This window comes from Pseudomonas sp. MNR3A (assembly GCF_009650575.1).
Classification (GTDB): Bacteria; Pseudomonadota; Gammaproteobacteria; order Pseudomonadales; family Pseudomonadaceae; genus Aquipseudomonas; species Aquipseudomonas machongensis.
Genome location: NZ_VZZS01000002.1, coordinates 113,868 through 226,735, shown reverse-complemented (window position 1 = coordinate 226,735; position 112,868 = coordinate 113,868). Strand labels below are relative to the sequence as shown.

The window sequence follows — 112,868 nt, the reverse complement described above, 5'->3', positions numbered from 1 at the left end:
TGCACGTGATCGTGCGGGAAACCAACGAAGAAGCCTGGGCTGCCGCCGATCGCCTGATTTCGCACCTGGACGACGACACCATCGCACGCGCCCAGGCTTCGCTGGCGCGCTTCGATTCGGTTGGCCAGCAACGTATGGCCGCCCTGCACAACGGCAACCGCGACAAGCTCGAAGTCAGCCCCAACCTGTGGGCGGGCGTCGGCCTGGTGCGAGGCGGCGCCGGTACCGCGCTGGTGGGCGATGGCCCGACGGTCGCGGCGCGGGTCAAGGAATACGCCGACCTGGGCATCGATACCTTCATCTTCTCCGGTTACCCACATCTGGAAGAGTCCTATCGCGTCGCCGAGCTGCTGTTCCCGCACCTGGACGTGCAGCGCCCGGAGCAGGCCAAGACCGGGGGCTATGTGAGCCCGTTCGGTGAAATGGTCGCCAACGACATCCTGCCCAAGTCCGTGTCGCAGAGCTGAGGGTCAGGCCATGAGTCGTGCAACTTCTTCCACCCTGACACAGCGCCTGGCGCCATGGGCCTTGCCCGTGTTGCTGCTGGCGGTGTGGCAGCTGGCGGTCAGCGCTGGATGGTTGTCCACGCGCATCCTGCCGGCACCGAGCGCGGTGGTCAGCGCCGGTGTCGAGCTGGTGCGCAGCGGCGAGATCTGGACGCACCTGGCGATCAGCGGCTGGCGCGCCGGTGTGGGCTTTCTGATTGGCGGCAGCATCGGCCTGTTGCTGGGGTTCATCACCGGCCTTTCGAACTGGGGCGAACGCCTGCTCGACAGCTCGGTGCAGATGATCCGCAACGTGCCGCACCTGGCGCTGATTCCGCTGGTGATCCTGTGGTTCGGCATCGACGAGTCGGCGAAGATCTTCCTGGTCGCGCTGGGTACGCTGTTCCCGATCTACCTGAACACCTACCACGGCATCCGTAATGTCGACCCGGCGCTGGTGGAAATGGCGCGCAGCTATGGCCTGTCCGGTTTCTCGCTGTTCCGCCAGGTGATCCTGCCCGGTGCGCTGCCGTCGATCCTGGTCGGTGTGCGCTTCGCCCTGGGCTTCATGTGGCTGACCCTGATCGTTGCCGAGACCATCTCGGCCAATGCCGGCATCGGTTACCTGGCGATGAACGCCCGTGAATTCCTGCAAACCGACGTGGTGGTCCTGGCCATCGTCATGTACGCCGTGCTCGGCAAGCTCGCCGACCTCGCCGCCCGTGGCCTGGAGCGTGTCTGGCTGCGCTGGCACCCCGCCTACCAGGTGGCGAAGAAGGAGGGCGCATGACCGTGCTCAAGGAACAACCGCCGCGCCTGCTGCGTGGCATCCCGCTGGCCGCCAACGGCCTGCGCAAGACGTTCGGCAAGCGTGAAGTGCTGCGCGGTATCGACCTGCACATCCCGGCCGGTCAGTTCGTTGCTATCGTCGGACGCTCCGGTTGCGGCAAGAGCACCTTGCTGCGCTTGCTGGCCGGTCTGGACCAACCCAGTGCCGGTGATCTGCTGGCCGGTGCTGCGCCGCTGGTCGATGCGCGCGAGGAAACCCGCCTGATGTTCCAGGACGCCCGCCTGCTGCCCTGGAAGAAGGTGATCGACAACGTCGGCCTGGGCTTGTCCGGTGACTGGCGGCCGCGCGCGGTGCAAGCGCTGGAGGAGGTCGGCCTGGCCGATCGAGCCAACGAATGGCCTGCTGCGCTGTCCGGTGGACAAAAGCAGCGCGTGGCCCTGGCCCGAGCGCTGATCCACCAGCCGCGCCTGCTGCTGCTCGACGAGCCGCTGGGTGCGCTGGATGCCCTGACCCGGATCGAAATGCAGCAACTGATCGAGCGCCTGTGGCGCGAACACGGTTTCACCGTTCTGCTGGTCACCCACGACGTCAACGAAGCCGTCGCCGTGGCCGACCGGGTGATCCTGATCGAGGACGGCGAGGTCGGCCTGGACCTTACCGTCGACCTGGCAAGGCCGCGGGCGCGTGGTTCGCACCGCCTGGCTGCGCTGGAAAGCGAAGTGCTCAACCGTGTCCTGTCCGTCCCTGGCACCCCGCCCGAGCCGGAGCCTGTAGCCCCTTTGCCCACGCAACTGCGTTGGGCCCACTGAATCTGCGAAGCCAACCAAAGGAATCAAGCCATGACCATCAAAGCGATCAACGTCCGCAACCAGTTCAAAGGCACCGTCAAAGAAATCCTCGAAGGCCCGGTATTGTCGGAAATCGACGTGCAGACCGCCTCCGGCATCGTCACTTCGGTGATCACCACCCGTTCCGTGCGCGAGCTGGAACTGCAGGTTGGCAGTGAAGTGATTGCCTTCGTGAAATCGACCGAGGTGTCTATCGCCAAGCTGTGATGGCGTTCGACTCCCAGGCCCTTGTGGAGGCCTTCGCGGGCAAGCCCGCTCCCACGGTTCCCCGTAGGAGCGGGCTTGCCCGCGAAGGTTTCAGCTTGGGCGTCTGGCCAGGAAAGGCGGCAGGTAAAGCCCCAGATACGCTTCGAAGACCCGCATCCCTTCCTCCGCCATGCGCGGCGTGATCTGTTCGTGCAACTGCATCGACCGGGCATAGACCCGGTCGCTCAGCTCCATCGCCAGGGCAAACACATCCACGTCGGTGGGCATGCTGGGTAACTGGAAATGCCGGTCGAACAAGCTGTGCATCAGCTTGCCGAGCTCCAGGTCGTGCTGGCGGTCGGCTTGCGCCACTTCACTCAGCCCATGCTGGGCAAGGATCAACTGCCGGGCGGCGGTGTCCTGGCGGTAGATCTCCAGCGTGCGCTGCTCGACCAGGCGTGACAAGCCCTGCCAGGTGCTGAAGGCGTGGGCGTCGATCGGCGCGCTCAGCGCCTCGCGAAAAGCGCGGTGCACATCTGCGGTCAGAGCTTCGAGCAACGCCGGAACGCTGGCGAAGAAGTGATAGACCGAGGACGGAGGGATCTGCGCCCGTTCGGCCACGCTGTAGATCGACAGCCCCGCCACACCTTCGCCTGCCAGCAGCTCGCGAGCGGCCGCCAGGATCGCTTCGATCCTGGCCTGGCTACTGGCGCGGGGCTTGCGCGGCGAGGGCGTGCGGCTCATCAGTTGCTGATCGCCAGGATGCTGGCCTGGTAGGCACCGACGAACAGGTCGAAGTCGCCGACTTCCTGCTGCTCCAGACGCGACTGTTCGGCCAGAGAGTCGCGGGCGAGGGTTTCGAAGGCTTGCTGGCGCTCGCCAGGCAGCGCTTGCTCGCGGAAGGTTTCGGCGTGCAGCTTGCTCTGGCGCAGCGAGAATGCGACGAAGCTTTCGTCGTGCTCGGTCATGCGCGCCAGGACCTGTGCAGAAGGTGTCAGCTCAGGGTCGTCGACCTTGGCTTGCTGCGCCTCCAGGGCCTTGGCGTGGTCGTCGCCACCTTGGGCCTGGTCAAGCAGTCCGGCCAGCTGGCCGATGCGGGCGATCAGCTCGCTGGCCCATTCGCGCAGTGTGACCGGCTGGCCATCGCGCTGCAGCTCCAGGCCTGGGCGGCGCCCCTCCTTGACCACGGTGAGGAAGTTGCTGGTGCACTGGCCGCATTCGCCGTTGTCCAGCGACGGGCTCTCATCAAGCGCGCAGAACAGCAGGAAGGCGTCGAGGAAGCGCGCCTCGGTGAGGTCGATGCCCACCGGCAGGAACGGGTTGATGTCCAGGCAACGCACCTCGACATACTGCACGCCGCGCGAGATCAAGGCCTGGATCGGACGTTCGCCGGTGTAGGTCACGCGCTTGGGGCGAATGTTCGAGTAGTACTCGTTCTCGATCTGCAGGATGTTGGTGTTCAACTGCACCCATTCGCCGTCCTTGTGCGTACCCACTTCGACATAGGGTGGGTAAGGCGTGCCAACGGCCTTGCGCAGGCTGTCGGTGTAGCTGGACAGATTGTTGTAGCACGGCGTCAGGCCTGCCTGGGCGTTGCTCTGGTATCCCAGGTCGCTCATGCGCAGGCTGGTGGCGTAGGGCAGGTAGAGGGTGTCGGCGTCCAGCTCTTCGAGCTGGTGCGGGCGGCCGCGCAGGAAGCCTTTGTCCAGCGCTGGCGAGGCGCCGAACAGGTACATCAGCAGCCAGCTGTAGCGGCGGAAGTTGCGGATCAGCGCGATGTAGGCCGACGACTGATAGTCACGATCGTCCTGTTCGCTGCCTTCGGCTTCACGCAGCAGGGGCCAGAGGGCCTCGGGCAACGAGAAGTTGTAGTGGATGCCGGCGATGCACTGCATGGTGCGGCCGTAGCGCAGGGCCAGGCCCTTGCGGTACACGTGCTTGAGCTTGCCGATGTTGGAGCTGCCGTATTCGGCGATCGGAATGTCTTCCTCGGCGGGCAGCGCGCACGGCATCGACGGGCTCCACAGGTATTCGTCGCCGAGCTTGGTGTAGACGAAGCGGTGGATCTCCTCGAGGTTCTCGAGCACCTTGGCCGGATCAGGCAGGGCCGGGGTGATGAACTCCAGCAGCGATTCGGAGTAATCGGTGGTGATCTGCTCGTTGGTCAGTGCCGAACCCAGGGCTTCGGGGTGTGGGGTCTGGGCCAGCCGACCTTCGTCGGTCACTCGCAGGCATTCGCGCTCAATGCCGTGCAGGCACTGCTTGAGCAGGGAGAGATTGGCGCCGAGCAAGCTCAGGCGGCGATTGAGGAGGTCGCTCAAGATGGATTCCTTCACGCGTCAGTCGCCCCAATATGGGGGTAGAAATGACGGTCTACAAGGGTAGGGACAAAGGAACTGGCGTTGTCGCCTGGTTTACGCGGTTCCGGTGCTGGTAGCGCAGATACTTCGGGGCCTTGCCGAACCCATCGCGTGACAAGCCCGCTCCCACAAAAGCACCGAGGCACCTGTGTGAGCGGGCTTGTCCCGCGATAGGGTCAGTGACAGCGCCCGACCAATACCGGCAAAAATACCGCAGTTATCACTCGGGCAGCTAGAGAACCGCGAAGGTTCCCTGTGCCTTGGCCACCAGCTTGTCGCCCTGGAGCACGTCGGCGTCGACCACCAGCGTGCGCCGCCCGGCGTGTATCACCCGGGCGGTGCACAGCACTTCGCCGTCGCTGACAGCGCGCATGTAGTTGATCTTGCATTCGATGGTCACGCTTTGCTGGTCGAAGCCATGGCTGGCCGAGCAGGCCAGGCCCATGGCGATGTCCACCAGGCTGAAGATCGCCCCGCCGTGCAGTTTCTGGCCACGGTTGCGCAGGTGTGGTTCCAGCGCCAGGGCCACCTCGGCAACGCCTGTGTCCAGGCGTTGCAGGCGGCAGCCCAGGAGCTGGCTGAAGGCGCTTTCGACGTATTCCTTCGGGACGTCCATCACTTCTTCTTCAACTGCTTGGCATTGGCGAACAGCGCGGCCATGGCGTTGTTGGCCGGCGCGGCGGTGGCGGTTTCGCGCGGGCGTGGTGCCTGTTGCGAACGGTTGCCGCCGTTGCCGCGTGGGCCGCCACGGTTGCCTTCGACCTTCTCGCCTGGGGTATCGCTCATGCGCATGGACAGGCCGACACGCTTGCGCGGGATATCCACTTCCATGACCTTGACCTTGACCACGTCGCCGGCCTTGACCGCTTCGCGCGGATCCTTGACGAACTTCTCCGACAGCGCCGAGATGTGCACCAGGCCATCCTGGTGCACGCCGATGTCGACGAAGGCGCCGAAGTTGGTGACGTTGGTCACCACGCCTTCGAGGATCATGCCGGGCTCCAGGTCCTTGAGGTCCTCGACGCCATCCTGGAAGGTCGCGGTCTTGAACTCAGGGCGCGGGTCGCGGCCGGGCTTGTCCAGCTCCTGGAGGATGTCGGTGACGGTCGGCAGGCCGAAGGATTCGTCGGTGAATTTCTTTGGGTCGAGGCGCTTGAGGAAGCTGCTGTCGCCGATCAGCGAGCGGATATCGCGGTCGGTGTCGGCGGCGATGCGCTGCACCAGCGGATAGGCTTCGGGGTGCACGGCAGAGGCGTCCAGCGGGTTGTCACCGTTCATCACGCGCAGGAAGCCTGCGGCCTGCTCGAAGGTCTTTTCGCCGAGGCGGCTGACTTTCTTCAGTGCCGCCCGGGTGGCGAACGGGCCGTTGGCGTCGCGGTGGGCGACGATGTTCTGCGCCAGCGTCGCATTGAGACCGGAGATGCGGGTCAGCAAGGCCACCGAGGCGGTGTTGACGTCCACGCCCACGGCGTTCACGCAGTCCTCGACCACAGCGTCCAGGCCGCGCGCCAGTTTCACCTGCGACACATCGTGCTGGTACTGGCCCACCCCGATGGACTTCGGATCGATCTTCACCAGTTCGGCCAGCGGGTCCTGCAGGCGACGGGCAATCGACACGGCGCCGCGGATCGAGACGTCGAGATCGGGGAATTCGCGGGCAGCCAGTTCGGACGCTGAATACACCGAGGCGCCCGCCTCGGAGACCATGATCTTGGTGATTTGCAGTGCCGGGTATTTTTTCACCAGGTCACCGATCAGTTTGTCGCTTTCGCGGCTGGCGGTGCCGTTGCCGATGGCGATCAGCTCCACCGAATGCTTGGCGCACAGGGCCGCCAGTACGGCGAGGGTGCGGTCCCAGTCGTTCTTCGGTGCATGCGGGTAGACGGTGGTGTAGTCCAGCAGCTTGCCGGTGGCATCGACTACCGCGACCTTGCAGCCAGTGCGCAGGCCCGGGTCGAAGCCCAGGGTCGCACGCGGGCCGGCGGGGGCGGCCAACAGCAGGTCGTGCAGGTTATGGGCGAAGACGTTGATCGCCTCGCTTTCGGCGTTGTCGCGCAGCTCGCCGAACAGGTCGGTTTCCAGGTGGGTGTAGAGCTTGACCTTCCAGGTCCAGCGCACCACCTCGCCCAGCCACTTGTCGGCCGGGCGGCCGCGGTTTTCGATACCAACGTGGCTGGCGATCATCAGCTCGCACGGGTGCAGGGTGCCCGGTAGTTCCTCGCCGACCTTGAGCGAGGCGCTCAGCACGCCTTCGTTGCGACCGCGGAAGATCGCCAGGGCGCGGTGCGACGGGGCGTTGCGCAGCAGTTCGTCGTGGGCGAAGTAGTCGCGGAACTTGGCGCCTTCCTCTTCCTTGCCCGGCACCACGCGCGCGGTGAGCACCGCCTCCTGCTTGAGGAAACCGCGCAGTTTGTCGAGCAGGGCCGCGTCTTCGGCGAAGCGCTCCATGAGGATGTACTTGGCGCCTTCGAGGGCGGCCTTGACGTCGGCGACGCCTTTGTCGGCGTCGACGAAGCGCGCGGCTTCGCTTTCAGGGTCGCGCTGCGGGTCGTCGAACAGGCCGTCAGCCAGTTCGCCCAGGCCGGCTTCCAGGGCAATCTGGCCCTTGGTGCGGCGCTTTTGCTTGTAAGGCAGGTAAAGGTCTTCGAGGCGGGTCTTGGTGTCGGCGAGCTTGATCTCGCGGGCCAGTTCCGGGGTCAGCTTGCCCTGCTCCTCGATGCTGGCCAGGATGCTGGCGCGGCGCTCGTCGAGTTCACGCAGGTAACGCAGGCGCTCTTCCAGGTGGCGCAGTTGCGTATCGTCCAGGCTGCCGGTCACTTCCTTGCGGTAACGGGCGATGAAGGGCACCGTCGAGCCTTCGTCCAACAGGCCCACGGCCGCCTCGACCTGTTGTGGGCGCACGCCCAGTTCCTCGGCGATACGGCTGTTGATGCTGTCCATGAGAACCACCTGACAAATAGTGAATACTAAGGCCGCAGTGGGGGTTCAGGCCCGGCGGCACTGGATGAAAGCCGCGCATTATACCCATCGAGTCCGGCTTGCGGTGATGGCGCTGAGCCATGTGTGTCGAGCGAGAAGTGGCACCCGGGGAAAAATCTGCTAACAATGCACACGGCACGCGTCGCAATGGCTACGCCATAATGCGCGGCGATATCAGAGGAGTTATTGATGACCAGCACCGCAAACATTGCTGAAGGCGAAAAGATTCTCATCGTTGACGACGATCCGGGGCTGAGCAGCCTGCTGGAGCGTTTCTTCACCAGCAAGGGCTTCCGTGCCCGCGCCGTGCCGAACGTCGAGCAGATGGACCGCCTGCTGGCCCGTGAAGTGTTCAACCTGGTGGTGCTCGATCTCATGCTGCCGGGTGAAGACGGCCTCTCCGCCTGCCGCCGCCTGCGCGCGGCGAACAACCAGATCCCGATCATCATGCTCACCGCCAAGGGCGACGAGCTTAGCCGGATCAAGGGCCTTGAGCTGGGCGCTGACGATTATCTCGCCAAGCCGTTCAACCCCGACGAGTTGGTCGCGCGGGTCAAGGCCGTGCTGCGGCGCCAGGCTCCGAGCGTTCCTGGCGCCCCGGGCAGCGAGGAAGAAACCGTCACGTTCGGCGACTACGAGCTGTCGCTGGCGACCCGCGAACTCAAGCGCGGCGATGAAGTGCACATGCTCACCACCGGTGAATTCGCCGTGCTCAAGGCTCTGGTCATGCATGCTCGCGAACCGCTGACCCGCGACAAACTGATGAACCTGGCCCGCGGCCGTGAGTGGGATGCCCTGGAGCGCTCCATCGATGTGCAGATCTCGCGTCTGCGCCGCATGATCGAGCCCGATCCATCGAAGCCTCGCTACATCCAGACGGTCTGGGGTGTGGGTTATGTCTTCGTGCCGGACGGAAATGCCGGTAAATGAACCGCTGCCATGACACGGCAGGGCGGCCCGCAAGGGTCGCCCTGTTTTCGTCTGTGGTCCCCGCCTTGCTTGTTCCCGCCGTGCAGTAATCGTCGCCAATGAAAACGCCTCTCTGGTTTCCGCAAAGCTTCTTCGCCCGCACCCTGTGGCTGGTACTGATCGTCGTCCTGTTTTCCAAGGCGCTGACGCTGGTGTACTTGCTGATGAACGAGGACGTTCTGGTCGACCGCCAGTACAGCCACGGTGTGGCGCTGACCTTGCGTGCCTATTGGGCGGCCGATGAAGAGAACCGGGACCAGATCGCCGAGGCGGCCGGTCTGATCCGCGTGACCGGCTCGGGTGTGCCGGAGGGTGAGCAGCACTGGCCGTACAGCGAGATCTACCAGCGCCAGATGCAGGCTGAGCTGGGCGAGGATACCGAGGTACGCCTGCGCATCCATGCGCCGCCGGCACTGTGGGTGAATGCGCCGAGCCTGGGGCCGGGTTGGCTGAAGGTGCCGTTGTATCCGCACCCGTTGCGCGGGCAGAAGATCTGGAACGTGCTCGGTTGGTTCCTGGCCATCGGCCTGCTGTCCACCGCGTCGGCCTGGATCTTCGTGCGCCAGCTCAACCAGCCGCTCAAACGCCTGGTGTTCGCTGCCCGTCAGCTTGGGCAGGGGCGCAGCGTGCGCCTGCCCATCAGCGATACACCCAGCGAGATGACCGAGGTGTACCGTGCGTTCAACCAGATGGCCGAGGATGTCGAGCAGGCCGGGCGCGAGCGCGAGCTCATGCTGGCGGGGGTCTCCCACGACCTGCGTACGCCATTGACCCGGCTACGGCTGTCGCTGTCGCTGATGGGGAACGAAAGTGAGCTCAGCGACGACATGGTGCGCGACATCGAAGACATGGACGCCATTCTCGACCAGTTCCTGGCCTTCATTCGCGATGGCCGCGACGAGCCGGTGGAAGAAGTCGACCTGGGTGATCTGATTCGCGAGGTGGTGGCGCCCTATAACCAGCCCGAAGAGCGCGTGCGCCTGTGCCTGGAGCCTATTCCACCTTTCCCGCTACGGCGCGTATCGCTCAAGCGCATGCTGGGCAACCTGATCGGCAATGCCCTGCACCATGCGGGCAAGGGCGTCGAGGTGGCGGCTTATGTGTCAGGTGAGCAGGGGGCGCCGTACGTGGTACTCAGCGTGCTCGACCGGGGTACGGGGATCGACGAATCGGAACTGGAGACCATCTTCAATCCGTTCATTCGCGGCGACCGTGCACGTGGGGGCAAGGGCACCGGGCTGGGCTTGGCGATCGTCAAACGGATCGCCGCCCAGCATGGCGGCAATGTCGAGTTGCGCAACCGCTCCGGTGGCGGGATCGAGGCGCGGGTACGCCTGCCATTGGGGCTGTTGCTGCCGCGTGATGCCGTGTGAGGTTCTGTGGTCTCTTTGTGGCTAAAGCCGCGAAGAGACCGCCACGATTTCGAATCAACCCTTGCCTTTGGTCCGGGTCTGGTTCGGTCCGCCGTTCTTCTCCAGGTGTTCGATGATCATCCCGGCAACGTTCTTGCCGGTGGTGACTTCGATGCCCTCCAGCCCCGGCGACGAATTCACCTCCATCACCAGCGGGCCATGATTGGAGCGCAGGATATCCACGCCGGCCACGCTGAGGCCCATGACCTTGGCCGCGCGAATGGCCGTCATGCGTTCCTCGGGGGTGATCTTGATCAGGCTGGCCACTCCACCGCGGTGCAGGTTGGAGCGGAACTCACCGGGCTTGGCCTGGCGCTTCATCGAGGCGATGACCTTGTCGCCGACCACGAAGCAGCGGATGTCGGCGCCGCCAGCCTCCTTGATGTATTCCTGGACCATGATGTTCTGCTTCAGGCCCATGAACGCTTCGATGACCGACTCGGCAGCCTTGGTCGTTTCGCACAGCACCACGCCGATGCCCTGGGTGCCTTCGAGCACCTTGATCACCAGCGGTGCACCATTGACCATCTGGATCAGGTCGGGAATGTCATCCGGCGAGTGAGCGAAACCTGTGATCGGCAGACCGATGCCGCGGCGTGACAGCAATTGCAAAGAGCGCAGCTTGTCGCGCGAGCGGGCGATGGCCACCGATTCATTGAGTGGGTAGACGCCCATCATCTCGAACTGGCGCAGCACTGCGCAGCCATAGAAGGTCACCGAGGCGCCGATACGTGGGATCACTGCATCGAAACCTTCCAGCGGTTTGCCGCGATAGTGGATCTGCGGCTTGTGGCTGGCGATGTTCATGTAGGCGCGCAGGGTGTCGATCACGACCATTTCATGGCCGCGCTGGGTGCCGGCTTCGACCAGGCGGCGGGTGGAATACAGACGCGGGTTGCGCGAAAGCACGGCGATCTTCATGCAGCACCTGTGACAGGGGAGAGAGTGGCCGGGAAGGCCGGTTTGTCCTGAACGTACTTGAGGCCGGGGTTGACGACCAGTTGACCGTGGACCAAGGCTTTCGATCCAAGTAACAACCGATAGCGCATGCTCTTGCGGCAAGCCAGGGTGAATTCCACTTCCCAGACCCGGTCGCCCAATGCCAGTGGCGTTCGGATCACATAGCGGGTCTGGGCATGGCCGTTGGAGCTCTTGATGGTCTTCATGGTCACCAGAGGCGCTTCGCAGCGGCGATGACGCAGTTGCACTACAGAACCCAGGTGCGCGGTGAAACGTACCCAGGACTGGCCGTCGCGCTCGAAGGGTTCGATGTCGGTGGCGTGCAGGCTGGAGGTGCTGGCGCCAGTGTCGATCTTGGCCCGAAGCCCGGCGAGACCGAGGTCGGGCAGGGCGATCCACTCGCGCAGGCCGATCACTGTCAGATGGTCAAATGTTTTCACGAAGCACACCCTGCGAATGAGGTGGTGAACTGTAAGCATGGCGCGGACTTTTTGCATCCGACAGTTACGGTAGTACAGTTCCGTTAAAGACAGAATTCGAGGTAGAGGGATGGCACAGAAAGCGGAAGACGACGACAAGGTCCGCCTGGACAAATGGCTGTGGGCGGCGCGCTTCTACAAGACGCGTGCGCTGGCCAAGGCGGCGATCGAGAGTGGCAAGGTGCATTGCCGTGGTGAGCGCTGCAAACCGGGCAAGGAACCGCGGGTAGGTGACGAGTTCGTGCTGCGCACCGGTTTCGACGAGAAGACCGTGGTGGTCAAGGCGCTGTCGGTGGTGCGTCGTGGGGCGCCCGAGGCGCAGACCCTCTACGAGGAAACTGCCGACAGCGTGAAGCGCCGCGAGCAGGCCGCCGAACTGCGCAAGGCCGGGGCGATGGGTGTGACTACCGACGGCCGGCCCAACAAGAAGCAACGGCGGCAGATCCACCAACTGCATGGCAGTTTCGAGTAGACCTGCGCCGTCAGTTGCGCTTAGAAGGCTGTACGCATCACGCTCATGCGCCCGATCAGCGGCAGCTTGCCGAGTACCCTGAACAGCGGTGAGGTCCAGCGCACCAGTGCCGCGCTGGCCTTGGCCGCCAGAGGTGTATGCACGGTCCAGCCCAGAGCCAGTAATGCCATCCCCAGACCACCGATGTAGTCATCCTGCCCCCAGTGCGCGCCAGCGACCAGACGCGGCAGCATGAACAGCACGGCCAGCCCCCAGATCACCAGGCTTTGCACCAGCCGGCGACTGAACAGACTCATGAACAGCGCCCAGAGGAGCAGTACCGAGGCGTGATCGCCCGGGAAGCTCTTGCTGGAACGGTCCTTCAGTTCCCAGTGGGCTTCAAGGTTCGGGTAGTAGTGGCTCAGGCGCACGGCGTCGTCGAATACGATCGACGGGCTGTCATGCTGCCATCCGGATGCATCCACCCACTTGGAAAACAGCGCGCGAACCACCACTAAGAGGAGCAGGCTGACGAAAAAGCCGAAGAATGCCTGCCGTACCTGCACGGCCTTGAACACCCAGTCGCCCTTGATCAGCAGCAGGAGCAGGATCAGACCGACGACGATGTCGAAGGGGCGCAGGCTGCCCAGGGTCCAGATGTAGCGCCAGGTGGTGCTGTCTGCCAGTGGGCCGTTGAGTGCACGGAATAGCCACTCGTCGAAAGTCAGGAACAGGATCTGGCCAAACGGCCACAACCAGAAACACAGTAGAGCGATGGGCAGTAACGTGCAGGCTGCCAGAGGTCCCCAGGACCACTTTTCTTGGAACAGTGGTCGATTATCCATAAAATACCTCAATTACCAGCTGAATTTCCGCGCGTCGGATGCGCTTTACCATGGGCCTTTGTAGGCTCCTGTAATCATTTTGTCACTCTTTTCAGAATTTTCAGATAGCCAAAACCATGAGCGATTTACCGGATACCGATTTCACCCAACGCTTCCTGTTCGAAGAGCGCGATGTGCGCGGCGAATGGGTCGAGCTCGACAAGAGCTACAGCGAAGTGCTTGCCCGTCACCCTTATCCGCAGCCGGTTGCCGCTCTGCTGGGTGAGCTGATGGCTGCTACTTCGCTGCTGGTCGGCGCACTCAAGTTCGATGGCCTGCTGATCCTGCAGGCGCGCTCGGAAGGGCCAATCCCGCTGCTGATGGTGGAGTGCTCGGGCGAGCGCGACATCCGCGGCATGGCGCGTTACGAGGCCGAGCAGATCACGGCTGACGCGACCCTGGCCGACCTGATGCCGGATGGTCACCTCACGCTGACCATCGATCCGGTCAAGGGCCAGCGCTACCAGGGCACCGTCGAGCTCGAGGGCGCCAACCTGTCCGAGTGCTTCACCAACTACTTCGTCCAGTCCCAGCAGCTCAACACCCGCTTCTGGCTCGATACCTCGACCGGCAAGGCCCGTGGCCTGCTGCTGCAGCAGTTGCCGGTCGATCGTCAGCGTGACGAGGAAGAACGTGAGGAAAGCTGGCAGTACGTGGTGGCCATGGCCAAGACCCTCAAGCCTGAAGAGTGGGCCGAAGGCAACGAAACCCTGCTGCATCGCCTCTATCACGAGGACGCCGTACGCCTCTTCGACATCGAGCCGCTGCGCTTCCACTGCAGCTGCTCGCGTGAGCGTTCCGGCAACGCCCTGGTCAGCCTCGGCGAGGCGGATGCCAAGGCGCTGGTGGAGGAATGCGGTGGCCAGGTCGAGATCGATTGCCAGTTCTGCAACGAGCGGTATTTCTTCGATGCCAGCGATGTAGCGCAATTGTTTGCGGGTGGTGGCACGGACGAGGCGTCAGAAACTCGCCACTGAAACGCTTCACTACAGGAGATTCTCCTGTCTAATTGCGTAAAAGCGCAGTTACGACAGGAGGGGCCTACTTTTTTTGGGCGTTTCTGGCATAATCCGGCCACTTTTTTCGCTGTAGTAGTTTGAAACAGGCCACTACAAAACGTTTGGAGCACTCGGCCTCGGGCCGGATGGGGTATCTCATGACGCAAGCCAACAACACCGTGTACACCGACCTGACCGTCGACGAGCTGGTAAAACATGCGCTGCAACGCGGTGAAGGCGTGCTGGCCGATACTGGCGCACTGGTCGTGGAAACCGGTCACCGTACTGGCCGTTCGCCCGCTGACCGTTTCATCGTCGATGAACCGAGCACCTCTGCCGCCATCGCCTGGGGCCCGATCAACCGCAAGTTCCCGGCCGACAAGTTCGATGCCCTGTGGGACCGCGTCGAGGCGTTCAACAACGCCCAGGAACACTTCGTCTCCTACGTTCATGTCGGTGCCGCAGCCGAGCACTACCTGCCGGTCAAGATGACCACCCAGACCGCCTGGCAGAACCTGTTCGGCCGTTGCCTGTTCATCAATCCGGAAAAAGGCCAGTTCAACCCGGCCGGCCGCGACCAGTGGCAGATCCTCAACGTCGCCAACTTCGAGTGCGTTCCAGAGCGTGACGGCACCAACTCCGATGGTTGCGTGATCCTCAACTTCGCCCAGAAGAAAGTGCTGATCGCAGGCATGCGCTACGCCGGCGAAATGAAGAAGGCCATGTTCTCGGTACAGAACTTCCTGCTGCCGGAAGTCGACGTGCTGCCGATGCACTGCGCGGCCAACATCGGCGAAGACGGCGATGTGACCCTGTTCTTCGGCCTGTCCGGCACCGGCAAGACCACCCTCTCCGCCGACGAAAGCCGTTACCTGATCGGTGACGACGAGCACGGTTGGGGCGAGGGCGTCGTCTTCAACATGGAAGGTGGTTGCTACGCCAAGTGCATCGACCTGTCCGAGAAGAACGAGCCGGTCATCTGGAAAGCCATCAAGCATGGCGCGGTGCTGGAAAACGTCGTCATCGACGAAGCCGGCCACGCCGACTACACCAATGTCAGCCTGACCCAGAACAGCCGTGCCGCCTACCCACTGGAGCACGTCGCCAAGCGCGCCGAAGCCAACCTGGGTGGCGAGCCTAACGCGGTCATCTTCCTGACCTGCGACCTGACCGGCGTTCTGCCTCCGGTGTCGATCCTGAACAACGAGCAGGCGGCCTACCACTTCCTGTCGGGCTATACCGCGCTGGTCGGTTCCACCGAAATGGGTTCGGGCGGCGGCATCAAGTCGACCTTCTCCACCTGCTTCGGCGCGCCGTTCTTCGCCCGTCCTGCAGGCGAGTACGCTGAGCTGCTGATCAAGCGTATCAACGGCTTCAACTCCAAGGTTTACCTGGTCAACACCGGCTGGACCGGCGGTGGCTACGGTGTTGGCAAGCGCTTCAGCATCCCGACCACCCGTGGCGTGATCGCCGCGATCCAGAGCGGTGCTCTGGTCGGTGCTGAAACCGAGCACCTGGACATCATCAACCTGGACGTACCGAAGTCCGTTCCAGGCGTCGATACCGAGCTGCTCAACCCGCGCGCCACCTGGGCTGACAAGGCCGCTTACGACGAGGCCGCCAAAGGCCTGGCCAAGCTGTTCATCGAAAACTTCAAGAAGTTCGAAGTTTCCGACGCCATCAAGGCCGCTGGCCCGCAGCTGTAAGCTGTACTGCCGCACTGAAAAGCCGCCCTTCGGGGCGGCTTTTTCATGTCTGGCGAGCGAGCACTGTGTTTGCGGCTATGGTTTTCCAGACCAGATGTGGGAAGCTCCCCTTTCCTGCCACCCGCCTTGGATACCCCATGACCGAGACCATCCAACGCAGCGCCTTTTCTCATTTCCACCCCATCCTCACGCGTCCACAGGACAACGACCACAACGGCCACCTTGGCGGTTCCACGGTGCATGCCTTCTTCGAGACGGCCATCCAGGCATTTCTCGTCGAGCAGGCCGAGCTGGACCTGCGCGACGGTGAGCTGGCCGGGTTCGTGGTCAGTTCTGCCGCGGATTTCTATGCCTTGCCCGGGTTTCCCGATGTGCTGGAGGTTGGCCTGGGAGTAACGCGGCTTGCTGGCAGCACAGTGGAGTTTCGCCTGGCGTTGTACCGGCCGGGCGAGGTCGAGCCCTGTGCGGCGGGCACTGTGGTACAGGTGTTCATCGAACGCAGCACGGGGCAACCGGCAGTGCTGCCGGAAACCCTGCAACTGATCCGGGCGGGGCTGTCGCTCAATCGTTGAGGCGGATGATCCCCTCGCGCACGGCAAACAGCACCAACCCTGGAACATCGTGGATCTGCAGGCGGTGCATGATCTGCGAGCGATGGGCCTCGATGGTCTTGATGCTCAGTCCCAGCCCATCGGCGATGGAGCGGGTGCTCTCGCCGCGAGCGATCAGGCGCAGGACTTCCAGCTGACGCGTGGTCAGCGGCGCTTGTGCGGGGCTGGGCGGACGTTTGCGACTGTGCTTGAGGGCCTGCCCGATGACCATTGGCAGCACTGTCGAGGAAAGGTACTGTCCGCCGCTGCGCAAGGTCTGCAAGGCCTGCTCGAATTCTGCGACGGTGGCGCTCTTGAGCAGGAAGCCCTGGGCGCCGAGTTGCAGGCAACTCATCACATGCTCCAGTTCCGAGCGGGTCGAGAGCATCAGCACGCGTGTGGCCGGAACCCGGATGAACAGCTCCTGCAACACCTGCTGACAATCCAGCGCATCGCTGTTCATATCGAGCACGACGATCTCCGGCCGCAGCTTCTCCGCCAGCGCCACGGCGCTCATGCCGTCGTTGGTGTCTCCGACCACGGCATATTCCTTCTTCTGTTCGAGCAGGGCGCGCAGGCCGGCGCGGAAAAGTGGCGAGTCGTCGGCAAGCAGGATTCGGCAGGGCATGGGTCAAGGCCTGTTTCGCAAGGGATGGGGGGCGGCAGGCCTGCTCGATCCACAAGCGCACTGCCGCGCGGGGGCGCGACCAGTCCTTGTCTGCCGTTCGATGCGGCAGTGCTATTCATCATAGGCGTTCGAACACCGACGGCAGTAGTGGCCGCAGGGGCAGATCCAGGCCGTGGATGCTTTCGCTGTGGCCGATCATCAGCAGTCCGCCCGGACGCAGGTGAGGCATCAGGCGCAGCAGGACATCGGCCTTGCATCGCGCGTCGAAGCCCGCGAGCAGGTTGCGTAGCAGGATCACATCGAACTCGCCCAGATCGGTCGGCAGTGGCTTGATCAGGTTGATTGTCTCGAAGCGTACCCGTTCGCGCAGGCCCGGTGCGATACGTAGACGACCGGCTGCTTCGTCGGCGCCACACAGGCAATGGCGGTCCAGCCAGCCATGGGGAAAGTAGCGGGCCTGGGCGATGTCGTAGACACCGGCCTCAGCCTGTCGCAGCAGTGCGCTGTCGTAGTCGCTGGCCAGCACCTGCCAGCCGGCGGATGTGCTTTGTTGCGCGACCATGGCCAGGCTCCAGGCCTCTTCGCCACTGGCACAGGCCGCACTCCACAGGCGCGCAGGATGAGCGAGTGTGGGAAGCCAGCGCAGCAACTGTTCGAAGTGGCGGTGCTCGCGAAAGAAGTAGGTGTCCCGGGCGATGAGCAGGTGCAGCAGGTGCGTCTGTTCGCTGGGGTGTGCATCGATCAGGTCGAGGTAGGCCTCGAAGCTCGCCAGCCGGTGTAACCGCAAGCGTGCATGCAGCCGATGGGCGACCACGTTCTGGCGATCGTCTGCCAGTTGCAGGCCGGTGGCCTGGGAAACCCGCTGGCGGATGCGCTGGAAGCAGGCGTGGTCGAGGTGCGGCGGGCGCGTATCGTCCGTCATCCTTCTGCTTCCCCGGCGTCGGGCTGGCGTATTGGATTGACGAGGCTCGTGCGCATTCCCTGCGTCCCCTGTTGTGATGGCGGTGGGAAATGATAGCTAGTGGCTAGTTGCCTCCATATCGGGGTGTCCCTTAAGCCCTCGACCTGCCGGAATGCAAAGGCCCCGCCGGGTGAGGGCGGGGCCTTAGGCATCAGGCGTAGGTGAATGGACGCCGATCAGTCACGCCAGTGGCGCTTGTGCTTGCGATGGCCGTAGTGATGGCCGTTGTCCCAATGGCGACGGTCGTCGCCACGGCGGTAGCGCCGGTCACGATCGCGGTCGTGGCGGTCGTCTTCGTCGGCCTTGTTGCCCATGTAGTTGCCCAGCGCACCGCCGGCACCGCCACCTGCGGCTGCGCCGATCAGGCTACCGGTGCTGCCGCCGACCTGGCGGCCGACGACGTTACCGCCCGCCGCGCCCAGGGCACCACCAATGGCGGCTTCACCACGCTGGCGCTTGTCGGCACCGACGGCACTGCCCGCCGCGCCACCCAGGCCCGCACCAATGGCCGAGCCGGTGTTGCCGCCGATGGACTGGCCGACCACCGAGCCCAGTACCCCACCCAATGCGCCGCCAATGCCGGCCTCGGTGGTGCCGCCTGCCATGGCAACGCCGCTGAGCAGACCAAAAGACAACAACAGAATCGAGGAGTACTTCTTCATCAAGAGAGCCTCAGAGGGATGACGAGGCGAAATTTGAGGCTCGGCGAAGCGGCTGGCAATGGAAATCCGACGAGTAGCACGAGTTGTACACAATTTCCTAACTTGCTGATTTGGCTATGAAACTTTATTCGTTTTTGTCGGTCTCAGGTTACTTGAGACAACAAAAAGCCCCGGTTACTACGCCGGGGCTTTTTGTTTTCTGGTAGGCCGTCAGCGCGGGACGGCCCGCGCCTTTCAGATGATACGCCCGTCCCCGCGCGCCGCCTCGAGCTTGATGGCGATGAACTTCGAGGTTGGCGTGTGGCTGCCGTCGCCGATGCTCTCCAGTGGAACCAGCGGATTCACCTCGGGGTAGTAGGCGGCTGCCTGCCCCGCCGGAATGTCGAAAGCCAGCAGGGTGAAACCCTCCACCCGACGCACATGCTCATCGCCCCACAACGACACGATGTCGACCTTCTGCCCTGGCTGGAAGCCCAGGCGAATGATGTCGGCCTCGTTGGCGAACAGTACCTCGCGCTGGCCGCGCACGCCGCGGTAGCGGTCGTCCAGGCCGTAGATGGTGGTGTTGTACTGATCGTGCGAACGCATCGACTGCATGATCAGGTCAGGCACCTGGCCGCTGGCGCGTACGCGCTCGTCGAGCAGGGTGTCGGGCAGCAGGTTGGGCTTGAAGTTGGCGCGGCCGCTTGCGGTCTTCCACTGGCGGCTGCCGGCGCTGTTGCCCAGGTAGAAACCACCCGGCAGGTTCAGGCGCTGGTTGAAGTCGGCAAAACCGGGGATGGTATCGGCGATCAGGTCGCGGATCCGATCGTAGTCGGCCACTACCCAGTTCCAGTCCACAGGATGGTTGCCCAGGGTGGCGGCGGCGATGCCGGCGACCACCGCAGGTTCCGAGCGCATCTGCTTGGACAGCGCGCGCAACTGGCCGTTGGAGGCGTGGACCATGCTGAACGAGTCTTCCACCGTGACCGCCTGCGGGCCTTCGGCCTGCAGGTCGATATCGGTGCGGCCCAGGCACGGCAGGATCAATGCCTGCTGGCCATGGATCAGGTGGCTGCGGTTGAGCTTGGTGCTGATGTGCACGGTCAGCGCACAGTTGCGCAGGGCCTGGGCGGTGCGCTCGGTATCCGGGGTGGCCTGGGCGAAGTTGCCGCCCAGCCCGATGAACACCTTGGCCCGGCCTTCGAGCATGGCGTGGATCGCCTCGACCGTGTTGTGACCGTTGCTGCGTGGCACCGGGAAGCCGAAGCGCTTCTCGATGGCATCGAGCAGGGCTACCGGCGGGCGCTCGTTGATGCCCATGGTGCGGTCGCCCTGTACGTTGCTGTGGCCGCGTACCGGGCACAGGCCGGCGCCAGGCACACCGATATTGCCGCGCAGCAGCATCAGGTTGACGATTTCCTGGATGGTCGGCACCGAGTGGCGGTGCTGGGTGATCCCCATCGCCCAGCACATGATCACGCGTTTGCCTTTGCAGTACATGCGTGCCGACAACTCGATATCGTCAAGGGTCAGGCCTGACTGTTCGACGATCTGCTCCCACGGCGTGGCATCGACCACCGCCAGGTACTCGTTCACGCCCTGGCCGTGCTCGGCGATGAACACGTGATCGAAGATCGCAGGTTCGCCATTGGCTTGAGCCTCACGCTCCCACTGCAGCAGGAACTTGGCCATGCCGCGCAGCAGCGCCATGTCGCCACCCAGTGCCGGGCGGAAGAACGCGGTATTGGTCGGCCGGTCGCTGTTGAGCAACATCTCCAGTGGATGTTGTGGGTGCTGGAAGCGTTCCAGGCCGCGCTCCTTGAGCGGGTTGACGCAGACCACCTGGGCGCCGCGCTTCACGGCATCGCGCAGCGGGTCGAGCATGCGTGGATGGTTGGTGCCGGGGTTCTGGCCCAGGACGAAGATCGCGTCGGCATGTTCGAAGTCGTCGTAGGTGACGGTGCCCTTGCCGACGCCGACGCTCTGCCCCAGGGCCACGCCGCTGGCCTCGTGGCACATGTTCGAGCAGTCAGGGAAGTTGTTGGTGCCGAAGGCGCGCACGAACAGTTGGTACAGGTACGCCGCCTCGTTGCTGGCCCGCCCGGAGGTATAGAACTCGGCCTGGTCTGGTGACTCCAGCGCCTTGAGGTGGCTGGCGATCAGCTCGAAGGCTGCATCCCAGGCAATCGGCTGGTAACGGTCGCTGGCCGGGTCATAGACCATCGGCTCGGTCAGGCGGCCCTGGTACTCGAGCCAGTAATCGCTCTGCTCAAGCAACGCACTGACGCTGTAGCGGGCGAAGAAGGCGGCGTCGACGCGACGCTTGGTGGCCTCCCAGTTGACGGCCTTGGCGCCGTTCTCGCAGAACTTGACCATGCCGCTCTCGGGCGAGTCGCCCCAGGCGCAGCCAGGGCAGTCGAAGCCGCCGTTCTGGTTGGTCTTGAGAAGTGCACGCAGGTTCTTCAGCGCGTTGTCGCTGCCGACCCAGGCCTTGGCCACGCTGCGCAGTGCGCCCCAGCCGCCGGCTGGGCCGTGGTAGGGCTTGTAGCGTGGGGTGGAAGCGGGGGCGTTGTCTGGAAGTTTCTCGAAGGAGGTCACGGCTTTTACGACTCCGCCGCTGGGCTGAATACCCGCGGTGCGCTGTGTTTGGGCAGATGGATGAGGTTGAGGTTGTGCTTGCGTGCCCATTGCAGGGCAAGGCCGGTCGGTGCCGACAGGCTGACCAGGGTCTGGATGCCGGCACGCAGGACTTTCTGGATCAGCTCCAGGCTGCAGCGGCTGGTGACGATGGCCAGGCCGCCGTGGGTGTCGATGCGCTGGCGCAGCAGGGCACCGATCAGCTTGTCGAGGGCGTTGTGCCGGCCGATGTCTTCGCGGCCCAGCAGCAGTTCGCCGTGGCGGTCCATGAACAGCGCCGCATGAACAGCGCCGCAGTGCTGGCCCAGGGGCTGGAAGGCGTCGATGCGTTGGCGCAGGTCCTTGAGCCATTCCACCGGCGGCAGGGGCGCGCCGGGCAGAGCCTCGAGTTCGGGCAACGCCTGCTCCAGGGCCTCGACGCCACACAGGCCGCAGCCGCTGGTACCGGCCAACTGGCGGCGCTGGTCCTTGAGGTTCCAGAACGCACGGCTGGAGATCTCGAGGTCGGCATACAGCGCCGAACCGCTGCCGGAGAGCTTCAGGTCGTAGATGTCTTCAGTGCTGGAGACGATGCCGCTGCCAATGCTGAAGCCAACGGCGAAATCTTCCAGATCGGTCGGGCTGACCAGCATCACCGCCTGGTTGAGGCCGTTGTAGACGATCGCCAGGGCGACTTCTTCGGCCAGGGGCGTACTGTCGCTCGCCTGGTCGGAGAGTTGCACGTAGTCGTAGATGTTGCTGGCGGCAGGCAGTGACAGAGGCGTTGATGCCGCACAGACCGGAGGCTTGCTGTTCATCGGGGCGGATCACCGGCGGCTTTTTACTTGCACAAGCCTAGGCTTGTGGGCGCGCCGCGTCTAATCGCTAGGGTCGATGCCCTGATAGACCGCGTCGATTGGTCGCAGTGGAGCGGGGTAAGGATTCCTGGCCTAGACTCTCAGGTTCCGAGGAATCATCAACAAGGAGCGCGTCATGAGCCTGTTCAGTTTCGTGAAGGAAGCCGGCGAGAAGTTGATCGATCTGCTGACCCCCGGCAATGCCAATGCCGAGGAACAGTTGAAGAAGCACGTGGAGAGCGTGGGCCTGGGCAATCCGAACATTTCGGCCACCGTAGAGGGTGACAAGGTCATCCTCAAGGGCGAGGTGGCGAGTCAGGAGGAGAAGGAGAAGATCATCCTGGCGGCAGGCAACATCGCCGGGGTGGCTTCGGTGGATGACCAGATCACCGTCACCGGGCCGGTGGCGCAGGCGGCCCGGTTCGTCACGGTGAAGAAGGGCGACACCCTGAGTGCGATCGCCAAGGCCGAGTATGGCGATGCCAGCAAATACCAGAAGATCTTCGAGGCCAACAAGCCGTTGTTGTCACATCCGGACAAGATCTATCCGGGGCAGGTGCTGCGCATTCCTGACTGAGGATCGGTGTTGCGCTCATCGCGGGCTTGTCCCGCGATGAGGCCCTCAAAGCCCCAGCAACAACTCCCGGTAATCCTCGACCGCCGCAAATTCCTGCGTATCGCGCACATCCGCTCGGCTATCGGGCTGGCGCACTGCCAGCAGATGCCCCACCCCGAACCGCTGCGCACTGCGCAGGATCGCCAGGGTGTCGTCGATGAACAGGCTGCGCGCGGGCTCGAAGCCGATATCGGCGCGCAGGGCATCCCAGAACTGCGGGCTCTCTTTCGGGTAGCCGTAGTCGTGCGAGCTGATCAGCCGTTCGAAATACGGCGCAAGCTGCACCTTCTCGAGCTTCAGCGACAGTGAGTCGCGGTGGGCGTTGGTGATCATCACCACGCGCTTGCCAGCCTTGCCGATGGCGGCAAGAAAGGTGTCGGCGTCCGGACGCAGGGCAATCAGGTCGGCGATCTCGCGCTTGAGTTCGCGGATCGGCAGGCGCAGTTCGCGGCTCCAGAAGTCCAGGCAATACCAGTTCAGGGTGCCAGCATGGCGCTCGAACAGCGGTCGCAGCTCCAGCTCGGCCATCGCGCGGCTTACGCCATGCAGCTCGGCGTAGCGCTGGGGCAGGTGTTCGAGCCAGAAGCGGTTGTCGTAGTGCAGGTCGAGCAGGGTGCCGTCCATGTCCAGCAGGACGGTATCGATGGCGGACCAGGGCAGAACAGGCATTGGAAATTCTCGATCGGTCGGCAAGCCACGGTATAGTAACCCGTTCACGCCAAGGAGCCGCACCCATGCGCCAGAAACCCACTGTCCTCAGTCGCGAGATCGTCGCCAGCAGCCGCCTGTTCCGGGTCGAAGCGGTGCAGTTGCGCTTCTCCAATGGCAACGAGCGCACCTACGAGCGCCTGGTCGGTCGAGGCAACGGTTATGGGGCGGTGATGATCGTGGCCATGCTCGACGCCGAGCATGCGGTGCTGGTCGAGGAGTACTGCGGTGGCACCGACGAATACGAGCTGTCGCTGCCCAAGGGCCTGATCGAGCCGGGCGAGGACGTGCTGGCCGCCGCTGATCGTGAGCTCAAGGAAGAAGCCGGTTTCGGTGCACGGCAACTGGAGCACCTCACCGAGCTGTCGCTGTCGCCCGGCTACATGAGCCAGAAGATCCAGGTGGTGCTGGCCACTGACCTTTACGAAGAGCGCCTGGAAGGCGATGAGCCCGAGCCGATGCGCGTCGACAAGGTCAACCTGCGCGAACTCTCGGCCCTGGCCATGCACCCGCAATTCAGCGAAGGGCGAGCGCTGGCAGCGTTGTACCTGGCCCGTGACCTGCTGATCCAGCGGGGGCTGCTGAGCGCATGAACGACCTGCAACTGATGCACGAAGTGGTGAAACTGGCGCAACTGGCGGGCGAGGCGATCCTGCCGTTCTGGCGCTCTGGCGTCGCAGTCACCAACAAGGCCGATGACTCGCCGGTGACCGCTGCCGACCTGGCCGCCCACCGGATCATCGCCGACGGCCTGCAGGTGCTGGCACCGCAGATTCCGGTGTTGTCCGAGGAAGACTGCAACATCCCGCTGGCCACCCGCGAGGGTTGGTCGCGTTGGTGGCTGGTCGATCCGCTGGATGGCACCAAGGAGTTCATCGCCGGCAGCGAGGAATTCACCGTCAACATTGCCCTGATCGAGCGCGGCGAGGTGGTGTTTGGCGTGGTGTCGATGCCGACCAGTGGCCGCTGTTACTTCGGTGGTCGTGATCTGGGTGCATGGCGTGCAGAGCTACAGGCAGAGCCTCAGCCGATTCACGTGCGCAACGCGCCACCTGCCGATGGCCGTTTCACCGTGGTTGCCAGCCGCCGCCATACCAGCCCCGAGCAGGAAGCCTTGCTGGCTGGGCTCGGTGCCGAGGTTGGCGCGTTGGAACTGGCCAATATCGGCAGCTCGCTGAAGTTCTGCTTGCTGGCCGAGGGCGCTGCCGATTTCTACCCGCGCCTGGCGCCGACCTCGCAGTGGGATACCGCGGCGGCGCAGGGGGTAGTCGAAGGCGCGGGGGGCGAGGTGATCGGGTTGGATGGCCAGCCGTTCCGCTACCCGGCGCGGGAGTCGCTGCTCAATCCGTTCTTCCTGGCGCTGCCGGCCAAGGCGCCATGGCGGCAAAAAGTCATTGCAGCGGCTATCGGGCAGTAATTACCGAAGCCGCCTCGCTCCTCGCCTGATCAGCGGTGCAGCACATACTGCCCGCTGAATCTCACTGCCGCCTCTTCACTCCCCGCATTGCTCACCTCCGTCTCCAGGGTCAGGCGCGCCCGGCCGCGACGCTGGTACATCGTCAGGAAGCGCTCCCAGGCCTTTTCGTCCGGTGCCGGGCAGCGTGCTACCGCTACACCGGTCACGGGCAACGGGTAGCTGATCTGCCCCTCCTGGATGACGATATGCCCATCATCGATCCCCAGCTCGCGCAGACGCAGGTGCAGCCAGCCCCAGCCGACAAGTACGGCGGCGCAGTAGAGGCTGCCGCCGAACATGGTGCTCTTGTGGTTGACGTTGGGCGCCAGCGGCAATTGCAGACGCAGGCACTGCTCGTGCCAGTCGATGACTTGCATGCCCATTTCTCGTGTCAGCGGTATATCGCTGTGCAGGACTGCCTGCAGGTACTGGCTGTCGGTGGTCATGGCCGCGGCTCCTCGTGATCGTCATGGCTGATGCCGTCGGCGAAGCTCAGACCGTGCTTGCGCAGTTTGTCGTGCAACGTTTTACGCGGGATGCCGAGGGCCTCGGCCAGGCTGCGCATGGAGCTGTGCGGCTGGTTCAGCTCGGCGGCGATCAGCGAACGCTCGAACTGCTCCACCTGCTCGCTGAGGTTGCTGACACGTGCCGGTTCGGCGCTGTCGGTGGCAGAGGGCGCCTGGCCGTCCAGGGCCAGCTCCAGGCCAAGGGCGAAGCGCTCTGCCGCGTTCTGCAGCTCGCGTACGTTGCCTGGCCATTCGTGACGCAACAGCATGGCCCGCTGCGCCGGTTGCAGGGTATGCGGTGCCAGGCCGTGACGTTGGCTGGCGGCATCGGCGAAGTGCTGGAACAGCACCAGGATGTCGTCACCGCGTTCGCGCAGCGCCGGGATGCGCAGCGGTGCGACGTTCAGGCGGTAGTAGAGGTCGGCGCGGAAACGCCCTTGATCGGCCGACTGACGCAGGTCTTCCTTGGTCGCGGCGATCACGCGGATGTCCAGCGGTATCAGTTGGTTGCCGCCCAGGCGCTCGACCACGCGCTCCTGCAGCAGGCGCAGCAGCTTGACCTGCACGTCCAGGCTCATGCTCTCGATTTCGTCGAGGAACAGCGTGCCACCGTTGGCGAACTCGAACTTGCCGATACGGCGCTTCTGCGCGCCGGTGAAGGCGCCGGGTTCGTGGCCGAACAGCTCGCTCTCGACCACTGACTCGGCCAGGGCGCCGGCGTTGATGGCCACGAACGGGCCGTCGCGGCGGCTCGACAGGTCGTGCAGGGCACGCGCGACCACCTCCTTGCCAGCGCCGGTTTCGCCGAGGATCAGCACGTCGGCACGGGTGCCTGCCAAGGCGCCGATCTGTTCGCGCAGGCGCTGCATCAAGGGTGAATGGCCGACCAACCGTGTCGACAACTGCTGGCGATCGCTCAGGGCCAGGCGCAGGCTGCGGTTGTCCAGCACCAGGCGGCGCAGCGCCAGGGCCCGACGCACGCTGTCGAGCAGGGCATCGCTGGCGAAGGGTTTCTCCAGGAAGTCATAGGCCCCGGCACGCATCGCCTGGACTGCCAGCGGCACATCGCCGTGGCCGGTGATCAGCAACACAGGCAGTTCGCTGTCGCGTGTGTGCAATTGCTCCAGCAGTTGCAGGCCGTCGATACCGGGCATGCGGATATCGCTGACCACCACGCCAGGCCAGTCGGGCTCGATGCGCTCGGCCAGGCCCTGGGCGTCGGCCAGGGCGGCAACCTTGAGGCCTGCCAGGTCCAGGGTCTGGCTCAGGGCCTGGCGCAGGTGCGGATCGTCATCGACCAGGATGACCTGGGTTTGACTGTCGATCAGTGTCTCGGTCATGCCGAGGAGTCCTCCGAAGGTTTCAGGTTGGCGCCGGGGGCTGCGATGCGCAGTTGCAGGGTGAGCAGCGCGCCCCCTTCCGGGTGGTTGCCCATCAGCAGCTCGCCACCGAGCGCACGCATCAGGCTTTCGCAGATCGCCAGGCCCAGGCCAAGACCCTGGGTACGGGTCTTGGTGGTGAAGAAGGGTTCCTTGGCATGCTCCAGCGCTTGCCGGGTAAAGCCCGGGCCGTTGTCGCGAATGTACAGGTAGACGCAGTCGTCGCGCGTCTCGGCACTCAGCCAGAGGCGGCGTGGGTTGGCTTTTTCGGTGAGTGCGTCAAGGGCGTTGGCCAGCAGGTTGCCGAGCACCTGGCGCAGGCGGGTTTCACCGGCCTGGACCCACAGGGTGGCGTCCGGTAGATCGCGGATCAGTTCTACCGCCATCGCCCGACGGCGCTTGGCCAGCAATGCCAGGGCATCGTCCAGCGCCGGTTGCAGGGCCACGCTTTCCGGGGCATGCCGGTCGCGGCGGGCAAAGGCGCGCAGGTGGGCGATGATCGAGGCCATGCGTCCGGTCAGTTCGCCGATCAGCTTGAGGTTGCCACGGGCATCCTCGGTGCGCTGGTGATCGAGCAGGATCTCGGCGTTCTCGGCGTAGCTGCGGATCGCCGCCAGCGGTTGGTTGAGTTCGTGGCTGATGCTCGCCGACATGGTGCCAAGCACCGACAGCTTGCCGGCCTGGACCAGCTCGTCCTGGGCGCGTACCAGTTCCTGCTGTGCCTGCTCGCGCTCCAGCACTTCGTTCTTCAGGCGGTTGTTCAGCCATTCGAGGTCGGCGGTGCGCGCCACCACGCGGTTTTCCAGTTCCTGGCGGCCACGGGCCTCCAGTTCGATGCGGTCCATGTAGTGGCGGCGGCGCTGCATCACCAGCCCGGCCAGGAGCATGGTTACCAGCAACGCGCCGGCGCCGATGGCCATGACGGTCTGCACCGAGCGATCGACCAGGATACGCGGCGCAAGGATGCTCACCTGCCAGCCGGTCTCCTTGATATCGCGGGTCTGGGTCAGCCAGGCCTCGGGCTCCAGGCGCAGTGGTTGCGGGGCCTGGGTTGGGTAAGGCTGGATGGCGATCATCGCCTTGCGTTCTGCTTCGCTCAGTACACGGGTGGCGCGGAAACGCCACTCCGGGCGCGAGGTGAGCACCACCACGCCGTACTGGTCGGTCAGCAGCAATTGTTCCGGGGTGCGTCCCCAGAGGGTTTCGGTGTGGTCGAGGTCGACCTTGACCACCAGCACGCCGATCACACGTTCACCGTCACGCACCGCGGCTGCGAAGAAGTAGCCGCGCTTGGCCGAGGTGGTGCCCTGGCCGAAGAAGCGGCCCAGGCGCCCTTCCATCGCTTCGATGAAGTACGGGCGGAAGGCGAAGTTGCGGCCGACGAAGCTGTCGCGCTTGTCCCAGTTGGAGGCCGCCAGGGTGTTGCCGCTGACGTCCATCAGGTACATCACTTCGGCGCCGGTCTGCTGGGTGATCTCGCGCAACAGGCGATTGGCGTTGGTCACCGCCTCCAGCCTGAACGGGTCGGCCAGCACGCCACGCAGGGCCGGCAGGTCACCGAGGATCTGCGGTAGGGTCTCGTAGCGGTGCAGGGTGCCGAGCAGGTTGGCGACATAGAGGTCGAGGGTCTGGCGGTTCTGCGAGGCCAGTTGGTCCTGGTAGTAGCGCTCGGCAAGATGATGCAGCGGCCACAGCAGCGGAGCCAGGCACAGGGCCAGCAGGGCCAGGCTGCGCCAGCGGGGTCGTTGCGAAGTGATTGAAGTCGAGGTCATCGCCAAGTGCGCCAGAATGAACTGGCGCAATTATGCGCTACTTCAGGCAGTCGATCAGCGCTTGCTGCCAATGCGGCTGGCTGACCTGCCATTCACGTGCCAGGCGTGAGCAGTCCAGGCGAGAGTTGAGCGGGCGGCGGGCCGGGGTCGGATATTCGCTGCTGGGAATCGGCAGCAGTTCGGCGCAGGGCAGGTCGCGGGCCTTCAACTGCTCGGCGATGGCCTGGGCGAAGCCGAACCAGGAGGTTTCGCCCTGGGCCGTCAGGTGATAAGTGCCCCACGCACCCGCCTGGCCGGCCTGCCAGCGCTCGATCAAGGCGCGGGTACTGGCGGCGATCGTCCCGGCCCAGGTCGGTGCGCCGATCTGGTCGTCGACCACCTTCAATTGCGGGCGCTCCTGCAGCAGGCGTTGCATGGTCAGCAGGAAGTTGCGCCCATGCAGCGAATACACCCAGCTGGTACGCAGAATCAGGTGCTCGGCGCCGACCGCAGCAATCGCCTGCTCGCCTGCGAGTTTGCTCTGGCCGTAGACGCCCAGCGGATGCACCGGGTCATCCTCGACATAAGGCGTTGTCTTGTTGCCGTCGAATACGTAGTCGGTGGAGTAGTGGATCAGCGGCGCACCCAGGCGTGCCGCTTCCTCGGCCAACACCCGCGGACCTTCGGCATTGATCGCGTGAGCCAGCGACGCTTCGCTTTCGGCCTGGTCTACCGCAGTGTGCGCCGCGGCGTTGATGATCAGGTCCGGGGCGAGCTGGCGCAGAGGCTCACGCACGGCTTCGGGGTGAGCCAGGTCGAGCTGGTCGCGGCCGAGCAGGTGCAGCTCGCCAAGCCCGGCCAGTGCCTGCTGAAGGGCCCGGGCGACCTGGCCGTTGCGGCCGCAGACGAGGATCTTCATGGGAACAGCTCCGCGTCCTGAAGCAGCACCCCGGCCTGGTCCTTGGCTGACAGCAGCGGTGCCGACGTCAGTTGCCAGTCGATGGCCAACTGCGGATCGTCCCAGCGAATGCAGCGTTCGGCAGCGGGGTTGTAATAGTCGGTGGTCTTGTACAGGAAATCGGCCGACTCGCTGAGTACCACGAAACCGTGGGCGAAGCCCGCAGGGATCCACATCTGGCGGTGGTTCTCGGCGGACAGGCGTGCGCTGACCGAGCGCCCGAAGGTCGGTGAGCCGCGGCGGATGTCCACGGCCACGTCCAGCACCTCGCCCAGGGTCACGCGGACCAGCTTGCCTTGCGGGTTCTGCAACTGGTAATGCAGACCGCGCAGTACGCCTTGCTGGGAGCGCGAATGATTGTCCTGAACAAACTCGGCATGGACGCCGGTGCGTTCGGCGAAGGTGCGGGCATTGAAGCTTTCGAAGAAGAAACCACGGCTGTCACCGAATACCTTGGGTTCGATGATGAGGACTTCGGGGATAGCGGTATTGATGACGTTCATGGCGTTTCTTCAGCCAGTTTGCTCAGGTATTGGCCGTAGCCGGTTTTTTTCAGTTCGTTGGCCTTGGCCAGCAGCCTTTCCCGGCAGATCCAACCCTTCTGATAGGCGATTTCTTCCAGGCATGCCACTTTCAAACCCTGGCGGTGCTCGATGGTCTGCACATACTGGGAAGCCTCCAGGAGGCTGTCGTGGGTGCCGGTATCGAGCCAGGCGAACCCGCGACCGAAGCGTTCGACCCTCAAGTCGCCGCGCTTGAGATAGGCGTTGGTGATGTCGGTGATTTCCAGTTCACCCCGAGGCGAGGGACGCACACCCTTGGCGATCTCGACCACATCGTTGTCGTAGAAATACAGGCCGGTCACCGCGTAGCTGGAGCGCGGCGCGACCGGCTTTTCCTCGATGGACAGGGCATTGCCTTGCGCGTCGAACTCGACCACGCCGAAGCGCTCCGGATCCTTGACCAGGTAGCCGAATACCGTCGCACCGGAGGGGCGGTTGACCGCACGCAGCAACTGTTCGCTGAAACCTTGGCCATGGAAGATGTTGTCGCCGAGGATCAGGCACACCGAATCGTCGCCGATGAAGTCTTCGCCAATCAGGAAGGCCTGGGCCAGGCCATCAGGCGAGGGCTGCTCGGCGTAGCTGAGGTTGATGCCGAACTGGCTGCCGTCGCCGAACAGCTGGCGGTACTGCGGCAAGTCCTGAGGTGTGGAGATGAGCAGGATGTCGCGGATGCCGGCAAGCATCAACACCGAGATCGGGTAGTAGATCATCGGTTTGTCGTAGATCGGCAGCAGCTGTTTCGACACGCCGAGGGTGATGGGGTGCAGGCGTGTACCGGAGCCTCCGGCGAGGACGATGCCCTTGGTCATGCGATCAGGTCCTTGAAGTCGGAATTGCCCAGGCGCTCACCCTGATAGCTGCCATCCTGGACGTGGCGGCACCATTCCAGGTTGTCGAGGTACCACTGCACGGTCTTGCGCAGACCGGACTCGAAGGTCTCCTCCGGCACCCAGCCCAGCTCGCGCTCGATCTTGCCCGCGTCGATGGCGTAGCGCAGGTCGTGGCCGGGGCGGTCCTGGACGAAGGTGATGAGGTCACTGAAGTGGACGATGTTGGCGGGCCGCTGGGGCGCGAGTTCTTCGAGCAGATTGCAGAGCGCGTGTACTACATCGAGGTTCTTCTGTTCGTTGTGCCCGCCGATGTTGTAGGTCTCGCCGACCTTGCCTGCGGTCACCACCCTGAGCAGCGCGCGGGCATGGTCCTCGACGAACAGCCAGTCACGCACTTGCTGGCCGTTGCCGTACACCGGTAGTGGCTTGCCGGCGAGGGCGTTGAGGATCATCAACGGGATGAGTTTCTCGGGGAAGTGATATGGGCCGTAATTGTTCGAGCAGTTGGTGATCAGCACCGGCAGGCCGTAGGTACGATGCCAGGCGCGGACAAGATGGTCGGATGCCGCCTTGCTGGCCGAGTAGGGCGAGCTTGGGGCATAGGGCGTGGTTTCGCGGAACAGGTCGTCCGCACCGTGCAGATCGCCGTACACCTCGTCGGTGGAGATGTGGTGAAAGCGGAACGCGGCGCGTGCCTCTTCCGGCTGGCGACTCCACCACGCGCGAGTGGCCTCCAGCAAGGTATAGGTGCCGGTGATGTTGGTCTGGATGAATGCTGCCGGCCCGTCGATGGAGCGATCGACGTGCGACTCGGCGGCCAGGTGCATGATCGCATCAGGCTGAAAACGTTCGAGGACAGCGCTGACGGTCTCCTGATCCACGATATCGGCCTGTACGAACTCATAGCGGCTGTTATCGGCGATACCGCGCAGCGACTCGAGGTTGCCGGCGTAGGTCAATTTGTCGAGGTTCAGCACTTCGTTGTCGGTATGGCCGATCAAGTAGCGGATCAGCGCCGAACCGATGAAGCCGGCACCGCCGGTAATGAGAATACGCATGGGGTGTGACTATCCTGCTGGTGGTAGTGGCATTGTGCTGCAGGCGCGCAACAGCCGTTGTTTCAACGGCGCGCGAGCGCGGTACTCAAGGCTGAAATCACCCTGTCCTGACGTTCATCGCCCAGGCCGCACCACAGCGGCAGGCGTACCAGGCGGTCTGACAGTTCGTCGGTGAGCTGCATCGAGCCATGTGCACGTCCGTAGCGCTCGCCGGCGGGCGAGGAATGCAGTGGCACATAGTGGAACACGGGATACACCTCTTCGTCTCGCATCCTCTGCAACACGGCCTGACGGTCAATGCCCGGGGCGAGCAGCACATAGTACATATGGGCGTTGTGCTGGCAGTCCTGCGGGATGATCGGCCTGCGCAGCAGCCCGTCCGCCTCGAGGCCAACGAGGGCGTGGTGATAGCGCGCCCAGGTAGCCAGGCGGCTGTTGGTGATCGCTTCGGCTTCCTGCAACTGTGCCCAGAGGAAGGCGGCGGTCAGCTCGCCGGGCAGGAACGACGATCCGACCTCCTGCCAGGTGTACTTGTCGACCTGGCCGCGGAAGAAGCGGCTGCGATCGGTACCCTTCTCGCGGATGATTTCCGCGCGCATCACCAGCTCTGGATCGTTGGCCAGCAGGGCTCCGCCCTCGCCGCTGATGACGTTCTTGGTTTCATGGAAGCTGAACGCTCCCAGATCACCAATGCTGCCCAGCGCACGCCCCTTGTAGCTGGACATGACGCCTTGCGCGGCATCCTCCACCACCTTCAGGCCGTGCCTGTGGGCGATGGCCAGGATGCTGTCCATCTCGCAGGCGACTCCAGCGTAGTGGACCACGGCGATGGCCTTGGTGCGTGGGGTGATGGCAGCTTCGATCAGGCGTTCGTCGAGGTTGAGCGTGTCTTCGCGGATATCGACGAACACCGGCACCGCGCCGCGCAGGACGAAAGCATTGGCGGTGGAGACGAAGGTGTAGGACGGCATGATCACTTCATCGCCGGGCTGGAGGTCGAGCAGCAGCGCGCACATCTCCAGCGCTGCGGTGCAGGAATGGGTCAGCAGCGCCTTGCTGCTGCCGGTACGCTCCTCGAGCCAGGCATGGCAGCGCTTGGTGAACGGTCCGTCACCGGCAAGCATCTGGCCCAGGTTGGCCTCGGCAATGTGGTGGAACTCCTTGCCGGTCATGTAGGGGCGGTTGAAGGGGATCTTTTCCAGGCTCATGGGCGGTTTCCTGCAGAGTTCGCGGGCGGAAGGTCGCTGCGGATCGCGCTGACGCGCCCGCCGATCTGCGTGCCCTTGGCAAGGTTCTCGTAGAAATAGTCGGTGAAGCCTGCGTGTGCCATGGCACGTTGCGCGGCCTCGATGTCATAGGCGATGCGGTAGAGCGCGAAGCGTTGGCCGTCCCATGTGGCGAAGGCCGCTCGAGGGTCGCCGTCGCGGGGCTGGCCGACCGAGCCGGGGTTGCACCAGGTCTTGTCGCGGCCCTGCCAGAGGAACTGCACATGGCTGTGGCCGGAGACGAAGAAGCGCCCCGGGTGTTCAGCGAAATAGGCTTCGCTGGGCTCGAGATATTCGTCGAGTGGGTCGTTCCAGCCACCGTGGATCAACTCCAGGCCGTGCAGGCTGGCACGCTCCGGCAGGCTTTCGAGCCAGCGGCGGTTGTCGGCGCTGAGTACCTCGCGCTGATAGTCCAGGCAAGCATTGGCGCTGTTGGAGCGTGGGCAGGGCTGGTTGAGCGCGATGTAGGCATCGTGGTTGCCCATCAGCGAGAAGATCCCGCGAGCGCGCAAGGTATCGCAGCACTCGTTGACCTGGCTGTAGTAACCGGCGGTGTCGCCCAGGCAGATGATCTCGTCCACACCCATCCGATCGAGCTCGGCGAGCACGGTGGACAGTGCGGCGAAATTGCCGTGGATGTCAGAAATGATCCCGATCATGAACCACGTAGTCCTCGATGTAGCGCACAGCAAAACCTGCGCGCAGCGCTGGTTGCCGGGGCCTTTCGCCCTTGAGATACCAGGCCAGGCACATGGCGGCCTCGTTGTAGCCGAAAGCGGTGCGGATGGAACTGGTGGAAGAGATCCGGGGATTGATCTCCAGCAGCTTCCAGGTGCCGTCGTCTGCCCGGCGGAACTGCAGGTTGGTGGGCCCGACCGGTTTGAAGTGCTGGCACAGGCGCGTCACCACAGCATCCAGGCTGGCGTCGTGGCGCACTTTGGCCTTGGCTGTGGAGCCGTCAGAGGCCAGGCTGCGCTGGAAGGTGATCGCGGCGCAGATGCCGCCCTGGCCGTCACCGAACACCGCCACGGTGTACTCCTGGCTGGCGCTGCCGATGATCGGCTGGGCCATCAGCACCTCCCCGAGAAGGGGTGCCCAGGGTGTGAAATCACGCTCTTCGCGGACCCACACCAGGCCCTTGGAAGCGTAGCTGCGCCGTGGCTTGAGCAGGAACGGCAGGCCCAGCTGCTGCGAAAGCGAGGCAAAGTCGCCGGTCAGATGGCTGGGGATACGGGCGTCGTCTTCATGTGCCAGCAGGGCCTGGTCCATGGCGTATTTGTCGCGCGACAGGCTGATCAGCCGGGCATCGTTGAGCACAATCCGGCAGCCGGTGGCAGCCAGTGCGTCACGGTGTTCGTCGAGCCAGTGCACATCCTGTTCGATACCGGGAATCAGCAGATCGACCCGGTACTGCTCGATCATCTGCAGCAGCCAGTCCTGATACCTGGGGTCGGCGGTCAACGGGGCCTGTTCGAAGTGGTCACACCAGGCCTGGCCTACCGCATCGTCGTAGATGTCGGTGCCCAGCAGCCTGATCGTCGGGTCGGCGGCGCGCAGCGATTTCAGCAGGCCGTAGCCCATTATCGCGCCGACGCCGGTGACCATTGCCGTGGTCATTGCTGGGCCTCCTGATGAGCCTGCATCAGTTGCAGGCCGGTACGAATGTCGGTGGCTGGCCAATAGTCGATGGCCTGGTGCAGTTGCGCATCGGCCTGCATGGCCGGCATGTCGGCGATGTCCGGCTTGTCGCGCAGGAAGTGGATGTCGGCGCTGCGGGCGCAGGCGGCAAAGGCCGCTTCGGCGATCTCCGACAGCCTGGGGCTGTGCGGGTGCACGCAGTCGAAGCGACCGACCACCGTGCGCTGCGCCACGCGTTTCACGATCTCGGCCAGGTCGTCCAGGAACAGGTAGTTGCGCTGCGCGTCGTTGTTGCCATACAGCTGCACCGTCTTGCCTGCGCGCGCCGTTTCGGCGATGAGGTACAGCAGTCCCTGGTGTTTGCGGCAGGCACCGGCTGCATCGTAGACCTGGCTGGGACGCAGGATGGTCAGGGCGATTTCGCGTTGCTTGCAGAACAGCTGTGCAAGCTCCTCGGAATGGCGCTTCGACAGCGAATAGATGTTGTAGTGAGGGTCGTCGGCGTTAAAGCCTGCGAACACCGAAGACACCAGGATCAGGTGTCGGGCGCCGCTTTGCGCAGCAAGCTCGCAAGCGCGCAGGGTACCGACCGCGTTGACCTGTTCGGCCTGGATCAGCGCTTCGCTGGAGGTCCCGCCGAAGGCGGCGGCCACCAGCACCACGGTATCGAAATGCCCGCCATCGAAGGGCGGGTTGTCTGACCGCTCCAGGTCGAACGGGAAGTCCGCTTCGCGACGCCCGGCGGTCCTGACTTCACCCAGCATGGCAAGCCGGGCGGCGATGGCCTGGCCGATGACCGAGGTGCTGCCGATCAACAGGCTTCTCATGTCGGCTCGACCTGGGCCTCGAACATCAGGGCGCAGCAGAGCTCGGGATAGTCGATGCCGACCGTGCACATCCCTTCGATGATCTCGTTGGACAGCCCCAGCGGCTGCAGTTGCGAGGTCATCAGCGGCTTGAGGAATACCCCCTCCTTGCGCACGATGCGATAGCCGGCCTGCTCCAGCTCATCGGTCAGGCGGCTGACCGAGTAGGTGCGCTGGTGGCCCAGTTCCAGGTCACCCTGGCCCAGCTTCATCATGTCGTCGAGCTTGCCTGCCGCGTGGCCGATACGCCGGTGCAGCGACTCGCCATTGGGCACCAGGGCGAACAGTCGGCCGCCAGGCGCGAGGAAGCGACGGAAGTGCTCCAGGACCTGCTGCGGGTTGTCGACGTGTTCGAGGATGAAGCCCATCACGATCAGGTCGAAGGTCCGATCGGTGTCGAACTGCTCGAAATAGCTTTCGACGATCTCGACCGGGCTGTCGGGGTAGTTTTTGCGGAACTGGGCGATGACCGAGGGTGAGCCGTCGATCACCGTATGAGAGGCGAAGAAGCGCGAGAAGCGGTTGGTCGAGAAACCGTGGCCGACGCCCAGTTCCAGAATCGAGTGATGTTCCTGGCATAGCTTCATGATCCGCTGGGGATACCAGTTGAGCATGATGTCGTTGTCGAAAGCGAAGCCGAAACGATCACTGTAGGCGCCGATGTAGCTGTCTAGTGCATTGCTCATGGGGAGACTCGCATGTCGGGTGCTGCGCCCGTCGGCGCGGTGGATTCAGGAGCCGGTGGTCGCACATGCTTCATGAAGCGCGGTGCGTCCGGGCCACAGTTGAACAGCAGGTCGAGGATGGTCACGCCATGGGTGAAATCACCCCACTGCTGCGGGTATTGGGGGTAGCCGCTGTAGTCGAACCAACTGACGGTGATGCCCTGTGCGGCGAACAGGCTTTCATCCAGGTAGTCGCGCGCGGCGGGGCCGGAAAGGTATTCGCTGGCACCGGCTTGCAGGCACAACTCGACCAGGCGTTCGCTCTTGCCTTCACCCAGGCGATAGTCCCAGGAGTGGCTGATGCGTGTGCCGATGCCCAGATACCCACAGATGGCCTGCAACAGCCTGTGGTTCAGGGTGCTGAGATGGCGGTGGGCCTGTTCCATGTACAGCGGCTTGAGCCATTCGGCGATAGCCTTGAAATGCGGGGCCTTGGCGTAGTTGGCTTCCAAGGTTTTCCAGTGTTTGATCTGCCAGCGCTGGTCGTGCAGCTCGACGTCGCGGATGCGCCGGTCGATGTCCTGGCCGACAGGGACGGTCAGCCATTCCACGCCTTTGGGCGTCTTGATCTGGTTGCGGTTGCGCCAGTCGTTCTTGGTGTACTGCATGTCGTCGTAGAGGATGAACTCGTCCACGGCGGCGATCAGGTCGAAGTAGCCCTTCCAGGGGATGTAGTTCGATTGCAGGATGGCGACTTTCTTCATGACCCTGCCCCTGTGTCTGGATGACGGACTTCTGACGCAGGCAGTTGGCGCGACGATGCCACGGCGTCAAGGAGCCGGTGCGGGAGAGGCGACAACAACAGTGGTGCAGCGTGCATCGACATCGAGCTCCTGGTGGACAGCGGGCGAGGCCAGGCCTTCTGGGGCGCGGCTTTGGCAATGATCGTTGCAGATTGGCAACGACAGTCTGCGCTTCACCCCCTTGCTTCCGGGCAGTGGTAATGGCGATATAAGCAAAAAAGAGGCCGAGGTTCGCACCATGCCGTTGCACACCCTGATCCACCGCTCCAGCCTTCCACGTCCCGAGGTTTCCGAGGTGCAGGCCAGCCATGCCCTGCAGGCCTATTACGGCCTGCACGGCGCGCTGGTGCCCCTCGGTAGCCAGCAGGACGTGAACTTCCGGCTGGACAGCGAGCAGGGACGCTTCGTCTTCAAGCTCTGCCATGGCAGCTATGCCCAGGTCGAGCTCGAAGCGCAGCATGCTGCACTCGCCTACCTGCGCGGGCAGGGTTTACCGGTGCCTGCGGTGCGCCCGGCGCTCAATGGTGAGGGGCTGCTGGCGCTGGAAATCGGCGGGCAGGCCCTGCGTGGCCGGTTGCTCGAGTACATTGAAGGCCAGCCGCTGACCCGCCTCAAGCACATGCCGGATAGGCTGATGGCCGAGCTGGGGGCGCTGTGTGCACAACTCGGCAAGGCCCTGGCCGGTTTCGAGCACCCGGGGCTGGAGCGCACGCTGCAGTGGGACCCACGCCATGCCGAGGAGTTGATCGAGCACCTGCTGCCGGTCATCAAGGACGAGGCCCGGCGCGAGCGCGTCGAGGGTGTGGCCAGTCAGGCGCGGGCGCGTCTGCAGCCGCTGGTCGGACAGCTTCCGACGCAGGCGGTGCATCTGGACATCACCGATGACAACGTGGTCTGGGCGCTTGACGAGCATCGTCAGTGGCAGGCGCAAGGCGTTATCGACTTCGGCGACCTGTCACACACCTGGCGTATCGCCGACCTCTCGGTCACCTGCGCGGCCTTGCTGCATCATGCCGAAGGCGATCCGCTACGGATCTTGCCGGTGGTTGCGGCCTACCAGGCGGTCAATCCGCTGAGCGAAGCCGAATTGCGCGCCTTGTGGCCGCTGGTGCTCAACCGTTCCGCGGTGCTGGTGCTCAGCAGCGAGCAGCAACTCACCGTCGATCCGGACAACCAGTACACCCGCGACAACATCGCCCATGAGTGGGAAATCTTCGATACCGCCACTGCTGTGCCTGCCGCCCTGATGGAAGCGGCGATCCTGCAGGCCGCGGGCCTTGCCCCGGACACCCTGGACCTCGGCGACTGTGCAGCACTGCTGCCGAGCCTGGCCGGCCAGACCGTGCGTCGGCTCGATCTGGGGGTGCTGAGCCCGCACTGCGAGGCTGGAAACTGGCAGCAGCCTGGATTCGACCAGCACCTGTTGCTTGCCACCCCGGCTCCCGCCACCACGCTGCATGGGCAGTACCGTCTGTCGCAAACCCATTTTGACCGCCCTGACGAGCCTGCCACCTGTGCCTTGGGCGTGGAACTGAACCTGCCGGGCGGCACGGTGTTGCACGCGCCGCAAACCGGTATCTGGCTGAGCACGGGCGATGGCCGCGGGTGCCTGAGCTCCGCCGGTTGGGGGCTGTGGCTGAGCGGCCTGGAGCAGGCGCCGGAGGATGGCGAATCGGTGCGCAAGGGCCAGATGCTCGGTTCGACCTGTGGCTTCCTGAGCGTACAGCTGTGCCTGGATCCGAACATTGCGCCGCCGTTCTTTGCCAAACCGTCCCAGGCACAGGCCTGGCTGGCGCTTTGCCCGTCGCCGGCGGCACTGCTGGGCTTCGACTGCGATGCCGAGCCGCTGGTCGATGCCCAGGCCCTGCTGGCGCGGCGCGATGCCAGCTTCGCCCGCTCGCAGAAGCACTACTACGCCCAGCCGCCGCATATCGAGCGCGGCTGGCGCAACTACCTGATCGACATGCAGGGGCGTTCCTACCTGGACATGCTCAACAACGTGGCGGTGCTCGGGCATGGGCATCCGCGCATGGTCGCCGAATCGGCGCGGCAGTGGTCGCTGGTCAATACCAACTCGCGCTTCCACTACGCGGCCATCGCCGAGTTCTCCGAACGTCTGCTCGAATTAGCGCCGGAAGGCTTCGACCGGGTGTTTCTGGTCAACAGCGGTACCGAGGCCAACGATCTGGCGATCCGTCTGGCCTGGGCCTACAGCGGCGGGCGTGACCTGCTCAGCGTGCTGGAGGCCTATCACGGCTGGTCGGTGGCCACCGATGCTATCTCCACCTCGATCGCCGACAATCCCCAGGCTCTGGAAACCCGACCGGACTGGGTGCATCCGGTAGAGGCGCCCAATACGTTCCGCGGCCGTTACCGCGGCGCTGACAGTGCCAGTGATTACCTGCGCGATGTCGACGCCAAGCTCGCCGACCTGGATGCCCGTGGCCGCCAGCTTGCAGGGATGATCTGCGAGCCTGTGTACGGCAATGCCGGCGGTATCTCGCTGCCCCAGGGCTACCTGCGCGAGGCCTATGCAAAGGTGCGGGCGCGCGGCGGTGTGTGCATCGCCGATGAAGTGCAGGTTGGTTACGGCCGCCTGGGCGAGTACTTCTGGGGCTTCGAGGAGCAGGGCGTGGTGCCGGACATCATCACCATGGCCAAGGGCATGGGTAATGGCCAGCCGCTGGGGGCGGTGATCACCCGGCGCGACATCGCCGAAGCGCTCGAGGCCGAGGGTTATTTCTTCTCCTCGGCCGGGGGCAGCCCGGTGAGCTGCCGCATCGGCATGGCAGTGCTGGATGTGATGCGCGACGAAGGGCTGTGGGATAACGCCCGCGATGTTGGCCGCCACTTCAAGGCGCGCTTGCAAGCGTTGGTCGATAAACATCCGCTTGCTGGTGCTGCCCACGGCTCGGGCTTCTACCTGGGGCTGGAACTGGTGCGTGACCGCCAGACATTGGAACCGGCCACCGAGGAGACCATGGTCCTGTGCGATCGCCTGCGCGACCTGGGGATCTTCATGCAGCCCACGGGAGACTACCTGAACATCCTCAAGATCAAGCCGCCGATGTGCACCACGCGGCAGAGCGTGGACTACTTCGTCGATTGCGTGGACCGTGTGTTGGCGGAACTGAGTTGATCTAAATCGATTTATATCGATTAAATTTCTTGAAATATCTATTTTGATTTTATTTCAAGCTTTAAAAGTCGATATCTATCGGTTAGATTGGTCGTATTCGCTGGCCCTTCGCGGGCAAGCCCGCTCCCACAGGTAATTGATGCTGCCGCTGTGGGAGCGGGCTTGCCCGCGAAGAGGCCCTGACAGACACCCGCACAATCAACCCTGGCACCAGCCTGCCGGGCCATCCAGAGGCTACTCATGAAGACCCTGAACTCGACTCCCCGCGCCGACGGTTTCCACATGCCCGCCGAGTGGGCCCCGCAAACCCAGGTATGGATGGTCTGGCCGGAGCGCCCGGACAACTGGCGTCTGGGCGGCAAGCCCGCGCAGGCGGCGCACGTCACCCTGGCCAAGGCCATTGCCCGCTTCGAGCCGGTCACCGTGGCGGTATCTGCGGGCCAGTACGAAAATGCCCGCCGCCAGCTCGACCTGCCCAATATTCGCGTGGTCGAGATCAGCAACGACGACGCCTGGGTCCGCGACACCGGCCCGACCTTCGTGATCAACGATCATGGCGAAGTGCGTGGCGTGGACTGGGGCTTCAATGCCTGGGGCGGTTTCGATGGCGGCCTGTATGCGCCCTGGAACCGTGACGAAGAACTGGCCGCCAAGGTCATGGAGATGGAGCGCTGCCAGCGCTACCACACTGAAGGCTTCGTGCTCGAGGGCGGTTCGATCCACGTGGACGGCGAAGGCACCCTGATCACCACCGAAGAATGCCTGCTCAATCGCAACCGCAACCCGCACCTCACGCGTGAGCAGATCGAAGACGTGCTGCGCGAACATCTGGCAGTCGAGACCATCGTCTGGCTGCCCGAAGGCCTGTACAACGATGAAACCGACGGCCACGTCGACAATTTCTGCTGTTACGTCAGCCCGGGCGAAGTGTTACTGGCCTGGACCGATGATTCCAACGACCCCAACTATGCGCGCTGCCACGCTGCCTACGAGGTGCTGAAAAACACCCGAGATGCCAAGGGGCGCGAGTTCGTGGTGCACAAGATGCCCATTCCCGGGCCGCTGTTCGCCACCGAGGAAGAATGCGCTGGCGTCGACCAGGTCGCTGGCAGCCAGGAGCGTGACCCGTCGGTGCGCCTGGCCGGCTCCTACGTGAACTTCCTGATCGTCAACGGCGGCATCATCGCGCCGAGCTTCGACGACCCGGCAGATGCCCAGGCTAGAGCGATTCTGGCCAAGGTCTTCCCGGACCATGAAGTGGTGATGATCCCGGGTCGCGAGCTGTTGCTGGGCGGTGGCAACATCCACTGCCTCACCCAGCAGCAACCGGCACCGGTCAAGCGCTGATCGCCGAACACTCAAAGGGCCTGTCGAATGACAGGCCCTTTTGCTTCGCGCAAACGATTTATCCACGCGCTGGCACAGCTCTTGTATTGCATTTCCCTGGGGTGTTTCGGGGCGGCGGTCCACGCTGTTCTGTAACAATCTCACAGTAATTTAGCCGCTCACGGCCCCAGGGAGTACGTGTCGAATGAATGCAACAAGTGAGTCGGCTTTGTCTCCAATGGCGATCAATCACGAATCGCTCAAGGTGCTGGCGCAATGGTTGAAGCACCATGGAAACATCCGGGTCAGGAAGACCGATACGCGCCGCCTTCTGGATGGTCGTTACCCTCAAGGCCTGCTCAGTGAAGCGGAGCTCGAGGCTCTGGTTGCTGTCTGGCACTGAAGGCAAGGCATCGCATAACGAAAACGCCACCGTATCGACGGTGGCGTTTTTGTTTCAGCTGGCCAGCTCCGTAGCGTCCTCTTCCTCGAACCCGCGAGCGGCACGACCCACCAGCAGTGGATCTGGCGCGTGGGCGACGCTGTGATCCTTGCCGGGGTAATCCAGCGAGTGGAGGAAGTGCCGGATGCAGTTGAGCCGGGCGCGCTTCTTGTCGTCGGACTTGATCACCGTCCAGGGCGCATCGGCGGTGTCGGTATGAAAGAACATCGCCTCCTTGGCGGCGGTGTAGTCGTCCCACTTGTCCAGCGACTTGATGTCGATTGGCGACAGCTTCCAGTGCTTGAGTGGGTCGTCCCGCCGGGAGATGAAGCGGCGCAGCTGTTCTTCGCGATTCACCGAGAACCAGTACTTGAACAGCAGGATGCCGCTGTTGCACAGCATCCGCTCAAGGTCAGGTGCCTGGCGCATGAACTCCAGGTACTGCAGCGGTGAGCAGAAGTCCATGACCCGCTCGACCCCGGCGCGGTTGTACCAGGAGCGGTCGAAGAACACCATTTCGCCCGCCGTAGGCAGGTGCTGGATGTAGCGCTGGAAGTACCACTGGCCCTTTTCCTGCTCGGACGGCTTCTCCAGCGCTACGATGCGAGCCCCTCGCGGATTCAGGTGCTCCATGAAGCGCTTGATGGTTCCGCCCTTGCCCGCTGCATCGCGCCCCTCGAACAGCACCACGATGCGCTGGCCGGTATCTTTCGCCCAGCTCTGCACCTTCAGCAGCTCGATCTGCAGCGCGTGCTTGGCCTTTTCGTACTCCTGGCGGCGCATGCGCGTGCGGTAGGGGTAGCTGGCCGGCAGGCGCGCGCTGGTGCTGTCTTCGTTACTGCCTTTAGGGGCGGTAGCGACTTCCAGGGCGGTAGGCTGCTGGCTGATCCGGGTGATGGACGCTTGCGGTTTGCGCTTGCGAGGGCGCGGTGTACGCAGTGGCGTAGCCGGAGCAGCTTCGACGGGGTTGGGCAGGGGGAGGGGGGAATCGTCGCTCATGGAGGTCCTTTCGGGGATCGGGTATCCATCAAGCAGTGTATGGATACTTGCCCGTCGGCCCCTTGATGCTGATCAACGCAGAGCTGATCGTGTGAACACGAAGCGTCAGCTTTCCAACTGATGCTTTGGTTGGCTGATGCGTAGCTTGGTGGCAGTCCTCGCACAACGCGGGGGTATATGGAGTGTTGAGATGAAGCATTACTTTTACGCAACCTGCACCGGCTATGGCGACGACGGCGTACAGTTCTTTCGGGGTCACGTCTTTGTCCAGGATGAACAGAAACTGCCGGGTACGGCTATCCGGCCGATGCTGGAGTCTATCGAAGGTCTGGAGCTGGTGGCGGTGTCTTACCTGGGGTGCATGAGCGAGGAGGAGTTCGGCTCTCTGTATCCGCAGGACTAGTGAGGTCGCTGGAATAAAAAGTGGCAGGCATAAAAAAACCCTGAATCTTTCGATTCAGGGTTTTAGTGTTTTGGTGCCCAGAGACGGAGTCGAACCGCCGACACGAGGATTTTCAATCCTCTGCTCTACCGACTGAGCTATCTGGGCAACGGGGCGCATTAAAAGGCTTTTTCAGGTTTGCGTCAACGATTTTTTGAAAATTTTTTAAATTAATTCCGTTGCTTACGGTTTTGCTGGTCATTCGCTGGGTGGAACGTAGCCTTCGGCCTGGGCGTAGTCCTCGCCAGCGAAGAACTTGTCCATTTCCGCCTGCAGGAATTTGCGGTCTTCGCCATTCATCATGTTCAGGCGCTTCTCGTTGATCAGCATGGTCTGGTGCTTCTGCCACTCGTCCCAGGCCTTCTGCGAGATGTGCTCGTAGATGTCCTGGCCCTTGGCGCCAGGGTAGGGCGGGCGTGGCAGGCCTGGCAGTTCTTCGTTGTACTTGCGGCACTTCACGGTGCGGGTCATCGGGCTTCTCCTGCAATCAATTCGTCGGCCACGCGTGCGAGCAGCTTCTTGACCGGGGCTGCCAGGCCCAGGCGCGGCGGGGTGGCGAGGTTATACCAGAGCCAGTCGGGCTCGGCCACGTGCGATCCGACCGGGTCGACACGCACCAGCCATGGCTCGATCGCCAGCTGAAAGTGGCTGAAGGTGTGGGTCAGGCCTTGCAGTGCCTGGCTTTCGGTCATACGCAGGCCGTGCTGGTAGGCGAGGTCGTCGAGCTGCGCCAGGCTGTCGAGCTCTGGCAGGCTCCACAGGCCGCCCCACAGGCCGCTGGAGGGGCGGCGGTAGAGCAGGATGGCGCCTTCGTTGTTGGTCAGCAGCGGCATCAGCGTCTTGCGCTGGGGCAGGGCCTTGCGCGGCTTGGGTTCGGGGTAGCGTTTCTCGTCACCGAGCAGGTGCGCCTCGCAACCCTGCTGCAGCGGGCAGATCAGGCAACTGGGCTTGCTGCGTGTACACAGCGTGGCGCCCAGGTCCATCATCGCCTGGGTGTAGTGGTTGACCCGGGTCATGGGGGTGAAACGCTCGGCTGCGGCCCACAGCGCATTGGCCACCTTCGGCTCGCCGGGGTAACCGGCCTGGGCGGTGAAGCGCGCCAGGACGCGCTTGACGTTGCCGTCGAGGATCGGTGCGCGGATGCCCATGCTGATACTGGCGATGGCGCCTGCGGTGGAGCGACCGATACCGGGCAGTTCGGTCAGCGCCTCGACGCTGCGCGGGAATTCGCCGCCATGCTGGGCGACGACGATCTTCGCGGCCTTCTGCAGGTTGCGCGCGCGGGTGTAGTAGCCCAGGCCCGTCCACAGGTGCAGGACCTCGTCCTCCGGCGCCTCGGCCAGGGCCTGCACGGTGGGCAGGGCTTGCATGAAGCGGTCGAAGTAGTTGAGCACGGTGCTGACCTGGGTCTGCTGCAACATGATTTCCGACACCCACACCCGGTAGGGGGTGATGCCCTGTTGCCAGGGCAGATCGTGGCGGCCGTGCTGGTCGAACCACGCCAGCACGGCGCTGGAGAACTGCTGGGGGCTCATCGTTTGAACAGCCCCTTGAGCGCATCTTTCAATTCAGGGCTCACCTTGTCGCCGAGTTTTTCATCGAGTTTTTCGTCGATCTTGTCTTTCAGGCGGTTGCCGGCAAGCTTCGCGGCAACTTTGCCCAGGCCGTCCTGGTCCAGGCGGCAGGCCTTGGCCCCCAGTTCGAGCGGGCCGCGGCAGCGCAGTGGCACTTCGACGCCGACATAGCGCTCATTGACCTGGCACGCCGGGTCCGGCATGGCGCGCTGGTCACCCTCGACCACCACGCCGACGCCGTAGTCCATGCCCAGTACGCGCAGGTCCAGGTCGCCCTGGCCGTTCACGGTCAAGCCCGGGATGCGCACCTTGAGGTCTGGGTTGCTGGCCACGCCATTGCGTACCACCAGCGTGCCGCGCAGTTCCTGGAACGGCGTGTCCTTGGCCCGAGGCTCGCCGCTGAGCTGCTTGCGGTTGAGGGTGGCGATGGCCTGGCACAGCTGCTGCTCGAGGTTGGCGTTGACCAGCACACCGTCGTTGATGGTGAAGCTGGCGTTGCCGTTGAGCGTATCGATCAGCGCTTTCTGGCTGTTGCCGGTGGCGGTCAGGTCGCTCGACAAGGTCAGCAGGCCCTTGACCGGCGGTGCCTGATCCGGGCTTTCGCGCTTGATGAAGTGCTCGACCGGTACCCGGTTGATCCTGGTATTCACCCCGAGTTGCGGCACGGCAGGGCGTACGTCGACGGTGCCCTTGGCTTCGAAGGTGCCGTTGTACAGGCCACCGCGGAGGGTCTCCAGGGTGACCAGGCCGCCCTGGCCATTGGCCTTGAGCTGGGCGTCGGTGATCGGCAGCTTGTCGAGGGTCAGCGCGCCGAACGAGAGATCGGCCTGCAGGTCGAGGGCGCGCAGGCGATCGACCGGCAACAGCTTGTCGTTGCTCCAGGCTACTTGAGTGGGGGCGTTGGGCAGCGGCGTGGTGCCGGCACCGGCGATCGCGCTGGCTTCCTGTTGCTTGACCTCGGCCTGGCGCGCGGCCTTGGCGCCCTTGGCCTCATCGCTCTTGGCAGGCAGGTAGCGGTCGGCATCGAAGGTGTCGCCCTTGAGCTGCACGCGAAGGGCCTGCTTGGCGAAGTCTTCGACGGCGACACGGCCAGTGAAGGTGCTCTGGTCGAGTTTCACCGCCAAGTCTTCCATGGCGATCGAGTTCTGGGTGCCTTGCAGGCGACCGACCAGTTCCAGCTTGGCGAAGGCCGCCGGGTCGGCAGTTGCTGGCAGCGGATGACCGATGCCGTCGAGGAAGGTACGCAGGTCGAACTGGGCGATGGACAGCCCGCCGCTGATTTGCGGCGCCTTGTCCAGGTCGCGCAGGCTCAGCTCGCCGAGGGCGCGCAACTGGTTGGCCGAGACCTTCAGGCCGCTCCAGGACGCGACGTTGGCGCCCAGGTCGACCAGCACCTGGCCCTGGGCGGCGAAGGTCACGGTCTTGCCAGCGGTCGGCTCGCCCGAGGTTTCGCCGGACAGGCGCATGTCTTCGAGGCTGTAGCGCTTGAGCTTGCGGTCGAAGCGCAGGTCGCCGACCAGTTCGGTGCGGGCCTTGATGTTCGGCTCGCTGGCGCTGAGGAAGGCGCTGGCCTTGATTGGGGTGTTGACCCCATCGTGAATGGGCCCGCTGCTCAACTGGATGCTTTCGGCGCCATAGCTTTTGCCGCTCTGCTCATCGGTGAACTGCACTCGCGCGTTGTTGACGGTCAGGCTGTCGATGTCCAGCTTCACCGCGCGTTCGCTGCTGGCCTGCGCCTGCGCCGATGGCTGCGCGGGCGCGCCTTCGGCAGGGGCAGGCTGGTTGCTGGCCGTGGCATTCGGGTCGGGGAGCGGCTTGCCGATATCCTCCCAGTTGCCATGGCCGTGTTCGTCGCGCAGCAACGTAAGGTTCAAGCCCTCGATGCGCACGTCGCTCATCTGCACCTCACGGCGCAGCAGCGGCAGCACGCGCACCGACAGGCCGAGCATCTGCAGGTCGGCGAACGGCTGCTTGGGGTTGTTCAGCGTGGCGATGCTCGCCTCGTGCAGTTCCAGGCCCAGCCAGGGGAACAGGCTCCAGCCGATGTCACCGTTGAGGGTGAGCTCGACGTGGGCCTTGTTGCGGGCCAGCTGGCGGATTTCGTCTTTGTAGTCGTTGGGATCGAAGAGGTGGGTCAGGGCGAAGCCCAGCGCCACGATGATCAGCAACAACCCGAGAAGTCCCAGCCCCAGGAATTTGCCGAACGCTTTCATGGGCGAGTCCTTGTAGTCCGATAGGTGAATTCGAGCGGCAGAGTATAGCGCCGCGACCATCGCTTCTGAGTATCTGACAAGAGATACAGGGCGTTTCCTGCGAATCGGATTCGACAGTTCTGGCTTGGGCAGTTCCACGTTCGAGTCGGCGTCGGTCTCGTTCGCGGGCAAGCCTGCTCCCACGAAAGCCGCGTGGTACCGCCGTTGTGGGAGCGGGCTAGCCCGCGAAGAGGTCGCTGCACATCGCAAACGGTTGCGCGTCCGACCTGTACCGGTTCAGTTTTATGAAAAATAATGATGTCAGATTGATCTCGCCGTCATCTTATGCTGGTAACCTTGCGCAGCTTCCGGAGTGACCGCGACCTATTGTCGCGGGGCAACGACGCCGAAAACGGTGCCAATTTCGCCTTGTGTGCCGCGAAACAGCCAGGGAAACGATCCGAAAGCGCAACCATACATAAAAGGATCGAATCCATGAATAGCAGTATTACGGCAGGAGCGGCGACGAGCGCGCCGGGCTTCCTGTCGAAGGAGCGCATCATCGCCCGGCCAGGGTTCAACCGTTGGCTGGTTCCACCGGCCGCCCTGGCCATTCACCTGTGCATCGGCATGGCCTATGGCTTCTCGGTGTTCTGGCTGCCCCTGTCCCAGGCCATCGGCATCACCGCACCGGTCGCCTGCTCGCCTGACATGGGCTTCATCGCCCGTCTGTTCAGCGCCGACTGCGACTGGCAGATCTCGATGCTCAGCTGGATCTACACCCTGTTCTTCGTCTTCCTCGGCTGCTCGGCCGCCGTGCTGGGCGGTTGGCTGGAGCACGCCGGCCCGCGCAAGGCTGGCCTGGTATCGGCGCTGTGCTGGTGCGGCGGCCTGGTCATCTCGGCAATCGGCATCAAGACCCATCAGCTCTGGCTGATGTGGCTGGGCTCGGGCGTCATCGGCGGTATTGGCCTGGGGTTGGGCTATATCTCGCCGGTTTCGACGCTGATCAAGTGGTTCCCGGACAAGCGCGGCATGGCGACCGGCATGGCGATCATGGGCTTTGGCGGCGGCGCGATGGTGGGGGCGCCACTGGCCACTGCACTGATGGGGCATTTCGCCAACGGCCAGGAAGTCGGCGTATGGCAGAGCTTCATCGCCATGGCGGCGATCTACTTCGTGTTCATGACTGCTGGCGCCCTGGCGTACCGCGTGCCGCCGACCGGCTGGAAGCCTGAAGGCTGGACGCCGCCGGTGAAGAAGGCCAACGCCATGGTCACCGACCGTCACGTGCACGTCAGCGTGGCCTGGAAGACCCCGCAGTTCGCGCTGGTGTGGCTGGTGCTGTGCCTGAACGTCTCGGCCGGCATCGGCATCCTGGGCATGGCCTCGCCACTGCTGCAGGAAGTGTTCGGCGGCAAGCTGCTGGGCAACGACCTGAGCTTCAGCGAGCTGAACGCCGCGCAGCTGGCGCAGATCGCTGCGATCGCTGCTGGCTTCACCGGCCTGCTGAGCCTGTTCAACATCGGCGGGCGCTTCTTCTGGGCGTCGTTCTCCGACTACATCGGGCGCAAGAACACCTACTTCGCCTTCTTCGCCATCGGCGTGGGCCTGTACACCCTGGTGCCGAACATGGGCCACATCGGCAACGTCGCGCTGTTCGTGGCGGCGTTCTGCATCATCCTGTCGATGTACGGTGGTGGCTTCTCCACGGTGCCGGCCTACCTGGCCGACCTGTTCGGCACGCAGATGGTCGGTGCGATCCATGGTCGCCTGCTGACCGCCTGGGCCGCAGCCGGCGTGCTCGGCCCGGTGCTGATCACCTACCTGCGTGAAGCGCAGCTGGCTGCGGGCGTACCGCGCGCTGCAGCCTACGACATGACCCTTTACATCCTCGCCGGCCTGCTGGTACTGGGCTTCATCTGCAACCTGCTGGTGCGTCCGGTAGCCGACAAGTACTTCATGACCGACGCCGAGCTCGCTGCCGAGCGCGCGCTGAGCCACGACAAGGGCGCCGATGGCGCGCAGTCGCTGGAGTGGCATGCAGCGCCTGGCAGCCTGCCGCTGGTGCTGGTGGCCTGGGCCGTGGTGGTGATTCCGCTGGCCTGGGGCGTGTGGATCACCCTGCAGAAGACGGCGGTGCTGTTCCACTGATGCACTGATTTGCCGGGCCTGAAAGGGCCCTTTCGCGGGCGAGCCCGCTCCTGCAAGGCGATGTTGCCCTTGCGGGAGCGGGCTCGCCCGCGAATGCTTTGTGCTGCCACACGTCATCCGCGTTTCAAGCCGGCGCATTCTGGGCCTATAATGGAGCCCTTTTCGCCCAATGATTTTGCGGAGCTGGTGATGGTCGAACGTAAGGCTTCCGTCGAGCGCAATACCCTGGAAACCCAGGTCAAGGCCTCGATCAACCTGGATGGCACCGGCAAGGCCCGATTCGATATCGGTGTGCCTTTCCTTGAACACATGCTCGACCAGATCGCCCGGCACGGGCTGATCGATCTGGACATCGAATGCAAGGGCGACCTGCATATCGACGATCACCATACCGTCGAAGACGTCGGTATCACCCTCGGCCAGGCTTTCGCCAAGGCCATTGGCGACAAGAAGGGCATCTTCCGCTACGGCCACGCCTACGTGCCGTTGGACGAAGCGCTGTCGCGCGTGGTCATCGACTTCTCCGGCCGTCCCGGCCTGCAGATGCATGTGCCGTTCACCCGCGCCTCGGTCGGCGGCTTCGACGTCGACCTGTTCCAGGAGTTCTTCCAGGGCTTCGTCAACCACGCCCTGGTGACCCTGCACATCGACACGATTCGTGGCCACAACACCCACCACCAGATCGAAACTGTGTTCAAGGCCTTCGGCCGCGCCCTGCGCATGGCCGTGACGCTCGATGAGCGCATGGCTGGCCAGATGCCGTCGACCAAGGGATGCCTGTAATGCAGACTGTCGCCGTCATCGACTATGGCATGGGCAACCTGCACTCGGTGGCCAAGGCTCTCGAGCACGTGGGCGCCGGCAAGGTGCTGGTCACCAGCGACGCGGCGGTGATCCGCGAGGCCGATCGCGTGGTGTTCCCAGGCGTCGGCGCGATCCGCGACTGCATGGCTGAAATCCGTCGCCTGGGCTTCGACAGCCTGGTGCGTGAAGTCAGCCAGGACCGCCCCTTCCTCGGCATCTGCGTCGGCATGCAGGCGCTGCTCGAGCACAGCGAGGAAAACGAAGGCGTCGACTGCATCGGCCTGTTCCCCGGCCAGGTGCGCTTCTTCGGCAAGGGCCTGGAGGAAGACGGCGAGCACCTGAAGGTGCCGCACATGGGCTGGAACGAAGTCGGCCAGTGCATCGACCACCCGCTGTGGCACGACATCCCGGACCGCGCGCGTTTCTATTTCGTGCACAGCTACTACATCAATGCCGGCAAGCCGGGCCAGGTGGTCGGTCGCGGCCACTATGGCGTCGACTTCGCCGCTGCGCTGGCCGACGGCTCGCGCTTTGCCGTGCAGTTCCACCCGGAAAAGAGCCACACGCATGGCCTGCAGTTGCTGCAGAACTTCGTCGCCTGGGACGGGCGCTGGTAAATGAGCAGGTCGAAGACCAAGGCCCCGGTCATCACCCTGGCCCCCGAGCAGGAGCGCGAGGCACTCGATGTGCTCAAGCGCTTCCTTGAAGACCGCTTCGAGCTGACGCTCGGCTCGTTCGAGGTGGCCGAGGTCCTCGAGTTGTTCAGCAAGGAAATTGCACCCCATTACTACAACAGGGCGATTGCCGATGTTCAACTGCACCTCAAGGAGCGGTTCGAGAGCATCGAAAGCGACTTGTGGGCGCTCGAGAAGCCCTGAACTCCACCGATTAGAACAGGTTTCCAAGATGCTGATTATCCCCGCTATCGATCTGAAGGACGGTGCCTGCGTGCGCCTGCGCCAGGGCCGCATGGAAGACTCGACGGTATTCTCCGACGACCCGGTGAGCATGGCTGCCAAGTGGGTCGAGGGTGGCTGCCGCCGCCTGCACCTGGTCGACCTCAACGGCGCCTTCGAGGGCCAGCCGGTCAACGGCGAAGTGGTCACTGCCATCGCCAAGCGCTACCCGACACTGCCGATCCAGATCGGCGGCGGCATCCGTTCGCTGGAAACCATCGAGCACTACGTCAAGGCTGGCGTCAGCTACGTGATCATCGGCACCAAGGCGGTCAAGCAGCCTGAGTTCGTCGCCGAGGCGTGCAAGGCGTTCCCTGGCAAGGTCATCGTCGGCCTGGACGCGAAGGACGGTTTCGTCGCCACCGACGGCTGGGCGGAAGTGAGCTCGGTGCAGGTCATCGACCTGGCCAAGCGATTCGAGGCCGATGGCGTGTCGGCGATCGTCTACACCGACATCGCCAAGGACGGCATGATGCAGGGCTGCAACGTGCCCTTCACCAAGGCCCTGGCCGAAGCGACCTCGATCCCGGTGATCGCCTCGGGCGGCATTCACAACCTGGGTGACATCAAGGCCCTGCTGGACGCCAAGGCCCCAGGCATCATCGGCGCCATTACCGGGCGTGCCATCTACGAAGGCACCCTCGATGTCGCCGAGGCCCAGGCCTTCTGCGACAACTACCAAGGCTGAGGACTGAACCATGGCACTGGCCAAGCGCATCATCCCTTGCCTGGACGTGGACAACGGCCGGGTGGTCAAGGGCGTCAAGTTCGAGAACATCCGTGATGCGGGTGATCCGGTGGAAATCGCCCGTCGCTACAACGAGCAGGGCGCCGACGAGATCACCTTCCTGGACATCACCGCCAGTGTCGATGGCCGTGATACCACCTTGCATACCGTCGAGCGCATGGCCAGCCAGGTGTTCATCCCGCTGACCGTCGGGGGTGGCGTGCGTACCGTGCAGGACATCCGCAACCTGCTCAACGCGGGTGCCGACAAGGTTTCGATCAACACCGCCGCAGTGTTCAACCCGGAGTTCGTTGGCGAAGCTGCCGACCGTTTCGGTTCGCAATGCATTGTCGTGGCCATCGATGCCAAGAAGGTTTCTGGCCCAGGCGAAACGCCGCGCTGGGAGATTTTCACCCATGGCGGGCGCAAGCCCACCGGTCTGGATGCGGTGGAGTGGGCGAAGAAGATGGAAGGGCTGGGCGCCGGTGAGATCCTGCTGACCAGCATGGACCAGGACGGCATGAAGAACGGCTTCGACCTTGGCGTGACCCGTGCCATCAGCGATGCGCTGGGCATTCCGGTGATCGCCTCCGGTGGTGTGGGCAACCTGCAGCATCTGGCCGACGGGATTCTGGAAGGGCATGCCAGCGCGGTGCTGGCGGCGAGCATCTTCCACTTCGGGGAGTACACGGTGCCCGAGGCCAAGGCCTACATGGCTTCGCGCGGGATCGTCGTACGCTGAATCAGTGATTGGGGCTGCTTTGCAGCCTTCGCGGGCAAGCCCGCTCCCACAGGTTGTGTAAATCCTGTGGGAGCGGGCTTGCCCGCGAAGGGCCGCGACGCGGCCCCAATTGCTTCAACCGTGATTCTTGCCGAGCAACGCGTGATACAGCTCGCTGTCGCCCAGAATCCCGACCACCTTGTCGTTCTCCTGCAGCACCAGCTTGTTGCCGGTCTGATAACGAATCTGCAGTGCCTCGCGCATGCCGATGTCGGCGTGCACCAGCGTTGGCAGGCGACCCAGGCTTTCCACGTCCTGCCCCGGCACCCAGTTCTGCAGGTCCAACCCATTCTGCCCCTGGCGCGCGCGCTTGATCGAGCCGCCCTCGCCCAGGTCCAGCCATGAATCACCACCCGGATCCAGGCACACCGAACCGTTGATCCGCTTGCAGTTGTCCAGGCTGCGCATCAGGCTGCGCCCGCACAGGACATTGAGCGGGTTGGTGTGGGCGACGAAGGTGCGCACGTATTCGTCGGCCGGGTTCAGCACGATCTCTTCCGGCTTGCTGTACTGGATGATCCGGCCGTCCTTCATGATCGCGATGCGGCTACCCAGCTTGAGCGCCTCGTCCAGGTCGTGGCTGACGAAGACGATGGTCTTGCTCAGTTTGCGCTGCAGTTCCAGCAGCTCGTCCTGCAGGCCCTGGCGGATCAGCGGGTCGAGTGCAGAGAAGGGCTCGTCCATCAGCAGGATGTCGGCGTCCATCGCCAGCGCACGGGCCAGGCCCACTCGCTGCTGCATGCCCCCGGACAGTTCGTCCGGTTTCTTGTTGCGCCACTGGGTCAGGCCCACCAGCTCGAGTTTTTCATCGACCAGCTTGCGCCGCTCTTTCTCGGGGCGACCCTGCATTTCCAGGCCGAAGCTGATGTTCTCGCGCACGGTCAGCCAGGGCATCAGGGCGAATTTCTGGAACACCATGGCAATGCGCTTGGTGCGCATCATCTTCAGCTCCGCCGGGGTGCAGTGGGCGATGTCGATGTGCTTGCCTTCGTGCTCGACGAACAGCTTGCCGCGGCTGACGGTGTTCAGGCCATTGATGCAGCGCAGCAGGCTCGACTTGCCCGAGCCTGACAGGCCCATCAGCACGCAGATTTCGCCTTTCTCGATATCCAGGTTGGCCTTTTCGACGCCGACCACCAGCCCGGTCTGCTTGAGGATCTGCTCGCGGGTCTTGCCCTCGTCGAGCAGCGACAGCGCTTCGCGCGGCTTGTTGGAGAAGATGACATCGACATCTTCGAAGCGAATGATGCTCATGCTTCACTCCTTGCCGGCAGTTCCGGTTGCTTGCAGATACGGTCGAGCATGATCGCCAGCAGCACGATCGCAAGGCCCGCTTCGAAGCCGAGCGAGATGTCGGCGGTGTTGAGAGCGTTGACCACCGGCTTGCCCAGGCCATCGGCGCCGACGAGGGCGGCGATCACCACCATCGACAGCGACAGCATGATGCACTGGGTCACGCCGGCAGCGATGCTCGGCATGGCGTGCGGCAGTTCGATACGGGTCAGCAGTTGGCGACGCGAGCAGCCGAAGGCCTTGCCGGCGTCCATCAGCTCCTGGGGTACGTCGCAGATGCCCAGGTAGGTGAGGCGAATGGGGGCCGCGATGGCGAACACCACGGTGGAAATCAGCCCAGGTACCACTCCCAGGCCGAACAGCGTGAGGGTCGGGATCAGGTAGACGAAGGTGGGTACGGTCTGCATCAGGTCGAGTACCGGACGCATGGCGGTATAGAACATCGGCTTGTGCGCGGCAATGATGCCCAGCGGCACGCCGATGGCTACGCAGACCACTGTGGCGAAGCTCACTTGCGCCAGGGTTTCCATGGTTTCCTGCCAGTAACCGAGGTTGAGGATCAACAGGAACGACAGGGCGACGAAGACGGTCAGCGCCCACTTGCGCTGGATCAGGTGCGCGAGGGCGGCGAACAGGGCGATGAGGACGAAGGGGTTGAACCAGGTCAGGGCGCTGGTGACGCCATGGATCATGAACTCCAGGCCTTGGGCGATAGCGTCGAAGTAGTTGGCGCCGTTCTGGGTCAACCATTCGACAAATGAGGCGATGTACTGCCCCAGAGGTATTTTCTGATCGATAAGCATGATAGCGAGCTTCCACCTGCAATGATTGGAATCAGTCCGGGGTGAGCACGGTCCCACCCCGAGGTAGTGCCTAAAGCTACTGCGTCAACTTGGCCTTGGCTGCCTCCAGGCCTGGTTTGCCATCCACGGTGGTGACGCCGGCCAGCCAGGTATCCAGCTTGCCAGGGTTGTCCTTGAGCCACTTCTTGGCGGCCGCCTCGGGCTTCATCTTGTCGTCCAGGACATAGCCCATCATGGTGCTTTCATCCTTGAGCTCGAACACCAGGTTCTTCAGCAGCTGGCCGACGTTGCTGCATTCCTGCGCATAACCCTTGCGGGTGTTGGTCAGTACAGTGGCCTTGCCGAATTCGGGACCGAAGAACTCATCACCCCCGGTCAGGTACTGCATCTTGAAGCGGGTATTCATCGGGTGAGGCTCCCAGCCCAGGAACACCACGGCCTCGCCGCGCTTCTGCGCCCGATCGACCTGCGACAGCATGCCGGCCTCGCTCGACTGCACGATCTTGAAGCCGGCGTCCTTCAGGCCGAAGGCGTTCTTGTCGATCATGCTCTGGATGGTGCGGTTGCCATCGTTGCCCGGTTCGATGCCGTAGATCTTGCCGTCGAGTTCCTTCTTGAACTTGGGAATGTCGCTGAAATCCTTCAGACCCTTGTCATACAGAGCCTGGGGCACTGCCAGGGTGTACTTGGCGTTTTCCAGGTTGGCGCGGACCGTCTCGACAGTGCCGGCGTCGCGGTACTGCTTGATGTCGTTTTCCATGGTCGGCATCCAGTTGCCGAGAAACACGTCGAGGTCCTTGCCGGTGGCCAGCGACTTGTAGGTCACCGGCACCGAGATCATGGTGGTGTGGGTCTTGTAGCCCAGCGCTTCGAGGACAACGCTGGTGGTTGCCGTGGTCACGGTGATGTCGGTCCAGCCGACATCGGAGAAGCGGACCGTCTGACACTGCTCCGGTTCGGCGGCTTGGGCGAACACGGGTGCTGCGAGCAACGCAACCAACAACAGCGAGGGTGAACCTTTCATGGGTGGACTCCTGTGATTTTTTCTTCGGGTTCGCGTAATCGTCGTCGCTTTCTGGGGCGTCGATCGATCTGGCCTGCAGAGGGCAGGTTGCGTGGCCGTGCAATACGAGTCGCTTTCGATAATCCCCCAGCGTTCGGCAATCGCCTACTGGTGGAGTCGTAACCAGTGCAGGACAGGTCGCATCCAGTACGGGCAATGTCGCTTACGGATTTTTCCCCGCCCCGGCCCGTGTCTTTGCGTCACCCGTTCGCCTGAAAGCGGCGCAATGATGGCTTTCGCAACAGGGCGCTGCCGGACAAAAGTACGTCGGTTGCAGACGGCGAGGGGAGGGGTAAAAGCCCGATGATGCGTGCATTCGCGGCAACTCGCCGCTATCAGCCTAGCAGCTGGCTGCGCCGCCACATGGCGCGCAGAGACAAGCCCATCAAGAGGTGATTCGACAATGGCCATCAGCGTGTTCGACCTGTTCAAGATCGGCGTCGGGCCTTCCAGCTCGCATACCGTCGGCCCCATGCGCGCCGCAGCGCTGTTCGTCCAGGGCCTGCGCGAACGCGGCGATCTGGAGCGGGTTCGGCGCATCGAGGTACGGTTGTACGGCTCGTTGTCGGCCACCGGCATCGGTCACGGCACTGACAACGCCACGATCATGGGGCTGATGGGCGAGTGGCCAGACGCAATCGACCCCACGCAGATCACCCCGCGTATCGCCGACTTGCGTGAAACCAACACCTTGCAGCTCGACAGCCGCCTGCCCATCGAATTCATCTGGGCCCGCGACATGCTGCTGCTCGACGAGAACCTGCCCTACCACCCCAATGCCATGACCCTGGTGGCCGAAGGTGCCGAGGGCGAGCTGCATCGCGACACTTACTACTCGGTGGGTGGCGGCTTCGTGGTCGATGCGGCGCAGGCCGCGAGCGGAGTACTGGACGCCGACCAGACGGTGTTGCCCTACGATTTCAACAGCGCCGCCGAACTGCTGCGCCTGTGCAAGCAAAACGACATGCGCGTGTCGCAATTGATGATGGAGAACGAGAAGGTCTGGCGCAGCGAAGCCGAGATTCGCGCCGGTCTGCTCAAGCTCTGGGGCGCCATGCAGGAATGCGTGAACAACGGTCTCAAGCACGAAGGCATCTTGCCCGGCGGGCTCAATGTGCGGCGCCGCGCAGCCAAGCTGCACCGCAGCCTGCAGGAGATCGGCAAGCCCAACGTGATCGGCTCGACCATGAGTGCCATGGAGTGGGTGAACCTTTTCGCCCTGGCCGTCAACGAAGAAAACGCCGCGGGTGGGCGCATGGTCACTGCGCCTACCAACGGCGCGGCCGGCATCATCCCGGCGGTGTTGCACTACTACATGCGCTTCTCCGACGCGGTGGATGAGTCCAACGTGGTGGAGTTCTTCCTGGGTGCAGCGGCGGTAGGCATCCTGTGCAAGAAGAACGCCTCGATCTCCGGCGCCGAAGTGGGCTGCCAGGGCGAGGTCGGTTCGGCCTGCGCCATGGCGGCAGCGGGCCTGGCCGAAGTGCTGGGGGCTACCCCGGCACAACTGGAAAACGCTGCTGAAATCGCCCTGGAGCACAACCTCGGGCTGACCTGCGACCCGGTCGGTGGGCTGGTCCAGGTGCCTTGCATCGAACGTAACGCCATCGCTGCCGTAAAGGCGATCAACGCCGTGCAGATGGCCCTGCGTGGCGACGGCGAACACTTCATCTCCCTCGACCAGGTGATCCGCACCATGCGCGACACCGGTGCCGACATGCACGACAAGTACAAGGAGACCTCCCGCGGCGGGTTGGCAGTCAGCGTCATCGAATGCTGATGCGCTGATCTGGCCCTCTTGCGGCGGTTGTGCTGCTTTATTGTGCAACAGCCGGTGCCGACCGGCTGTCGGCTGTCGCGACCAGTGGTGTCATTGTCGGTGACACTTATGAATGTCGCTTCTGGGCAGCCTTCCCACAAGTGCTACCGAACTGCTCAGTCGTTACACGCAGAGGCGCTGGCACGCCGGTTTGCGGTGTTCACCCAACGCCCCTTGAAAGGCCCTACAACTCGCACGGCAACGTCGTTTTTGGGTTTTTTTGGATAGCCGTTCAATTTCAGGCACGGCGATTGCGTTGAGATTGGCAAAGCCCCTGCATACGAATCGGGGCCATGACAAGAAACGGTGCCCGCCTGAGGCACACCCTGCATTGTGTGAGGAGAAACCGCGATGACGTCGTACACCTCCGGGAACCCAACCCAGAACCGCACAGCCCCCCAGTCCATCGGCTTTCTCCTGCTGGACAACTTCACCCTGATCTCGCTCGCCTCGGCCGTCGAGCCGCTGCGCATGGCCAACCAGCTGTCGGGGCGCGAGCTGTACCGCTGGCATACGCTGACCGTCGATGGTGGCCAGGTCTGGGCCAGCGATGGCTTGCAGATCACTCCGGACGCTGCGATGCACAGCGCACCACCGGTGGACACCGTGATCGTCTGCGGTGGCGTCGGTATCCAGCGCACCGTGACCCGCGAACACGTCACCTGGCTGCAGGCCCAGGCGCGCCAGTCGCGCAGGCTTGGCGCGGTGTGCACTGGCAGCTGGGCATTGGCTTGTGCCGGCCTGCTCGACGGCTTCGACTGCAGCGTGCACTGGGAGTGTCTGGCGGCAATGCAGGAGGCCTTCCCGCGGGTCAACATGAGCACGCGCCTGTTCACCCTCGACCGCAACCGCTTCACCAGCTCCGGCGGCACTGCGCCGCTGGACATGATGCTGCACCTGATCAGCCGTGATCATGGCCGTGAGCTGTCGGCGGCCATCTCCGAGATGTTCGTCTACGAGCGCATCCGCAACGAGCAGGACCACCAGCGCGTACCGCTCAAGCACATGCTCGGCACCAACCAGCCGAAGCTTCAGGAAATCGTCGCGCTGATGGAGGCCAACCTCGAAGAGCCCATCGACCTGGACGAGCTGGCGGTGTACGTCAACGTGTCGCGGCGTCAGCTCGAGCGCCTGTTCCAGAAGTACCTGCACTGCTCGCCGTCGCGTTACTACCTCAAGCTGCGGCTGATCCGTGCACGGCAGTTGCTCAAGCAGACGCCGATGTCGATCATCGAGGTGGCGTCGGTGTGCGGGTTCGTCTCCACGCCGCACTTCTCCAAGTGCTACCGCGAATACTTCGGCATTCCGCCGCGTGACGAGCGTGTAGGTTCCAATACCGCGCAGCAGGTGGCGATGATGCCGATTCCGCAGGCCATGGCGCTGTCGCCGCACAGCGGGCCGATGGCGGCCCTGAGCCAGGCGCGTAACGAGTCGACCTTTGCCAGTGTGAGGCTCTGAGACGGGGTCGCCTTCTTCGCGGGTAAATCGGAGCGCCGAACCGCCGCTCCCACAGGGATCGCGTGACCCTGTGCGAGCAACTGTCTTGCTCAAAATCTGAAGGCCAGCCCAATCCTTGTGGGAGACGGCGGCGCCTTCTTCGCGGGTGAACCCGCTCCCACAGGGGGCGCGTGACCCTGTGTAGCAACTGTCTTGCTCAAAATCTGAAGGCCAGCCCAATCCCTGTGGGAGACGGCGGCGCTTTCTTCGCGGGTAAACCCGCTCCCACAGGGATTGCGTGACCCTGTGCGAGCAACTGTCTTGCTTAAAACCTGAAGGCCAGCCCAATCCCTGTGGGAGACGGCGGCGCTTTCTTCGCGGGTAAACCCGCTCCCACAGGGGGCGCGTGACCCCTGTGGGAGCAACTGTCTTGCTCAAAATCTGAAGGCCAGACCAATCCCTGTGGGAGCGGGTTTACCCGCGAAGCAGGCGACTCGGTCTAAAGGTTCAGCCCCGCTTGTTGAACTGCGCCAACGCCGGCAGCAGCTGCTTGTCGATCGCCTGACGTACCGCCGGCAGGATGGTCGCGCTGCCGGTGTACATCTGCTCCACCATTCCCTTCAACGCCCGGGCATTGGGCTCGGTCAGCCCGCGCACCACCACTTCGCACGCCTGCTCGGCGCTGGCACCGGCCGGAATGTCGAACCCGCGTGCGCGCAGGTGGCCCAGCAGGTCGTCCTGGTCGATCAAATCCGCATGCATCATGGTTGTAGTCCTTGTCTGGTGCCGTGATTTACGACTGATTCTGTGACCAGTACGACAACCTCGCAAGGGCATAACGTCGCGATGGCCGCTTTGGCTAAGAACAGGTCGTTCCCGGCTAAATCAGGCAGAAGGGAAGTGAGCACACTGGAGTCATTCACGGCACCGAGGGTTTGGTCACCCTCACTTCACGCACAGTGGATGTTGCTCGCTCTCGACCCCGGACGCTCACGGCTTCCGGGGCTTTTTTTTGGCTGTCTGTGGGAGCGGGCTCGCCCGCGAAGAAGACAGCGCGCTGTCTTGCCCCGGCCGGGCCGGGGGGCGCGGGCGGCCTCGGGAGAGGCTTCAGGTTCGTGCAGGCAAACCGATCACCCGGCCCACGAACTCGGCAGGTGCCTGGCCACGCTGCTCATCCACCAGCCCTTGCAGCAACGCGGCACTGCGCTCGCTGAACGGCGCCGACTTCGGCCCCGCCAGGTCCACGTGCAGCAGCATCTGCTCGCTGGCCGACAGGGCTTCGTCGAAGCCTGCGCGGTGCAGCGTGTGGTACAGGTGCAAGCGCTTCTTGTCGAAGCCGATGATCTGCGTCTGCACCCAGACCTCGGTGCCGAGCTTCACCTCGTGCAGATAGTTGATGTGCGCCTCCAGGGTGAACAGCGAGTTGCCGCTCTGGCCGCGGCTGTCGGCGTCCAGGCCGATGCGCTCCATCAGCGCATCGGTGGCATAGCTGAAGATCAGCAGGTAAAAGGCATCGCGCAGGTGCCCGTTGTAATCGACCCAGTCTTGCTGAACCGGGGTGCGGTAGGTGATCAGTGCGGGCATCGCAGTCTCCTCAGTCGCCAAAGGCCATGCCGTGCTTGGCCTTGCTGTTCTTCACAGCGTCCAGCACCGCCAACAGGGTATCGTCACGATAGCGCTCCAGTGCCGCGATGCTGCGTTCGCCCAGTTGTTCGGAGGTGCCGTCGACCACGTCGTCGATCAGCTTGTCGGTCAGCTCTGGCGCTGGCAGGTAGGTCCAGGGCAGCTTCAGCGCCGGGCCGAACTGCGACATGAAGTGACGCATGCCCGCATCGCCCCCGGCCAGGGTGTAGGTGAGGAAGGTGCCCATGAACGACCAGCGCAGACCCGCGCCAAAGCGAATCGCATCGTCGATCTCGCCAGTGCTGGCCACCCCGTCGTTGACCAGGTGCAGAGCCTCGCGCCACAGCGCTTCGAGCAGACGGTCGGCGATGAAGCCGGGGACCTCCTTGCGCACATGCAGCGGGCGCATGCCCAGCGCGGTGTAGATGCTCTTCGCTGCCTCGATGGCTTCAGGCGCGGTGTGCTTGCCGCCGACGATCTCCACCAGCGGCAACAGGTACACCGGATTGAACGGGTGGCCGACCACGCAGCGCTCGGGGTGGGTGGCCGACTCGTAGAACTCGCTTGGTAGCAGGCCCGAAGTGCTGGAGCCGATGATCGCATCGGGCTTGGCCGCGGCGCTGATCTTGGCATGCAGATCGAGCTTGAGGTCCAGGCGCTCGGGGGCGCTTTCCTGGATGAAATCGGCGTCGCGTACGCATTCCTCGATGGTGGCGACGAACGTCAGGCGATCCTGCGCCGCGCCCGGTGCCAGGCCCTGTTTCTCCAAGGCTGGCCAGGCGTTGGCGATGCGTTTGCGCAGGGCCTGCTCGGCGCCGGGGGCCGGGTCCCAGGCGATCACGTCCAGGCCGTGGGCCAGGGCGCGTGCGACCCAGCCGCTGCCGATGACGCCGCTACCGAGGGCGGCGAAAGTCTTGATGTTGGTGATGAAAGGCATATCAGTCTCTCTGTGTGCTTGAGGTTGGCGCGGGCCTTGTAGGAGCGGGCTTGCCCGCGAACACCGGCGAAGCCGGTGCCATGCACCGCGCCGTATTTTTCGCGGGCAAGCCCGCTCCCACAGGGATTGCGGCGGGGCTGTTTTATCCGCGACGCTTGAGATTCATTTTTTCGCGGCCTTCGGCCGGGGTCAGCACGCGGCCACCGAGGCGCGAGATGATCTCCACCGCGCGTTCGACCAGTTGACCGTTGCTGGCCAGCACGCCACGGTCGAGGTAGAGGTTGTCTTCCAGGCCCACGCGCACGTTGCCGCCCAGCAGCACCGCCTGTGCGGCCATCGGCATCTGCATGCGGCCGATGCCGAAGCCTGCCCAGGTGACGTTGGCCGGCAGGTTGTCGACCATGGCCTTCATGGTGGTGGTATCGGCAGGCGCACCCCATGGGATGCCCAGGCACAGCTGGAACAGCGGGTCTTCGAGCAGGCCTTCCTTGATCATCTGCTTGGCGAACCACAGGTGGCCGGTATCGAAGATTTCCAGCTCCGCCTTCACGCCAAGCTCGGTGATGCGCTTGGCACCCGCGCGCAGTTGCGCCGGGGTGGAAACATAGATCGAGTTGCCGTCGCCAAAGTTGAGCGTGCCGCAGTCCAGGGTGCATATTTCCGGCAGCAGCGCCTCGACGTGGGCCAGGCGCTCCAGCGGGCCGATCAGGTCGGTGCCGGCGCCGAAGTCCATCGGTGCTTCGCCCGGGCCGATCTCCAGGTCGCCGCCCATGCCGGCAGTCAGGTTGACGATCACGTCCACGTCAGACTCGCGGATACGCTCCATCACTTCGCGGTACAGCGCGACGTCGCGGCTGAAGCGACCAGTCTGTGGGTCACGGACGTGGCAGTGGACCACGGTGGCGCCGGCCTTGGCGGCCTCGACGGCGGCTTCGGCGATCTGCTTGGGGGTGACCGGGACCAGGTGGCTCTTGGCAACGGTGTCGCCGGCTCCGGTCAGGGCACAGGTGATGATGACGTCGTGGTTCATGGGGTAAATCCTTCAGGCTTGTCTGTTCTGTGAGTTCGGTGTTGGGTTTTTCGCGGGCAGCCCGCTCCTACATGCTCATGGCATGCGCATAACCTGTAGGAGCGGCGGTTCGGCGCTCCGACTTGCCCGCGAAGAGGCCGGGTCAGTTGGCGGTGAGCTTGAGGTTGTCAGCTGCCGGCTTGCCGTCGAAGGTGGTCACACCTTCAAGCCAGCGGGCCTTGTCTTGCGGGTGGTCCTTGAGCCACTGGCGTGCCGACTCCAGCGGGTCCTTGTGATCGAGCAGCGGCTGCATCATGCGGCTCTCGTCCTCGGCGCTGAATTTCAGGTTGGCCAGCAGGCGGTTGGCGTTGGGGCAGCGTTCGGCGTAGTCGGGCGCGGTGACGGTCCACACCGTGGCACGGCCTTCGTCCGGGCCCAGGGCGTCCTGGCTGTCGCCCAGGTAGACCATGTCGATGTTCACGTTCATCGGGTGCGGCGCCCAGCCAAAGAACACCACGGCTTCATTGCGGCGCACGGCACGATCGACGGCGGCAAGCATGCCGGCTTCGCTCGACTCGACCAGCTGGAACTTGCCCAGGTCGAACTTGTTGCTGGCGATCATCGCCTTGATCTGGGTGTTGGCGCCCGAGCCTGGCTCGATGCCGTAGATCTTGCCGCCCAGTTCCTTCTCGAACTTGTGGATGTCGGCAAAGCTCTTCAGGCCCTTGTCGGCCAGGTACTTGGGTACTGCGAGCGTGGCGCGGGCGTCTTCCAGGCTGGGCTGGTCGAGGACCTTGACCTGCTTGGCATCGACGAACGGGGTGATGGTCTGGGTCATGATCGGGTTCCAGTACCCGAGGAACATGTCCAGGCGCTTGTCGCGGATGCCCGCGAAGATGATCTGTTGCGAGGCGCTGGTCTGTTTGGTCTGGTAGCCCAGGCCGTCGAGCAGGACCTGGGCCATGGCGCTGGTGGCGATGACGTCGGTCCAGTTGACCACACCGAGGCGCACGTTCTTGCAGGCGGCGGGCTCGGCGGCGAACAGCGGGGTGACCACGGTGGTGCTGAGAGCGAGGGACAACAGGCTGCGGCGGATAAAGCGATGCATGGTGGCTCTCCATCGGCAGTGCGTATTGTTATGGGATCCGGCCTCTGCGGGCCGTGGGAAAAAAATTACGCCCATGGCACAGTGGGCAATCGCACGCTGGCGACCAAGAGTTGCACTGCAGCGACCACCCACTTCCCAGGAGTAAGCGATGCCGGAAACGATCCAGTTTCTTCTCTTGCCGGGGTTTTCTGCGTTGGGCTTCATCAGTGCGGTGGAGCCCTTGCGGGTGGCCAATCGCTTTCGGGGAGCGCTGTATCGCTGGCAGGTGCTGAGCTTGGACGGCGGCCCGGTGCAGGCCAGCAACGGCATGTCGGTCAATGCCGACCAGGCGCTGTCTGACAGAGAGCGGGGAGGGATGCTGCTGGTTGTCGCCGGCTTCGAGCCGCTGGCCTGCTACGGCCCGGTGCTGCAACAGGCGCTGCGGCGGGTAGAGCATGATGGCGGCACGCTCGGCGGTATCGATACCGGTGCGCTGGTGCTGGCCGAGGCGGGCCTGCTCGACGGCTATCGCGCGACCTTGCACTGGGAGGCGCTGGAAGCGTTCAAGGAGCGTTATCCACGCCTGCAGGCGACCCAGGAGCTGTTCGAGATCGACCGTCGACGGATCACCTGCGCCGGGGGGACCGCCTCCATCGACCTGATGCTCGACCTGATCGCCCAGGCCCACGGCAGCGAACTGGCGATCCAGGTGTCGGAGCAGTTCGTGGTCAGCCGCATCCGGCCGCGCCAGGATCACCAGCGCATGGAGATCGCCACCCGCTACGGCATTCGCAACAAGAAGCTGGTGAAGGTGATCGGCGAAATGGAGCGCAACACCGAGCAGCCGCTCAACACCCAGATACTGGCCGATGCCGTGCAGGTGACCCGTCGCCAGTTGGAGCGCCTGTTTCGCCTGCACCTGGACGACACGCCCAGTGGTTTCTACCTGCGACTGCGGCTGGACAAGGCTCGGCAACTGCTGCGCCAGACCGATATGAGCGTGCTTGAAGTGGGGGTAGCGTGCGGGTTCGAGTCGGCGTCGTATTTCACCCGCTGTTATCGGGCGCGGTTCGAGCGCTGCCCGCGGGAGGACAGGTTGGCCAGGGCGGTGTGATGGGGTCAGCGCTGGCCCTTTCGCGGGTTTGCCCGCGAAAGGGCCATTAGAGTCACTGTTGCCCCACCGACTGCAGATACTCCGAGCGCTCGTCGCTACGCTGCGCCACGCAGGTATTCCACGCCGCTTCAAAGGCCTTGCTGCCAGGTTTCTCGGCATAGGTCTCGACCTTGCAGTCGGCATCGCGCAACTGGGTCCAGAGCTTCTCGGCCGCCTCCATGCGTCCGCTGAGCGCAACGGCCTTGTCGTTTTCATCCGCATACTGGTCACGGATGCGCTGGATCAGGTCGTCGTAGGCGGCCTTCAGTTCGCGTTCGGCGGTCTGCTTGTTGTACGCCGCGCACGCATAGGTCTGCTGGTCGGTCTCGACATTGTCGCAGGGCGTGCTTTCTTCTTCGGCGGCCTGGGCGCCCAGCGCCACGAACAGCAGTACCAGCCATGCCTTTGATTTCATCCGTTTTCTCCTGAACAGGCTGACGAATCGTCGAGATTCTCGCTCAGCCTAGAGCCGGGTGGTAGAGGGCAAGGAAAATGTTCATGAACGGTTCTTGTCGAGACTTGCTCTCATTGCCAAGCGGCGTGCCAGAGCATGCCATGTCGCTCATTGACGCTTTCGGCAAACCCCCTGTCGTTTTTGCATCGGGGCGACAAGGGCCGCAGGCATATGCTGGCCCCAAAGCGCCGGCACACGATTCGGCGTCGCCCAACTCGACAAAAGGGGACAGCCTGATGAGCCCAGCCGAATTACACGCCGACAGCATCGTCATCGATGGCCTGATCATCGCCAAGTGGAACCGCGAGCTGTTCGAAGACATGCGTAAAGGCGGGCTGACCGCAGCCAACTGCACCGTGTCGGTCTGGGAAGGTTTCAAGGCCACGGTCGACCAGATCGCCGCCAGCCAGAAGCTGATCCGCGAAAACAGCGACCTGGTGATGCCGGTGCGCACCACTGCCGACATCCGCAAGGCCAAGGAGCTGGGCAAGACCGGCATCCTCTTCGGCTTCCAGAACGCCCATGCGTTCGAAGACCAGATTGCCTACGTCGACGTGTTCAAGCAGCTGGGCGTGGGCATCGTGCAGATGTGCTACAACACTCAGAACCTGGTCGGCACCGGTTGCTACGAGCGTGATGGCGGTCTGTCGGGCTTCGGCCGCGAGATCGTCGCCGAGATGAACCGTGTCGGCATCATGTGCGACCTCTCGCATGTGGGCTCCAAGACTTCCGAGGAAGTCATCCTCGAATCGAAAAAGCCGGTCTGCTACTCCCACTGCCTGCCGTCGGGCCTTAAAGAGCACCCGCGCAACAAGTCCGATGAAGAGCTGAAGTTCATCGCCGACCATGGCGGCTTCGTCGGCGTGACCATGTTTGCGCCGTTCCTGGCCAAGGGCATCGACTCGACCATCGACGACTACGCCGAGGCCATCGAGTACACCATGAACATCGTTGGTGAAGACGCCATCGGTATCGGCACCGACTTCACCCAGGGCCATGGCCAGGACTTCTTCGAGTACCTGACCCACGACAAGGGCTACGCCCGTCGCCTGACCAACTTCGGCAAGATCATCAACCCGCTGGGCATCCGCACTGTGGGCGAATTCCCCAACCTCACCGAAACCCTGCTCAAGCGCGGCCATTCCGAGCGCGTGGTACGCAAGATCATGGGCGAGAACTGGGTGAACGTACTAAAAGACGTCTGGGGCGAGTGAGTACTGCTGGGGCCTACTGCGCGCACCGATCGCTGCGTCAGGCCCTCACGAAAAGCTCGCCGTGCCTCGGCACTGTCTCGCTTTTCGCTTCGGCCCTTCCTTGCGCTCGGCGCGCTCGCTACGGTCCCAACAGCACTCACTGCGGCTGTTTATAAAAGCAAAAGCCAAAGCGGCTTTTGACCGAATCCAAAAATTTTATGGAGTTGAGTTTCCATGGCCAAGATCGCCCCGCAATTGCCTATCGAAGTCGACAGCGAGACCGGTGTCTGGACGTCCGATGCCCTGCCGATGCTGTACGTACCGCGGCATTTCTTCGTCAACAACCACATCGGTATCGAGGAGGTGCTGGGCGCCGACGCCTATGCCGAGATCCTCTACAAGGCAGGCTACAAATCCGCCTGGCACTGGTGCGAAAAAGAGGCCGAGTGCCATGGCCTGGAAGGCGTGGCGGTGTTCGAGCACTACATGAAGCGCCTGAGCCAGCGTGGCTGGGGCCTGTTCGAGATCCAGGACATCGACCTCGACAAAGGCACATGCAGCGTCAAGCTCAAGCACTCGGCGTTCGTCTACGTGTATGGCAAATGCGGCCGCAAGGTCGACTACATGTTCACCGGCTGGTTCGCCGGTGCCATGGACCAGATCCTCGCTGCCCGTGGCAGCTCGATCCGCACTGTGGCGGAGCAGGTCTATGGCGGTTCTGAAGAAGGTCACGAAGATGGCCTGTTCGTTACAAAGCCGTTGTAAGCCGGAGAGAGCGTCATGGCATTCGAAGCAATGTTCCAGCCGATCCAGATCGGCAAGCTGACCATCCGCAACCGGGTGCTCAGCACCGCGCACGCCGAGGTCTACGCCACCGACGGCGGCATGACCACCGAGCGCTACGTGAAGTACTACGAAGAGAAGGCCAAGGGCGGCATCGGCCTGGCCATCTGTGGCGGCTCGTCGGTGGTGGCCATCGACAGTCCGCAGCAATGGTGGGCCTCGGTGAACCTTTCCACCGACCGCATCATTCCGCACTTCCAGAACCTCGCCGACGCCATGCACAAGCATGGCGCCAAGATCATGATCCAGATTACCCACATGGGCCGTCGCTCACGCTGGGACGGTTTCCACTGGCCCACGCTGATGTCGCCGTCCGGCATCCGCGAGCCGGTGCACCGCGCCACCTGCAAGACCATCGAGGTGGAAGAGATCTGGCGGGTGATTGGCAACTACGCCCAGGCCGCGCGCCGGGCGAAGGAAGGCGGACTGGACGGCGTGGAGCTGTCGGCGGTGCACCAGCACATGATCGACCAGTTCTGGAGCCCGCGGGTCAACAAGCGTACCGACGAGTGGGGCGGCAGCTTCGAAGGCCGCATGAAGTTCGGCCTGGAAGTGCTCAAGGCGGTACGCGCCGAGGTCGGTGACGATTTCTGCGTGGGTATGCGTATCTGCGGTGACGAGTTCCACCCCGATGGCCTGAGCCACGAGGACATGAAGCAGATCGCCGCGTACTACGACGCCACCGGCATGATCGACTTCATCGGCGTGGTCGGTTCGGGTTGCGACACCCACAACACCCTGGCCAACGTCATCCCCAACATGAGCTACCCGCCGGAGCCATTCCTGCACCTGGCGGCCGGCATCAAGGAAGTGGTCAAGGTCCCGGTGCTGCACGCGCAGAACATCAAGGACCCGAACCAGGCCACGCGTATTCTCGAAGGCGGCTACGTCGACATGGTCGGCATGACCCGTGCGCACATGGCCGACCCGCACCTGATCGCCAAGATCAAGATGGGCCAGATCGACCAGATCAAGCAGTGCGTCGGTGCCAACTACTGCATCGACCGTCAGTACCAGGGCCTGGACGTGCTGTGCATCCAGAACGCCGCGACGTCCCGTGAATACATGGGCGTGCCGCACATCATCGAGAAGTCCACCGGGCCGAAACGCAAGGTGGTGGTGGTCGGCGCCGGCCCTGCCGGCATGGAGGCCGCACGGGTGGCCGCCGAGCGTGGCCATGACGTCACCGTGTTCGAGAAGAAGGAGCAGATCGGCGGGCAGATCACCATCGCCGCCAAGGCACCGCAGCGCGACCAGATCGCCGGCATCACCCGCTGGTACCAGCTGGAGTTCGCGCGCCTGAAGGTCGACCTGCGCCTGGGCACGGCGGCAGACATCGCGACCATCCAGGACCTGCGCCCGGACATCATCGTGCTGGCAGTGGGCGGTCATCCGTTCATCGAGCAGAACGAGCACTGGGGTGCCGCCGAAGGGCTGGTGGTCAGTAGCTGGGACGTGCTCGACGGCAAGGTTGCGCCGGGCAAGAACGTGCTGGTGTACGACACCATCTGCGAATTCACCGGCATGTCCACCGCCGACTTCATCGCCGACAAGGGCAGCCAGGTCGAGATCGTCACCGACGACATCAAGCCGGGCGTAGCCATGGGCGGCACGACCTTCCCGACCTACTACCGCAGCATCTACCCCAAGGAAGTGATCATGACCGGGGACATGATGCTGGAGAAGGTCTACCGCGAGGGCGACAAGCTGGTGGCGGTGCTCGAGAACGAATACACCGGGGCCAAGGAAGAGCGTGTGGTCGACCAGGTGGTGATCGAGAACGGCGTGCGTCCGGACGAGGAGCTGTATTACGGGCTCAAGGAGGGTTCGCGCAACAAGGGCCAGATCGACATCGATGCCCTGTTCGCGATCCAGCCGCAGCCGATCCTCAGCCAGCCTGGCGAGGGCTACCTGCTGTACCGCATCGGCGACTGCGTGGCCCAGCGCAACGTGCATGCGGCGATCTATGACGCCTTGCGGCTGTGCAAGGATTTCTGATCGCACAGGCATGAACACCGCCGCCGAGGGCGGGATTGGCCCCCTGTGGGAGCGGGTTTACCCGCGAATGCGTCAGTACTGACATCACCGTTGCCTGAACGGACGCATTCGCGGGTGAACCCGCTCCCACAGGGTCCGCGCCGCACTTGAGAGTGGCGCAAGAATCCAGCTGTTGTGGGAGCCTCCCATGTTGAACACCCTTCTACCCATCCTGCTGTTCGCCGCGCTCGCCCTGGCGGTGCTCGGGGCTCTGCGTCGTGTGCGCATGTGGCGGCGCGGACGTCCAAGCAAGGTCGACCTGCTCGGTGGCCTGCTGGCCATGCCGCGGCGTTACCTGGTCGATCTGCACCATGTGGTCGAGCGCGACAAGTACATGTCCAAGACCCACGTCGCCACTGCAGGCGGCTTCGTGCTGTCGGCGCTGCTGGCGATCCTGGTGCACGGCTTCGGCCTGCAGAGCAAGATCCTTGGCTACGCACTGCTGGTGGCCACGGTGATCATGTTCAGCGGCGCGATCTTCGTCTTCAAGCGTCGTCTGAATCCGCCCGCTCGCCTGTCCAAGGGGCCGTGGATGCGTCTGCCGAAAAGCCTGCTGGTGTTCGCCGCGAGCTTTTTCATCGCCACCTTGCCGGTCGCGGGCATCCTGCCGGCCAATACCGGCGGCTGGGTGATGGTCGGCATTCTTGGCCTAGGCGTGCTGTGGGGTGTGTCGGAGCTGTTCTTCGGCATGACCTGGGGCGGGCCGATGAAGCACGCCTTCGCCGGTGCCCTGCACCTGGCCTGGCACCGCCGTGCCGAGCGTTTCGGTGGCGGTCGCTCCACTGGCCTCAAACCGCTCGATCTGGAAGACCCGAACGCACCGCTGGGTGTGGAGAAACCGGTCGATTTCACCTGGAACCAGCTGTTGGGCTTCGACGCCTGCGTGCAGTGCGGCAAGTGCGAGGCGATGTGCCCGGCATTCGCCGCCGGCCAGCCGCTGAATCCGAAAAAGCTCATCCAGGACATGGTCATCGGCCTGGCCGGTGGCACCGATGCGACCTTTGCCGGTAGCCCGTACCCCGGTAAACCGGTGGGTGAGCACGGCGGTCATCCACACCAGCCGATCGTCAGCGGCCTGGTCGATGCCGAGACGCTGTGGTCGTGCACCACCTGCCGCGCCTGCGTCGAGGAGTGCCCGATGATGATCGAGCACGTCGATGCCATCGTCGACATGCGCCGTCACCTCACGCTGGAAAAGGGCGCGACGCCGAACAAAGGCGCCGAGGTGCTGGACAATCTGATCGCCACCGACAACCCCGGCGGCTTCAACCCCGGTGGGCGGATGAACTGGGCCGCCGACCTGAACCTGAAACTGCTGTCGGAGGTGAAGACCACCGAGGTGTTGTTCTGGGTCGGTGACGGCGCCTTCGACATGCGCAACCAGCGCACCCTGCGTGCCTTCGTCAAGGTGCTCAAGGCCTCGGGTGTGGACTTCGCCGTGCTGGGCCTGGAGGAGCGCGACAGCGGAGACGTGGCCCGCCGCCTGGGCGATGAAGCGACCTTCCAGCAACTGGCCAAGCGCAACATCCAGACCCTGGGTCAATACCGCTTCCAGCGCATCGTCACCTGCGATCCGCACAGTTTCCATGTACTGAAGAACGAATACGGCGCCCTGGGCGGCGAGTACCAGGTGCAGCACCACAGTACCTACATCGCCGAATTGATCGCCGCCAACAAGCTCAACCTCGGCCAGCACAAGGGCGGTAGCGTGACCTACCACGACCCGTGCTACCTGGGGCGCTACAACGGCGAGTACCAAGCCCCGCGCGACGTGCTCAAGGCCTTGGGCATCGAGGTGCGCGAGATGCAGCGCTCGGGCTTCCGTTCGCGTTGCTGTGGCGGTGGCGGCGGTGCGCCGATCACCGACATCCCAGGCAAGCAGCGCATTCCCGACATGCGCATGGATGATATCCGCGAGACCGAGGCCGAACTGGTGGCGGTGGGTTGTCCACAGTGCACGGCAATGCTTGAAGGTGTGGTCGAACCGCGGCCACAGATCAAGGACCTGGCCGAGTTGGTCGCCGATGTGCTGATCGAGGACGACGCCCCCGCCGCCGCGAGCAAATCGAACCAGGTAAAACGTGAACCTGCGGAGGTGCACTGATGAGCGACATCATCCGCCGCGATCCTCGCGCCGAGTGGATTGCCCGTAACCGCCTGCATCCGCTGCACGCGGCGATGCAGACGCAACAGACCCGCTGGATGGGCCCCCATGGGCTCATCCGCAAGAATCCTCACGCCATCGCCGCCGGTTTCATCGGCCCCAGTGGCCTCAAGCGTATCGACCGCAGCGGCGCCCAGCAGGGCACGGCGATCGGTGGTCGGCGCACGGCAGCCGCCGAGGTGCAATTGCCCTTGCATCAAGTGGCGGATCCGGCGTTCTACATCGCCGTGGTGCCTGACATGGTCGGTGGCCGCCTCGGCAGCCACGACCGCGACCTGCTCGGCCTTGCCCGCAGCCTTGCCGGCAGTGACGGTGCGGTGCTGGCGGTGGTGTTCGGTGAACACAAGGAAACTAACTTTTCCACAGCCGGCGTCGACCGCCTGCTGGTCATTGAAGGCGAAGCGTTCGAAGGTTACGTGCCCGAGCAGCTTGTCCAGGGCTTGCGGGCTGTGGATAACGAGTTCGCGCCACGACACTGGCTATTACCCGACAGCCGCACCGGTGGCGGCGAACTGGGTCGGCGTCTGGGCGCCGCCTTGGGCGAGCGCCCGGCCACGCGGGTCTGGCAGATCAAGGACGGCCAGTGCATCGGCCGCGCCGGTGCCGGTCAGCAGGACCTGCAGAGAGGTCTGCCGCGCCTGATCCTGGCCGCCGCCGAATGCGCCGAGCCGGTCAGCGAAACCCGTCACGAAGCGTTGCCGGTGGAGTTGTCCACAGGCGTGGCGCGCAGCCTGTCGCGTATCGAAGACCTGGGGCCAGTCGCGGTGGATCCTGCCTCGATCGCCATGGCCGAGTCGGAATTCATCGTCTCCGGTGGTAACGGCGTGAAGGACTGGGAGCTTTTCCACAGGGCGACCGTGGCGCTTGGCGCTACCGAAGGCGCTTCGCGGGTGGCGGTGGACGACGGCTTCATGCCGCGCAACCGTCAGGTCGGGGCCACCGGCACCTGGGTCACGGCGCGGGTCTACGTGGCTGTGGGTATCTCCGGGGCGATCCAGCACCTGCAGGGGATCGGTGCCTGCGACAAGGTGGTGGCGATCAACATGGACCCCGGCTGCGACATGATCAAACGGGCCGACCTGTCGGTGATTGGCGACAGCGCGGCGATTCTCCAGGCGCTGATCGAGGCTGTGGACAACTACCGCAGCGGCGCTCAGCGCGACGCGGCATAAGGGCACGAGCATGAGTACGAAAGTCATCAGCCTGGTTTCCATCGGTGCCCACCCCAGCTCTGGCCGCGCCCGCCGCGCCGAGCAGGATGCACGCGCTGTCGAATTGGGCTTGCAACTGGCTGGGGATAACTTGCAGGTGGTGCATGCCGGCGACCCGCGCGAAGAGGCCCTGCGCGCCTATCTGGGTATGGGCCTGGAGCATCTGGATGTGCTCGAGCAGCCTGCGGGGGCCGATGTGCTGGGGGTACTGGGGGATTACCTGCGCGATGCCGGTGCCCAGTTGGTGCTCACCGGCAGCCAGGCCGAGACGGGTGAAGGCTCGGGCATGTTGCCATTTCTGCTGGCCGAGCGGCTGGGCTGGCCGTTGGTGGTGGGCCTGGCCGAGGTGGAGTCGATCGAGAATGGCACCGCCCAGGTCCTGCAAGCCTTGCCGCGCGGTCAACGACGCCGGTTGAAGGTGCGCCTGCCGTTGCTGGCGACTGTGGATAACGCGGCGCCCAAGCCGCGCCAGAGCGCCTTTGGCCCTGCACGGCGGGGTGTGCTGGCAGCGCGTAACGTGGCGGTGGTGGAGGATCAGTTGCTCGAAGGCGACGCCTTGCAGCCTGCCCGCCCGCGGCCCAAGCGGCTCAAGGTGATCAAGGCCAAGAGCGGTGCCGACCGGATGAAGGCGGCCACGGCCAAGGCCAGCGGTGGCGGCGGCAAGGTGCTCAAGGATGTTTCTCCACAGGAGGGCGCCGAGGCGATCCTCAAGTTGTTGGTGGAGGAAGGCGTGTTGCGCTGACTGGTTGGGGCTTGTAGGAGCGGGCTTGCCCGCGAAAAGAACATCGCACTGCCTGGCACGGGCTACGCCCGTGTTCGCGGGACAAGTCGCAGCGGCGAACCGCCGCTCCCACTGGGATTGGGCTGGCTTCTAGATTTTGAGCAAGACAGTTGCTCCCAATGGGATTGGGCTGGTCTTTAGACTTTGAACAAGACATCTGCCCCCAGAGGTACCGCACCCGCCGAACGCCCGGTCTTCACCAAGACGAGAGTTGCCCACCAAAACTGTTCGCGACCCTGTGAATAAAGTGTTCGCGCTTCTCTACAGCCCTTTGATATCAATGCCTGTAGAGGATTGATCAAAAAACATACAGCCCGCTTCGTGAATCGCCCGTGGCAATCACGGGTCATTCCCATAATGTTTCCCACAATCACTGTTGGCGGCTCTGTGGATAATATGTTGGGCAACCGCTAGATGCCTTGATTTCATTGGCCTGCAAGATAATGATCAATAATTGATCAAAACCCCGATGATCGCTCTCAAGATCATGATTGATAAGGCTCCTGGGCCATTATCCACAGCACTTTTCCAACAGACCTGCATGTGCTCACAAAATCTGTTGGCGTATCTGTGGACAAGGTGTTCGATATTGCCTGCAGGCCTTTGAATCAAAGGCTTGCAAGGATTTGATCAAATAATGATCAATCGGCTTTCGGCAGATATTCGATTCCTGTCCACAGCCCATCTGAACAACTCTGTGGATAACATGTTCAGTTCCTCTGGATTACGATGTAAAACGCCACGGCCGATCACTCGGCCGTGGCGTTTATCACCCTCCGTGAAGGCTTACTGAACCTTGACTTCCTTCAGGTATGGCGCGGGCTCTGCACCCAGGTTGGCCAGGACGCGGTTGCTGTACCAGTCGATGAAGTTGACCACACCGAACTCGTAGGTCTTGGAGTACGGGCCCGGCTGGTAGGCGGTGGAGTTGATCCCGCGCTGGTTCTCTTCGGCCAGGCGGCGGTCCTGGTCGTTGGTGGCGTCCCACACCTTGCGCATCTGCTCGGGATCGTAATCGACGCCCTCGACGGCATCCTTGTGCACCAGCCACTTGGTGGTGACCATGGTTTCCTGGGCGCTGATCGGCCACACCGTGAAGACGATCATGTGGTCGCCCATGCAGTGGTTCCAGGAGTGCGGGAGGTGCAGGATGCGCATCGAACCCAGGTCGGGGTTCTTGATGCGGCCCATGAGCTTCTTGCACGCCTGCTTGCCGTCCATGGTCATCGATACGGTGCCCTTGAGCAGTGGCATGCGCACGATGCGGTTACGCAGGCCATGGCTTTTGTGCAGGTATGGAATCTTCTCGGCTTCCCAGGCAGCGGCGGACGCGGCGACGTGGTCCTTGAACGCCTGGTCGGCGCGCGGATCGTTGGTGTCGTCCCACTCCAGCAGGGTCTTGAGCAATTCCGGGTGCGAACCGTTGCAGTGGTAGCACTCGCGGTTGTTTTCCAGGACCAGCTTCCAGTTGGCCTTTTCCATCAAGGTGGTCTGCACGGCCACCTTGGCGTTCTCCATGTCGTACGGTTCCATGTAGTGGTCGAGCGTGGCGAGGAACTCGTCGATGGCCGGCGGATTTTCCGCCAGGCTGATGAAGATGTAGCCGCCAGCGGTCTTCACGTTGATCGGCTTGAGGCCGTACTGATTCATGTCGAAGTCGGCGCCCATCTCGGTGCCGGCGAACAGCAGGCGGCCGTCGAGCTCGTAGGTCCACTGGTGGTATGGGCAGACCAGCTTGGCCACCTTGCCCTTGTCGCTGACGCACAGGCGCGAACCGCGGTGGCGGCAGACGTTGTGGAAGGCGTGGACCTTGCCTTCGGTGCCGCGAATCACGATCACCGGGTTCTTGCCGATCTGCAGGGTCAGGTAGTTGCCTTTCGCCGGAATCTCGCAGGTCATTCCCGCGATCAGCCACTCCTTGTGGAAGATCTCCTGCATGTCGATCTGGAACAGGCGCTCGTCGCAGTAGAACGGCTGCGGCAGCGAGTAGGTCCGCTCGCGGGTCTGCAGCATCTCGGCGGTGGCCTTGCGTGCAGGTTCCAGTGGATCGCCCAGGCTCAGGGTTGCGGTGACGTCCATCGTTATATCCTCAAGGCCGTTGTCGGCCGGCGAAAGGTGGCTAATCGTTGTTGTGGTTGGCGCAAGGCTGTCAGCGAAAGAACAGCGGTTCTATTTGCCGAGGAGTGTGCGTTCGCGCCGTTCGCGAACCATATCCATGGGCGACATGGCCGAATCGAATTCCGACGCGCCAGCCCTTGTACCTCGGGGCTGGTCGCGATAAGCACGCCGATGTCGCGGATGGGAATGTGCGACGTCTCGGCGTTGCGCATTATCGCAACCATAAGAAGGCCGATAGTCGGCTGCTGGAGAAGAACATGTCCGAAACCTTCCTCAATCCGGTCACCACCCAGACCTGGGCCAACGGCCGCCACATCGTGCGCTGCGTCAAGGTCATCCAGGAGACCTGGGACGTGCGCACCTTCTGCTTCATGGCCGACCAGCCGATCATGTTCTTCTTCAAGCCGGGCCAGTTCGTGACGCTGGAGCTGGAGATCGAAGGCAAGCCGGTGATGCGTTCCTACACCATCTCCAGCTCGCCTTCAGTCCCCTACAGCTTCTCGATCACGGTCAAGCGCGTGCCTGGCGGGCTGGTGTCGAACTTCCTCCACGACACCATGCACGAGGGCGCAGAGCTTCCCGTACACGGCCCGGTCGGTTTGTTCAACGCCATCGACTTCCCGGCCGCGAAGGCGCTGTACCTCTCCGGCGGCGTCGGCATCACCCCGGTGATGTCCATGGCGCGCTGGTTCTACGACACCAACGCCAACGTCGACATGGTGTTCGTGCACAGCGCCCGCTCACCCAAGGACATCATCTATCACCGCGAGCTGGAACACATGGCCTCGCGCATCCCCAACTTCAGCCTGCACATCATTTGCGAGAAGCACGGCCTGGGCGAGCCCTGGGCGGGCTATCGCGGCTACCTGAACCAACGGCTGATGGAGCTTATCGCGCCGGACTATCTCGAGCGGGTGATCTTCTGCTGTGGCCCGACGCCCTACATGAACGCGGTCAAGCGCATGCTCGAAGCGGTCGGCTTCGACATGAAGAACTACCACGAGGAATCGTTCGGTGCGACGCCGGCCGAGGCCAAGGCCGATGCGGTCGAGCACGCCGAAGCGGCCGCCGAGGCGCCGGAAGTGGATGTGGCCGACCTCAACCTGGTGGAGTTCGTCGGCAGCGAGAAGAGCATCCGCATCGCCCCGGGCGAGACGGTGCACGCGGCGGCGGCGAAGGTCGGGCTGATGATTCCCAAGGCCTGCGGCATGGGCATCTGCGGCACCTGCAAGGTGCTCAAGCTCGGCGGTGAGGTAGAGATGGACCACAACGGCGGGATCACCGAGGAAGACGAAGCCGAAGGGTACATCCTGTCATGCTGCAGCGTGCCCAAGGGGGATGTGCGGATCGAGTATTGATCCGTTGCACCGTACCTGCAGGAGCGGCGAACCGCCTCTCCTGCAGGATTTGCGTGTTCAGGTCCTGAACCGCGCCACCAACCCGTTCAGATCCACCGCCAGACGTGACAGCTCGGCGCTCGCCATGCTGGTCTGGTGTGCGCCGGTCGCGCTCTGCACCGACAGGTCATTGATGTTCACCAGGTTGCGGTCCACTTCGCGGGCCACCTGAGCCTGCTCCTCGGCGGCGCTGGCGATCACCAGATTGCGTTCGTTGATCTGCGCCACGGCGCTGGTGATGGTGTCCAATGCAAGGCCAGCGCCGCGAGCGATGTTCAGGGTCGATTCGGCTCGATCGGTACTGGTGCGCATCGATTCCACCGCATGCTCGGTGCCGCCCTGGATGCTGCCGATCATCCGCTCGATCTCGCTGGTCGACTGCTGGGTGCGGTGGGCCAATGCCCGCACCTCGTCGGCTACCACCGCGAAGCCCCGTCCAGCTTCACCGGCACGTGCCGCTTCGATGGCGGCGTTGAGTGCCAGCAGGTTGGTCTGGTCGGCCAGGCCGCGGATCACGTCCAGCACCTTGCCGATATCGCGGGACTGCCCGGCCAGGTCCTCGATCAGCCTGGCGGTGGTCTGCACGTCGCTGCTCATGCGCTCGATGGCGCCGACCGTCTCGATCACCAGGTCGCGGCCATCGCCAGCGGAGCGGCTGGCTTCACCCGAGGCCTCCGAGGTGCTGACGGCATTGCGTGCGACCTCTTCGACAGCGCTGGTCATCTCGGTAACCGCAGTCGCTGCCTGCTGGATCTCGTTGTTCTGCTGGGCAAGGCCGCGCGCGCTTTCGTCGGTGACGCTGTTGAGCTCCTCGGCGGCCGAGGCGAGCTGGGTGGCAGAGCCTGCGATCAGTTGCAGGGTGTCGCGCAGCTTGTTCTGCATCTTGGCCATGGCCTGCAGCAGACGAGCGGCTTCGTCGGTGCCGTCTGTGGTGACGTGTTGGGTGAGGTCGCCTTCGGCGATCTGCTCGGCGGCGCGCAGGGCGTCGTCGATCGGACGCACGATACTGCGAGTCAGGATCAGGGCGAACAGCAGTGTGAGCACCGTGGCAGCGACCAGCAGGCCGATCACCAGCATGAAGGCACTGTCGTACTGGCGTGCGGCTTCCTCGTTGGTCTTGCGCGTCTGCGCGGTGTTGATCTGCAGCAGGTGTTCCATGGCCTTGTTGATCTGGTCCGAGTTGGCCAGCAGGTCGCGGTTGAGCATCTCGCGCATAGGGTCGAGCTGGCCGGCCTGGCTCAGGCTGCGCATGCGCGCTTCGAGCTGGCGGTACTGTGTCAGCAACTGGCCGAACTGGTCGAATGCGGCCTGTTCCTCAGGCTCGGCGATCAGTGGCGCGTAGGCGCTGCGGGCCTTGTCGATCTGGGCGTTGCGTTCGTCCATCAGGCGAATGGTATCGGCCTGGGATTCCCGGTTGACCAGCAGGCGATAGGACAGGGTGCGCAGACGCAGGTTGAGCGCGGTCATTTCGTCCAGCAGCTTGATACTCGGGACATTGACCTGCTCGATGATGATGCCCGCCTGCCGGATGTTGCCCATCTGGATGAGTGAAAAAATACCCAGGCTAAGCATCAGCACACCGATCAGGGAAAAGCCGAGCAGGGCGCGTGGGGCGATATTCAGATTGCGTAGGGACATGACGTCGAGATCCGGAGGGAAGGCTCGCGTCCATGCGAAGGAATTTGACCTACCTGCCTATCGGTCGGAACGCACGAGTCTTTAGGCAACGGGGGGCTAAACGAGGATTTACACTCGTTCTTCCTGACAGGCGGTTGATCCAGGCCGGAACAAGGTGCCCGCAAGCCTGTCAATCTGCCGGAACACACCCTCCCTTACCTGATTTTTAATGGCGGGGGCGCGAGCTTTTCTTTATCGTGTGCGCCCTTTGCAACAACCGAGATAGACGCATGTTGGAAGCATCCCTGAATCAACTGGAGCAACTGGTCGGCGACCTGATGCACAAGAACGCGCAACTGACCGAGCAGAACCAGAAGCTCGACCAGGAACTGGCCCAGGCCAAGGAAGAGAACGAGACCCTGCAGCTGTCGCTGATGGAGCAGGAAGAGAAGCACGGCGCTACCGCCGCACGTATCCAGGCGCTGGTCGAGCGTGCCAGTGCAGGTGTCGTAGGCGCATGAGACTGCAAGCGCAGCCGATCAATGTGGTGAACATTCTCGGCACCGACTACTCGCTGAAGGCGCCCGAGGGCCAGGAAGAGACGCTCTCGCAGGCCGTGCGCATGCTCAACGTCGCTCTGGCCGAGACCAAGCGCAACTACCCCACATTGATCGGCGACAAGTTGCTGGTGCTGGCAGCTTTGAACCTGTGCTCCAAGCAGATCGAACTGCAGCGCGAGCACGCGCAGACGCTGGAGCGCACCCAGGCGAAGGTGGATGCTGCGGTGGACGCTATCGCCCGGACCATTGGCGAGGCCTGAACCAGGCTCTAGGCAGGACGACTGTCCTGCTGATGATCTTGAGCTGACGCGTTCTGCGTGGGAGCGGAAAAGCCCGCTCCCGCCGCGAGCCCTCTTGCTCAGCCGCCGATGATCGCGCGGATATCCGCCGCCAGCTCTCGCACGCGTGCTTCCTGGGTATCCCATGAGCACATGAAGCGTGCGCCGCCGCTGCCAATGAAGGTATAGAAGCGCCAGCCCTTGTTACGCAGGGCCTCGATGGCGAACTCCGGCAGTTGCAGGAACACCCCGTTGGCTTCCACCGGGAACATCAGTTCGACACCCGGCAGATCACGGACCAGCGAAGCCAGTAATTGCGCGCAATGGTTGGCATGTTGTGCGTGACGCAACCAGGCGCCGTCTTCCAGCAGCCCGACCCAGGGCGCCGACAAAAAGCGCATCTTCGAGGCCAGTTGCCCGGCCTGCTTGCAGCGATAGTCGAAGTCTTCGGCCAGTTCGCGGTTGAAGAACAGGATCGCCTCGCCCACCGCCATGCCGTTCTTGGTGCCCCCGAAGCACAGTACATCGACGCCCGCCTTCCAGGTCAGCTCCGCCGGCGAACAGCCGAGGAACGCACAGGCGTTGGAGAAGCGTGCGCCGTCCATGTGCAGGTTCAGGCCCAGTTCCTTGCAGGTGGCGCTGATCGCCTTGAGCTCGTCGGGGCGATACACGCTGCCGACTTCGGTGGCCTGGGTGATGGTGACCACGCGCGGCTTCGGATAGTGGATGTCCTGGCGTTTGAGCGCGACCTCGCGGATCGAGTCCGGGGTCAGCTTGCCGTTGACGCTGCGTGCGGTCAGCAGCTTGGAGCCGTTGGAAAAGAACTCAGGCGCGCCGCATTCGTCGGTTTCGACGTGGGCGGTCTCGGAGCAGATCACGCTGTGGTAGCTCTGGCACAGCGAGGCCAGGGCCAGGGAGTTGGCGGCCGTGCCGTTGAAGGCGAAGAACACCTCGCAGTCGGTCTCGAACAGCTTGCGGAAGTATTCCGAGGCGCGTTCGGTCCACTGATCGTCGCCGTAGGCGCGCTCATGGCCCTGGTTGGCCTTTTCCATCGCCGCCCAGGCTTCGGGGCAGATGCCGGAATAGTTGTCGCTGGCGAATTGTTGGTTGTTATCGGTCATGACGCCTGTCCTTTTTACGACGCAAGGCAGCACTCTAAACCATCGATTCAGCAGTTGCCTATACAAGCCGGGTGTGGGGTGTCAGTGCCGGCCTCTTCGCGGACAAGCCCGCTCCTGCAGGGGCGCCACGGCACCTGCACCACAATGTCGTAAACGCGCCATTGCAAGGCGCGCGCAGGCATCTGTGCCCTCCGGCCCAGTCATACCATCGCTGCAAAGGGTGAGAAGACCCTCATCAGACAAGAAGCGATCGCTGCCGGGAGAAACACGATGTTCAGCAAGCAAGACCAGATCCAGGGTTACGACGATGCACTGCTGGCGGCGATGAATGCCGAGGAACAGCGCCAGGAAGATCACATCGAGCTGATCGCCTCGGAGAACTACACCAGCAAGCGCGTGATGCAGGCCCAGGGCAGCGGCCTGACCAACAAGTACGCCGAAGGCTATCCGGGCAAGCGCTACTACGGTGGTTGCGAGCACGTCGACAAGGTCGAGGCACTGGCCATCGAGCGCGCCAAGCAGCTGTTCGGCGCTGATTACGCCAACGTCCAGCCGCACTCCGGCTCCTCGGCCAACAGTGCGGTCTACCTCGCCCTGCTGCAGGCCGGTGACACCATCCTGGGCATGAGCCTGGCCCACGGCGGTCACCTCACCCACGGCGCCAAGGTGTCGTCCTCGGGTAAGCTTTACAACGCCGTTCAATACGGAATCGACACCAATACCGGCCTGATCGACTACGACGAAGTCGAGCGCCTCGCCGTCGAGCACAAGCCGAAGATGATCGTCGCAGGTTTCTCGGCCTACTCGAAAACCCTCGATTTCCCACGCTTCCGCCAGATCGCCGATAAAGTCGGTGCGCTGCTGTTCGTCGACATGGCCCACGTTGCCGGCCTGGTCGCTGCGGGCCTGTACCCGAATCCGATTCCTTTCGCCGACGTGGTCACCACCACCACCCACAAGACCCTGCGCGGCCCGCGTGGCGGCCTGATCCTGGCCAAGTCCAACGAAGAGATCGAGAAGAAGCTCAACGCCGCCGTGTTCCCCGGCGCCCAGGGCGGCCCGCTGATGCACGTGATCGCCGCCAAGGCGGTGTGCTTCAAGGAGGCGCTGGAGCCCGAGTTCAAGAGCTACCAGAAGCAGGTCATCGAGAATGCCCAGGCCATGGCCCAGGTGTTCATCGAGCGTGGCTACGACGTGGTCTCCGGCGGCACCGACAATCACCTGTTCCTGGTCAGCCTGATTCGCCAGGGCCTGACCGGCAAGGATGCCGACGCCGCCCTCGGCCGCGCCCACATCACCGTCAACAAGAACGCCGTGCCCAACGACCCGCAGTCGCCGTTCGTCACCTCGGGCCTGCGCATCGGCACCCCGGCCGTCACCACCCGCGGCTTCAAGGTTGCCCAGTGCGTGGCGCTGGCTGGCTGGATCTGCGATGTGCTGGACAACCTGGGCGACGCTGACGTCGAAGCCGATGTCGCCAAGAACGTCGCCGCCCTGTGCGCCGACTTCCCGGTCTACCGCTGAGTGGAGTAGAACACCATGCAACGCTATTCGGGCTTCGGCCTCCTCAAGCACTCCCTCAGCCACCACGAGAACTGGCAGCGCATGTGGCGCACGCCAACTCCCAAGAAGGTCTACGACGTGGTCATCGTTGGCGGCGGTGGTCATGGCCTGGCCACGGCCTACTACCTGGCCAAGGAACATGGCATTACCAACGTCGCGGTGGTCGAGAAGGGTTACCTGGGTGGTGGCAACACCGCGCGCAACACCACCATCGTGCGTTCCAACTACCTGTGGGATGAGTCCGCGCACCTCTACGAGCATGCCATGAAGCTGTGGGAGGGCCTGTCGCAGGACATCAACTACAACGTGATGTTCTCCCAGCGCGGCGTCTACAACCTGTGCCACACCCTGCAGGACATCCGTGATTCCGAGCGCCGGGTCAACGCCAACCGTCTCAATGGCGTCGACGGCGAGCTGATCCTCACCGACCAGGTCGCAGCCGAGATCCCGTACCTGGACTGTTCGAAGAACACCCGTTACCCCATTCTGGGCGCCACCGTGCAGCGTCGCGGCGGCGTAGCCCGTCACGATGCGGTCGCCTGGGGCTTCGCCCGGGCCGCCGATGCCCTGGGTGTGGACCTGATCCAGCAGACCGAAGTCATTGGTTTCCGCAAGGAGAACGGTGCTGTGATCGGTGTGGAAACCAACAAGGGTTTCATCGGTGCCAAGCGCGTCGGCGTGGTCACCGCCGGTAACTCCGGGCACATGGCCAAGCTGGCTGGCTTCCGCCTGCCGCTGGAGTCGCACCCCTTGCAGGCACTGGTGTCGGAGCCAATCAAGCCGATCATCGACTCGGTGATCATGTCCAACGCCGTGCACGGCTACATCAGCCAGTCCGACAAAGGCGACCTGGTGATCGGTGCCGGCATCGACGGCTGGGTCGGTTATGGCCAGCGTGGCTCGTACCCGATCATCGAACACACCCTGCAGGCGATCGTCGAGATGTTCCCGATCCTGTCGCGCGTGCGCATGAACCGTCAGTGGGGCGGCATCGTCGACACCACCCCGGATGCCTGCCCGATCATCTCCAAGACTCCGGTCAAGAACATGTTCTTCAACTGCGGTTGGGGCACGGGCGGCTTCAAGGCCACGCCAGGTTCGGGCAACGTCTTTGCGGCGAGCCTGGCCAAGGGCGAGATGCACCCGCTGGCCGCGCCTTTCTCCATCGACCGTTTCTACAACGGCGCGCTGATCGACGAACACGGCGCTGCTGCCGTCGCCCACTGACCCGGAGACAATCGTCATGTTGCAAATCTTCTGTCCCCACTGCGGCGAGCTGCGCTCCGAAGAAGAATTCCACGCTTCAGGCCAGGCGCACATCGCCCGCCCGCTGGACCCGAACGCCTGCTCCGACGAAGAGTGGGGTACCTACATGTTCTTCCGCGACAACCCGCGCGGTATCCACCATGAGCTGTGGGACCACGTCGCAGGTTGCCGCCAGTACTTCAATGTGACCCGCGACACGGTGACCTACGAGATTCTCGAAACCTACAAGATCGGTGAGAAACCTCAGGTGACCGCCGCATCCAGACAAAGCGCCGCACCGGCGACCGCCAAGGGCCAGGGAGAAAAAGTATGAGCCAGGTCTATCGCCTCGCCAGCGGCGGTCGCATCGACCGCAGCAAGGTTCTGAACTTTACCTTCAACGGCAAGACCTACCAGGGTTATGCCGGCGATACCCTGGCCGCCGCGCTGCTGGCCAACGGTGTCGAGATCGTCGGGCGCAGCTTCAAGTATTCGCGCCCACGCGGGATCATCGCCGCCGGTACCGAAGAGCCGAACGCCATCCTGCAGATCGGCTCCAGCGAAGCCACCCAGATCCCCAACGTGCGTGCCACCCAGCAGGCGCTGTATTCGGGCCTGGTGGCCAGCAGCACCAACGGCTGGCCGAACGTCAACAACGACGTCATGGGCATCATTGGCAAGGTCGGCGGCAACATGATGCCGCCGGGGTTCTACTACAAGACCTTCATGTATCCCAAGTCGTTCTGGATGACCTACGAGAAGTACATTCGCAAGGCGGCGGGCCTGGGCCGTGCACCGCTGCAGAACGACCCGGACAGCTACGACTACATGAACCAGCACTGCGACGTGCTGATCGTCGGCGCGGGCCCGGCAGGCCTGGCCGCCGCACTGGCAGCTGGCCGCAGCGGTGCACGGGTGATCCTGGCCGACGAACAGGAAGAGTTCGGCGGCAGCCTGCTCGACAGCCGCGAGACCCTCGATGGCAAGCCGGCCGCCGACTGGGTGGCTGCGACCCTTGCCGAGCTGCAGGGGTTGGCGGAAGTCACCCTGCTGCCGCGCAGCACGGTCAACGGTTATCACGATCATAACTTCCTGACTATCCACGAGCGCCTCACCGACCACCTCGGCGATCGCGCGCCGATCGGCCAGGTACGCCAGCGTGTGCACCGTGTGCGGGCCAAGCGTGTGGTGCTGGCCACCGGCGCCCACGAGCGTCCGCTGGTGTACGGCAACAACGACCTGCCGGGCAACATGCTGGCCGGAGCGGTTTCCACCTATGTGCGCCGTTATGGCGTGGCGCCGGGCCGCAAGCTGGTGCTGTCGACCAACAACGATCATGCCTACCGCACCGCCCTGGACTGGCACGATGCCGGCCTGCAGGTGATCGCCATCGCCGATGCGCGCCACAATCCTCGCGGTTCGTTGGTCGAGGAGGCGCGTGCCAAGGGCATCCGCATCCTCACCTCCAGCGCGGTGATCGAAGCCCGTGGCGGCAAGCACGTCACCGGTGCCCGTGTGGCGGCCATCGATGTGCCTGCGCACAAGGTCACCAGCCCTGGCGAATGGCTCGAATGCGACCTGGTGGCCACCTCCGGGGGCTACAGCCCGGTGGTGCATCTGGCTTCGCACCTGGGCGGACGCCCGGTCTGGCGTGACGATATCCTCGGCTTCGTGCCGGGCGACGCGCCGCAGAAGCGCGTGTGCGTCGGTGGCGTGAACGGCGTCTATGCGCTGGGCGACACCCTCGCCGATGGCTTCGAAGGGGGTGCTCGCGCCGCCACCGAGGCCGGCTTCAAGGCCAGCGTCGGCAGCCTGCCCAAGGCCCTGCAACGCAAGGAAGAGGCCACTGTGGCGCTGTTCCAGGTGCCGCACGACAAGGGCACTGCGCGCGCGCCGAAACAGTTCGTCGACCAGCAGAACGACGTCACTGCGGCCGCCATCGAGTTGGCCACCCGCGAAGGCTTCGAGTCGGTCGAGCACGTCAAGCGCTACACCGCGCTGGGCTTCGGTACCGACCAAGGCAAGCTGGGCAACATCAACGGCCTGGCCATCGCCGCCCGCTCGCTGGGTATCACCATTCCGGAAATGGGCACCACCATGTTCCGCCCCAACTACACGCCGGTCACGTTCGGCGCGGTGGCGGGCCGTCATTGTGGCCACCTGTTCGAGCCGGTGCGCTTCACCGCGCTGCACGCCTGGCACGTGAAGAACAACGCCGAGTTCGAGGATGTCGGCCAGTGGAAGCGCCCGTGGTACTTCCCCAAGCCTGGCGAAGACATTCACGCCGCCGTGGCACGTGAGTGCAAGGCAGTACGTGACAGCGTGGGCCTGCTCGATGCCTCCACGCTCGGCAAGATCGATATCCAGGGCCCGGATGCGCGCGAGTTCCTCAACCGCGTTTACACCAACGCCTGGACCAAGCTCGATGTGGGCAAGGCCCGTTACGGCCTGATGTGCAAGGAAGACGGCATGGTCTTCGACGACGGCGTGACCGCCTGCGTCGGCGACAACCACTTCATCATGACCACCACCACTGGCGGTGCCGCCCGTGTGCTGCAGTGGCTGGAGCTATATCACCAGACCGAATGGCCGGAGCTGAAGGTGTATTTCACCTCGGTCACCGACCACTGGGCGACCATGACCCTGTCCGGCCCCAACAGCCGCAAGCTGCTGGAGCAGATCAGCGACATCGACCTGGACAAGGACGCCTTCCCGTTCATGAGCTGGAAGGAAGGCAATGTCGGTGGCGTACCGGCGCGAGTGTTCCGTATCTCGTTCACCGGCGAGCTGTCGTACGAGGTCAACGTCCAGGCCAACTACGCCATGGGCGTGCTGGAAAAGATCATCGAGGCGGGCAAGCAGTACAACCTCACGCCATACGGCACCGAGACCATGCACGTGCTGCGCGCCGAGAAGGGTTTCATCATCGTCGGCCAGGACACCGACGGCTCGATGACCCCGGACGACCTCAACATGAGCTGGTGCGTGGGCCGCAACAAGCCGTACTCGTGGATTGGCCTGCGCGGCATGAACCGCGAGGACACCACCCGCGAGAACCGCAAGCAACTGGTTGGCCTCAAGCCTGTCGACCCGAACGTGTGGCTGCCTGAAGGCGCCCAGCTGGTATTCGATCCCAAGCAGCCAATCCCGATGGACATGGTCGGTCACGTCACCTCCAGCTACAAGGCCAACTCCCTGGGCTATTCGTTCGCCATGGGCGTGGTCAAGGGTGGCCTCAAGCGCCTCGGCGAGCGGGTCTATTCGCCGCAGGCCGATGGCAGCGTGATCGAGGCAGAGATCGTGTCTTCGGTGTTCTTCGATCCGAAGGGTGAGCGGCAGAACGTTTGAGGCCCAGCCAGTACTCCTGGTTGGAATGAGGTCCCTGTGGGAGCGGGCTCGCCCGCGAATGCGATGGTGCATTCACCGCCCTCTTCGCGGGCAAGCCCGCTCCCACAGGGTCTCGGGTCGCGTCGCACAAGAATTCAAGGCAGGTAAGAAATGAGCGCTATCAACGTCTTCCAGCAGAACCCCGGCAGTGATGCCAAGGCCCAATCGCCGCTGCACCATGCAGACCTGGCCAGCCTGGTCGGAAAGGGCCGCAACAACGCAGGCGTGACCCTGCGCGAGAAGAAATTCCTCGGTCACCTGACCCTTCGTGGCGACGGCCATGACCCGCAATTCGCCGGTGCTGTGCACAAGGCCCTGGGCCTGGAGCTGCCGGTGGCGCTGACGGTGGTCGCCAACAGTGAAATGTCGTTGCAGTGGGTGGGCCCCGACGAATGGCTGCTGATCGTCCCGGGCGGCCAGGAGTTCAGCGTCGAGCAGAAGCTGCGCGATGCCCTCGAAGGCCAGCACGTCCAGGTGGTCAATGTCAGTGGCGGGCAGACCCTGCTCGAGCTGCGCGGCCCGAACGTGCGCGACGTGCTGATGAAATCCACCAGCTATGATGTACACCCGAACAACTTCCCGGTCGGCAAGGCCGTGGGTACCGTGTTCGCCAAGTCGCAACTGGTGATCCGCCGTACTGCCGAAGACACCTGGGAACTGGTGATCCGCCGCAGCTTCTCCGACTACTGGTGGCTGTGGCTGCAGGACGCATCGGCCGAGTACGGCCTGGCCATCGAGGCATAAGGAGCGCAGATCATGAGTCGGGCACCGGACACCTGGATTCTCACCGCCGACTGCCCGAGCATGCTCGGCACGGTCGATGTGGTCACGCGTCATCTCTTCGAGCAGCGCTGCTACGTCACCGAGCACCATTCCTTCGATGACCGGCTGTCGGGGCGTTTCTTCATCCGTGTCGAGTTCCGCGCACCTGAGGGTTTCGATGAAGATGCCTTCCGTGCCGGGTTCGCCGAGCGCAGCGAAACGTTCGGCATGGCCTTCGAGCTGACTGCACCCAATCACCGCCCCAAGGTGGTGATCATGGTGTCCAAGGCCGACCATTGCCTGAACGACCTGCTGTATCGCCAGCGCATCGGCCAACTGGGCATGGAGGTGGTCGCAGTGATCTCCAATCACCCCGACCTGGAGCCGCTGGCGCACTGGCACAAGATCCCCTACTACCACTTCGCGCTCGACCCGAACGACAAGCCGGGCCAGGAGCGCAAGGTGCTCAAGGTGATCGAGGAAACCGGAGCCGAACTGGTGATTCTCGCCCGCTACATGCAGGTGCTGTCGCCAGAGCTGTGTCGGCGCCTGGATGGCTGGGCGATCAACATCCATCACTCGCTGCTGCCGGGGTTCAAGGGCGCCAAGCCCTATCACCAGGCGTACAACAAGGGTGTGAAGATGGTCGGTGCGACCGCGCACTACATCAACAATGACCTCGACGAAGGGCCGATCATCGCCCAGGGCGTCGAGGTGGTCGATCACAGCCACTATCCCGAAGATCTGATCGCCAAGGGGCGCGATATCGAATGCCTGACCCTGGCGCGGGCGGTGGGGTATCACATCGAGCGGCGGGTGTTCCTCAATGCCAACCGGACTGTGGTTCTCTGACGCCTGCACTGGCCTCTTCGCGGGCAAGCCCGCTCCTACGGGGGATCGCGTGTCTGAGAACGGCACTGTGCCTGTAGGAGCGGGCTTGCCCGCGAATGGCATCACCGCTTTCGACCTGCCGTAAACAGACAACCCCCTGTCGCATCCAGTCACTGCGACATCCCCCATCAAGCCCACAATTCCCCTCATTCCAGTAACACAGGCCGCCCAAGGATGGCGGCGCTTCAACCACCGCTGCATAAATACAAATCAAGCGAGGTAAGAGCATGTCTGGTAATCGTGGAGTGGTGTATCTCGGCGCAGGCAAGGTCGAGGTGCAGAAGATCGACTACCCCAAGATGCAGGATCCACGCGGCAAGAAGATCGAGCACGGCGTGATCCTCAAGGTGGTCTCCACCAATATCTGCGGCTCCGACCAGCACATGGTCCGTGGCCGCACCACCGCTCAGGTCGGCCTGGTGCTCGGCCACGAAATCACCGGTGAAATCGTCGAGTTGGGCCGGGATGTCGAGCGCCTGAAGATCGGCGACCTGGTGTCGGTGCCGTTCAACGTTGCTTGCGGGCGCTGCCGTTCCTGCAAGGAGATGCATACCGGCGTCTGCCTGACCGTCAACCCGGCCCGTGCCGGCGGTGCCTACGGCTATGTCGACATGGGTGACTGGACCGGCGGCCAGGCTGAATACGTGCTGGTACCGTACGCCGACTTCAACCTGCTGAAATTGCCCGACCGCGACAAGGCCATGGAGAAGATCCGTGACCTGACCTGCCTGTCCGACATCCTGCCCACCGGCTACCACGGCGCTGTCACCGCGGGCGTCGGCCCGGGCAGCACCGTCTACGTGGCTGGCGCCGGCCCGGTCGGCCTGGCCGCTGCCGCTTCGGCACGCCTGCTGGGCGCCGCGTGCGTGATCGTGGGTGACCTCAATCCGCTGCGCCTGGCCCACGCCAAGTCCCAGGGCTTCGAGGTGGTCGATCTGTCCAAGGACACGCCGCTGCACGAGCAGATCATCGACATCCTCGGCGAGCCTGAAGTGGACTGCGCCGTCGATGCAGTAGGCTTCGAAGCCCGCGGCCACGGCCATGAAGGCGCCAAGCACGAGGCTCCGGCGACCGTGCTCAACTCGCTGATGCAGGTCACCCGTGTGGCCGGCAAGATCGGTATTCCGGGCCTGTACGTGACCGAAGATCCGGGTGCGGTGGACGCGGCGGCGAAGATCGGTGCGCTGAGCATCCGCTTCGGCCTGGGCTGGGCCAAGTCGCACAGCTTCCACACCGGCCAGACCCCGACCATGAAGTACAACCGCCAGCTGATGCAGGCGATCATGTGGGATCGGATCAATATTGCCGAAGTGGTCGGTGTTCAGGTGATCAGCCTGGACCAGGCGCCGGAAGGGTACGGCGAGTTCGATGCGGGCGTGCCGAAGAAATTCGTGATCGATCCGCACAGGACCTTCAGCGCTGCCTGAGGCCTTTGGCGTCGCTTTGCGGGCCAATCGCGGGACGAGCCCGCTCCCACAGGTGGGGTGACTGCCTGTGGGGGCGGGTTCGTCCCTTACCGACATCCGGCCCGGAACAAAGCTCCAGCCCCCCAGTCCAACGCCTCGTTTCCCAGGCCATCCCGGCCTACGAGGTCCTCCGATGAAAGCATTCACCCTGGCAATCCTGATGACCCTGGCCGCAAGCCCGGTGTTCGCCTTCAACCTCAACGATGCCGCCAACGCCGTCTCGGCCATGCAGACCCCGAAAGGCCAGGTCCAGGCGCCGGCCGCCCAGGCCAATCTGCTCAATACCTTGGGCAGCGAACTGAAGATCACCCCCGAACAGGCTGTCGGCGGCGCTGGCGCCATGCTGGGCCTTGCGCGCAACAACCTGAGCAATGACGACTATGGCCAGTTGACCAAGGCGGTGCCCGGTCTTGACTTGTTGTCCGGTGCCAACGCCTTGGGCGGGCTCAACGGGCTGGGCGAGTTGCTGGGGCAGAACAGCCAGCGCTCGTCGGCGCTAAGCAATGCCCTGGGCAATGTCGAGAATCGCAACGACCTGGATAACGCCTTCAAGGCGCTGGGCATGGATACCGGCATGATTGGCCAGTTCGCGCCGTTGATCCTGCAATATCTGGGGCAACAGGGCATTGCCGGCTCGTTGCTGCAGAACCTGGGCAGCCTGTGGGGCAGCCCGGCGACAGCGGTGCCATCGGTCTGACGCTGCTGCGGGTTTCGCGCAACGCCAGGCTCAGCGCAACTCTGCGCGCAGTTGCTCGATGCGTTGATCCTTGTCTTCCCACAGCTGGTTGACCCAGGCCTGCACGGTCTGGCGAAACGCCGGATCGCTCTCGTAGTCGCCTTCGCATAATGCCGGGTCCAGCTCGCGCACGCGGATGTCGATGATGACCCGGCTGATGCTGCCGTTGAGCAGGTCCCAGAACCCTGGGGCCTTGTTGCCGGGGTAGACGATGGTCACATCGAGCAGGGCGTCGAGTTGCTCGCCCAGTGCGGCGAGCACGAAGGCGACGCCGCCGGCCTTGGGCTTGAGCAGGTGGCTGTACGGCGATTGCTGCTGTTCGCGTTTGGCTTCGGTGAAGCGCGTGCCTTCGAGGTAGTTGACCACCGTCACCGGCTGACGCTTGAACAGCTCGCAGGCGGCCTTGGTGATTTCCAGGTCCTTGCCCTTGAGCTCGGGGTGCTTGTCGAGGAAGGCCTTGCTGTAGCGCTTCATGAAGGGGTAGTCCAGCGCCCACCAGGCCAGGCCCAGCAGCGGTACCCAGATCAGCTCCTTCTTGAGGAAGAACTTGAAGAACGGCACACGGCGGTTGAGGCTTTCGATCAGTGCGGGAATGTCGACCCAGCTCTGATGGTTGCTGACGCACAGGTAGGAGGTGTTCGCGTTCAGCGTCTCGATACCGCGGATGTCCCATTGCGTGGGGATGCACAGGGCGAAGATGGCCTTGTCGATTTCCGACCAGGTCTCGGCGATCCACATCACCGCCCAGGAGGCATAGTCGCGACCACGGCCGGGCAGCACCAGCTTGAGCAGGGCGAAGACCATCAGCGGGCAGATCAACACGAGGGTGTTGAGCAGCAGCAGGACAGTTGTAAGGATGCCGGTCAGCAGGCGACGCATAAGGAGACTCTTGTTGTATGAAAGTGTTGTGTGAGATTTGCGGTTGGCAATGATAAGCAGGGTAACGTCCTACGCCAAACGTCCAGTGCCCAATGGAAGGTACAAATGTTTCACATTATGTTGGATAGGCTGTGACAACGAACCTATCCTCCCCGCGTAGTCTAAGCACTGTCTCATCTCAAGGAATGCTTCCCGTGAAACCACTGCTTGCCCTCCTGTCGCTGCTGGCGTTGCCGGTGATGGCCGCCGAGCCGACACTCTATGGCCGCTACGAGTACATCAAGCTCCCCGAGATCGGCCAGACCCTCAAGGCCAAGATGGATACTGGCGCGCTGACCGCATCGCTGTCGGCCAAGGATATCGAGACCTTCACCCGCGACGGCGAGGACTGGGTGCGTTTCCGCCTGGCGACCAAGGATGCCGACGGCAAGGTCTATGAACACAAGGTGGCGCGCATCAGCAAGATCAAGGCCCGCTCAGGCGATGAGGAAGACGAGGACGAACCGGCCGAGGCTGCCCGCCGCCCGGTGGTGGACCTGGAGCTGTGCCTGGGTGACGTCAAGCGTACGGTGGAGGTCAACCTGACCGACCGCAGCAACTTCAACTACCCGCTGCTGATCGGCGCCAAGGCGTTGCGTGAGTTCAAGGCGGCGGTGAACCCGGCACGGCGGTATACGGCGGACAAGCCGGACTGCTGATCGTCCGGCCTGGCCTCTCGCAGGCAAGCCCGATCCCCGCAGCTGCAGCGTCAGCCTGCAATTGTGCGAGTGGGCTTGTCCCGCGAAGGGGCTCGGTCAGACAATCGACGACCAGCCCCTCAGAGCCTCACCCATGCCCCACATCCTCATCGTCGAAGACGAGTCCGCCATCGCCGACACCTTGGTCTACGCCCTCCAGGCCGACGGCCATAGCACCACCTGGGTGACCCTGGGCAGCGCCGCGCTCGAACAGATGCGCCAGCGCCCGGCCGACCTGGTCATCCTCGACAGCGGCCTGCCCGATATCAGTGGTTTCGAAACCTGCCGCCAGCTGCGTCGCTTCAGTGAGGTGCCGGTGATGTTCCTCAGTGCCCGCGATGGTGAGATCGACCGGGTCGTAGGCTTGGAAATCGGTGCCGACGACTATGTGGTCAAGCCGTTCAGCCCGCGCGAGGTGGCTGCGCGGGTGCGGGCGATCCTCAAGCGCATGGCGCCCAGAGCCGAGACGGCAGTCGATGCGAAGCTGTTCGAGGTCGATACGCTGGGGATGCGCATCCTCTATCGTGGCCAGGCGCTGACGCTTACTCGCCATGAATTCCGCTTGCTGCAATGCCTGCTCGAGCAACCACGTCGGGTGTTCAGCCGCGAGCAATTGCTCGACGGGCTGGGCGTGGCTTCAGATGCCGGTTACGAGCGAACCATCGACAGCCACATCAAGAGCCTGCGCGCCAAGTTGCGCCTGGTGTCTGGCGATGCCGAACCGATCCAGACCCATCGCGGCCTGGGCTATAGCTACAGCCCGGATCACGCCTGATGCGCCTGGGGATCCGGATCTTTCTGGTGTACTTCCTGTTCGTCGGGTTGTCGGGTTACTTCCTGCTCAATACCGTGCGCGAACAGATTCGCCCGGTGGTGCGCCAGTCTTCCGAGGAAACCCTGGTGGACACCGCCAACCTGTTGGCAGAAATCCTTCACGATGACGTAAAGGCCGGCACGCTTGGGCAAAGTCGTCTGCCTCAAGTACTCGAATCCTACGGGCAGCGCCGCCCAGGTGCGGATATCTGGGGGCTGGCGAAAAACCAGGTCAGCCACCGTATCTATGTCACCGACGCCAAGGGCATCGTCCTGCTCGACTCCAGTGGCCAGGCCCTGGGCAAGGATTACTCGCGCTGGAACGACGTCTACCTGACCCTGCGCGGCCAATATGGCGCGCGTTCGACCCGCAGCGACCCGGACGACGAAAGCACCTCGGTGATGCATGTGGCGGCACCGATCATGGACAACGGCCAGGTCATCGGTGTGGTGACGGTGGCCAAGCCCAACAGTTCGCTACAGCCCTATATCGACCGCTCCGAGCAACGTTTGCTGACGCTCGGCCTGGGGTTGATCGTGCTTGGGCTGTTGGTGGGCGCTGCGCTGTCCTGGTGGCTGGCGCGGTCGTTGCGCCGTCTCACCCGGTACGCCCAGGCGGTGAGTGAGGGCGAGCGCGCGGCGCTGCCGCACTACAAGGGCGGTGAACTGCTGCAACTGGCCACGGCGGTGGAGCGCATGCGCACACAGTTGGAGGGCAAGGCGTATGTCGAGCGCTATGTGCATACCCTCACCCATGAGCTGAAAAGCCCGTTGGCGGCGATTCGTGGGGCTTCCGAGCTGTTGCAGGGGCCGATGCCGGATGAGCAGCGGGCGCGTTTTGCCAGCAATATCGAACGCGAGAGTGAGCGTTTGCAGCAGATGATCGAACTCTTGCTCAATCTGGCGCGGGTCGAGCAGATGCAGGCGCTGGAGGATGAACAGCTGGTGCCGCTCGCTGCACTGGTCGACGAGTTGCTGCACGGGTATGCGGCGCGGATCGACAGTGCCGGATTGCAGATCAGGCAACAGGTGACGGGCGGGGTGTTGTTGCTGTGCGACCCCTTCTTGCTGCGTCAGGCGCTGGCAAACCTGGTGGACAACGCACTCGACTTCACGCCGGCAGGCGGCACCTTGTCGTTCGAGCTGGTGCACGACGGTGATCGGGTTGCATTGAGCCTGTTCAACCAGGGGGAGGCGATTCCGGATTACGCCATCGAGCGGGTCAGCGAGCGCTTCTATTCCCTGCCCCGGCCAGGCACCGGGCGCAAGAGCACCGGGCTTGGGCTCAACTTTGTCGAGGAAGTGATGCAACTGCATGGCGGAGCGCTGGCGGTGGATAACGTCGAGGGCGGGGTGCGGGTCAGGCTGTGGCTGCCTGCGCGGCGCGTGAGCTGATTCCTGCTGTCCGCCTCGTCATCTCCACACAATCTGCACAAACCCTCCCTATCGGCTCCATGAGCGCGGCGCAAGCTGCGCCCATCACAACTGGAGCCAAAGCCCCATGAACAAGCCCCTGAGTTTCAAGCTCGGCATGATCGTCCTGCTGATGCTGCTGTTATTGATCCCTCTGTTGATGATCAGTGGCCTGATCGATGAACGTCAGGCCGTGCGCGATGGTGTGCTGCAGGACATCGCCCAGAGTTCGAGCTTCGACCAGCAGATCAGCGGCCCGCTGCTGGTGGTGCCGTACCGCAAGTACCAGCGCCGCTGGATCGACAAGGACGGCAAGAGTGTGCAGGAAACCAGCACCGTCAGCGGCCACCTGTACTTCCTGCCGGAAACCTTCGAGGTCGACAGCCAGGTCGATACCGAACTGCGCGTCCGCGGCATCTACCAGGCGCGGTTGTTCCATGCCAGGAACCGTGTCAGTGGCCGCTTCAAGCTGCCTGAGCGCTGGGGCGTCGACAAGGACTACGAAGACTACCGGTTCGACAAGCCGTTCATGGTGGTGGGCATCAGCGATATCCGTGGCATCGAGAACGCCCTGGAACTGAACCTCGACGATCAGCGCCTGCCGTTCGAAGCGGGAACCGGCCTGGACTGGATGGCCGGTGGAGTGCACGTCACCCTGCCGGGGCTGGATGGCCAGGCTGCCCGCGAGTTCGGCTATGCCTTCGACCTGGCGTTGCAGGGCACCGGACAACTCCATGTGCTGCCAGTGGGGCGCAGCAGCCGGGTCGAGATGCACGCCGACTGGCCCCATCCAAGCTTCATCGGCAGCTACTTGCCGGCCAGTCGTGAGATCGATGCCCAGGGTTTCACCGCGCGCTGGCAGACCTCGTTCTTTGCCACCAACCTGGAAGACGCGCTGCGCCAATGCGCCGGTGCGGACAAGTGCGCGGATTTCAGTGGGCGCACCTTCGGTGTGAGCTTCGTCGATCCGGTGGACCAGTACCTCAGGAGCGAGCGTGCGATCAAGTATGCGCTGCTGTTCATCGCGCTGACCTTTGCCGGCTTCTTCCTGTTCGAGGTGTTGAAGAACCTCAGCGTGCACCCGATGCAATACGTGCTGGTGGGGGCGGCGCTGGCGCTGTTCTACCTGTTGCTGCTGTCACTGTCGGAACACCTGGGTTTTGGCCTGGCCTATGGCTTGTCGGCAGGGGCCTGCGTGCTGCTGATCGGCTTTTACTTGAGCCATGTGCTGCACAGCCCGTTACGCGGGGCGGGTTTTGCGGCGGGGTTGGCGGCGCTGTATGGGCTGCTGTACGGGCTGCTGAGCGCGGAGGACTATGCGCTGTTGATGGGCTCGCTGCTGTGCTTTGGCTTGCTTGGCGTGTTCATGGTGCTGACCCGGCGGCTGGACTGGTCGCGGGTGGGGAGGGCGGCATGAGAGAGGACAAGGCAATCGGGCGCTGGCTGGCGGTTCGGGTGGGGGCGTTGTTTCCTGCCAGGCCGGGGTGAAGCATTCGCGGACAGGCTGGCTCCTACAGAGGGGATATGTCTGTGGGAGGGGCTTGCCCGCGAAGGGGTTTCAGGCGACCGGCACGGTAGCCAGCATCGACGCGCGCTGGCTCACTTGGGCATACCATTCAGCCAGCCCAGGCTGTTGTTCACGCCAGCCGAACTCCGGCTGGCGCAGGTCCAGGTAGCCCAGCGCGCAGGCCACGCCGATCGCGGCGATATCGAAGCCGGAGGCGATCTCTGCCAGGTGATGCTGCTCAAGATCCGCCAGGCCTCGGCGGATTTTCTGTGACTGCGCCTGCAGCCAGCCATCCCAGCGCTTGTCCTCAGGACGCAGGAAGCTTTCATAACGGCTCGACACCGCCGCATCCATGATCGCATCGGCCTGGGAGGCCAGGGTCAGGCGCCGCCAGCGCGCCGAGCCCTCGTGGGGGATCAACGGGTTGCCGACGTGCTGGCTGTCGAGGTACTCGCAGATCACCCGGCTGTCGTGCAGCACGCTACCGTCTTCCAGGCGCAGGGCCGGGATCTTGCCGATCGGATTGTCCTGGTTGAGCTGCTCGTCACCGCTCACCGGGCTGATGTTGACGGTTTGCAGGCGTACGCGGTCGAGCTGACCGGTCTCGTGCAGCACCAGCAAGACCTTGCGCACGAAAGGCGACAGCGGCGCATGGAACAGCACCATACCCATGTCAATTACCCTGCAGGCTGGGCGGCAGGCACACGCCAGTGCCACCGATGCCGCAATAGCCTTCGGGGTTCTTGGCCAGGTACTGCTGGTGGTAGGCCTCGGCGAAGTACACGGTCGGCGCCTGGTCGATCTCGGTGGTGATCTCACCGAAACCGGCTTTGTTCAGCTCGGCCTGGAATGCATCGCGGCTGGCCTTGGCCAGCTCCAATTGCTCGGGCGAGGTGCAATAGATGGCCGAGCGGTACTGGGTGCCGATGTCGTTACCCTGGCGCATGCCCTGGGTCGGATTGTGCAGTTCCCAGAACATCGCCAGCAGTTCGCGGTAGCTGACCTTGTCCTTGTCGAACACCACCAGTACCACCTCGGTGTGGCCGGTCAGCCCCGAGCAGACCTCTTCGTAGGTCGGGTTCGGGGTGAAGCCGCCGGCGTAGCCGACCACGGTGCTGACCACGCCTTCACGCTGCCAGAAGCGTCGTTCGGCGCCCCAGAAGCAGCCCAGGCCGAAGATGGCGAAGTCGATGCTGCCCTCGAAGAATGGGCCGAGCAGCGGGGTGCCTTCGAACACGTAGTGGAATTCGGGCAGGGGCATGGGAGTTTCGCGGCCGGGCAGGGCCTGTTCGGCAGTGGGCATGACGTTTTTGTTCACGAGGATTTCCGAGCGCAGGACCATGATTGTTCCTCTGTCTGACAGTGGGAGCGGTTGTGGCTTGTTCGCGGGCAAGCCCGCTCCTGCAGGGTTGCATTGCAGCCTGCCATTGTAGGAGCGGGCTTGCCCGCGAAGAGGCTCACATGGCCCCTATAGTGCCCGAGGTTTGCGCGCCTGTCAGGCCACCGGCCCGCGCGGGTAGCGCCTGAGCTTGTCGACCAGCTCGCGCCCCGGGATTGGCCGGTCGAACAGGTAGCCCTGGCCGACGTCGCAGCGGTGGCGACGCAGGAATGCCAGCTGTTCGGAGGTCTCGATGCCTTCGGCGACCACCTTGAGCTTGAGGTTGTGGGCCATGGCCACCACCGCCGAGGTGATCTCCATGTCGTCCTGGTTGGCGGGAATCTCGCTGATGAAGCTGCGATCGATCTTGATGATGTCGATGGGAAACTTCTTCAGGTAGCTCAGCGATGAATAGCCGGTACCGAAGTCATCCATGGCCAGGGTCAGACCCAGCTGCTTGAGCTCGTCGAGCTGGCGCCGCGTGTCTTCGGTGGCTTCAAGCAGCAGACCCTCGGTCAGCTCCAGCTCCAGCAGGTGCGGGGGTAGCGCTTCTTCCTTGAGAATGGCGCCAATCGAGCTGACCAGCTCTGGGTCGGAAAACTGCTTGGGCGACAGGTTGATCGCCACGTGCAGGTTGCCCATGCCGGCCTCGCGCAATTCCTGGCTCATGCGGCACGACTGGCGCACCACCCATTTGCCGATGGGGATGATCAGGCCGGTCTCCTCGGCCACGCTGATGAACTGGTCGGGGCGGATCATGCCGCGCTCGGGGTGGTTCCAGCGCAGCAGCGCCTCCAGGCCCAGCAGGCGACCACTGCGCAGGCACAGCTTGGGCTGGTAGAAGACCTCCAGCTCGTTCTGGGTCAGGGCCCGGCGCAGGTTGTTCTCGACGAACAGCTTGTAGCTGGCCTCGGCGTTGAGCACTTCGGTGAACACCTGGACCTGATGCTTGCCGTTGGCCTTGGCCTTGTGCAGGGCCAGGCCCGCGTTCTTCATCAGGGTCTGCGGGTCGGCGCCGTGCAGGGGCGCGCAGGCCAGGCCCACGGAGGCGGTGACGTTGATCAACTGGTTGTCGACGAACATGGGTTTGTCGAGGGTGCGCAGCAACTGCTGGGCGATGTTCTGGCCGTCTTCGAGGCTGGTGTCGTCCAGCAGCACGGCGAACTCGTTGCTGGCAAAGCGCGCCAGGCTGCCACCGCTGCTCAGGCTGTTGCGCAGACGGCGGGCCAGGCTGATCAGCAGCTTGTCGCCGGTCTGGTGGCCGAGGCTGTCGTTGATCCGCTTGAAGTTATCGATGTCGACCAGCAGCAGGCAGATCGGGCTGTCGCCGTCGCGAGCGAAGCGTTCGTCGAGACTGCGGATGAACGCCGGGCGGTTGCCCAGGCTGGTGAGGTTGTCGGTGTAGGCCAGGCGCTCGATGCGTTGCTGGGCAAGCTTGCTCTGGGTGACGTCTTCGTAGATGCCGATGTAATGGGTCAGCTCGCGGTTGTCGCCATACACCTTGGAAATCGACAACTGGCCCCAGTAGGGCTCCAGGCTCTTGCGCCGGCTCTTGAATTCACCTTGCCAGCTGTTGCCCATGGCCAGGCTCGACGGTGAGTCGAACAGGATCTGGCTGAGGTTTTCCAGTGCCGGCAGCTCGGCCAGGTGGTGGCCCTGAACTTCTTCGGTGCTGTACTGGGTAATGGCGGTGAAGCTTGGGTTGACGTACTCCACCACCCCGTCGCGGTTGACCAGCAGGAAGGCGCTGGCGCTCTGCTCTACCGCACGTTGGAACAGGTGCAGGGCGCTGGTGGCGGTGCGGCGGTTGTGATTGGTGATGACCTGGGCGAACTGGTCGGCCAGCTCACCGGCAAAGGCGATTTCGTCGGATTGCCAGGCCCGCGGCTGGCCGGTCTGCTCCAGACAGAGCACGCCGACTACCTGGCCGTCGACGCGGATACTGGCATCGAGCATGGCATTGTCGGCGGTATTTAGCAGGCCCTGGACCATGTCCCGGGTGCGTGGGTCATGGCTGGCGTTATGGGCGTCGATGGCGCGGCTGGCGTGCAGGGCGTCGAGGTAATCCGGGTAGTGGCTGGCGTCGATCGGCTGCGGCAGGCGGTGGGCCTGCTCATGCTGGAACCAGGCGGTGATCGGCTCCAGGCGTTGCTCGTTGAGGTACCAGATGCTGGCGCAGTCGAGCTTGTAGATTTCGCAGGCGCTACGGGTGATCAGTTCAGCCGCTTCGAGCAAGGAGTTGCTGGCGCTGTAGCGCTGGCGTGCCAGGCGCAGGATCAGGTCCTGCTGGGCACGCACCCGCTCCAGGTGTTCGAGTTGCTCTTGCTGGGCGCGCTGGTTGAGTTGCAGGGCCAGCTGCAGGCGGCTGTTGCGTGACTCAAGATCGTTTGCGTCCTGGCCCGGGGTCTCTTCGGCCTGGTCGTCCAGCACCGTGAGGTAGCCGCGCAGCAGCTGGCGATTGTGCTGCTTGTAGGCCTCGCCGACTTCCAGCAAGCGCAGTGGCCCGGAACCCGCGTGCAGGGTATAGCGCACGCGGTAGTGGTTGCGCCGCGACAGTTGCAGTTGGATCTCGTCATGCAGCTTGTAGCGCGCTTCAGGCTCCATGAGGCTGGCATAGGGCGAGCCGATCAGGGCGCAGAGCTCGGCCGCGGGCAGGCCGAACTGGCGATCGCAGCCAGGGTCGAGGTAGAGCATCGCCCAACTGGCTTCGTTCAGCCGCTCGAAACGCAGCATCCCGAGCCGCGAGGGCACGGGTAACTGCGTCACGACCTCGGCCGCCACACGGCTGGCGGCATCGGGTTGGCTTTTCATCGAAGACTCGCTTGAACAAGGCGTTTGGCGCGGTATGCCGCAGGTAAGCGGCGGCGCGTTGAGCAAGGGTGCATCATGTCCCGTGGGCTGGCAAGCGGCCATATGGGGCAGCGTATACAGGTTGTCGGCTGGGCGTGGGAAATCTGAAGCTTGTGCGCCTCGCGGCCCCTTCATGGGGAGGGTGTTTCCAGGCAAAAAAAGCCCCGCCAGGGGCGGGGTTGAGGTACGAGCGTGGCAGCTCGAAATCGGTACCGCCTCCCCGGTTGGGGGAGGCGGGGTGCAGCATTACAGCAGCAGCGTGCGGATGTCCGTCAGCAGGTCGCCCAGGCGCTTGGTGAAGCGCGCAGCGGCAGCGCCGTTGATCACACGGTGATCGTAGGACAGCGACAGCGGCAGCATCAGCTTCGGCTGGAAGGCCTTGCCGTCCCAGACTGGCTGGATGGTCGCCTTGGAAACACCGAGGATTGCGACTTCCGGCGCGTTGACGATCGGCGTGAAGCCGGTGCCGCCAATGTGACCGAGGCTGGAGATGGTGAAGCAGGCACCCTGCATGTCGTCGGCCGACAGCTTCTTGGTACGGGCTTTTTCAGCCAGCGCAGCTGCTTCGCCAGCCAGTTGCAGCAGGCTCTTCTGGTCGACGTTCTTGATCACAGGGACCAACAGGCCATCCGGGGTGTCCACGGCGAAGCCGACGTTGACGTACTTCTTGCGGATGATGGCCTTGCCGCTCGGCGCCAGCGAACTGTTGAAGTCCGGCAGCTCCTTGAGCAGGTGGGCACAGGCCTTGAGCAGCAGCGGCAGGACGGTCAGCTTGACGCCGGCCTTCTCCGCCACGGCCTTCTGCGCAACGCGGAAGGCTTCCAGCTCGGTGATGTCGGCGGAATCGAACTGGGTCACGTGCGGCACGTTCAGCCAGCTGCGGTGCAGGTTGGCAGCACCGACCTGCATCAGGCGGGTCAGGGCGACTTCCTCGACTTCACCGAACTTGCTGAAGTCCACGGCCGGGATCGGCGGGATGCCGGCACCGCCGGTCGCACCAGCGGCTGCCGGTGCTTCCTTGGCCTTCTGCATCATGGCCTTGACGTAGACCTGCACGTCTTCTTTCAGGATGCGGCCGTGCGGGCCAGTGGCGGCCACAGCGCCCAGGTCGACACCGAATTCACGCGCCAGCTGACGAACGGCAGGGCCTGCGTGAACCTTGGCGTTGCTGCCAGCAGCCGGTGCGGTGGCAACCGGTGCAGGGGCAGCAGCTGGGGCGGCAGCAGCGGGTGCGGCGGCCGGAGCAGCTTCGGCCTTGGCGGCTTCGGGGGCAGCAGCAGGTGCCGGCGCGGCAGCCGGAGCTGCGCCCGCGACTTTCAGCTTGAAGATCAGGTCGCCAGTGCCGACTTCATCTTCCAGTTTGCACAGGACTTCCTCGACCACGCCAGCGGCAGGCGATGGGATTTCCATGGAAGCCTTGTCGGATTCCAGGGTGATCAGCGACTGGTCGGCTTCGACGGTGTCGCCGACCTTGACCAGCACTTCGATGATCTTGGCCTTGCCCGACGAACCGATATCCGGCACGTGGATATCCTGCACGCTGGCGGCAGCCGGTGCTGCGGCAGGCGCAGGAGCAGGGGCGGCTTCAGCGGCGGGTGCTGCGGCCGCAGGGGCAGCAGCAGCCGGGGCGGCGGCCGGAGCCTCAGGCGCCGCAGCGGCGCCCTCGGCTTCCAGGACCAGCAGTTCGTCGCCTTCTTTCAGGCGATCGCCCAGCTTGACCTTCAGCTCCTTGATGACGCCGGCCTTGGGGGCCGGGATCTCCATGGAGGCCTTGTCCGACTCCAGGGTCAGCAGGCTCTGGTCCGCTTCGATGCGGTCGCCGACCTTGACGAACAGCTCGATGATTTCACCTTCACCGCTGCCGATGTCAGGTACGCGAATGAGTTCGCTCACTTAAGTTACTCCTCAGCAGTCCAGTGGGTTGCGCTTGTCCGGGTCGATGCCGAACTTGACGATGGCGTCAGCGACAACCTTCGGTTCGATCTCGCCACGGTCAGCCAGGGCTTCCAGGGCAGCCAGCACCACGAAGTGACGGTCGACTTCGAAGAAGTGACGCAGCTTCTTGCGGCTGTCGCTGCGACCGTAGCCATCGGTACCCAGGACCTTGAACTCTTTGCTTGGTACCCACTGGCGAATCTGCTCGGCGAACAGCTTCATGTAGTCGGTGGAGGCGATGACCGGACCCTTGCGACCGCTCAGGCACTGCTCGACGTAGGTCTGCTGTGGCTTCTGGCCAGGCTTGAGGCGGTTGGCGCGTTCCACGGCCAGGCCGTCGCGACGCAGTTCGTTGAAGCTGGTGACGCTCCACACATCGGCACCGATGTTGAACTCTTCACGCAGGATCTTCGCCGCTTCGCGGACTTCACGCAGGATGGTGCCGGAGCCCATCAGCTGAACGTGGTGCGCCGCTTCGCGGGTGTCTTCTTCCAGCAGGTACATGCCCTTGATGATGCCTTCCTCGGCACCGGCCGGGATGGCAGGCTGCTGGTAGGATTCGTTCATCACGGTGATGTAGTAGAAGATGTCCTGTTGCTCTTCGGTCATCTTCTTCATGCCGTCCTGGATGATCACCGCCAGCTCGTAGCCGTAGGTCGGATCGTAGGTGCGGCAGTTCGGGATGGTGCCCGCCATCATGTGGCTGTGACCGTCTTCGTGCTGCAGGCCTTCGCCGTTCAGCGTGGTACGGCCGGCGGTACCGCCGATCAGGAAGCCACGGGTGCGGCTGTCGCCAGCGGCCCAGGCGAGGTCGCCGATACGCTGGAAGCCGAACATCGAATAGAAGATGTAGAACGGCAGCATCGGCTGGTTGTGGCAGCTGTACGAAGTACCGGCAGCGATGAAGGACGACATGGCGCCGGCTTCGTTGATGCCTTCTTCGAGGATCTGGCCCTTCTTGTCCTCGCGGTAGAACATCACCTGGTCTTTATCGACTGGCTCGTAGAGCTGGCCGACCGACGAGTAGATGCCCAGCTGGCGGAACATGCCTTCCATACCGAAGGTACGGGCTTCGTCCGGGATGATCGGGACGATGCGCTGGCCGATTTCCTTGTCCTTGACCAGTTGCGCCAGGATGCGCACGAAGGCCATGGTGGTGGAGATTTCGCGGTCACCCGAGCCGTCGAGGATCGCTTTGAGCGTCTCCAGTGGCGGGGTCGGAACGCTGAAGCTCTTGGCGCGGCGTTGTGGCACGAAGCCACCCAGTGCGGCGCGACGCTCGGCCAGGTACTTGGCTTCGGCAGAACCTTCTTCAGGCTTGAAGAACGGCAGGTTCTCGAGGTCGGCGTCCTTGACCGGAATGTCGAAGCGGTCGCGGAAGTGACGCAGGCTGTCGACGTCGACTTTCTTGGTGTTGTGCGCGGTGTTCTTGGCTTCGCCAGCACCGGTACCGTAACCCTTGATGGTCTTGGCCAGGATGACGGTCGGCTGCTCTTTGTGGTTCACAGCCTGGTGGTACGCCGCGTAGACCTTGTACGGGTCGTGGCCGCCACGGTTGAGCTTCCAGATCTCGTCGTCGGACAGGTCTTCGACCATGGCCTTGAGCTCTGGGGTGTTGAAGAAGTTCTCACGGACGTACGCGCCGTCCTTGGCCTTGTAGTTCTGGTACTCGCCGTCGATGACTTCGTCCATGCGGCGCTGCAGGGCACCGTTGGTGTCCTTGGCCAGCAGTGGGTCCCAGAAGCGGCCCCAGACGACCTTGTTGACGTTCCAGCCACCGCCACGGAAGACGCCTTCGAGTTCCTGGATGATCTTGCCGTTGCCGCGAACCGGGCCGTCGAGGCGCTGCAGGTTGCAGTTGATGACGAAGATCAGGTTGTCCAGCTTCTCGCGGCCGGCCAGGGCGATCGCGCCCAGGGATTCCGGCTCGTCGCACTCGCCGTCGCCCATGAAGCACCAGACCTTCTGCTTGCCGGCCGGGATGAAGCCGCGGGCTTCCAGGTACTTCATGAAGCGTGCCTGGTAGATCGCCTGGATCGGACCCAGACCCATCGAAACGGTCGGGAACTGCCAGAAGTCAGGCATCAGCCATGGGTGCGGGTACGAAGACAGGCCGTTGCCGTCCACTTCCTGGCGGAAGTTGTTCATCTGCTCTTCGCTGATGCGGCCTTCCATGAAGGCGCGGGCGTAGACGCCTGGCGAAGCGTGGCCCTGGAAGAAGATCAGGTCGCCGCCGTGTTCTTCGGTCGGGGCCTGGAAGAAGTAGTTGAAGCCGATGTCGTAGAGGGTGGCGCTGGAGGCGAAGCTCGAGATGTGTCCGCCCAGGTCCGAGTCCTTCAGGTTGGTGCGCATGACCATGGCCAAGGCGTTCCAACGCACCATCGAGCGAATGCGGCGTTCCATGAACAGGTCGCCAGGCATGCGTGCTTCGTGGGTGACAGGGATGGTGTTGCGGTATGGCGTGGTGATCGCGTAAGGCAGCTGGGAACCACTGCGGGTGGCCAGCTCGCCCATGCGGGTCATCAGGTAATGAGCGCGGTCTTCGCCTTCTTTGTCGAGGACCGACTCCAGGGCATCCAGCCATTCCTGGGTTTCGATAGGATCGAGGTCTTGCATGGCTTGCTCCAGGGCGGAAAGGCAACCAGAATCGGAAGCCTGAGTTTGCGACTGGCCTTTTGGGCAGACGTCGTGAATTCTTGGATTTGCCGGACAGTCATCCGGCGCCGTGTAGTTTTACTACAAATGCTTCGGCATTTCATGCTTTTGAGCAGTCGGGGGAGTAGTAATACTACAGAAAAACGGCTTGTGGCCGCCTTTCGGGTTGTGGAGAAAAACGTTCCTGTTGGTTGGTATCGCACTGGCACAAGAGGTTTCTTGATGTTTCGTACCAATGATTTGGGTTTTTCAGCTATTTACAACTTTTGTATGACAGTCCAACCGCGGTCCGTCCCTCTTTCGCCTGCACTCACCCCTCTCATTCACGCCGATCAAGGATAGACCATGCGCCTGCCTTTGCCGCTCGATCTGCCTGGCGCCCTGCAACCGCTGGTCGCCCGTAACCGACAATTCCTGCAGGAGGCGCTGGCGGCGCATCCGGATCTTGATCCAGACAGTTGGAGCGCGGCGCATCGCCTGCAGTTCGATCAGGTGGCTGCAGCCAGTGATTTCGTCCTCGAGCAGGCGCAGCGCGAACCGGCAACGCTGTTCGAGCTGCTCGCCAGCGGCGAAATGGATCGCCCCTATGGCCCCGGCCAGTTGCGTGCCCATATAAAAGCTGCCGCAGACGCGGCCCAGAGCGAAGACGAGCTGGCGCGCAACTTGCGCCGTGCGCGCAATCGCCAGCAGGTGCGGATCATCTGGCGCGACATCACCCGCCAGGCCGAACTGGGCGAGACCTGCCGCGACCTGTCCGAGCTTGCCGACGCTTCGATCGACGAAGCCTATCAATGGCTGTATCCGCGTCATTGCCAGCAGTTCGGCACGCCGATCGGCAACCGCACTGGCCAGCCGCAGCACATGGTGGTGCTGGGCATGGGCAAGCTGGGCGCGGTGGAGCTCAATCTGTCGTCGGACATCGACCTGATCTTCGCCTTCCCTGAAGGCGGCGAGACCGAAGGGGTCAAGCGCTCGCTGGATAACCAGGAGTTTTTCACCCGCCTCGGGCAACGCCTGATCAAGGCGCTTGACCCGGTCACTGTCGACGGTTTCGTGTTCCGCGTCGACATGCGCCTGCGCCCCTATGGCTCAGCCGGCGCGTTGGTGCTCTCGTTCAATGCCCTGGAGCAGTACTACCAGGATCAGGGGCGCGATTGGGAACGCTACGCCATGATCAAGGCCCGCGTGGTGGCGGGCGACCAGGTGGCCGGGGCGCAGTTGCAGGAGATGTTGCGACCGTTCGTCTATCGGCGCTACCTGGATTTTTCTGCCATCGAGGCGCTGCGCACCATGAAGCAGCTGATCCAGCAGGAAGTGCGGCGCAAGGGCATGGCAGAGAACATCAAGCTCGGTGCTGGTGGCATCCGTGAGGTCGAGTTCATCGCCCAGGCCTTCCAGCTGATCCACGGCGGGCGCGATCTGAGCCTGCAGCAGCGGCCGCTGCTCAAGGTCCTGGCAACGCTCGAGGGGCAGGGTTACCTGCCACCGGCAGTGGTAAGCGAACTGCGTGATGGGTACCAGTTCCTGCGTTACACCGAGCACGCGATCCAAGCCATCGCCGACCGCCAGACCCAGATGCTGCCGGACTCGGAGCTCGACCGCGAACGGGTCGCCTACATCCTTGGCTTTGCCGACTGGCAGGCGTTCCACGACCAACTGATGCAGTGGCGCGGCCGGGTCGACTGGCACTTCCGCCAGGTCATCGCCGATCCTGATGAAGAGGAAACCGAGGGCGAGCTGGTAGTGGGCGGCGAGTGGTCGCCGCTGTGGGAGCAGGCGCAGGACGAGGAGGCCGCCGGTCGCCAACTGGAAGAGGCCGGGTTCAAGCAGTCGGGCGAGGCTCTGCGTCGTTTGGCCTCCTTGCGTGCCAGCCCGTCGCTGCGTTCGATGCAGCGCATTGGCCGCGAGCGTCTGGACGCCTTCATTCCACGCCTGCTGGCGCAGACTGTGGAGCACCAGAACCCTGACCTGGTGCTGGAGCGAGTGCTCCCCTTGGTGGAAGCGGTGGCTCGGCGTTCGGCTTACCTGGTGCTGCTGACCGAAAACCCAGGCGCCTTGCGCCGTCTGTTGACCCTGTGCGCCGCCAGCCCCTGGATCGCCGAGCAGATCACGCGCTTCCCGCTGCTGCTCGACGAACTGCTCAACGAAGGCCGCCTGTTCAGCCCGCCGCTGGCGCCTGAGCTGGCGTCGGAGTTGCGCGAGAGATTGACGCGCATTCCCGAGGACGACCTGGAGCAGCAGATGGAGGCCCTGCGTCACTTCAAGCTGGCCCACAGCTTGCGGGTGGCGGCATCTGAAATCAGTGGCAACCTGCCCTTGATGAAGGTCAGCGACTACCTGACCTGGCTGGCCGAGGCCATCCTCGACCAGGTGCTGGCCTTGGCCTGGCGTCAGACGGTGGCCCGTCATGGCCAGCCCAAGCGCAGTGATGGCACCCTGTGCGACCCAAGTTTCATCATCGTCGGCTACGGCAAGGTCGGCGGCATCGAACTGGGGCATGGCTCGGACCTGGACCTCGTATTCATCCACGACGGCGACCCGAACGCCGAGACCGATGGCGCCAAGCCCATCGACGGCGCGCAGTTCTACACCCGCCTGGGCCAGCGCATCATTCACCTGCTGACTACCCAGACCAACTCCGGCCAGCTTTATGATGTGGACATGCGCCTGCGCCCCTCCGGTGCGTCGGGGCTATTGGTCAGTTCGCTCGGGGCCTTCGAGCGCTACCAGCAGAACGAGGCCTGGACCTGGGAACACCAGGCCCTGGTGCGGGCGCGTGTGCTGGTGGGCTGCAAGCAGGTAGGCAGTGCTTTCGAAGCGGTACGTGCCGGCGTGCTGGGCAAGGCACGCGATCTCGACGCGCTGCGTCAGGAGGTCAGCGAGATGCGCGCCAAGATGCGCGCCAGCCTGGGCAGCAAGAGCACCGTTGCCGGTACCGCCGACAACGCCTTCGAGCCCGGCCAGCCGTTCGATATCAAGCAGGATGCCGGTGGTATCGTGGATATCGAATTTATGGTGCAATACGCCGCTTTGGCCTGGTCTCACGACCATCCGGATCTGCTGCGCTGGACCGATAACATTCGCATCCTCGAAGAGTTGGAGCAGGCCGGGTTGATGCCCGCCGAAGACGCGATTTTGTTGCGCGAGGTGTACAAGACCTTCCGCTCCGCCTCCCACCGCCAGGCACTGCAGAAACAGGCCGGGGTGATCGATGCCGGGCAGCTTGTCGATGAGCGCCGCGAGGTGCGGCGGATCTGGGGTGGGCTGGGTCTGAGCTGACTATCGTGCTGGCTTCATTCGCGGGCAAGCCCGCTCCTACAGGTACTCCACAGCACTGTAGGAGCGGGCTTGCCCGCGAATGAGGCATGTCAGTGGTACACTGTCCGCCACATAGCCTGAATATAAAGAGGGGAGGCCAGGTTGTAGAGCAGCCTGCAGCCTCCCCGAATGTTTCTGGATAAAGCATGAGAATACTGATCATTGGACCCAGCTGGGTCGGCGACATGGTGATGGCGCAGACCCTGTTCCAGTGCCTGAAACAGCGTCACCCCGACTGCGTGATCGACGTGCTGGCCCCCGAGTGGAGCCGGCCGATCCTCGAGCGCATGCCCGAGGTGCGCCAGGCCTTGAGCTTCCCGCTCGGCCACGGTGCCCTGGAGCTGGCCACGCGCCGGCGCATCGGCAAGTCACTGGCCGGCCAGTACGACCAGGCGATCCTGTTACCCAACTCGCTCAAGTCGGCACTCGTGCCTTATTTCGCCGGCATCCCCCAGCGCACCGGCTGGCGTGGCGAGATGCGCTACCTGTTGCTCAACGATGTGCGCAAGCTCGACAAGGCGCGCTACCCGTTGATGATCGAACGTTTCATGGCCCTGGCCTATGAGCCGGGCGCGCCGCTGCCACAACCCTATCCCCGCCCGAGCCTGCGCATCGAAGACCAGAGCCGCGAGGCCGCCCTGGCCAAGTTCGGCCTGGAGCTGGATCGCCCGGTGCTTGCGTTGTGCCCAGGTGCCGAGTTCGGCGAGGCCAAGCGCTGGCCGGCGGAGCATTATGCCGCCGTTGCCGACGCGATGATTCGCCAGGGTTGGCAGGTGTGGCTGTTCGGCTCGAAGAACGATCATCCGGTCGGCGAGCAGATCCGCGACCGCCTGATTCCGGGCTTGCGTGAAGAGTCCGTCAACCTGGCCGGCGAGACCTCGCTTGCCGAAGCCATCGACCTGATGTCCTGCGCCGATGCGGTGGTGTCCAACGACTCCGGCCTGATGCATGTGGCGGCGGCGCTGAACCGTCCGCTGGTGGCGATCTATGGTTCGACCTCGCCGGGCTTCACCCCGCCACTGGCCGACCAGGTCGAGGTGGTGCGCACCGGTATCGAGTGCAGCCCGTGCTTCGAACGTACCTGCCGTTTCGGTCACTACAATTGCCTGCGCCTGCTCGAGCCCGAAAAAGTCATTGCCGCCCTGCACAGCCTGGGTGGTCCGAACCTGATCGATACCGTGGCCGAGGTCGACTAAGTGCGGGTACTGATCATCAAGACCTCGTCGCTGGGCGATGTGATCCACACCCTGCCGGCGCTGACCGATGCCGCCCACGCCATCCCCGGCATTCGTTTCGACTGGGTGGTGGAGGAGGGCTTTGCCGAGATCCCGAGCTGGCACCCGGCAGTCGACCAGGTGATCCCGGTGGCTATCCGGCGCTGGCGCAAGAATCTCTGGCAAACGCTCAAGAGCGGCGAGTGGAAGGCGTTCAAGCAACGCCTGCGCGAGCGCAAGTACGACCTGGTGATCGATGCCCAAGGGCTGGTCAAGTCGGCTTGGCTGACCCGTTACGTCAAGGCGCCGGTGGCCGGGCTCGACCGCTATTCGGCGCGCGAAGGCTGGGCCAGCCGCTTCTACGACCGACGCCTGTCGGTCGCGGTCGGCCAGCATGCGGTGGAACGGGTACGCCAGCTGTTCGCCTTGTCCCTGGCCTACGACCTGCCTGAAGGCATCGGCCAGTACGGCCTGGACCTGAACCGCCTGCAACTGCCCCCGACGGCCCCCTACGTGGTGTTCCTGCATGGCACCACCTGGGCCACCAAGCACTGGCCGGAAGCCTACTGGCGTGAGCTGGCCGAGCGCATGGGGCGGCGCAAGATGAAAGTCGTGCTGCCCTGGGGCAATCCTGCGGAGAAGGCTCGTGCCGATCGCATCGCCCAAGGCTTGGAAAACTGCCAGGTACTCCCCAGATTGAACCTCGCAGGAGTCGCTCGCATACTCGCGGCGGCCAAGGCCTGCGTGGCGGTGGACACCGGCCTCGGCCACCTGGCCGCAGCGCTGGACGTGCCGACCATCTCGCTGTTCGGCCCCACCAATCCTGGTCTGACCGGTGCCTACGGACGCGCCCAGATCCACCAGGCCAGCAACTTCCCCTGTGCGCCTTGCCTGCAGAAGAAGTGCACCTACAAACCGAGCGCCGAGGACCTGCGCCGGTTCGATCTCAAACGCGAGTGGCCGCTGTGCTTCACTCGCCTGAATCCCGAGCATGTGGCGGGCCGCTTGAGCGCGCTGCTGCTGGCTGAGGATGTTCGTTGATGCAACTGGCTTTCGTGCTTTACAAATATTTCCCCTTCGGCGGATTGCAGCGCGATTTCATGCGCATCGCCCTGGAGTGCCAGAAGCGTGGGCATCAGATCCGCGTCTATACACTCATCTGGGAAGGTGACATCCCCCCGGGCTTCGAAGTGCTGGTGGCGCCGGTCAAGGCCCTGTTCAACCACCGCCGCAACGAAAAACTCAGCGCCTGGATGGCCGCCGACCTGGCCAAGCGCCCGGTCGACCGTCTGATTGGCTTCAACAAGATGCCGGGGCTGGACGTCTACTATGCTGCCGACGGCTGCTTCGAGGACAAGGCACAGACCCTGCGCGGCGGCCTGTATCGTCGCTGGGGCCGCTACCGGCATTTTGCCGAATACGAGCGTGCCGTGTTCGCCAAGGAGGCAGCCACCGAGATCCTGATGATCTCTGAAGTGCAACAGCCGCTGTTCATCAAGCACTACGACACCCCTGTGGAGCGTTTCCACCTGTTGCCACCGGGCATCTCCCAGGATCGCCGGGCGCCGGCCAATGCGGCCGAGATCCGCGCAGCGTTTCGCCAGGAGTTCGCGCTGGACGATGACGACCTGTTGCTGGTGCAGATCGGCTCGGGGTTCAAGACCAAGGGCGTCGATCGCAGCCTCAAGGCCCTGGCCGCATTGCCTTCGAGCCTGCGCAAGCGCACCCGGCTGATGGTCATCGGCCAGGACGACCCGAAGGTGTTCCAGTTGCAGAGCGCCACGCTCGGCCTGGGTGACCAGGTGCAGTTCCTCAAGGGGCGCAGCGACATCCCTCGCTTCCTGCTCGGCGCCGACCTGCTGATCCACCCGGCCTACAACGAAAATACCGGCACCGTGCTGCTCGAAGCGCTGGTCGCCGGTTTGCCGGTGCTGGTATCCAAGGTCTGTGGCTATGCCCATTACATCGCCGAGGCCGACAGCGGCCTGGTGCTCGACGAGCCGTTCGAGCAAGAGCAGCTCAACGCCTACCTGCAGCGCATGCTCGAAGACCCCCAGGCCCGCGCCGATTGGGCGCGCAACGGCTTGGCCTTTGCCGACAGCGCCGATCTCTACAGCATGCCGCAGCACGCCGCCGATGTGATTCTCGGCCAGGAGCACGCATGAAGCTGATGCTGGCCGAACCCTTCAAGCGCCTCTGGGCTGGGCGCGACCCCTTCGATGCCGTCGAAGCCCTGCAGGGCGAGGTATACCGCGAGCTCGAAGGACGCCGAACCTTGCGCACCGAGGTCGAGGGCGAGGGCTATTTCGTCAAGATCCACCGCGGCATCGGCTGGGGCGAGATTTTCAAGAACCTGTTCAGCGCCAAGCTGCCGGTACTCGGTGCCGGCCAGGAATGGCTGGCGATCCAGCGCCTGCAGGAGGTCGGCGTGCCGACCATGACCGCCGTCGCCTATGGCGAACGTGGCAGCAACCCGGCCACCCAGCATTCGTTCATCGTCACCGAGGAGCTGGCCCCCACCGTCAGCCTGGAAGACTTCAGCATCGACTGGCTCAGGCAGCCCCCCGAGCCGCGTCTCAAGCGTGCGCTGATCGATGAGGTGGCGAAGATGGTCGGCGGCATGCACCGTGCAGGCGTCAACCACCGTGATTGCTACATCTGCCATTTCCTGCTGCACACCGACCGGCCCGTGACGCCTGAAGACTTCAAACTGTCGGTGATCGACCTGCACCGCGCACAGACCCGTACGAAAATCACCCGTCGCTGGCGCGACAAGGACCTGGCCGCCTTGTATTTCTCGGCCCTGGACATCGGCCTGACGCGTCGCGACAAGCTGCGCTTCCTCAAGGGCTATTTCCAGCGCCCGCTGCGCCAGGTGCTCGCCGAGGAAGCCGCACTGCTCGCCTGGCTCGAACGCAAGGCGCAGAAACTCTACGATCGCAAGCAACGCTATGGGGATGCGCTCTGATGGCGGGTTGGACACTGGCGCCGGGCTACGAACACCTGGCGGCGGACTTCGGCAGTATCGACGCGGTGTTCGCCCTCGACGGCGAGCGCCTGACCCGTGACCCGCTCAGCGAGGTCATCCGCATCGAGCGCGACGGGGTCAACTACTACGTCAAACGCTACACCGGTGCCGGCAAGCACATGCGTCGCTTCCTCGGACGGCCACGGATCAAGGCTGAATGGCAGAACCTCAAGCAGTTCGCCAAGTGGGGCATTCCTACCGCCGAAGTGGTGGCCTGGGGGCTGGAGCGCAAGGGGCTGTCGTTCGGCCGCGGGGCGATGATCACCCGCGAGCTGCCGCGCACCGAAGACCTTTCGGCGCTGGCCGAGCGCAACGATCCGCGCCTGGCTGATCGCACATGGGTCGAGCATGTCAGTCGTCAACTGGCTCGCCATACCCGGGTCATGCACGATCATCACTTCGCCCACAACGACCTGAAGTGGCGCAACCTGCTGGTGGATGATCAGGCGACGCTGTTCTTCATCGATTGCCCGACGGGCGATTTCTGGCGTGGCTTCATGCTCCGCCACCGGCTTATCAAGGATCTGGCGTGCCTGGACAAGGTCGCCAAATATCACCTCTCGGCCACCCAGCGCCTGCGCTTCTACCTGCAATATCGCGGGCATGCGCGGCTCAATGCCCGTGACAAGCGACGGATTCGCCAGGTGGTGAGCTTTTTCGAGGGAAGGGAATGACCGATTACCTGGCCA

102 protein-coding genes, 1 tRNA gene and 1 pseudogene (2 of these 104 cut by a window edge) are annotated in these 112,868 nt (G+C 63.8%); 54 read left to right on the top strand and 50 right to left on the bottom strand.

Features of this window, described 5'->3' with window-relative positions:
- The 4 genes in view from ssuD to F6X62_RS01275 are tightly spaced (at most 30 nt apart) and all read left to right on the top strand, a layout consistent with a single transcriptional unit that may run on beyond the window.
- Positions 1-467 carry the 3' end of an FMNH2-dependent alkanesulfonate monooxygenase gene (gene ssuD, locus F6X62_RS01290; RefSeq protein ID WP_112897126.1) on the top strand. The gene continues 682 nt to the left of window position 1, outside the view, so the window shows 467 of its 1,149 coding nt (coding positions 683-1,149); the start codon falls outside the window, past its left edge; the stop codon is at positions 465-467.
- 10 nt (positions 468-477) lie between these two features.
- Positions 478-1,275 (top strand): aliphatic sulfonate ABC transporter permease SsuC, encoded by a 798-nt coding sequence (gene ssuC / locus F6X62_RS01285; protein WP_054891667.1) that lies wholly within the window; start codon positions 478-480, stop codon positions 1,273-1,275.
- Positions 1,272-2,084 (top strand): aliphatic sulfonates ABC transporter ATP-binding protein, encoded by an 813-nt coding sequence (gene ssuB, locus F6X62_RS01280; RefSeq protein WP_153772473.1) that lies wholly within the window; start codon positions 1,272-1,274, stop codon positions 2,082-2,084. The genes ssuC and ssuB overlap by 4 nt, the downstream gene beginning before the upstream one ends.
- A 30-nt stretch (positions 2,085-2,114) precedes the next feature.
- The gene (locus tag F6X62_RS01275; protein ID WP_003255829.1) at positions 2,115-2,330 is read left to right on the top strand and encodes a molybdopterin-binding protein; all 216 of its coding nucleotides are present in this window, start codon (positions 2,115-2,117) and stop codon (positions 2,328-2,330) included.
- Positions 2,331-2,420: 90 nt separating this feature from the next.
- Here the strand turns inward: F6X62_RS01275 and F6X62_RS01270 are convergent, their stop codons facing one another.
- The 4 genes from F6X62_RS01270 to F6X62_RS01255 all read right to left on the bottom strand — a co-directional run bounded on the left by F6X62_RS01270 (position 2,421) and on the right by F6X62_RS01255 (position 7,609).
- Positions 2,421-3,053, bottom strand: a complete 633-nt coding sequence (locus F6X62_RS01270; protein WP_151925505.1) for a TetR/AcrR family transcriptional regulator — start codon at positions 3,051-3,053, stop codon at positions 2,421-2,423.
- A complete protein-coding gene (gene gshA, locus F6X62_RS01265) occupies positions 3,053-4,630 on the bottom strand; it encodes a glutamate--cysteine ligase (protein WP_162714340.1) in 1,578 nt (525 codons plus the stop codon). The genes F6X62_RS01270 and gshA overlap by 1 nt, the downstream gene beginning before the upstream one ends.
- Positions 4,631-4,901: 271 nt before the next feature.
- Positions 4,902-5,285 (bottom strand): PaaI family thioesterase, encoded by a 384-nt coding sequence (locus F6X62_RS01260; RefSeq protein WP_054891671.1) that lies wholly within the window; start codon positions 5,283-5,285, stop codon positions 4,902-4,904.
- Positions 5,285-7,609 carry a Tex family protein gene (locus tag F6X62_RS01255; protein ID WP_153772472.1) on the bottom strand — a complete coding sequence of 775 codons (2,325 nt, stop codon included), beginning with the start codon at positions 7,607-7,609 and terminating at the stop codon, positions 5,285-5,287. Before F6X62_RS01255 ends, F6X62_RS01260 begins: the two co-directional genes overlap by 1 nt.
- Positions 7,610-7,837: 228 nt before the next feature.
- Here F6X62_RS01255 and ompR point away from each other — a divergent pair, with 228 nt between their 5' ends.
- Positions 7,838-8,578, top strand: a complete 741-nt coding sequence (gene ompR, locus F6X62_RS01250) for a two-component system response regulator OmpR (protein WP_054891673.1) — start codon at positions 7,838-7,840, stop codon at positions 8,576-8,578.
- Positions 8,579-8,676: 98 nt separating this feature from the next.
- Positions 8,677-9,990, top strand: a complete 1,314-nt coding sequence (locus F6X62_RS01245) for an ATP-binding protein (RefSeq protein WP_063542220.1) — start codon at positions 8,677-8,679, stop codon at positions 9,988-9,990.
- 54 nt (positions 9,991-10,044) lie between these two features.
- Here F6X62_RS01245 and rimK read toward each other — a convergent pair whose 3' ends face one another.
- Together rimK and F6X62_RS01235 are read right to left on the bottom strand one after the other, a co-directional pair.
- Complete coding sequence (gene rimK / locus F6X62_RS01240) at positions 10,045-10,950, bottom strand: 30S ribosomal protein S6--L-glutamate ligase (RefSeq protein WP_015268602.1); 906 nt, start codon at positions 10,948-10,950, stop codon at positions 10,045-10,047.
- Positions 10,947-11,429, bottom strand: coding sequence for an ATP-dependent zinc protease (locus F6X62_RS01235; RefSeq protein ID WP_063542222.1), 483 nt, complete (start codon positions 11,427-11,429; stop codon positions 10,947-10,949). The genes rimK and F6X62_RS01235 overlap by 4 nt, the downstream gene beginning before the upstream one ends.
- Positions 11,430-11,538: 109 nt before the next feature.
- Here F6X62_RS01235 and F6X62_RS01230 point away from each other — a divergent pair, with 109 nt between their 5' ends.
- Positions 11,539-11,940, top strand: a complete 402-nt coding sequence (locus F6X62_RS01230) for an RNA-binding S4 domain-containing protein (protein ID WP_054891676.1) — start codon at positions 11,539-11,541, stop codon at positions 11,938-11,940.
- A 20-nt stretch (positions 11,941-11,960) separates the two neighbouring features.
- On the opposite strand, the gene F6X62_RS01225 is transcribed toward F6X62_RS01230, so the two are convergent.
- Positions 11,961-12,764, bottom strand: a complete 804-nt coding sequence (locus F6X62_RS01225; protein ID WP_063542224.1) for a phosphatase PAP2 family protein — start codon at positions 12,762-12,764, stop codon at positions 11,961-11,963.
- A 116-nt stretch (positions 12,765-12,880) separates the two neighbouring features.
- On the opposite strand from F6X62_RS01225, the gene hslO reads away from it, so the two are divergent.
- From hslO to F6X62_RS01210, 3 genes are all read left to right on the top strand, one after another.
- A complete protein-coding gene (gene hslO, locus F6X62_RS01220) occupies positions 12,881-13,780 on the top strand; it encodes an Hsp33 family molecular chaperone HslO (protein WP_153772471.1) in 900 nt (299 codons plus the stop codon).
- A 179-nt stretch (positions 13,781-13,959) separates the two neighbouring features.
- On the top strand, positions 13,960-15,507 hold the full coding sequence (locus tag F6X62_RS01215) for a phosphoenolpyruvate carboxykinase (protein WP_153772470.1): 1,548 nt from the start codon (positions 13,960-13,962) through the stop codon (positions 15,505-15,507).
- 137 nt (positions 15,508-15,644) lie between these two features.
- A complete protein-coding gene (locus F6X62_RS01210; protein WP_153772469.1) occupies positions 15,645-16,079 on the top strand; it encodes a thioesterase family protein in 435 nt (144 codons plus the stop codon).
- On the opposite strand, the gene F6X62_RS01205 is transcribed toward F6X62_RS01210, so the two are convergent.
- The 5 genes from F6X62_RS01205 to fdhD all read right to left on the bottom strand — a co-directional run bounded on the left by F6X62_RS01205 (position 16,069) and on the right by fdhD (position 21,764).
- Positions 16,069-16,725: a response regulator transcription factor gene (locus F6X62_RS01205; protein WP_063542230.1), complete on the bottom strand. Its 657-nt coding sequence runs from the start codon at positions 16,723-16,725 to the stop codon at positions 16,069-16,071. The two genes, F6X62_RS01210 and F6X62_RS01205, sit on opposite strands and share 11 nt — an antisense overlap.
- Before the next feature lie 118 nt (positions 16,726-16,843).
- Positions 16,844-17,647: a protein-glutamate O-methyltransferase CheR gene (locus F6X62_RS01200; protein ID WP_153772468.1), complete on the bottom strand. Its 804-nt coding sequence runs from the start codon at positions 17,645-17,647 to the stop codon at positions 16,844-16,846.
- A gap of 215 nt (positions 17,648-17,862) precedes the next feature.
- The gene (locus F6X62_RS01195) at positions 17,863-18,348 is read right to left on the bottom strand and encodes a YMGG-like glycine zipper-containing protein (RefSeq protein ID WP_054891683.1); all 486 of its coding nucleotides are present in this window, start codon (positions 18,346-18,348) and stop codon (positions 17,863-17,865) included.
- 234 nt (positions 18,349-18,582) lie between these two features.
- Entirely contained in the window at positions 18,583-20,928 is a 2,346-nt protein-coding gene (locus F6X62_RS01190) for an FdhF/YdeP family oxidoreductase (RefSeq protein ID WP_153772467.1), read from the bottom strand.
- A 5-nt stretch (positions 20,929-20,933) separates the two neighbouring features.
- Entirely contained in the window at positions 20,934-21,764 is an 831-nt protein-coding gene (fdhD, locus tag F6X62_RS01185) for a formate dehydrogenase accessory sulfurtransferase FdhD (RefSeq protein ID WP_153772466.1), read from the bottom strand.
- Positions 21,765-21,939: 175 nt separating this feature from the next.
- Here fdhD and lysM point away from each other — a divergent pair, with 175 nt between their 5' ends.
- Positions 21,940-22,380 (top strand): peptidoglycan-binding protein LysM, encoded by a 441-nt coding sequence (lysM, locus tag F6X62_RS01180; RefSeq protein ID WP_054891686.1) that lies wholly within the window; start codon positions 21,940-21,942, stop codon positions 22,378-22,380.
- Between the two features lie 45 nt (positions 22,381-22,425).
- Here the strand turns inward: lysM and yrfG are convergent, their stop codons facing one another.
- Positions 22,426-23,088, bottom strand: coding sequence for a GMP/IMP nucleotidase (yrfG, locus tag F6X62_RS01175; RefSeq protein WP_153772465.1), 663 nt, complete (start codon positions 23,086-23,088; stop codon positions 22,426-22,428).
- 65 nt (positions 23,089-23,153) lie between these two features.
- Between yrfG and nudE the strand changes: the two genes are divergently transcribed.
- Together nudE and cysQ are read left to right on the top strand one after the other, a co-directional pair.
- Entirely contained in the window at positions 23,154-23,720 is a 567-nt protein-coding gene (gene nudE, locus F6X62_RS01170) for an ADP compounds hydrolase NudE (protein ID WP_153772464.1), read from the top strand.
- Positions 23,717-24,544, top strand: a complete 828-nt coding sequence (cysQ, locus tag F6X62_RS01165; RefSeq protein ID WP_153772463.1) for a 3'(2'),5'-bisphosphate nucleotidase CysQ — start codon at positions 23,717-23,719, stop codon at positions 24,542-24,544. Before nudE ends, cysQ begins: the two co-directional genes overlap by 4 nt.
- A gap of 29 nt (positions 24,545-24,573) precedes the next feature.
- Here the strand turns inward: cysQ and F6X62_RS01160 are convergent, their stop codons facing one another.
- From F6X62_RS01160 to F6X62_RS01100, 13 genes are all read right to left on the bottom strand, one after another.
- Positions 24,574-25,029 (bottom strand): YiiD C-terminal domain-containing protein, encoded by a 456-nt coding sequence (locus tag F6X62_RS01160; RefSeq protein ID WP_153772462.1) that lies wholly within the window; start codon positions 25,027-25,029, stop codon positions 24,574-24,576.
- Positions 25,026-26,429, bottom strand: a complete 1,404-nt coding sequence (locus tag F6X62_RS01155; protein ID WP_153772461.1) for a sigma-54 dependent transcriptional regulator — start codon at positions 26,427-26,429, stop codon at positions 25,026-25,028. The genes F6X62_RS01160 and F6X62_RS01155 overlap by 4 nt, the downstream gene beginning before the upstream one ends.
- Entirely contained in the window at positions 26,426-28,240 is a 1,815-nt protein-coding gene (locus F6X62_RS01150) for an ATP-binding protein (protein WP_054891730.1), read from the bottom strand. The genes F6X62_RS01155 and F6X62_RS01150 overlap by 4 nt, the downstream gene beginning before the upstream one ends.
- 37 nt (positions 28,241-28,277) lie before the next feature.
- Positions 28,278-29,138, bottom strand: a complete 861-nt coding sequence (gene rfbD, locus F6X62_RS01145; RefSeq protein WP_153772460.1) for a dTDP-4-dehydrorhamnose reductase — start codon at positions 29,136-29,138, stop codon at positions 28,278-28,280.
- Positions 29,135-29,680, bottom strand: coding sequence for a dTDP-4-dehydrorhamnose 3,5-epimerase (rfbC, locus tag F6X62_RS01140; protein WP_153772459.1), 546 nt, complete (start codon positions 29,678-29,680; stop codon positions 29,135-29,137). Before rfbC ends, rfbD begins: the two co-directional genes overlap by 4 nt.
- Entirely contained in the window at positions 29,677-30,552 is an 876-nt protein-coding gene (gene rfbA / locus F6X62_RS01135; protein ID WP_125930980.1) for a glucose-1-phosphate thymidylyltransferase RfbA, read from the bottom strand. The genes rfbC and rfbA overlap by 4 nt, the downstream gene beginning before the upstream one ends.
- Entirely contained in the window at positions 30,549-31,631 is a 1,083-nt protein-coding gene (rfbB, locus tag F6X62_RS01130; protein ID WP_125930979.1) for a dTDP-glucose 4,6-dehydratase, read from the bottom strand. The genes rfbA and rfbB overlap by 4 nt, the downstream gene beginning before the upstream one ends.
- A 62-nt stretch (positions 31,632-31,693) precedes the next feature.
- Entirely contained in the window at positions 31,694-32,839 is a 1,146-nt protein-coding gene (gene rffA, locus F6X62_RS01125) for a dTDP-4-amino-4,6-dideoxygalactose transaminase (RefSeq protein WP_153772458.1), read from the bottom strand.
- Positions 32,836-33,555, bottom strand: a complete 720-nt coding sequence (locus F6X62_RS01120) for a metallophosphoesterase (RefSeq protein WP_153772457.1) — start codon at positions 33,553-33,555, stop codon at positions 32,836-32,838. Before F6X62_RS01120 ends, rffA begins: the two co-directional genes overlap by 4 nt.
- Positions 33,536-34,513 carry an ATP-grasp domain-containing protein gene (locus F6X62_RS01115; protein WP_153772456.1) on the bottom strand — a complete coding sequence of 326 codons (978 nt, stop codon included), beginning with the start codon at positions 34,511-34,513 and terminating at the stop codon, positions 33,536-33,538. The genes F6X62_RS01120 and F6X62_RS01115 overlap by 20 nt, the downstream gene beginning before the upstream one ends.
- Entirely contained in the window at positions 34,510-35,361 is an 852-nt protein-coding gene (locus tag F6X62_RS01110) for an NAD(P)-dependent oxidoreductase (protein ID WP_153772455.1), read from the bottom strand. Before F6X62_RS01110 ends, F6X62_RS01115 begins: the two co-directional genes overlap by 4 nt.
- Complete coding sequence (locus F6X62_RS01105) at positions 35,358-36,086, bottom strand: bifunctional 2-polyprenyl-6-hydroxyphenol methylase/3-demethylubiquinol 3-O-methyltransferase UbiG (RefSeq protein WP_153772454.1); 729 nt, start codon at positions 36,084-36,086, stop codon at positions 35,358-35,360. Before F6X62_RS01105 ends, F6X62_RS01110 begins: the two co-directional genes overlap by 4 nt.
- Positions 36,083-36,829 (bottom strand): WbqC family protein, encoded by a 747-nt coding sequence (locus F6X62_RS01100; RefSeq protein ID WP_153772453.1) that lies wholly within the window; start codon positions 36,827-36,829, stop codon positions 36,083-36,085. Before F6X62_RS01100 ends, F6X62_RS01105 begins: the two co-directional genes overlap by 4 nt.
- A gap of 277 nt (positions 36,830-37,106) precedes the next feature.
- On the opposite strand from F6X62_RS01100, the gene F6X62_RS01095 reads away from it, so the two are divergent.
- The 3 genes from F6X62_RS01095 (at position 37,107) to F6X62_RS01085 (ending at position 41,736) form a co-directional block, all read left to right on the top strand.
- Entirely contained in the window at positions 37,107-40,007 is a 2,901-nt protein-coding gene (locus F6X62_RS01095; protein WP_153772452.1) for an aminotransferase, read from the top strand.
- Between the two features lie 240 nt (positions 40,008-40,247).
- Positions 40,248-41,354, top strand: a complete 1,107-nt coding sequence (aguA, locus tag F6X62_RS01090) for an agmatine deiminase (RefSeq protein WP_054891700.1) — start codon at positions 40,248-40,250, stop codon at positions 41,352-41,354.
- Positions 41,355-41,538: 184 nt separating this feature from the next.
- Entirely contained in the window at positions 41,539-41,736 is a 198-nt protein-coding gene (locus tag F6X62_RS01085) for a hypothetical protein (RefSeq protein WP_054891701.1), read from the top strand.
- Positions 41,737-41,790: 54 nt separating this feature from the next.
- Here the strand turns inward: F6X62_RS01085 and ppk2 are convergent, their stop codons facing one another.
- Positions 41,791-42,774, bottom strand: a complete 984-nt coding sequence (ppk2, locus tag F6X62_RS01080; RefSeq protein ID WP_153772451.1) for a polyphosphate kinase 2 — start codon at positions 42,772-42,774, stop codon at positions 41,791-41,793.
- A 190-nt stretch (positions 42,775-42,964) separates the two neighbouring features.
- Between ppk2 and F6X62_RS01075 the strand changes: the two genes are divergently transcribed.
- On the top strand, positions 42,965-43,177 hold the full coding sequence (locus F6X62_RS01075) for a hypothetical protein (RefSeq protein WP_151925521.1): 213 nt from the start codon (positions 42,965-42,967) through the stop codon (positions 43,175-43,177).
- A 71-nt stretch (positions 43,178-43,248) separates the two neighbouring features.
- On the opposite strand, the gene F6X62_RS01070 is transcribed toward F6X62_RS01075, so the two are convergent.
- The 4 genes from F6X62_RS01070 to F6X62_RS01055 form a co-directional block, all read right to left on the bottom strand.
- Positions 43,249-43,324, bottom strand: a tRNA-Phe gene (locus F6X62_RS01070).
- Between the two features lie 90 nt (positions 43,325-43,414).
- On the bottom strand, positions 43,415-43,687 hold the full coding sequence (locus tag F6X62_RS01065; RefSeq protein WP_054891704.1) for an oxidative damage protection protein: 273 nt from the start codon (positions 43,685-43,687) through the stop codon (positions 43,415-43,417).
- A complete protein-coding gene (gene mutY, locus F6X62_RS01060) occupies positions 43,684-44,751 on the bottom strand; it encodes an A/G-specific adenine glycosylase (protein WP_153772450.1) in 1,068 nt (355 codons plus the stop codon). Before mutY ends, F6X62_RS01065 begins: the two co-directional genes overlap by 4 nt.
- Positions 44,748-47,003, bottom strand: coding sequence for an AsmA family protein (locus F6X62_RS01055; protein WP_153772449.1), 2,256 nt, complete (start codon positions 47,001-47,003; stop codon positions 44,748-44,750). The genes mutY and F6X62_RS01055 overlap by 4 nt, the downstream gene beginning before the upstream one ends.
- A 474-nt stretch (positions 47,004-47,477) precedes the next feature.
- On the opposite strand from F6X62_RS01055, the gene F6X62_RS01050 reads away from it, so the two are divergent.
- From F6X62_RS01050 to hisF, 6 genes are all read left to right on the top strand, one after another.
- Positions 47,478-49,136 (top strand): OFA family MFS transporter, encoded by a 1,659-nt coding sequence (locus tag F6X62_RS01050; RefSeq protein WP_153772448.1) that lies wholly within the window; start codon positions 47,478-47,480, stop codon positions 49,134-49,136.
- Positions 49,137-49,325: 189 nt separating this feature from the next.
- Positions 49,326-49,919 carry an imidazoleglycerol-phosphate dehydratase HisB gene (hisB, locus tag F6X62_RS01045; protein ID WP_054891708.1) on the top strand — a complete coding sequence of 198 codons (594 nt, stop codon included), beginning with the start codon at positions 49,326-49,328 and terminating at the stop codon, positions 49,917-49,919.
- A complete protein-coding gene (gene hisH / locus F6X62_RS01040) occupies positions 49,919-50,557 on the top strand; it encodes an imidazole glycerol phosphate synthase subunit HisH (protein ID WP_153772447.1) in 639 nt (212 codons plus the stop codon). The genes hisB and hisH overlap by 1 nt, the downstream gene beginning before the upstream one ends.
- A complete protein-coding gene (locus tag F6X62_RS01035; protein ID WP_054891710.1) occupies positions 50,558-50,818 on the top strand; it encodes a DUF2164 domain-containing protein in 261 nt (86 codons plus the stop codon). It abuts the gene before it with no gap.
- 28 nt (positions 50,819-50,846) lie between these two features.
- Complete coding sequence (gene hisA, locus F6X62_RS01030) at positions 50,847-51,584, top strand: 1-(5-phosphoribosyl)-5-[(5-phosphoribosylamino)methylideneamino]imidazole-4-carboxamide isomerase (protein ID WP_003257484.1); 738 nt, start codon at positions 50,847-50,849, stop codon at positions 51,582-51,584.
- Between the two features lie 10 nt (positions 51,585-51,594).
- Entirely contained in the window at positions 51,595-52,365 is a 771-nt protein-coding gene (gene hisF / locus F6X62_RS01025) for an imidazole glycerol phosphate synthase subunit HisF (RefSeq protein WP_008091498.1), read from the top strand.
- 114 nt (positions 52,366-52,479) lie between these two features.
- On the opposite strand, the gene choV is transcribed toward hisF, so the two are convergent.
- From choV to F6X62_RS01010, 3 genes are all read right to left on the bottom strand, one after another.
- Positions 52,480-53,658 (bottom strand): choline ABC transporter ATP-binding protein, encoded by a 1,179-nt coding sequence (gene choV, locus F6X62_RS01020; RefSeq protein WP_065864491.1) that lies wholly within the window; start codon positions 53,656-53,658, stop codon positions 52,480-52,482.
- Positions 53,655-54,503: a choline ABC transporter permease subunit gene (choW, locus tag F6X62_RS01015; RefSeq protein ID WP_172964837.1), complete on the bottom strand. Its 849-nt coding sequence runs from the start codon at positions 54,501-54,503 to the stop codon at positions 53,655-53,657. The genes choV and choW overlap by 4 nt, the downstream gene beginning before the upstream one ends.
- A 73-nt stretch (positions 54,504-54,576) precedes the next feature.
- Positions 54,577-55,524, bottom strand: a complete 948-nt coding sequence (locus tag F6X62_RS01010; RefSeq protein ID WP_153772446.1) for a choline ABC transporter substrate-binding protein — start codon at positions 55,522-55,524, stop codon at positions 54,577-54,579.
- A 442-nt stretch (positions 55,525-55,966) separates the two neighbouring features.
- On the opposite strand from F6X62_RS01010, the gene F6X62_RS01005 reads away from it, so the two are divergent.
- Positions 55,967-57,343 carry an L-serine ammonia-lyase gene (locus tag F6X62_RS01005; RefSeq protein WP_063542272.1) on the top strand — a complete coding sequence of 459 codons (1,377 nt, stop codon included), beginning with the start codon at positions 55,967-55,969 and terminating at the stop codon, positions 57,341-57,343.
- Positions 57,344-57,733: 390 nt separating this feature from the next.
- Complete coding sequence (locus tag F6X62_RS01000) at positions 57,734-58,840, top strand: GlxA family transcriptional regulator (protein WP_054891716.1); 1,107 nt, start codon at positions 57,734-57,736, stop codon at positions 58,838-58,840.
- 486 nt (positions 58,841-59,326) lie between these two features.
- Here the strand turns inward: F6X62_RS01000 and F6X62_RS00995 are convergent, their stop codons facing one another.
- The 5 genes from F6X62_RS00995 to choX form a co-directional block, all read right to left on the bottom strand.
- Positions 59,327-59,584 carry a hypothetical protein gene (locus tag F6X62_RS00995; protein WP_153772445.1) on the bottom strand — a complete coding sequence of 86 codons (258 nt, stop codon included), beginning with the start codon at positions 59,582-59,584 and terminating at the stop codon, positions 59,327-59,329.
- Positions 59,585-59,926: 342 nt separating this feature from the next.
- Positions 59,927-60,403 (bottom strand): thioesterase family protein, encoded by a 477-nt coding sequence (locus F6X62_RS00990; protein ID WP_153772444.1) that lies wholly within the window; start codon positions 60,401-60,403, stop codon positions 59,927-59,929.
- Between the two features lie 10 nt (positions 60,404-60,413).
- Positions 60,414-61,379: an L-carnitine dehydrogenase gene (locus F6X62_RS00985; RefSeq protein WP_153772443.1), complete on the bottom strand. Its 966-nt coding sequence runs from the start codon at positions 61,377-61,379 to the stop codon at positions 60,414-60,416.
- A 142-nt stretch (positions 61,380-61,521) separates the two neighbouring features.
- Complete coding sequence (locus F6X62_RS00980) at positions 61,522-62,409, bottom strand: 3-keto-5-aminohexanoate cleavage protein (protein WP_054891720.1); 888 nt, start codon at positions 62,407-62,409, stop codon at positions 61,522-61,524.
- A gap of 142 nt (positions 62,410-62,551) precedes the next feature.
- The gene (choX, locus tag F6X62_RS00975; protein WP_054891721.1) at positions 62,552-63,496 is read right to left on the bottom strand and encodes a choline ABC transporter substrate-binding protein; all 945 of its coding nucleotides are present in this window, start codon (positions 63,494-63,496) and stop codon (positions 62,552-62,554) included.
- A 148-nt stretch (positions 63,497-63,644) separates the two neighbouring features.
- Here choX and F6X62_RS00970 point away from each other — a divergent pair, with 148 nt between their 5' ends.
- A complete protein-coding gene (locus tag F6X62_RS00970) occupies positions 63,645-64,589 on the top strand; it encodes a GlxA family transcriptional regulator (RefSeq protein WP_153772442.1) in 945 nt (314 codons plus the stop codon).
- 52 nt (positions 64,590-64,641) lie between these two features.
- Here the strand turns inward: F6X62_RS00970 and F6X62_RS00965 are convergent, their stop codons facing one another.
- Positions 64,642-65,043, bottom strand: coding sequence for a lysozyme inhibitor LprI family protein (locus F6X62_RS00965; protein WP_054891723.1), 402 nt, complete (start codon positions 65,041-65,043; stop codon positions 64,642-64,644).
- Positions 65,044-65,318: 275 nt separating this feature from the next.
- On the opposite strand from F6X62_RS00965, the gene F6X62_RS00960 reads away from it, so the two are divergent.
- From F6X62_RS00960 to F6X62_RS00935, 6 genes are all read left to right on the top strand, one after another.
- Positions 65,319-66,296 (top strand): dipeptidase, encoded by a 978-nt coding sequence (locus tag F6X62_RS00960; RefSeq protein ID WP_009404077.1) that lies wholly within the window; start codon positions 65,319-65,321, stop codon positions 66,294-66,296.
- Between the two features lie 213 nt (positions 66,297-66,509).
- Positions 66,510-67,040 carry a DUF5943 domain-containing protein gene (locus F6X62_RS00955; protein ID WP_054891724.1) on the top strand — a complete coding sequence of 177 codons (531 nt, stop codon included), beginning with the start codon at positions 66,510-66,512 and terminating at the stop codon, positions 67,038-67,040.
- Positions 67,041-67,055: 15 nt separating this feature from the next.
- The gene (gene dgcA / locus F6X62_RS00950; RefSeq protein WP_054891725.1) at positions 67,056-69,116 is read left to right on the top strand and encodes a dimethylglycine demethylation protein DgcA; all 2,061 of its coding nucleotides are present in this window, start codon (positions 67,056-67,058) and stop codon (positions 69,114-69,116) included.
- Positions 69,117-69,303: 187 nt separating this feature from the next.
- Entirely contained in the window at positions 69,304-71,259 is a 1,956-nt protein-coding gene (gene dgcB, locus F6X62_RS00945) for a dimethylglycine demethylation protein DgcB (protein ID WP_153772441.1), read from the top strand.
- Entirely contained in the window at positions 71,259-72,491 is a 1,233-nt protein-coding gene (locus F6X62_RS00940) for an electron transfer flavoprotein subunit alpha/FixB family protein (protein ID WP_153772440.1), read from the top strand. The genes dgcB and F6X62_RS00940 overlap by 1 nt, the downstream gene beginning before the upstream one ends.
- Positions 72,492-72,501: 10 nt before the next feature.
- On the top strand, positions 72,502-73,272 hold the full coding sequence (locus tag F6X62_RS00935) for an electron transfer flavoprotein subunit beta (protein ID WP_054892141.1): 771 nt from the start codon (positions 72,502-72,504) through the stop codon (positions 73,270-73,272).
- Between the two features lie 825 nt (positions 73,273-74,097).
- On the opposite strand, the gene gbcA is transcribed toward F6X62_RS00935, so the two are convergent.
- Positions 74,098-75,390 (bottom strand): glycine-betaine demethylase subunit GbcA, encoded by a 1,293-nt coding sequence (gene gbcA / locus F6X62_RS00930; protein WP_054892142.1) that lies wholly within the window; start codon positions 75,388-75,390, stop codon positions 74,098-74,100.
- A gap of 296 nt (positions 75,391-75,686) precedes the next feature.
- Between gbcA and gbcB the strand changes: the two genes are divergently transcribed.
- Positions 75,687-76,787, top strand: coding sequence for a glycine-betaine demethylase subunit GbcB (gene gbcB, locus F6X62_RS00925; protein WP_054892143.1), 1,101 nt, complete (start codon positions 75,687-75,689; stop codon positions 76,785-76,787).
- A gap of 57 nt (positions 76,788-76,844) precedes the next feature.
- On the opposite strand, the gene F6X62_RS25535 is transcribed toward gbcB, so the two are convergent.
- Both F6X62_RS25535 and F6X62_RS25530 read right to left on the bottom strand, forming a co-directional pair.
- Entirely contained in the window at positions 76,845-77,708 is an 864-nt protein-coding gene (locus tag F6X62_RS25535; protein ID WP_371926193.1) for a methyl-accepting chemotaxis protein, read from the bottom strand.
- Positions 77,700-78,464 (bottom strand): annotated as a pseudogene (locus tag F6X62_RS25530) (MCP four helix bundle domain-containing protein); the annotation flags it as partial. The pseudogene F6X62_RS25530 and the gene F6X62_RS25535, both read right to left, overlap by 9 nt.
- 269 nt (positions 78,465-78,733) lie before the next feature.
- Here F6X62_RS25530 and F6X62_RS00915 point away from each other — a divergent pair.
- Together F6X62_RS00915 and F6X62_RS00910 are read left to right on the top strand one after the other, a co-directional pair.
- Positions 78,734-78,964, top strand: a complete 231-nt coding sequence (locus F6X62_RS00915; RefSeq protein WP_054892145.1) for a hypothetical protein — start codon at positions 78,734-78,736, stop codon at positions 78,962-78,964.
- Positions 78,961-79,263 (top strand): cell division protein ZapA, encoded by a 303-nt coding sequence (locus F6X62_RS00910; RefSeq protein ID WP_054892146.1) that lies wholly within the window; start codon positions 78,961-78,963, stop codon positions 79,261-79,263. Before F6X62_RS00915 ends, F6X62_RS00910 begins: the two co-directional genes overlap by 4 nt.
- Positions 79,264-79,361: 98 nt before the next feature.
- On the opposite strand, the gene F6X62_RS00905 is transcribed toward F6X62_RS00910, so the two are convergent.
- Complete coding sequence (locus F6X62_RS00905) at positions 79,362-80,402, bottom strand: low specificity L-threonine aldolase (protein ID WP_153772438.1); 1,041 nt, start codon at positions 80,400-80,402, stop codon at positions 79,362-79,364.
- Between the two features lie 270 nt (positions 80,403-80,672).
- Here F6X62_RS00905 and F6X62_RS00900 point away from each other — a divergent pair, with 270 nt between their 5' ends.
- The 8 genes from F6X62_RS00900 (at position 80,673) to F6X62_RS00865 (ending at position 90,413) form a co-directional block, all read left to right on the top strand.
- Positions 80,673-81,926, top strand: a complete 1,254-nt coding sequence (locus F6X62_RS00900; protein WP_054892148.1) for a serine hydroxymethyltransferase — start codon at positions 80,673-80,675, stop codon at positions 81,924-81,926.
- 15 nt (positions 81,927-81,941) lie between these two features.
- On the top strand, positions 81,942-83,192 hold the full coding sequence (locus tag F6X62_RS00895) for a sarcosine oxidase subunit beta family protein (RefSeq protein WP_054892149.1): 1,251 nt from the start codon (positions 81,942-81,944) through the stop codon (positions 83,190-83,192).
- Positions 83,193-83,208: 16 nt separating this feature from the next.
- Positions 83,209-83,544, top strand: coding sequence for a sarcosine oxidase subunit delta (locus tag F6X62_RS00890; protein WP_054892150.1), 336 nt, complete (start codon positions 83,209-83,211; stop codon positions 83,542-83,544).
- Positions 83,541-86,558, top strand: coding sequence for a sarcosine oxidase subunit alpha (locus tag F6X62_RS00885; RefSeq protein WP_054892151.1), 3,018 nt, complete (start codon positions 83,541-83,543; stop codon positions 86,556-86,558). Before F6X62_RS00890 ends, F6X62_RS00885 begins: the two co-directional genes overlap by 4 nt.
- A 150-nt stretch (positions 86,559-86,708) precedes the next feature.
- Positions 86,709-87,341 carry a sarcosine oxidase subunit gamma gene (locus F6X62_RS00880; protein ID WP_054892152.1) on the top strand — a complete coding sequence of 211 codons (633 nt, stop codon included), beginning with the start codon at positions 86,709-86,711 and terminating at the stop codon, positions 87,339-87,341.
- A 12-nt stretch (positions 87,342-87,353) separates the two neighbouring features.
- Positions 87,354-88,211 carry a formyltetrahydrofolate deformylase gene (purU, locus tag F6X62_RS00875; RefSeq protein WP_153772437.1) on the top strand — a complete coding sequence of 286 codons (858 nt, stop codon included), beginning with the start codon at positions 87,354-87,356 and terminating at the stop codon, positions 88,209-88,211.
- A gap of 266 nt (positions 88,212-88,477) precedes the next feature.
- Positions 88,478-89,677 (top strand): formaldehyde dehydrogenase, glutathione-independent, encoded by a 1,200-nt coding sequence (gene fdhA, locus F6X62_RS00870; protein WP_054892154.1) that lies wholly within the window; start codon positions 88,478-88,480, stop codon positions 89,675-89,677.
- A gap of 172 nt (positions 89,678-89,849) precedes the next feature.
- Positions 89,850-90,413, top strand: a complete 564-nt coding sequence (locus F6X62_RS00865; protein ID WP_153772436.1) for a DUF2780 domain-containing protein — start codon at positions 89,850-89,852, stop codon at positions 90,411-90,413.
- 30 nt (positions 90,414-90,443) lie between these two features.
- Here the strand turns inward: F6X62_RS00865 and F6X62_RS00860 are convergent, their stop codons facing one another.
- On the bottom strand, positions 90,444-91,331 hold the full coding sequence (locus F6X62_RS00860) for an acyltransferase (RefSeq protein ID WP_153772435.1): 888 nt from the start codon (positions 91,329-91,331) through the stop codon (positions 90,444-90,446).
- Positions 91,332-91,525: 194 nt separating this feature from the next.
- On the opposite strand from F6X62_RS00860, the gene F6X62_RS00855 reads away from it, so the two are divergent.
- From F6X62_RS00855 to creD, 4 genes are all read left to right on the top strand, one after another.
- The gene (locus tag F6X62_RS00855) at positions 91,526-92,029 is read left to right on the top strand and encodes an ATP-dependent zinc protease (protein ID WP_054892157.1); all 504 of its coding nucleotides are present in this window, start codon (positions 91,526-91,528) and stop codon (positions 92,027-92,029) included.
- A 133-nt stretch (positions 92,030-92,162) separates the two neighbouring features.
- Positions 92,163-92,843: a two-component system response regulator CreB gene (creB, locus tag F6X62_RS00850; protein ID WP_153772434.1), complete on the top strand. Its 681-nt coding sequence runs from the start codon at positions 92,163-92,165 to the stop codon at positions 92,841-92,843.
- Positions 92,843-94,276 (top strand): two-component system sensor histidine kinase CreC, encoded by a 1,434-nt coding sequence (gene creC / locus F6X62_RS00845; protein ID WP_153772433.1) that lies wholly within the window; start codon positions 92,843-92,845, stop codon positions 94,274-94,276. The genes creB and creC overlap by 1 nt, the downstream gene beginning before the upstream one ends.
- 106 nt (positions 94,277-94,382) lie before the next feature.
- Entirely contained in the window at positions 94,383-95,711 is a 1,329-nt protein-coding gene (gene creD / locus F6X62_RS00840) for a cell envelope integrity protein CreD (protein WP_153772432.1), read from the top strand.
- A 141-nt stretch (positions 95,712-95,852) separates the two neighbouring features.
- Here creD and F6X62_RS00835 read toward each other — a convergent pair whose 3' ends face one another.
- The 5 genes from F6X62_RS00835 to aceE all read right to left on the bottom strand — a co-directional run bounded on the left by F6X62_RS00835 (position 95,853) and on the right by aceE (position 104,580).
- Positions 95,853-96,467, bottom strand: a complete 615-nt coding sequence (locus tag F6X62_RS00835) for a glutathione S-transferase (RefSeq protein WP_153772513.1) — start codon at positions 96,465-96,467, stop codon at positions 95,853-95,855.
- A 7-nt stretch (positions 96,468-96,474) separates the two neighbouring features.
- The gene (gene msrA / locus F6X62_RS00830) at positions 96,475-97,143 is read right to left on the bottom strand and encodes a peptide-methionine (S)-S-oxide reductase MsrA (RefSeq protein WP_054892161.1); all 669 of its coding nucleotides are present in this window, start codon (positions 97,141-97,143) and stop codon (positions 96,475-96,477) included.
- Between the two features lie 153 nt (positions 97,144-97,296).
- The gene (locus F6X62_RS00825) at positions 97,297-99,990 is read right to left on the bottom strand and encodes a bifunctional diguanylate cyclase/phosphodiesterase (protein WP_153772431.1); all 2,694 of its coding nucleotides are present in this window, start codon (positions 99,988-99,990) and stop codon (positions 97,297-97,299) included.
- A 285-nt stretch (positions 99,991-100,275) separates the two neighbouring features.
- Positions 100,276-101,922, bottom strand: coding sequence for a dihydrolipoyllysine-residue acetyltransferase (aceF, locus tag F6X62_RS00820; protein ID WP_153772430.1), 1,647 nt, complete (start codon positions 101,920-101,922; stop codon positions 100,276-100,278).
- A 12-nt stretch (positions 101,923-101,934) separates the two neighbouring features.
- Positions 101,935-104,580, bottom strand: a complete 2,646-nt coding sequence (aceE, locus tag F6X62_RS00815) for a pyruvate dehydrogenase (acetyl-transferring), homodimeric type (RefSeq protein WP_054892164.1) — start codon at positions 104,578-104,580, stop codon at positions 101,935-101,937.
- Positions 104,581-104,964: 384 nt separating this feature from the next.
- Between aceE and glnE the strand changes: the two genes are divergently transcribed.
- The 7 genes from glnE to F6X62_RS00780 form a co-directional block, all read left to right on the top strand.
- Positions 104,965-107,898 carry a bifunctional [glutamate--ammonia ligase]-adenylyl-L-tyrosine phosphorylase/[glutamate--ammonia-ligase] adenylyltransferase gene (gene glnE, locus F6X62_RS00810; RefSeq protein ID WP_153772429.1) on the top strand — a complete coding sequence of 978 codons (2,934 nt, stop codon included), beginning with the start codon at positions 104,965-104,967 and terminating at the stop codon, positions 107,896-107,898.
- 185 nt (positions 107,899-108,083) lie between these two features.
- Entirely contained in the window at positions 108,084-109,133 is a 1,050-nt protein-coding gene (waaF, locus tag F6X62_RS00805; protein ID WP_153772428.1) for a lipopolysaccharide heptosyltransferase II, read from the top strand.
- Entirely contained in the window at positions 109,134-110,192 is a 1,059-nt protein-coding gene (gene waaC / locus F6X62_RS00800) for a lipopolysaccharide heptosyltransferase I (RefSeq protein ID WP_153772427.1), read from the top strand.
- Complete coding sequence (locus F6X62_RS00795) at positions 110,192-111,316, top strand: glycosyltransferase family 4 protein (RefSeq protein ID WP_054892168.1); 1,125 nt, start codon at positions 110,192-110,194, stop codon at positions 111,314-111,316. The genes waaC and F6X62_RS00795 overlap by 1 nt, the downstream gene beginning before the upstream one ends.
- Positions 111,313-112,119, top strand: a complete 807-nt coding sequence (rfaP, locus tag F6X62_RS00790; protein WP_054892169.1) for a lipopolysaccharide core heptose(I) kinase RfaP — start codon at positions 111,313-111,315, stop codon at positions 112,117-112,119. Before F6X62_RS00795 ends, rfaP begins: the two co-directional genes overlap by 4 nt.
- Positions 112,119-112,853: a lipopolysaccharide kinase InaA family protein gene (locus F6X62_RS00785; protein ID WP_054892170.1), complete on the top strand. Its 735-nt coding sequence runs from the start codon at positions 112,119-112,121 to the stop codon at positions 112,851-112,853. The genes rfaP and F6X62_RS00785 overlap by 1 nt, the downstream gene beginning before the upstream one ends.
- A protein-coding gene (locus tag F6X62_RS00780) for a lipopolysaccharide kinase InaA family protein (RefSeq protein WP_153772426.1) crosses the window boundary here: on the top strand, positions 112,850-112,868 show its beginning. The gene runs 734 nt beyond the window's last position; only the first 19 of its 753 coding nucleotides appear in the window; the start codon lies at positions 112,850-112,852; the stop codon falls past the right edge of the window. The genes F6X62_RS00785 and F6X62_RS00780 overlap by 4 nt, the downstream gene beginning before the upstream one ends.

Excerpts from the sequence above, each read along its gene's own strand:
- F6X62_RS00915 (WP_054892145.1), top strand. The coding sequence starts at position 78,734 with ATGTTGGAAGCATCCCTGAATCAACTGGAGCAACTGGTCGGCGACCTG.
- F6X62_RS01115 (WP_153772456.1), bottom strand. The coding sequence starts at position 34,513 with ATGACCACGGCAATGGTCACCGGCGTCGGCGCGATAATGGGCTACGGC.
- F6X62_RS00795 (WP_054892168.1), top strand. The coding sequence starts at position 110,192 with ATGCAACTGGCTTTCGTGCTTTACAAATATTTCCCCTTCGGCGGATTG.
- cysQ (WP_153772463.1), top strand. The coding sequence starts at position 23,717 with ATGAACGACCTGCAACTGATGCACGAAGTGGTGAAACTGGCGCAACTG.
- F6X62_RS00965 (WP_054891723.1), bottom strand. The coding sequence starts at position 65,043 with ATGAAATCAAAGGCATGGCTGGTACTGCTGTTCGTGGCGCTGGGCGCC.
- F6X62_RS01270 (WP_151925505.1), bottom strand. The coding sequence starts at position 3,053 with ATGAGCCGCACGCCCTCGCCGCGCAAGCCCCGCGCCAGTAGCCAGGCC.
- F6X62_RS00895 (WP_054892149.1), top strand. The coding sequence starts at position 81,942 with ATGCAACGCTATTCGGGCTTCGGCCTCCTCAAGCACTCCCTCAGCCAC.
- lysM (WP_054891686.1), top strand. The coding sequence starts at position 21,940 with ATGAGCCTGTTCAGTTTCGTGAAGGAAGCCGGCGAGAAGTTGATCGAT.
- F6X62_RS01195 (WP_054891683.1), bottom strand. The coding sequence starts at position 18,348 with ATGAAGAAGTACTCCTCGATTCTGTTGTTGTCTTTTGGTCTGCTCAGC.
- F6X62_RS01260 (WP_054891671.1), bottom strand. The coding sequence starts at position 5,285 with ATGGACGTCCCGAAGGAATACGTCGAAAGCGCCTTCAGCCAGCTCCTG.
- F6X62_RS01255 (WP_153772472.1), bottom strand. The coding sequence starts at position 7,609 with ATGGACAGCATCAACAGCCGTATCGCCGAGGAACTGGGCGTGCGCCCA.
- F6X62_RS01110 (WP_153772455.1), bottom strand. The coding sequence starts at position 35,361 with ATGAGAAGCCTGTTGATCGGCAGCACCTCGGTCATCGGCCAGGCCATC.
- F6X62_RS01100 (WP_153772453.1), bottom strand. The coding sequence starts at position 36,829 with ATGAAGAAAGTCGCCATCCTGCAATCGAACTACATCCCCTGGAAGGGC.
- creB (WP_153772434.1), top strand. The coding sequence starts at position 92,163 with ATGCCCCACATCCTCATCGTCGAAGACGAGTCCGCCATCGCCGACACC.
- F6X62_RS01005 (WP_063542272.1), top strand. The coding sequence starts at position 55,967 with ATGGCCATCAGCGTGTTCGACCTGTTCAAGATCGGCGTCGGGCCTTCC.
- aguA (WP_054891700.1), top strand. The coding sequence starts at position 40,248 with ATGAAGACCCTGAACTCGACTCCCCGCGCCGACGGTTTCCACATGCCC.
- F6X62_RS00825 (WP_153772431.1), bottom strand. The coding sequence starts at position 99,990 with ATGAAAAGCCAACCCGATGCCGCCAGCCGTGTGGCGGCCGAGGTCGTG.
- rimK (WP_015268602.1), bottom strand. The coding sequence starts at position 10,950 with ATGAAGATCGCCGTGCTTTCGCGCAACCCGCGTCTGTATTCCACCCGC.
- rfaP (WP_054892169.1), top strand. The coding sequence starts at position 111,313 with ATGAAGCTGATGCTGGCCGAACCCTTCAAGCGCCTCTGGGCTGGGCGC.
- ompR (WP_054891673.1), top strand. The coding sequence starts at position 7,838 with ATGACCAGCACCGCAAACATTGCTGAAGGCGAAAAGATTCTCATCGTT.
- waaF (WP_153772428.1), top strand. The coding sequence starts at position 108,084 with ATGAGAATACTGATCATTGGACCCAGCTGGGTCGGCGACATGGTGATG.
- F6X62_RS00970 (WP_153772442.1), top strand. The coding sequence starts at position 63,645 with ATGCCGGAAACGATCCAGTTTCTTCTCTTGCCGGGGTTTTCTGCGTTG.
- rffA (WP_153772458.1), bottom strand. The coding sequence starts at position 32,839 with ATGAGCCTGGAAAAGATCCCCTTCAACCGCCCCTACATGACCGGCAAG.
- rfbA (WP_125930980.1), bottom strand. The coding sequence starts at position 30,552 with ATGACCAAGGGCATCGTCCTCGCCGGAGGCTCCGGTACACGCCTGCAC.
- rfbD (WP_153772460.1), bottom strand. The coding sequence starts at position 29,138 with ATGAAGATCCTCGTCTGCGGCCGCAACGGCCAGGTCGCCCGGGCCCTT.
- choX (WP_054891721.1), bottom strand. The coding sequence starts at position 63,496 with ATGCATCGCTTTATCCGCCGCAGCCTGTTGTCCCTCGCTCTCAGCACC.
- yrfG (WP_153772465.1), bottom strand. The coding sequence starts at position 23,088 with ATGCCTGTTCTGCCCTGGTCCGCCATCGATACCGTCCTGCTGGACATG.
- ssuC (WP_054891667.1), top strand. The coding sequence starts at position 478 with ATGAGTCGTGCAACTTCTTCCACCCTGACACAGCGCCTGGCGCCATGG.
- F6X62_RS00995 (WP_153772445.1), bottom strand. The coding sequence starts at position 59,584 with ATGATGCATGCGGATTTGATCGACCAGGACGACCTGCTGGGCCACCTG.
- F6X62_RS00910 (WP_054892146.1), top strand. The coding sequence starts at position 78,961 with ATGAGACTGCAAGCGCAGCCGATCAATGTGGTGAACATTCTCGGCACC.
- F6X62_RS00885 (WP_054892151.1), top strand. The coding sequence starts at position 83,541 with ATGAGCCAGGTCTATCGCCTCGCCAGCGGCGGTCGCATCGACCGCAGC.
- F6X62_RS01035 (WP_054891710.1), top strand. The coding sequence starts at position 50,558 with ATGAGCAGGTCGAAGACCAAGGCCCCGGTCATCACCCTGGCCCCCGAG.
- F6X62_RS00860 (WP_153772435.1), bottom strand. The coding sequence starts at position 91,331 with ATGCGTCGCCTGCTGACCGGCATCCTTACAACTGTCCTGCTGCTGCTC.
- F6X62_RS01095 (WP_153772452.1), top strand. The coding sequence starts at position 37,107 with ATGCCGTTGCACACCCTGATCCACCGCTCCAGCCTTCCACGTCCCGAG.
- ssuB (WP_153772473.1), top strand. The coding sequence starts at position 1,272 with ATGACCGTGCTCAAGGAACAACCGCCGCGCCTGCTGCGTGGCATCCCG.
- F6X62_RS00955 (WP_054891724.1), top strand. The coding sequence starts at position 66,510 with ATGGCCAAGATCGCCCCGCAATTGCCTATCGAAGTCGACAGCGAGACC.
- F6X62_RS01200 (WP_153772468.1), bottom strand. The coding sequence starts at position 17,647 with ATGACGGACGATACGCGCCCGCCGCACCTCGACCACGCCTGCTTCCAG.
- hisB (WP_054891708.1), top strand. The coding sequence starts at position 49,326 with ATGGTCGAACGTAAGGCTTCCGTCGAGCGCAATACCCTGGAAACCCAG.
- F6X62_RS01010 (WP_153772446.1), bottom strand. The coding sequence starts at position 55,524 with ATGAAAGGTTCACCCTCGCTGTTGTTGGTTGCGTTGCTCGCAGCACCC.
- msrA (WP_054892161.1), bottom strand. The coding sequence starts at position 97,143 with ATGGTCCTGCGCTCGGAAATCCTCGTGAACAAAAACGTCATGCCCACT.
- gbcB (WP_054892143.1), top strand. The coding sequence starts at position 75,687 with ATGTCCGAAACCTTCCTCAATCCGGTCACCACCCAGACCTGGGCCAAC.
- purU (WP_153772437.1), top strand. The coding sequence starts at position 87,354 with ATGAGTCGGGCACCGGACACCTGGATTCTCACCGCCGACTGCCCGAGC.
- choV (WP_065864491.1), bottom strand. The coding sequence starts at position 53,658 with ATGAGCATCATTCGCTTCGAAGATGTCGATGTCATCTTCTCCAACAAG.
- F6X62_RS00960 (WP_009404077.1), top strand. The coding sequence starts at position 65,319 with ATGAGCCCAGCCGAATTACACGCCGACAGCATCGTCATCGATGGCCTG.
- aceE (WP_054892164.1), bottom strand. The coding sequence starts at position 104,580 with ATGCAAGACCTCGATCCTATCGAAACCCAGGAATGGCTGGATGCCCTG.
- gbcA (WP_054892142.1), bottom strand. The coding sequence starts at position 75,390 with ATGGACGTCACCGCAACCCTGAGCCTGGGCGATCCACTGGAACCTGCA.
- F6X62_RS01000 (WP_054891716.1), top strand. The coding sequence starts at position 57,734 with ATGACGTCGTACACCTCCGGGAACCCAACCCAGAACCGCACAGCCCCC.
- F6X62_RS25535 (WP_371926193.1), bottom strand. The coding sequence starts at position 77,708 with ATGCAGAACAAGCTGCGCGACACCCTGCAACTGATCGCAGGCTCTGCC.
- dgcA (WP_054891725.1), top strand. The coding sequence starts at position 67,056 with ATGGCATTCGAAGCAATGTTCCAGCCGATCCAGATCGGCAAGCTGACC.
- hisA (WP_003257484.1), top strand. The coding sequence starts at position 50,847 with ATGCTGATTATCCCCGCTATCGATCTGAAGGACGGTGCCTGCGTGCGC.
- F6X62_RS01085 (WP_054891701.1), top strand. The coding sequence starts at position 41,539 with ATGAATGCAACAAGTGAGTCGGCTTTGTCTCCAATGGCGATCAATCAC.
- rfbB (WP_125930979.1), bottom strand. The coding sequence starts at position 31,631 with ATGCGTATTCTCATTACCGGCGGTGCCGGCTTCATCGGTTCGGCGCTG.
- F6X62_RS01225 (WP_063542224.1), bottom strand. The coding sequence starts at position 12,764 with ATGGATAATCGACCACTGTTCCAAGAAAAGTGGTCCTGGGGACCTCTG.
- F6X62_RS00835 (WP_153772513.1), bottom strand. The coding sequence starts at position 96,467 with ATGGTGCTGTTCCATGCGCCGCTGTCGCCTTTCGTGCGCAAGGTCTTG.
- F6X62_RS01055 (WP_153772449.1), bottom strand. The coding sequence starts at position 47,003 with ATGAAAGCGTTCGGCAAATTCCTGGGGCTGGGACTTCTCGGGTTGTTG.
- F6X62_RS01120 (WP_153772457.1), bottom strand. The coding sequence starts at position 33,555 with ATGATCGGGATCATTTCTGACATCCACGGCAATTTCGCCGCACTGTCC.
- F6X62_RS01050 (WP_153772448.1), top strand. The coding sequence starts at position 47,478 with ATGAATAGCAGTATTACGGCAGGAGCGGCGACGAGCGCGCCGGGCTTC.
- F6X62_RS01065 (WP_054891704.1), bottom strand. The coding sequence starts at position 43,687 with ATGACCCGCACCGTGAAGTGCCGCAAGTACAACGAAGAACTGCCAGGC.
- creD (WP_153772432.1), top strand. The coding sequence starts at position 94,383 with ATGAACAAGCCCCTGAGTTTCAAGCTCGGCATGATCGTCCTGCTGATG.
- F6X62_RS01155 (WP_153772461.1), bottom strand. The coding sequence starts at position 26,429 with ATGACCGAGACACTGATCGACAGTCAAACCCAGGTCATCCTGGTCGAT.
- fdhD (WP_153772466.1), bottom strand. The coding sequence starts at position 21,764 with ATGAACAGCAAGCCTCCGGTCTGTGCGGCATCAACGCCTCTGTCACTG.
- F6X62_RS00900 (WP_054892148.1), top strand. The coding sequence starts at position 80,673 with ATGTTCAGCAAGCAAGACCAGATCCAGGGTTACGACGATGCACTGCTG.
- hisH (WP_153772447.1), top strand. The coding sequence starts at position 49,919 with ATGCAGACTGTCGCCGTCATCGACTATGGCATGGGCAACCTGCACTCG.
- F6X62_RS01210 (WP_153772469.1), top strand. The coding sequence starts at position 15,645 with ATGACCGAGACCATCCAACGCAGCGCCTTTTCTCATTTCCACCCCATC.
- F6X62_RS00905 (WP_153772438.1), bottom strand. The coding sequence starts at position 80,402 with ATGACCGATAACAACCAACAATTCGCCAGCGACAACTATTCCGGCATC.
- F6X62_RS00890 (WP_054892150.1), top strand. The coding sequence starts at position 83,209 with ATGTTGCAAATCTTCTGTCCCCACTGCGGCGAGCTGCGCTCCGAAGAA.
- F6X62_RS01150 (WP_054891730.1), bottom strand. The coding sequence starts at position 28,240 with ATGACCTCGACTTCAATCACTTCGCAACGACCCCGCTGGCGCAGCCTG.
- F6X62_RS00785 (WP_054892170.1), top strand. The coding sequence starts at position 112,119 with ATGGCGGGTTGGACACTGGCGCCGGGCTACGAACACCTGGCGGCGGAC.
- fdhA (WP_054892154.1), top strand. The coding sequence starts at position 88,478 with ATGTCTGGTAATCGTGGAGTGGTGTATCTCGGCGCAGGCAAGGTCGAG.
- F6X62_RS01105 (WP_153772454.1), bottom strand. The coding sequence starts at position 36,086 with ATGAGCAATGCACTAGACAGCTACATCGGCGCCTACAGTGATCGTTTC.
- F6X62_RS00985 (WP_153772443.1), bottom strand. The coding sequence starts at position 61,379 with ATGCCTTTCATCACCAACATCAAGACTTTCGCCGCCCTCGGTAGCGGC.
- F6X62_RS00990 (WP_153772444.1), bottom strand. The coding sequence starts at position 60,403 with ATGCCCGCACTGATCACCTACCGCACCCCGGTTCAGCAAGACTGGGTC.
- mutY (WP_153772450.1), bottom strand. The coding sequence starts at position 44,751 with ATGAGCCCCCAGCAGTTCTCCAGCGCCGTGCTGGCGTGGTTCGACCAG.
- glnE (WP_153772429.1), top strand. The coding sequence starts at position 104,965 with ATGCGCCTGCCTTTGCCGCTCGATCTGCCTGGCGCCCTGCAACCGCTG.
- F6X62_RS01215 (WP_153772470.1), top strand. The coding sequence starts at position 13,960 with ATGACGCAAGCCAACAACACCGTGTACACCGACCTGACCGTCGACGAG.
- F6X62_RS01275 (WP_003255829.1), top strand. The coding sequence starts at position 2,115 with ATGACCATCAAAGCGATCAACGTCCGCAACCAGTTCAAAGGCACCGTC.
- F6X62_RS01245 (WP_063542220.1), top strand. The coding sequence starts at position 8,677 with ATGAAAACGCCTCTCTGGTTTCCGCAAAGCTTCTTCGCCCGCACCCTG.
- F6X62_RS01205 (WP_063542230.1), bottom strand. The coding sequence starts at position 16,725 with ATGCCCTGCCGAATCCTGCTTGCCGACGACTCGCCACTTTTCCGCGCC.
- nudE (WP_153772464.1), top strand. The coding sequence starts at position 23,154 with ATGCGCCAGAAACCCACTGTCCTCAGTCGCGAGATCGTCGCCAGCAGC.
- rfbC (WP_153772459.1), bottom strand. The coding sequence starts at position 29,680 with ATGAACGTCATCAATACCGCTATCCCCGAAGTCCTCATCATCGAACCC.
- hisF (WP_008091498.1), top strand. The coding sequence starts at position 51,595 with ATGGCACTGGCCAAGCGCATCATCCCTTGCCTGGACGTGGACAACGGC.
- F6X62_RS00935 (WP_054892141.1), top strand. The coding sequence starts at position 72,502 with ATGAGTACGAAAGTCATCAGCCTGGTTTCCATCGGTGCCCACCCCAGC.
- F6X62_RS00880 (WP_054892152.1), top strand. The coding sequence starts at position 86,709 with ATGAGCGCTATCAACGTCTTCCAGCAGAACCCCGGCAGTGATGCCAAG.
- F6X62_RS00940 (WP_153772440.1), top strand. The coding sequence starts at position 71,259 with ATGAGCGACATCATCCGCCGCGATCCTCGCGCCGAGTGGATTGCCCGT.
- creC (WP_153772433.1), top strand. The coding sequence starts at position 92,843 with ATGCGCCTGGGGATCCGGATCTTTCTGGTGTACTTCCTGTTCGTCGGG.
- F6X62_RS01230 (WP_054891676.1), top strand. The coding sequence starts at position 11,539 with ATGGCACAGAAAGCGGAAGACGACGACAAGGTCCGCCTGGACAAATGG.
- F6X62_RS01075 (WP_151925521.1), top strand. The coding sequence starts at position 42,965 with ATGAAGCATTACTTTTACGCAACCTGCACCGGCTATGGCGACGACGGC.
- ppk2 (WP_153772451.1), bottom strand. The coding sequence starts at position 42,774 with ATGAGCGACGATTCCCCCCTCCCCCTGCCCAACCCCGTCGAAGCTGCT.
- dgcB (WP_153772441.1), top strand. The coding sequence starts at position 69,304 with ATGTTGAACACCCTTCTACCCATCCTGCTGTTCGCCGCGCTCGCCCTG.
- F6X62_RS00865 (WP_153772436.1), top strand. The coding sequence starts at position 89,850 with ATGAAAGCATTCACCCTGGCAATCCTGATGACCCTGGCCGCAAGCCCG.
- F6X62_RS00980 (WP_054891720.1), bottom strand. The coding sequence starts at position 62,409 with ATGAACCACGACGTCATCATCACCTGTGCCCTGACCGGAGCCGGCGAC.
- F6X62_RS01160 (WP_153772462.1), bottom strand. The coding sequence starts at position 25,029 with ATGACCACCGACAGCCAGTACCTGCAGGCAGTCCTGCACAGCGATATA.
- hslO (WP_153772471.1), top strand. The coding sequence starts at position 12,881 with ATGAGCGATTTACCGGATACCGATTTCACCCAACGCTTCCTGTTCGAA.